This is a genomic window from Pseudomonas sp. WS 5021 (assembly GCF_012985535.1).
GTDB lineage: Bacteria > Pseudomonadota > Gammaproteobacteria > Pseudomonadales > Pseudomonadaceae > Aquipseudomonas.
Genome location: NZ_JAAQWP010000004.1, coordinates 113,059 through 228,401, shown reverse-complemented (window position 1 = coordinate 228,401; position 115,343 = coordinate 113,059). Strand labels below are relative to the sequence as shown.

The 115,343-nt window shown below is 60.2% G+C and carries 92 protein-coding genes, 1 tRNA gene and 1 other RNA gene (1 of these 94 running past the window's edge); 42 read left to right on the top strand and 52 right to left on the bottom strand.

Annotation, left to right across the window (positions count from 1 at the left end; genetic code table 11):
* Positions 1-170, bottom strand: partial view of a hypothetical protein gene (locus HBO19_RS14525; RefSeq protein ID WP_057960322.1) — the 5' portion only. The gene continues 301 nt to the left of window position 1, outside the view; the window shows 170 of its 471 coding nt (coding positions 1-170); it begins with the start codon at positions 168-170; its stop codon lies beyond the left edge, outside the window.
* 154 nt (positions 171-324) lie between these two features.
* On the opposite strand from HBO19_RS14525, the gene fnr reads away from it, so the two are divergent.
* Positions 325-1,059 (top strand): fumarate/nitrate reduction transcriptional regulator Fnr, encoded by a 735-nt coding sequence (gene fnr, locus HBO19_RS14520; protein ID WP_032863348.1) that lies wholly within the window; start codon positions 325-327, stop codon positions 1,057-1,059.
* Between the two features lie 90 nt (positions 1,060-1,149).
* The gene (locus tag HBO19_RS14515) at positions 1,150-1,698 is read left to right on the top strand and encodes an adenine phosphoribosyltransferase (RefSeq protein WP_169954212.1); all 549 of its coding nucleotides are present in this window, start codon (positions 1,150-1,152) and stop codon (positions 1,696-1,698) included.
* Between the two features lie 118 nt (positions 1,699-1,816).
* Here HBO19_RS14515 and HBO19_RS14510 read toward each other — a convergent pair whose 3' ends face one another.
* From HBO19_RS14510 to dnaX, 5 genes are all read right to left on the bottom strand, one after another.
* The gene (locus tag HBO19_RS14510; RefSeq protein WP_170057741.1) at positions 1,817-2,965 is read right to left on the bottom strand and encodes an acyl-CoA dehydrogenase family protein; all 1,149 of its coding nucleotides are present in this window, start codon (positions 2,963-2,965) and stop codon (positions 1,817-1,819) included.
* A gap of 200 nt (positions 2,966-3,165) precedes the next feature.
* The gene (gene recR / locus HBO19_RS14505; protein WP_070994718.1) at positions 3,166-3,768 is read right to left on the bottom strand and encodes a recombination mediator RecR; all 603 of its coding nucleotides are present in this window, start codon (positions 3,766-3,768) and stop codon (positions 3,166-3,168) included.
* 58 nt (positions 3,769-3,826) lie between these two features.
* Complete coding sequence (locus HBO19_RS14500) at positions 3,827-4,852, bottom strand: NADP-dependent oxidoreductase (protein WP_170057740.1); 1,026 nt, start codon at positions 4,850-4,852, stop codon at positions 3,827-3,829.
* A gap of 141 nt (positions 4,853-4,993) precedes the next feature.
* Positions 4,994-5,332 (bottom strand): YbaB/EbfC family nucleoid-associated protein, encoded by a 339-nt coding sequence (locus HBO19_RS14495; RefSeq protein WP_003193199.1) that lies wholly within the window; start codon positions 5,330-5,332, stop codon positions 4,994-4,996.
* A gap of 66 nt (positions 5,333-5,398) precedes the next feature.
* Positions 5,399-7,450 carry a DNA polymerase III subunit gamma/tau gene (gene dnaX / locus HBO19_RS14490; protein WP_169954298.1) on the bottom strand — a complete coding sequence of 684 codons (2,052 nt, stop codon included), beginning with the start codon at positions 7,448-7,450 and terminating at the stop codon, positions 5,399-5,401.
* A gap of 134 nt (positions 7,451-7,584) precedes the next feature.
* On the opposite strand from dnaX, the gene HBO19_RS14485 reads away from it, so the two are divergent.
* A complete protein-coding gene (locus tag HBO19_RS14485) occupies positions 7,585-8,352 on the top strand; it encodes a transporter substrate-binding domain-containing protein (RefSeq protein WP_170043324.1) in 768 nt (255 codons plus the stop codon).
* On the opposite strand, the gene HBO19_RS14480 is transcribed toward HBO19_RS14485, so the two are convergent.
* Entirely contained in the window at positions 8,331-10,022 is a 1,692-nt protein-coding gene (locus HBO19_RS14480) for an EAL domain-containing protein (RefSeq protein ID WP_170043323.1), read from the bottom strand. The genes HBO19_RS14485 and HBO19_RS14480 overlap by 22 nt on opposite strands.
* Before the next feature lie 18 nt (positions 10,023-10,040).
* Positions 10,041-11,606, bottom strand: a complete 1,566-nt coding sequence (locus HBO19_RS14475; RefSeq protein ID WP_170057739.1) for a PAS domain-containing methyl-accepting chemotaxis protein — start codon at positions 11,604-11,606, stop codon at positions 10,041-10,043.
* 458 nt (positions 11,607-12,064) lie between these two features.
* Here HBO19_RS14475 and HBO19_RS14470 point away from each other — a divergent pair, with 458 nt between their 5' ends.
* Entirely contained in the window at positions 12,065-12,379 is a 315-nt protein-coding gene (locus tag HBO19_RS14470; RefSeq protein WP_032863355.1) for a helix-turn-helix transcriptional regulator, read from the top strand.
* Between the two features lie 429 nt (positions 12,380-12,808).
* On the opposite strand, the gene ffs is transcribed toward HBO19_RS14470, so the two are convergent.
* The 6 genes from ffs to HBO19_RS14440 all read right to left on the bottom strand — a co-directional run bounded on the left by ffs (position 12,809) and on the right by HBO19_RS14440 (position 22,080).
* An RNA gene (gene ffs, locus HBO19_RS14465) (signal recognition particle sRNA small type) lies at positions 12,809-12,905 on the bottom strand.
* A 208-nt stretch (positions 12,906-13,113) separates the two neighbouring features.
* On the bottom strand, positions 13,114-14,280 hold the full coding sequence (locus tag HBO19_RS14460) for a putative zinc-binding metallopeptidase (protein WP_170057738.1): 1,167 nt from the start codon (positions 14,278-14,280) through the stop codon (positions 13,114-13,116).
* Positions 14,281-14,366: 86 nt separating this feature from the next.
* A complete protein-coding gene (gene ligA, locus HBO19_RS14455; protein WP_170057737.1) occupies positions 14,367-16,724 on the bottom strand; it encodes an NAD-dependent DNA ligase LigA in 2,358 nt (785 codons plus the stop codon).
* 88 nt (positions 16,725-16,812) lie between these two features.
* Positions 16,813-17,676, bottom strand: a complete 864-nt coding sequence (gene zipA, locus HBO19_RS14450) for a cell division protein ZipA (protein ID WP_170057736.1) — start codon at positions 17,674-17,676, stop codon at positions 16,813-16,815.
* 253 nt (positions 17,677-17,929) lie between these two features.
* Positions 17,930-21,418, bottom strand: coding sequence for a chromosome segregation protein SMC (smc, locus tag HBO19_RS14445; protein WP_170043319.1), 3,489 nt, complete (start codon positions 21,416-21,418; stop codon positions 17,930-17,932).
* 2 nt (positions 21,419-21,420) lie between these two features.
* Positions 21,421-22,080 carry a GntR family transcriptional regulator gene (locus HBO19_RS14440; RefSeq protein WP_169954223.1) on the bottom strand — a complete coding sequence of 220 codons (660 nt, stop codon included), beginning with the start codon at positions 22,078-22,080 and terminating at the stop codon, positions 21,421-21,423.
* Positions 22,081-22,347: 267 nt separating this feature from the next.
* Here HBO19_RS14440 and xdhA point away from each other — a divergent pair, with 267 nt between their 5' ends.
* The 4 genes from xdhA to guaD all read left to right on the top strand — a co-directional run bounded on the left by xdhA (position 22,348) and on the right by guaD (position 28,458).
* Complete coding sequence (gene xdhA, locus HBO19_RS14435) at positions 22,348-23,796, top strand: xanthine dehydrogenase small subunit (RefSeq protein WP_169954224.1); 1,449 nt, start codon at positions 22,348-22,350, stop codon at positions 23,794-23,796.
* Complete coding sequence (gene xdhB / locus HBO19_RS14430; RefSeq protein ID WP_169954225.1) at positions 23,789-26,188, top strand: xanthine dehydrogenase molybdopterin binding subunit; 2,400 nt, start codon at positions 23,789-23,791, stop codon at positions 26,186-26,188. The genes xdhA and xdhB overlap by 8 nt, the downstream gene beginning before the upstream one ends.
* 115 nt (positions 26,189-26,303) lie before the next feature.
* The gene (gene xdhC, locus HBO19_RS14425) at positions 26,304-27,146 is read left to right on the top strand and encodes a xanthine dehydrogenase accessory protein XdhC (RefSeq protein ID WP_170057735.1); all 843 of its coding nucleotides are present in this window, start codon (positions 26,304-26,306) and stop codon (positions 27,144-27,146) included.
* Positions 27,147-27,153: 7 nt separating this feature from the next.
* A complete protein-coding gene (gene guaD / locus HBO19_RS14420; protein ID WP_169954227.1) occupies positions 27,154-28,458 on the top strand; it encodes a guanine deaminase in 1,305 nt (434 codons plus the stop codon).
* Positions 28,459-28,580: 122 nt separating this feature from the next.
* Here guaD and HBO19_RS14415 read toward each other — a convergent pair whose 3' ends face one another.
* The gene (locus HBO19_RS14415; protein WP_057439513.1) at positions 28,581-29,345 is read right to left on the bottom strand and encodes a GntR family transcriptional regulator; all 765 of its coding nucleotides are present in this window, start codon (positions 29,343-29,345) and stop codon (positions 28,581-28,583) included.
* Between the two features lie 220 nt (positions 29,346-29,565).
* Here HBO19_RS14415 and HBO19_RS14410 point away from each other — a divergent pair, with 220 nt between their 5' ends.
* Entirely contained in the window at positions 29,566-30,756 is a 1,191-nt protein-coding gene (locus HBO19_RS14410; protein WP_169954228.1) for a benzoate/H(+) symporter BenE family transporter, read from the top strand.
* Positions 30,757-30,809: 53 nt separating this feature from the next.
* On the opposite strand, the gene HBO19_RS14405 is transcribed toward HBO19_RS14410, so the two are convergent.
* Positions 30,810-31,154: a YggL family protein gene (locus HBO19_RS14405; RefSeq protein WP_169954229.1), complete on the bottom strand. Its 345-nt coding sequence runs from the start codon at positions 31,152-31,154 to the stop codon at positions 30,810-30,812.
* A gap of 237 nt (positions 31,155-31,391) precedes the next feature.
* Between HBO19_RS14405 and dacB the strand changes: the two genes are divergently transcribed.
* The gene (dacB, locus tag HBO19_RS14400) at positions 31,392-32,852 is read left to right on the top strand and encodes a D-alanyl-D-alanine carboxypeptidase/D-alanyl-D-alanine-endopeptidase (RefSeq protein WP_029298225.1); all 1,461 of its coding nucleotides are present in this window, start codon (positions 31,392-31,394) and stop codon (positions 32,850-32,852) included.
* A gap of 149 nt (positions 32,853-33,001) precedes the next feature.
* Here the strand turns inward: dacB and HBO19_RS14395 are convergent, their stop codons facing one another.
* The gene (locus HBO19_RS14395) at positions 33,002-35,401 is read right to left on the bottom strand and encodes a GGDEF domain-containing protein (RefSeq protein WP_170057734.1); all 2,400 of its coding nucleotides are present in this window, start codon (positions 35,399-35,401) and stop codon (positions 33,002-33,004) included.
* 135 nt (positions 35,402-35,536) lie between these two features.
* Positions 35,537-37,807: a bifunctional 23S rRNA (guanine(2069)-N(7))-methyltransferase RlmK/23S rRNA (guanine(2445)-N(2))-methyltransferase RlmL gene (gene rlmKL / locus HBO19_RS14390; protein ID WP_057439518.1), complete on the bottom strand. Its 2,271-nt coding sequence runs from the start codon at positions 37,805-37,807 to the stop codon at positions 35,537-35,539.
* Positions 37,808-38,340: 533 nt separating this feature from the next.
* Here rlmKL and HBO19_RS14385 point away from each other — a divergent pair.
* Positions 38,341-38,556, top strand: a complete 216-nt coding sequence (locus tag HBO19_RS14385) for a ribosome modulation factor (RefSeq protein ID WP_002553055.1) — start codon at positions 38,341-38,343, stop codon at positions 38,554-38,556.
* Positions 38,557-38,689: 133 nt separating this feature from the next.
* On the opposite strand, the gene HBO19_RS14380 is transcribed toward HBO19_RS14385, so the two are convergent.
* From HBO19_RS14380 to HBO19_RS28700, 4 genes are all read right to left on the bottom strand, one after another.
* Positions 38,690-39,715 (bottom strand): quinone-dependent dihydroorotate dehydrogenase, encoded by a 1,026-nt coding sequence (locus HBO19_RS14380; RefSeq protein WP_170057733.1) that lies wholly within the window; start codon positions 39,713-39,715, stop codon positions 38,690-38,692.
* A 90-nt stretch (positions 39,716-39,805) separates the two neighbouring features.
* Positions 39,806-40,270, bottom strand: coding sequence for a transglycosylase SLT domain-containing protein (locus HBO19_RS14375; RefSeq protein ID WP_169954232.1), 465 nt, complete (start codon positions 40,268-40,270; stop codon positions 39,806-39,808).
* A complete protein-coding gene (locus tag HBO19_RS14370) occupies positions 40,267-40,674 on the bottom strand; it encodes a winged helix-turn-helix domain-containing protein (protein WP_169954233.1) in 408 nt (135 codons plus the stop codon). The genes HBO19_RS14375 and HBO19_RS14370 overlap by 4 nt, the downstream gene beginning before the upstream one ends.
* A 177-nt stretch (positions 40,675-40,851) precedes the next feature.
* Positions 40,852-41,712 (bottom strand): secretin N-terminal domain-containing protein, encoded by an 861-nt coding sequence (locus tag HBO19_RS28700; protein ID WP_346266493.1) that lies wholly within the window; start codon positions 41,710-41,712, stop codon positions 40,852-40,854.
* Positions 41,713-41,958: 246 nt separating this feature from the next.
* Here HBO19_RS28700 and HBO19_RS14360 point away from each other — a divergent pair, with 246 nt between their 5' ends.
* The 8 genes from HBO19_RS14360 (at position 41,959) to cobA (ending at position 53,493) form a co-directional block, all read left to right on the top strand.
* Positions 41,959-43,185 carry a CmpA/NrtA family ABC transporter substrate-binding protein gene (locus tag HBO19_RS14360; protein WP_169954235.1) on the top strand — a complete coding sequence of 409 codons (1,227 nt, stop codon included), beginning with the start codon at positions 41,959-41,961 and terminating at the stop codon, positions 43,183-43,185.
* Positions 43,186-43,198: 13 nt separating this feature from the next.
* Positions 43,199-43,774 carry an ANTAR domain-containing protein gene (locus tag HBO19_RS14355; RefSeq protein WP_038442299.1) on the top strand — a complete coding sequence of 192 codons (576 nt, stop codon included), beginning with the start codon at positions 43,199-43,201 and terminating at the stop codon, positions 43,772-43,774.
* A gap of 247 nt (positions 43,775-44,021) precedes the next feature.
* Positions 44,022-45,233, top strand: coding sequence for a nitrate/nitrite transporter (locus HBO19_RS14350; RefSeq protein ID WP_169954236.1), 1,212 nt, complete (start codon positions 44,022-44,024; stop codon positions 45,231-45,233).
* Complete coding sequence (locus HBO19_RS14345) at positions 45,233-46,900, top strand: bifunctional protein-serine/threonine kinase/phosphatase (RefSeq protein ID WP_170057870.1); 1,668 nt, start codon at positions 45,233-45,235, stop codon at positions 46,898-46,900. Before HBO19_RS14350 ends, HBO19_RS14345 begins: the two co-directional genes overlap by 1 nt.
* A gap of 368 nt (positions 46,901-47,268) precedes the next feature.
* Entirely contained in the window at positions 47,269-49,722 is a 2,454-nt protein-coding gene (gene nirB / locus HBO19_RS14340; protein ID WP_170057732.1) for a nitrite reductase large subunit NirB, read from the top strand.
* On the top strand, positions 49,719-50,036 hold the full coding sequence (gene nirD / locus HBO19_RS14335) for a nitrite reductase small subunit NirD (RefSeq protein WP_169954238.1): 318 nt from the start codon (positions 49,719-49,721) through the stop codon (positions 50,034-50,036). The genes nirB and nirD overlap by 4 nt, the downstream gene beginning before the upstream one ends.
* Positions 50,036-52,744, top strand: a complete 2,709-nt coding sequence (locus HBO19_RS14330) for a nitrate reductase (RefSeq protein ID WP_170057731.1) — start codon at positions 50,036-50,038, stop codon at positions 52,742-52,744. Before nirD ends, HBO19_RS14330 begins: the two co-directional genes overlap by 1 nt.
* Positions 52,745-52,755: 11 nt before the next feature.
* Complete coding sequence (cobA, locus tag HBO19_RS14325; protein WP_170057730.1) at positions 52,756-53,493, top strand: uroporphyrinogen-III C-methyltransferase; 738 nt, start codon at positions 52,756-52,758, stop codon at positions 53,491-53,493.
* Positions 53,494-53,553: 60 nt separating this feature from the next.
* Here cobA and HBO19_RS14320 read toward each other — a convergent pair whose 3' ends face one another.
* From HBO19_RS14320 to ppsA, 8 genes are all read right to left on the bottom strand, one after another.
* Complete coding sequence (locus HBO19_RS14320; RefSeq protein WP_169954241.1) at positions 53,554-54,534, bottom strand: OmpA family protein; 981 nt, start codon at positions 54,532-54,534, stop codon at positions 53,554-53,556.
* A 107-nt stretch (positions 54,535-54,641) separates the two neighbouring features.
* Entirely contained in the window at positions 54,642-55,232 is a 591-nt protein-coding gene (gene sigX, locus HBO19_RS14315; protein WP_038442311.1) for an RNA polymerase sigma factor SigX, read from the bottom strand.
* Between the two features lie 87 nt (positions 55,233-55,319).
* Positions 55,320-56,144, bottom strand: coding sequence for a mechanosensitive ion channel domain-containing protein (locus tag HBO19_RS14310; RefSeq protein WP_170057729.1), 825 nt, complete (start codon positions 56,142-56,144; stop codon positions 55,320-55,322).
* Between the two features lie 2 nt (positions 56,145-56,146).
* Positions 56,147-56,392: a hypothetical protein gene (locus HBO19_RS14305; protein WP_038442312.1), complete on the bottom strand. Its 246-nt coding sequence runs from the start codon at positions 56,390-56,392 to the stop codon at positions 56,147-56,149.
* Positions 56,393-56,477: 85 nt separating this feature from the next.
* The gene (locus tag HBO19_RS14300) at positions 56,478-57,473 is read right to left on the bottom strand and encodes a zinc transporter ZntB (protein ID WP_170057728.1); all 996 of its coding nucleotides are present in this window, start codon (positions 57,471-57,473) and stop codon (positions 56,478-56,480) included.
* A 24-nt stretch (positions 57,474-57,497) separates the two neighbouring features.
* Positions 57,498-57,989 (bottom strand): ribonuclease E activity regulator RraA, encoded by a 492-nt coding sequence (rraA, locus tag HBO19_RS14295; RefSeq protein ID WP_170057727.1) that lies wholly within the window; start codon positions 57,987-57,989, stop codon positions 57,498-57,500.
* A gap of 229 nt (positions 57,990-58,218) precedes the next feature.
* Entirely contained in the window at positions 58,219-59,208 is a 990-nt protein-coding gene (locus HBO19_RS14290; RefSeq protein WP_170057726.1) for an alpha/beta fold hydrolase, read from the bottom strand.
* 99 nt (positions 59,209-59,307) lie between these two features.
* The gene (gene ppsA / locus HBO19_RS14285) at positions 59,308-61,683 is read right to left on the bottom strand and encodes a phosphoenolpyruvate synthase (protein WP_029298284.1); all 2,376 of its coding nucleotides are present in this window, start codon (positions 61,681-61,683) and stop codon (positions 59,308-59,310) included.
* A gap of 178 nt (positions 61,684-61,861) precedes the next feature.
* On the opposite strand from ppsA, the gene HBO19_RS14280 reads away from it, so the two are divergent.
* Positions 61,862-62,680, top strand: a complete 819-nt coding sequence (locus HBO19_RS14280; protein WP_076961191.1) for a pyruvate, water dikinase regulatory protein — start codon at positions 61,862-61,864, stop codon at positions 62,678-62,680.
* 97 nt (positions 62,681-62,777) lie between these two features.
* Here the strand turns inward: HBO19_RS14280 and HBO19_RS14275 are convergent, their stop codons facing one another.
* The gene (locus tag HBO19_RS14275) at positions 62,778-64,166 is read right to left on the bottom strand and encodes a PLP-dependent aminotransferase family protein (RefSeq protein WP_275941745.1); all 1,389 of its coding nucleotides are present in this window, start codon (positions 64,164-64,166) and stop codon (positions 62,778-62,780) included.
* 196 nt (positions 64,167-64,362) lie between these two features.
* On the opposite strand from HBO19_RS14275, the gene HBO19_RS14270 reads away from it, so the two are divergent.
* Genes HBO19_RS14270 through HBO19_RS14250 form a run of 5 tightly spaced genes read left to right on the top strand, consistent with a single transcriptional unit; the run spans position 64,363 to position 69,829 of the window.
* Complete coding sequence (locus HBO19_RS14270; RefSeq protein ID WP_169954285.1) at positions 64,363-65,256, top strand: EamA family transporter; 894 nt, start codon at positions 64,363-64,365, stop codon at positions 65,254-65,256.
* 26 nt (positions 65,257-65,282) lie between these two features.
* Positions 65,283-67,142 (top strand): molybdopterin-synthase adenylyltransferase MoeB, encoded by a 1,860-nt coding sequence (moeB, locus tag HBO19_RS14265; RefSeq protein ID WP_170057725.1) that lies wholly within the window; start codon positions 65,283-65,285, stop codon positions 67,140-67,142.
* Between the two features lie 25 nt (positions 67,143-67,167).
* Positions 67,168-68,082, top strand: a complete 915-nt coding sequence (locus HBO19_RS14260) for a PLP-dependent cysteine synthase family protein (RefSeq protein ID WP_169954248.1) — start codon at positions 67,168-67,170, stop codon at positions 68,080-68,082.
* A 23-nt stretch (positions 68,083-68,105) separates the two neighbouring features.
* Positions 68,106-69,098 (top strand): serine O-acetyltransferase, encoded by a 993-nt coding sequence (locus HBO19_RS14255; RefSeq protein ID WP_170057724.1) that lies wholly within the window; start codon positions 68,106-68,108, stop codon positions 69,096-69,098.
* A gap of 2 nt (positions 69,099-69,100) precedes the next feature.
* A complete protein-coding gene (locus tag HBO19_RS14250; RefSeq protein ID WP_169954250.1) occupies positions 69,101-69,829 on the top strand; it encodes an alanyl-tRNA editing protein in 729 nt (242 codons plus the stop codon).
* Between the two features lie 54 nt (positions 69,830-69,883).
* On the opposite strand, the gene HBO19_RS14245 is transcribed toward HBO19_RS14250, so the two are convergent.
* The 7 genes from HBO19_RS14245 to HBO19_RS14215 all read right to left on the bottom strand — a co-directional run bounded on the left by HBO19_RS14245 (position 69,884) and on the right by HBO19_RS14215 (position 79,443).
* Positions 69,884-70,807 carry a hypothetical protein gene (locus HBO19_RS14245; protein WP_170057723.1) on the bottom strand — a complete coding sequence of 308 codons (924 nt, stop codon included), beginning with the start codon at positions 70,805-70,807 and terminating at the stop codon, positions 69,884-69,886.
* 166 nt (positions 70,808-70,973) lie between these two features.
* The gene (gene prpD, locus HBO19_RS14240; RefSeq protein ID WP_170057722.1) at positions 70,974-72,458 is read right to left on the bottom strand and encodes a 2-methylcitrate dehydratase; all 1,485 of its coding nucleotides are present in this window, start codon (positions 72,456-72,458) and stop codon (positions 70,974-70,976) included.
* Between the two features lie 231 nt (positions 72,459-72,689).
* Complete coding sequence (gene prpF, locus HBO19_RS14235) at positions 72,690-73,880, bottom strand: 2-methylaconitate cis-trans isomerase PrpF (protein ID WP_169954253.1); 1,191 nt, start codon at positions 73,878-73,880, stop codon at positions 72,690-72,692.
* Positions 73,881-73,891: 11 nt separating this feature from the next.
* Positions 73,892-76,486, bottom strand: a complete 2,595-nt coding sequence (gene acnD / locus HBO19_RS14230; RefSeq protein ID WP_169954300.1) for a Fe/S-dependent 2-methylisocitrate dehydratase AcnD — start codon at positions 76,484-76,486, stop codon at positions 73,892-73,894.
* Between the two features lie 187 nt (positions 76,487-76,673).
* Complete coding sequence (gene prpC / locus HBO19_RS14225) at positions 76,674-77,801, bottom strand: 2-methylcitrate synthase (RefSeq protein WP_170057721.1); 1,128 nt, start codon at positions 77,799-77,801, stop codon at positions 76,674-76,676.
* Positions 77,802-77,842: 41 nt separating this feature from the next.
* Positions 77,843-78,736, bottom strand: a complete 894-nt coding sequence (gene prpB, locus HBO19_RS14220) for a methylisocitrate lyase (RefSeq protein ID WP_169954256.1) — start codon at positions 78,734-78,736, stop codon at positions 77,843-77,845.
* Positions 78,733-79,443 (bottom strand): GntR family transcriptional regulator, encoded by a 711-nt coding sequence (locus HBO19_RS14215; RefSeq protein WP_169954257.1) that lies wholly within the window; start codon positions 79,441-79,443, stop codon positions 78,733-78,735. Before HBO19_RS14215 ends, prpB begins: the two co-directional genes overlap by 4 nt.
* A gap of 272 nt (positions 79,444-79,715) precedes the next feature.
* On the opposite strand from HBO19_RS14215, the gene HBO19_RS14210 reads away from it, so the two are divergent.
* The 4 genes from HBO19_RS14210 to pabB all read left to right on the top strand — a co-directional run bounded on the left by HBO19_RS14210 (position 79,716) and on the right by pabB (position 84,233).
* Positions 79,716-80,252 (top strand): ATP-dependent zinc protease, encoded by a 537-nt coding sequence (locus HBO19_RS14210; protein WP_170057720.1) that lies wholly within the window; start codon positions 79,716-79,718, stop codon positions 80,250-80,252.
* A 5-nt stretch (positions 80,253-80,257) separates the two neighbouring features.
* Positions 80,258-81,790, top strand: coding sequence for an inactive transglutaminase family protein (locus HBO19_RS14205; protein ID WP_169954258.1), 1,533 nt, complete (start codon positions 80,258-80,260; stop codon positions 81,788-81,790).
* Complete coding sequence (locus HBO19_RS14200) at positions 81,790-82,776, top strand: alpha-L-glutamate ligase-like protein (RefSeq protein ID WP_170057719.1); 987 nt, start codon at positions 81,790-81,792, stop codon at positions 82,774-82,776. Before HBO19_RS14205 ends, HBO19_RS14200 begins: the two co-directional genes overlap by 1 nt.
* 113 nt (positions 82,777-82,889) lie before the next feature.
* Complete coding sequence (gene pabB / locus HBO19_RS14195) at positions 82,890-84,233, top strand: aminodeoxychorismate synthase component I (RefSeq protein WP_169954260.1); 1,344 nt, start codon at positions 82,890-82,892, stop codon at positions 84,231-84,233.
* Between the two features lie 244 nt (positions 84,234-84,477).
* Here the strand turns inward: pabB and thrH are convergent, their stop codons facing one another.
* The gene (thrH, locus tag HBO19_RS14190) at positions 84,478-85,095 is read right to left on the bottom strand and encodes a bifunctional phosphoserine phosphatase/homoserine phosphotransferase ThrH (protein ID WP_029298307.1); all 618 of its coding nucleotides are present in this window, start codon (positions 85,093-85,095) and stop codon (positions 84,478-84,480) included.
* Between the two features lie 153 nt (positions 85,096-85,248).
* Between thrH and HBO19_RS14185 the strand changes: the two genes are divergently transcribed.
* From HBO19_RS14185 to HBO19_RS14175, 3 genes are all read left to right on the top strand, one after another.
* The gene (locus HBO19_RS14185) at positions 85,249-85,983 is read left to right on the top strand and encodes a phosphoadenylyl-sulfate reductase (RefSeq protein WP_057960355.1); all 735 of its coding nucleotides are present in this window, start codon (positions 85,249-85,251) and stop codon (positions 85,981-85,983) included.
* Positions 85,984-86,483: 500 nt separating this feature from the next.
* Positions 86,484-88,013, top strand: coding sequence for an NCS1 family nucleobase:cation symporter-1 (locus HBO19_RS14180; protein WP_170057718.1), 1,530 nt, complete (start codon positions 86,484-86,486; stop codon positions 88,011-88,013).
* 14 nt (positions 88,014-88,027) lie between these two features.
* Positions 88,028-88,756 (top strand): aspartate/glutamate racemase family protein, encoded by a 729-nt coding sequence (locus HBO19_RS14175; RefSeq protein WP_170043295.1) that lies wholly within the window; start codon positions 88,028-88,030, stop codon positions 88,754-88,756.
* A 14-nt stretch (positions 88,757-88,770) separates the two neighbouring features.
* On the opposite strand, the gene HBO19_RS14170 is transcribed toward HBO19_RS14175, so the two are convergent.
* Positions 88,771-89,241 (bottom strand): anti-virulence regulator CigR family protein, encoded by a 471-nt coding sequence (locus HBO19_RS14170; protein ID WP_128592848.1) that lies wholly within the window; start codon positions 89,239-89,241, stop codon positions 88,771-88,773.
* Between the two features lie 79 nt (positions 89,242-89,320).
* Positions 89,321-90,244 (bottom strand): LysR family transcriptional regulator, encoded by a 924-nt coding sequence (locus HBO19_RS14165; protein WP_169954265.1) that lies wholly within the window; start codon positions 90,242-90,244, stop codon positions 89,321-89,323.
* Between the two features lie 125 nt (positions 90,245-90,369).
* On the opposite strand from HBO19_RS14165, the gene HBO19_RS14160 reads away from it, so the two are divergent.
* Positions 90,370-91,116 carry a 3-oxoacyl-ACP reductase family protein gene (locus tag HBO19_RS14160; protein WP_170057717.1) on the top strand — a complete coding sequence of 249 codons (747 nt, stop codon included), beginning with the start codon at positions 90,370-90,372 and terminating at the stop codon, positions 91,114-91,116.
* A 61-nt stretch (positions 91,117-91,177) separates the two neighbouring features.
* On the opposite strand, the gene HBO19_RS14155 is transcribed toward HBO19_RS14160, so the two are convergent.
* On the bottom strand, positions 91,178-91,867 hold the full coding sequence (locus HBO19_RS14155; protein WP_170043292.1) for an HAD-IA family hydrolase: 690 nt from the start codon (positions 91,865-91,867) through the stop codon (positions 91,178-91,180).
* A gap of 115 nt (positions 91,868-91,982) precedes the next feature.
* Between HBO19_RS14155 and HBO19_RS14150 the strand changes: the two genes are divergently transcribed.
* Positions 91,983-92,339, top strand: a complete 357-nt coding sequence (locus HBO19_RS14150) for a DUF2784 domain-containing protein (protein WP_170057716.1) — start codon at positions 91,983-91,985, stop codon at positions 92,337-92,339.
* Between the two features lie 95 nt (positions 92,340-92,434).
* Positions 92,435-93,094: an aminopeptidase P family protein gene (locus HBO19_RS14145; protein WP_262386269.1), complete on the top strand. Its 660-nt coding sequence runs from the start codon at positions 92,435-92,437 to the stop codon at positions 93,092-93,094.
* A gap of 5 nt (positions 93,095-93,099) precedes the next feature.
* On the opposite strand, the gene HBO19_RS14140 is transcribed toward HBO19_RS14145, so the two are convergent.
* The 3 genes from HBO19_RS14140 to HBO19_RS14130 all read right to left on the bottom strand — a co-directional run bounded on the left by HBO19_RS14140 (position 93,100) and on the right by HBO19_RS14130 (position 96,168).
* Positions 93,100-94,110, bottom strand: a complete 1,011-nt coding sequence (locus HBO19_RS14140; protein ID WP_170057715.1) for an alpha/beta fold hydrolase — start codon at positions 94,108-94,110, stop codon at positions 93,100-93,102.
* Between the two features lie 322 nt (positions 94,111-94,432).
* Entirely contained in the window at positions 94,433-94,858 is a 426-nt protein-coding gene (locus HBO19_RS14135; protein ID WP_170057714.1) for a response regulator, read from the bottom strand.
* Between the two features lie 80 nt (positions 94,859-94,938).
* Positions 94,939-96,168, bottom strand: coding sequence for an EAL domain-containing response regulator (locus HBO19_RS14130; protein WP_170057713.1), 1,230 nt, complete (start codon positions 96,166-96,168; stop codon positions 94,939-94,941).
* A gap of 450 nt (positions 96,169-96,618) precedes the next feature.
* Between HBO19_RS14130 and HBO19_RS14125 the strand changes: the two genes are divergently transcribed.
* The 4 genes from HBO19_RS14125 to HBO19_RS14110 are packed head-to-tail and all read left to right on the top strand — an operon-like array spanning position 96,619 to position 101,534.
* Positions 96,619-97,197 (top strand): fimbrial protein, encoded by a 579-nt coding sequence (locus HBO19_RS14125; protein WP_169954272.1) that lies wholly within the window; start codon positions 96,619-96,621, stop codon positions 97,195-97,197.
* A 26-nt stretch (positions 97,198-97,223) separates the two neighbouring features.
* Complete coding sequence (locus HBO19_RS14120) at positions 97,224-97,943, top strand: molecular chaperone (protein WP_262380928.1); 720 nt, start codon at positions 97,224-97,226, stop codon at positions 97,941-97,943.
* A 14-nt stretch (positions 97,944-97,957) separates the two neighbouring features.
* Complete coding sequence (locus HBO19_RS14115) at positions 97,958-100,453, top strand: fimbria/pilus outer membrane usher protein (protein ID WP_170057712.1); 2,496 nt, start codon at positions 97,958-97,960, stop codon at positions 100,451-100,453.
* Positions 100,454-100,472: 19 nt separating this feature from the next.
* A complete protein-coding gene (locus HBO19_RS14110; RefSeq protein WP_169954274.1) occupies positions 100,473-101,534 on the top strand; it encodes a fimbrial protein in 1,062 nt (353 codons plus the stop codon).
* 127 nt (positions 101,535-101,661) lie between these two features.
* Here the strand turns inward: HBO19_RS14110 and HBO19_RS14105 are convergent, their stop codons facing one another.
* From HBO19_RS14105 to HBO19_RS14090, 4 genes are all read right to left on the bottom strand, one after another.
* Entirely contained in the window at positions 101,662-105,288 is a 3,627-nt protein-coding gene (locus tag HBO19_RS14105; protein WP_170057711.1) for a transporter substrate-binding domain-containing protein, read from the bottom strand.
* Positions 105,289-105,290: 2 nt separating this feature from the next.
* The gene (locus tag HBO19_RS14100; protein ID WP_169954276.1) at positions 105,291-105,917 is read right to left on the bottom strand and encodes a response regulator transcription factor; all 627 of its coding nucleotides are present in this window, start codon (positions 105,915-105,917) and stop codon (positions 105,291-105,293) included.
* 112 nt (positions 105,918-106,029) lie between these two features.
* Complete coding sequence (locus tag HBO19_RS14095; protein ID WP_170057710.1) at positions 106,030-107,262, bottom strand: EAL domain-containing response regulator; 1,233 nt, start codon at positions 107,260-107,262, stop codon at positions 106,030-106,032.
* A 312-nt stretch (positions 107,263-107,574) separates the two neighbouring features.
* A tRNA-Ser gene (locus tag HBO19_RS14090) sits at positions 107,575-107,664 on the bottom strand.
* Positions 107,665-107,997: 333 nt separating this feature from the next.
* On the opposite strand from HBO19_RS14090, the gene HBO19_RS14085 reads away from it, so the two are divergent.
* The 3 genes from HBO19_RS14085 to HBO19_RS14075 all read left to right on the top strand — a co-directional run bounded on the left by HBO19_RS14085 (position 107,998) and on the right by HBO19_RS14075 (position 110,677).
* Complete coding sequence (locus tag HBO19_RS14085; RefSeq protein WP_169956995.1) at positions 107,998-108,687, top strand: crotonase/enoyl-CoA hydratase family protein; 690 nt, start codon at positions 107,998-108,000, stop codon at positions 108,685-108,687.
* Between the two features lie 216 nt (positions 108,688-108,903).
* The gene (locus tag HBO19_RS14080) at positions 108,904-109,626 is read left to right on the top strand and encodes a 1-acylglycerol-3-phosphate O-acyltransferase (RefSeq protein ID WP_169956994.1); all 723 of its coding nucleotides are present in this window, start codon (positions 108,904-108,906) and stop codon (positions 109,624-109,626) included.
* Between the two features lie 79 nt (positions 109,627-109,705).
* Positions 109,706-110,677 carry a magnesium and cobalt transport protein CorA gene (locus HBO19_RS14075; protein WP_169956993.1) on the top strand — a complete coding sequence of 324 codons (972 nt, stop codon included), beginning with the start codon at positions 109,706-109,708 and terminating at the stop codon, positions 110,675-110,677.
* Between the two features lie 24 nt (positions 110,678-110,701).
* On the opposite strand, the gene HBO19_RS14070 is transcribed toward HBO19_RS14075, so the two are convergent.
* The 3 genes from HBO19_RS14070 to HBO19_RS14060 form a co-directional block, all read right to left on the bottom strand.
* On the bottom strand, positions 110,702-111,424 hold the full coding sequence (locus HBO19_RS14070) for an amidotransferase (RefSeq protein WP_170057709.1): 723 nt from the start codon (positions 111,422-111,424) through the stop codon (positions 110,702-110,704).
* A 98-nt stretch (positions 111,425-111,522) separates the two neighbouring features.
* Positions 111,523-113,667 carry a 3-hydroxyacyl-CoA dehydrogenase NAD-binding domain-containing protein gene (locus HBO19_RS14065; RefSeq protein ID WP_170057708.1) on the bottom strand — a complete coding sequence of 715 codons (2,145 nt, stop codon included), beginning with the start codon at positions 113,665-113,667 and terminating at the stop codon, positions 111,523-111,525.
* A gap of 16 nt (positions 113,668-113,683) precedes the next feature.
* Positions 113,684-114,889, bottom strand: coding sequence for an acetyl-CoA C-acetyltransferase (locus HBO19_RS14060; protein ID WP_169956990.1), 1,206 nt, complete (start codon positions 114,887-114,889; stop codon positions 113,684-113,686).
* Positions 114,890-115,343: the final 454 nt, after the last annotated feature.

Genomic DNA, 115,343 nt, shown 5'->3' with positions numbered 1-115,343 from the left:
CTGGCAGCCTTCAACGACGCACCGGAAAAGGTCACGCTCACGCCTTCGGCAGGCTGGGTTTCACCCAGCGCCGTTGATTCGGTACCGGCGCCCACGGTGCTGGTTTTTTTCGGTTCAAGCAGCGTCGGCACAGTGGTGCGGGACGGGAGATTGCCGTCGATGGAAAGCATATCGTGAGCCTCCAAGCTCTTGGTCGTTAGCAGTTCATCGGCCGCGGGGTAAAATTCTTTATACCCCTGCCGGTTTTTTGTACAGGCTGGCCTGATAGTCCCTCAGTGCGGTACCCTTACGTCTTATGTGTGTTTTCCCACAAGGATTTAAGAAATGTCCGAGCCAGTTAAACTGCGCGCTCATAGCCAGGCTCACTGCAAGGATTGCAGCCTGGCGCCCCTCTGCTTGCCACTTTCGCTGAATCTGGAAGACATGGATGCGCTGGACGAAATCGTTAAACGTGGTCGCCCCCTGAAGAAAGGCGAGTTTCTGTTTCGCCAGGGTGACAAGTTCGATTCCGTCTATGCAGTACGCTCGGGCGCCTTGAAGACGTTCAGCCTGAGCGACAGCGGCGAAGAACAGATCACCGGCTTCCACCTGCCCAGCGAACTGGTGGGCCTGTCGGGCATGGACACCGAGATTCACCCGGTGTCGGCCCAGGCCCTGGAGACCACGTCGGTGTGCGAGATCCCGTTCGAACGCCTGGACGAACTGGCCCTGCAATTGCCGCAGTTGCGCCGCCAGTTGATGCGCGTGATGAGCCGGGAAATCCGCGATGACCAGCAAATGATGCTGCTGTTGTCGAAAAAAACCGCCGACGAACGGATTGCCACCTTCCTGGTCAACCTGTCGGCGCGTTTCCGCGCCCGGGGTTTCTCGGCCAATCAGTTCCGCCTGAGCATGTCGCGCAACGAAATCGGCAATTACCTGGGCCTGGCGGTGGAAACCGTATCCCGGGTATTCACGCGCTTCCAGCAGAACGAACTGATTGCCGCCGAGGGCAAGGAAGTACACATCCTCGACCCGATCCAGCTCTGCGCACTGGCCGGCGGTTCCCTCGACGGCTGACCGCCGGACCAGGGGCGCGACACTTGCGGCCAAGCCAACCGGCGAGGCCGCAGGTATACTGCGAAGTCTTTGCGCCCAGGACTCCCGACGATGGCTTTCGACTCCTTCGACATCAAATCCCTGATTCGCCCCGTCATCGACTTCCCCAAGCCTGGGGTGATCTTTCGTGATATCACGCCGCTGTTCCAGTCGCCCAAGGCCATGCGCCTGGTGGCCGATACCTTTATCCATCGCTACGTCGAAGCCGAGTTCAGCCATATCGGCGCGATGGATGCCCGCGGCTTTCTGATCGGTTCGGTGATTGCCTATCAGTTGAACAAGCCGCTGATCCTGTTCCGCAAGCAGGGCAAGCTGCCGGCGGACGTACTGTCCGAGGGCTATCAGACCGAATATGGCGAAGCGTTCCTCGAAGTACACGCCGACAGCCTGTGCGAAGGGGATTCGGTATTGATGTTCGATGACCTGATCGCCACGGGTGGCACCTTGATTGCTGCGGCTAATCTGGCGCGGCGCATGGGAGCACGGATTTTCGAGGCCGCGGCGATTATTGATCTGCCGGAGCTGGGGGGCTCGCAGCGTTTGGAGGATATGGGGATTGCGACCTTCTGTTTGACGCAGTTTGGCTTGACTGAGCGGTAATTTGCGCTGGTCTTGCGGGCCTCATCGCGGGCAAGCCCGCTCCCACCTTTGAATGGGTTCACAAATCAAAATGTGGGAGCGGGCTTGCCCGCGATGAGGCCAGTGATAACACCCTCACTCACAACCCCATCTGCTTACTGATGATTTCATTCATCACCTCCCGCGTCCCGCCACCAATCGACAAAATCCGGTTATCCCGGTACAGCCGCTCCACCAGGCTGCCGCGCATATAACCCAGGCCTCCCAGGATCTGCACCGCGTCATACGTCACCCGGTCGGCGGTGTCGGTGGCCAGGTTCTTGGCCATGGAAATCTCCTTGATCACACTCTTGCCCGCCGCCATCTTCGCGGCCTGGCGGTAGGTGAACTCGCGGGAAACCTCGACCGCCGTGGCCATCTCCGCCAGGCGGTGCTTGAGCACCTGGAACTTGCCAATCGGCTTGCCAAAGGCCTCGCGCTGCGCAGCCCACTTCAGGCTCTCTTCCAGGGCCATCTGCGCCGTCATGTTGGCCATCAATGCCAGGGCCAGGCGTTCGCTCTGGAAATTGCCCATGATGCAGGCAAACCCCATGTTTTCGCTGCCGATCAGGTTGCCTGCGGGCACCTGGCAATTGTCGAAGAACAACTCGGCAGTGTCCGACGCCCACCAACCCATTTTCTTCAGCGGTTGGCCGACGGTGAAGCCAGGCGTGCCCTTCTCGATCAGCAACAGGCTGATGCCGGCAAAGCCCGGCCGGCCGGTACGTACGGCGACGGTGTAGTAGTCGGCGCGCACGCCACTGGTAATAAAGGTTTTGCTGCCACTGACCCGATAGCAATCGCCGTCGCGCACGGCACGGGTTTGCAGGCTGGCCACGTCGGAGCCACCACCGGGCTCGGTGACGGCCAGGGCCATGATCTTCTCGCCAGACAAGACCTGCGGGGCCACGCGCTCGCGGATTTCGGGGCGGGCCCATTTGACGATGGGCGGCAGGCCGATATCCAACGAGCCCAGCCCCGCCACCACGCCGCCGGAGCCACAGCGCATCAGCTCTTCGCTGGCGGCCACCTTGGCGAACAGATCGCCTTCATGACTGCCGCCGAGGGCTTCGGGGTAACCGATCCCGAGAATCCCCGCCGCACCGGCCTTGAGGTACAGCTCGCGAGGGAAGTGTTCGGCCTCCTCCCACTGCTCGATGCCCGGCACAATCTCGCGCTCGACAAAACGGCGCACGCTGTCGCGGACCAATTGGTGACTGGGGTCGAAATATTCCTGGTAGGCAGACATCGGCAAGCTCCATGCAGAGATGGAGCGAACTTACCAAGCGCTTGCTTGGTTATCAAGCCGAACGCAAATGCAATGTGCATGCTTGTGCAGGAGCTGGCTTGCCTGCGATGGTCTCGCCTCGGTCCCCCTGATACACCGCAGTGCCTGCATCGCAGGCAAGCCAGCTCCCACACAAGCCAGCGTGCCCCAGGGAGTTTGGCTTACAGCGCGATAGGTTTACGCCCGGCAAACGAGTGCGCCAGGGTGCCGCCGTCCACCAACTCCAGCTCACCACCCAACGGCACGCCGTGGGCGATGCGCGAGGTGATCAGGCCTTTGTTGGTCAGCAGTTGCGCGATGTAATGCGCCGTGGCTTCCCCTTCCACCGTAGGGTTGGTGGCCAGGATCACTTCGGTAAAGGTGCCCTGCTCTTCGATGCGCGCCACCAATTGCGGGATACCAATGGCTTCAGGTCCCAGGCCGTCAAGCGGCGACAGGTGGCCCTTGAGCACGAAGTAGCGCCCGCGGTAGCCGGTCTGCTCCACCGCATACACGTCCATCGGCCCTTCGACCACGCACAGCAGGGTGTCGTCGCGACGGGGGTCGGCGCATTGCGGGCAAAGTTCTTCTTCGGTAAGGGTGCGGCACTGACGGCAATGGCCCACGCCTTCCATGGCCTGGCTCAAGGCCTGGGCCAGCCGCGAGCCACCGCTGCGGTCACGCTCCAGCAGTTGCAGCGCCATACGCTGGGCGGTTTTCTGGCCCACGCCCGGCAAGGTGCGCAGGGCGTCGATCAGTTGACGAATCAGAGGGCTGAAGCTCATGGGGCAAAGGTCCGACAAAACAACGAGACGCGGTTTATACCCGCGCCTCGGATAAGCGTCAAATACGCACGACCAACTTGCCGAAATTGCGCCCTTCCAACAGGCCGATAAAGGCCTCGGGCGCCTGCTCAAGGCCCTCGACCACGTCTTCGCGAAACTTGACCTTGCCGTCCCGCACCCACGGCGCCATGGCGCTGATGAATTCCGGGTGGCGGTCGCCATAGTCGTCGAACACGATAAAGCCCTGGATGCGCACGCGCTTGGTCAGCAAGGTGCGTTGCAGCGCCGGCAGGCGATCGGGACCGGCGGGCGCTTCATGGGCGTTGTAGCCGGCAATCAGGCCACACAGGGGGATCCGCGCCTTGGGATTGAGCAGGGGCAGCACGGCGTCGAAGACCTTGCCGCCGACGTTTTCATAATAGATGTCCACCCCGTTAACACAGGCGTTGGCCAGTTCATCGGCAAAGTCCGCGCTCTTGTGGTCGATGCACGCGTCAAACCCCAGCTCCTCCACCACATAACGGCACTTGTCCGCACCGCCGGCCACGCCGACCACCCGCAGGCCCTTGAGCTTGGCCACCTGGCCAACCACCGAGCCCACTGCACCGGAGGCCGCCGCCACCACCAGGGTTTCCCCGGCCTGGGGTTGGCCGATATCCATCAGGCCCATGTAGGCCGTCATGCCGGGCATGCCCAGCACACCCAGGGCCATGGACGGGCTTGGCAAGCCGTTGGGCACCGGTATCAAATTGCGGCCGTCACTGATGCTATGGCTTTGCCAGCCGGTGGCGCCGACCACCAGGTCACCCACCTCGAACTTGGGGTTACGCGACTGTTCGATGCGGCTGACAGCGCCACCAGTCATCACCTCGCCGATTTCTACCGGGGCTGCGTAGGACGGCGCGTCACTCATGCGTCCACGCATGTAGGGGTCCAGGGACAGGAACAGGGTCTTGAGCAGGACCTGGCCGTCTGCCAGGTCGGGCAGCGCCACGCGCTCCAGGCGGAAGTTTTCCGGCACGGGCGCACCCTGCGGGCGGGATACCAGGACGATGCGCTGGTTAAGGGTCATGGCTTGGGTCATCAGCGAGGCTCCTTTATATCGGTGATTGAATTCAGCGGTATAGGGTGCAGACAGCTGTTGCAGGGCTGACGTTCGATTGTGCCCGACACAAACAAAAATGCCAGGCGCGATGCCTGGCATTTTCAGTCTTGCGCTGGCCGGTCAGAACGGCAGCTTCATGCCCGGCGGCAGTTGCATGCCCGCGGTCACGCCGGACATTTTGTCCTGGCTGTTGGCTTCGATCTTGCGCACGGCGTCGTTGACGGCCGCGGCGAACAGGGCTTCGAGCATTTCCAGGTCGTCTTCGCCAACGCCCGGCAATACGCTTGGGTCAATGCTCACGCGCTTGATGTCGTGACGACCGGTCATCACCACGCTGACCATATCGCCACCGGCTTTACCGGTGACTTCGGCGTTGGCCAGTTCTTCCTGCATCTTGGCCATCTTTTCCTGCATCTGCTGCGCCTGCTTCATCAGGCCGGCCATGCCACCTTTCATCATGGGAATCACCTCAAAAGTACGTGGATCAATACGGCGCCGAGCCTCGGGGCACGGCGCCTGCAATTATCAGCCCGCTGCAGCCTGGGCTTCGACAGGTTCAATAGTATCGTGTCGCACCACCGCGCCAAACTGCTCCATCATCTGCTGGATCAGCGGGTCGGCCTGGATCGACTCCTCGGCCTCGCGCTGGCGGTTGAGCCGGCGACGGGTGGCGGCCTGGGCCGGGGTTTCCTGCTCGGGCTTGATCAGCTCGATGGTCACCGTCAGGGTGCGTTCGTGGAACTGGTTCAGGGCATCGTTGAGCCGGCGCTGCTGGGTCGCGTTGAACAGGGCGCTGTGGGCCGGGTCCAGGTGCAACAGCCAGTGATCGCCATCGACAGCGATCAGCGTGCAGTTGGCGGCGATGCTGCCGGTCATGCCGGAAATCGGCAATTTCGGGAACAGCTCCAGCCATTGCAGGGCCAGGCCGGTGGCCGGCATGGCGGCAGGTTCCGCCTCGGGCTCGGGCGCAGGCTCGGCGGTGTGCTCGCTGGCCAGGTCGTCCAGGTAGCTGTAGGCCGAATCCATGTCCGGCTCGATGTAATCTTCGTCCAGCGGCGGTTCGTCATCCAGGTCGATGCCTGGGGTAGCGGCGTCCACTTCGGCAATAGTCGGCTCGGGCACGGGTGCCGAGACCCATTCCGGCGCGTCGGGTACCACGCTGTCGGGGGTTGGCGTCGGCATCGGCGTCAGTTCAGGCTGCTCGCCGGTGGTTTCGAGGACAGGCTCGACGGCAGGAGCCAGCTCGACCACGGCCTCTGCCGGCTCATTCCAGGGCAGATCGACTACCGGCGCGGGCTCGGGCTCGACCATCGGCTGCGGCGCCACTACAGGCGCCACAGGCTCCACCGCGACCATGGCTGGAGCAGCGGCCACAGGTTGCGGCGCGCTTACTGGCGCAACGACCGCCGCGCCAGCCACTGGTTTGGCGGAATCAACTGTGGCCTGGCTGATCCCCACTGGCTTTAGTGGCTGTCTCGGCGCGTCGGCGGTATCCGCGGGGCGAAACGCCAGCATGCGCAGCATGACCATTTCGAAACCGCCGCGCGGGTCTGGTGCCAACGGCAGGTCGCGGCGCCCGATCAGGCCCATCTGGTAGTAGAACTGCACATCTTCGGCCGGCAGCGCCTGGGCCAGTGCCAATACGCGGTCGCGGTCGCCGTGGCCGTTGTCGACCCCCTCAGGCAGGGCCTGGGCGATAGCGACGCGGTGCAGCACATTGAGAATTTCCGAGAGCACGCCATTCCAGTCCGGCCCCTGCTCCGACAGATGGCGCACGGCTTCGAGCAGCGCCTTGGCGTCGCCTTCGATCAGCGCATGCAGCACGTCGAACACTTGGCCGTGATCGAGGGTGCCGAGCATGGCGCGCACGTCGGCGGCCATTACCTTGCCTTCACCGAAGGCAATCGCCTGGTCGGTCAGGCTCATGGCATCGCGCATCGAGCCATCGGCGGCGCGGCCCAGCAGCCACAGCGCATCGTCTTCGAACGGCACGTTCTCCACACCCAATACGTGGGTCAAATGCTCGACCACCCGCTCAGGGGTCATGTTCTTCAGGGAGAACTGCAGGCACCGCGACAAAATCGTTGCAGGAAGTTTCTGCGGATCGGTGGTGGCCAGGATGAACTTAACGTAGGGCGGCGGCTCCTCCAGGGTCTTCAACAGCGCGTTGAAGGAATGGCTGGAGAGCATGTGCACTTCGTCGATCAGGTAGACCTTGAAGCGCCCGCGGCTGGGGGCGTACTGCACGTTGTCCAGCAGTTCGCGGGTGTCCTCGACCTTGGTGCGGCTCGCGGCGTCGATTTCGATCAGGTCGACAAAGCGCCCTTCGTCGATCTCCCGGCACACCGAGCAGGTGCCGCAGGGCGTCGAGGTGATGCCGGTCTCACAGTTCAGGCACTTGGCAATGATCCGCGCAATGGTGGTCTTGCCCACCCCGCGCGTGCCGGTGAACAGGTAGGCGTGGTGCAGCCGTTGGCTGTCCAAGGCATTGATCAGAGCCTTGAGCACATGGGTCTGGCCGACCATTTCGCGGAACGAGCGCGGACGCCATTTACGTGCAAGAACCTGATAACTCATCGAAAACCGTCGCAACTGGGAAGCGGAAGCCGGTAATGCTAGCGGAGCAGGGGGGAAATTGCATCCGGCACGCTCGCCTAATCTGACTAAGCTGGTAGTGGCACGCCCTGCAAAGGGCTGATCCCGGAGAGTTTATGCGCGTAGTCCTGGGCGCTTTATGGATGATCACCACACTGAGCCTGGCGGCGCCCGCCCCGTTGCGCTTCGCCATTTCCGACAGCTGGGCCATGCCCATGGTGCAGATCGAGGGGGCCCAGCCGACCCAGGGCATTTTGTATGACTTGATGCTCAGCCTGGCAACCCAGGTCGGCCACCCGGCGCAGTTCCAGGTACTGGCCCGGGCCCGTATCGCTCCAGCCATGGAGCACGGCGAGATTGATGTGCGCTGCTACGTCGCACAAGCGTGGCTGAATAATCTGTCCGGGGACTACATATGGAGCATTCCGTTATGGGTGCAGCGCAATGTCCTGGCCAGCGCCCATGTGCCGCCGCTGTCGGTGAATGTGGCGCAGCTGGCGGCACAGAATATCGGCACGGTGCTCAACTACAGCTACCCGACCCTCGAACCGCTGTTTGCCAAGGGCCAGCTCAAGCGCGACGACGCCCGCAGCGAAGAGCAAGTGCTGCAAAAGCTGGTGGCGGGACGCTTCAAGTACGCGGTCACCAACGAATGGACCCTGGAACGCTTCAATCAGCAGTTACCGGCAGGTCGCAAGCTGCACGTGGTGGCCGTGATTGAAGAGCAGAGCCTGGGCTGCTACGTGCGCAACGACCCAGCCCTACCCGTGCAGCGGATTTTGCGCACACTGCTGCGTATGAAAATGTCCGGGGAGATTGACGCAATCATCCTGCTCTATACCGGCGACGCTGGGCGCCTGCCTCAATCCCCGCCAGCGCCATAGTTGAGCAGATCAAACCCCGCCGCCCAGGCCGGCACCTCGGCTGCCGGCATCGGTTGGGCGAAGTAATAGCCCTGCGCCACTTCACAGCCCATGCGCAGCAGCAACTGGCCATGCTCGAGGGTTTCCAGGCCCTCGGCGATCACTTCGCGACCAAATGCCCGGGCCAGGCCGATCACCGCCTGGGTCAGCGCGAGGTCATCCTTGTCGTGCAGGATGTCGCGCACAAACGACTTGTCGATCTTGATGGTCTGGGTGGGCAGGCGCTTGAGGTAGCTGAGGGACGAATAGCCCGTGCCGAAATCGTCCAGGGAAAACCGCACTCCCAGCGCCTGGCATGCCGCCAGGTGCTCGGTGACGCGCTGGATATGATCGATGGCTACCGATTCGGCGATCTCCAGGTCGAGCATGTGCGGCGCAACGTCAGGATGCTGGGCCAGCAGCTGTTGCAAGCGCTCGACAAAGTCCGCGCGCTGGAAGTGTCGCGCCGCGATATTCACGCTGACCGGCCAGCAATGCCCGGCGTCTTGCCACTGGCGTATCTGCGCCAGCACCTGGTCCATCACCCACTCGCCGACATCGACGATCAGGTCGGTCTGCTCGATCAACGACAGGAAATCCTTGGGCGACACCAGCCCGCGAATCGGGTGCTGCCAGCGCAGCAATGCCTCAAAACCCACGACCTGGCCGTGGCGCAGGTTGATCTTGGGATGGAAGTGCAGGCACAACTCCCCCGCTGCCAGGGCCTGGCGAATCTGCTGCACGGTCTGGTGGGTGGCCTTGACCTCCTGCTCCAGGGACACATCAAACAGCTGGTAGCGGTTACGGCCACTTTGCTTGGCCACGTACATCGCCTGGTCGGCATGGCGCAGCAGGGTGTCGGCATCCTCGTCATCCAACGGGAACAGCGTGACGCCAATGCTGGCAAACACGTTGATCTGCGCGCCGAGGATCGAGTACGGCTCGGAAATGGCCGTGAGGATGCGCCGCAAAGCGCGGTTCAACTCCTCGGCATCGCGCACGTAGCGCAGGATCAGCACAAACTCGTCACCGGCAAGCCTTGCGACCACGTCTTCGCCACGGATGATGTCGCGCAGGCGGCTGGCGACCTCCACCAGCAACAGGTCGCCAGAGGCATGGCCGTAGCCGTCGTTGACCGCCTTGAAGCCGTCCAGGTCGAGCATGCACACCGCCAGGGGGATGTGCTCGCTGCGGGAAAACTCCAAGGATTGCACGAGCAGTTCAGACAGATAGGCACGGTTGGGCAGCCCGGTCAGCACATCATGGCCGACCCGCCATTGCAGGGTCTGCAACAACTGGCGCTTTTCGCTGACATCAAAACGAATCGACACGTACTTCTGCACCTTGCCGGTCCGCTCATCGACCAGCGGCACCATGGTGCTGTCGACCCAGTACAGCGAGCCGTCCTTGGCACGGTTACAGATTTCCCCGCGCCAGACCTTACCCTCGGTGATGGTGCGCCACATCCCCTGGAAAAACCCGGCAGGATGCAACCCGGAACTGAGGATCCGGTGGTTGCGCCCCAGCAACTCGTCGCGGCTGTAGCCGGACATGCCGCAGAATTGGTCGTTTACATAGGTGATGCGGCCGGTGAGGTCTGTCTCGGAGAAAATGGCGGCGGCATCCACGGCCCTGCGGTATTTCTCATCCATGAATGAGGCTCTAGGTGGCTAGCGGTTGAACCGCTCGACCAGGGCACGCAACCCGGAAGAGATGCTTTCAAGTTCCCGGCCCCGGGTGACTGCAGCGTTGGCATTGCCCGCTGTCTTTTGTACCGTGGCCGCGACGTTATTGATCTGTTGTGAAACATCCTCTGCGACGTGGGATTGTTCCTGCGAGGCAGCAGCCATTTGCTGACTCATGCCGGTAATGCGCTCCACTGCCTGGCGAATGCCCAGCAGTGCCTGTTGCGCCTGCAATACCTGCTGCACGCCCTGCTCGGCTTCATGGATACCGGTGCTGGCAATTTCCACTGCTTCATCGGCGCCCGCGCGTAGATTCTGGATGATGCCCTGGATCTGCTCGGTCGACTCCCGGGTCTTGCCCGCCAGCGCCCGCACTTCATCGGCCACCACCGCAAAACCACGGCCCTGTTCACCAGCCCGCGCCGCCTCGATGGCAGCATTCAGGGCCAACAGGTTGGTCTGGTCGGCAATCGCCTGGATCATGCTCGCCGCCACGCGGATTTCCTGGGTCTGGCCGGCCAGGTGGCCCACCGCCTGGTTGATCTGGGTAACGGTGGCCGCTAGCAGTTGGATCGCGTCGCGTGTGGTTCCGACCACCTGGCTGCCATGCCCGGCCAGGTCGTTGGCGGTGCGGGCTTCGCTGGCAGTCTGCTGTACATGTGTCGCCACTTCGGCGATGGAGGCGGCCATTTCGGTCATGGCTGCGGCGGTCATATCGGTTTCGGCGCGCTGTTCCAGCAGTGCCGACTCGGTATTGCCCGACAACACGCTGGAATCGGTAGCCGCCTCGGCCATCTGTGTGGCCAGGTCGCTGAGCCGCGTGAGGGCGGTTTTCAAGCGCGCCTCTTCGCTGATCAGGATCATCTCCAATTGCGCGGCCGGACCTAGCGCATCGCTGTAGGTCATGGCGCTGATCGGGTCGGAAAAGGTGTTGGGAGTGTGCTCGACAATCTGCTTGAGCTGCTGCCCCAGACGCAGGTGCGCCCAGGCGCCCAGACCGAGAAACAGCAGCGCAGTCGTTGCCTGAGCCCAGCCGCTGGGCAGCCATTGCACCGCGCCGCCAGCCGCCACCGCCGCCAGGGCGGGCACGGCCAGGGCATTGCCGAACTGGCCCAGGCGTTGCAGCGGCGAAACCGCCGAACGCCCGGCACGCAAGCGCGCGTAGAGCGCTTCGGCACGCCGCACCTGTTCGCGCGTCGGCTTGACCCGCACCGACTCATAGCCCACCAACCGGCCGTCTTCGAGGATGGGGGTCACATAGGCGCTGACCCAATAAAAGCTGCCATTCTTGCAGCGATTCTTGACCACGCCCATCCAGCTCTGGCCGGCCTTGAGGTAGCGCCACATCAGTTCGAAGACCGCCGGCGGCATATCCGGGTGGCGTACCAGGTTGTGGGTACTGCCGATCAGCTCGGCTTGGGTGAAGCCGCTCATGGCAGCAAACTCGGCGTTGCAGTAGGTAATGTGGCTATTGATGTCCGTCGCGGAAATGAGCCGTTGCTGCTCCCCGAAAGTCTGTTCAACTGTGGTGACCGGCAAATTGACGCGCACTTTAAAGCTCCATGGACAGCATTCGATCTACCGGCCCGGGATCGGGTAGATCCGGCAGGTAGAGGGGTATTTCCAGACGGGTAAACCGTCAATCGGCTGGCTGGCCCCATTCGGCGGCCAAACCACGTTTTGCCCAGCACCTGAGCTTCGGTTTGACGAAGATCAACTAGGCTTTAATTCGAGCGTCTGGTGTGAAAGGCGGGGGCTGCGGGGGCGCGCAAGAGCGAGCCTGGCGCTGCGGCCAAGCAACTGTTTTGCAACTACCTTTATGAAAGAGAGGAGAAAGCAATGATTTCCCGTTTCATAAAGGTGCCCTGTGAAACGACACCGCCAAATACTTGTCCTAAACGCCGATTCTACGAATTACATCACATTTTGCAAGAAAAGGTGATGGTGCGTGCCGTTGTCTAATGCCAATATTTATCGTTAAGTTCTTGATTCTAAATGGGAATTGAGCGATGCAAATTTCAAGTTTGGGTCCAGCCATCAGACGTTATCGAAAGGTAGCGGGGCTTACTCAGGCTGAACTAGGTGAGAAAACCGGTTTTGACCCTAAAACCATCAGCCGCTTCGAAACCGGCACCTATACACCCAGCGTTGACGCTCTCTTCTTGTTTGCAGAGGCTCTGGGAGTGAAGCTGAAAGTCTTTTTTGCCGATCTGGGCGATGAGGACGAACAGCGCGCTTATCTGTTCGGTGTCATTCATAAAGCCACCCCGAAGGATCTGGGAAAGCTGATAGCGGCGGTAGACCAGGCCTTGTCCAAGCCTTAGAGCTCGTACGACATAAAAAAGAGCAGGTCGCTGATGCTGCCTGCTCTTTGCTCTTTGCCTACTGACATGATCCGACCGGACAGCGCCTCTCCTGGCAGGCGCTGGGCCACGCCTTTTGCCAATATGCTCGCGCAGCCCAAGCGGACTCGGCATCCTTTCGCGCAATTACTTCAAAATGCAAGGGACTACCATGAGCTACCTCCGCCTGCTGGCGGTGGCTGGCACATAGAACCTGCCTGCAAGATCGGCATCTTCCTGCTGGCGGCGAAGAAGCTTCTTCAACCGCAATAAAGGCCGATAGCCAGACACGAAAACGCCGCGAAAAAACGCGGTGTACAGACGGCTTCGACCGCTGCGCAATAACGCACGGCAAAGTGATAATTTTTGATCAGAGGGAGAGTTGTTACGAAGGGAGCGTTATGGAGGCAACCCCACCAGCCACACCCCGGCACACAATGTTCCCGCTGTGGCTGCTGCCTTCCGGCTCTGACCAGGTTCACGGGTAATCGTTGCGGGGGGACCGATGGGGTCACCATAACGACGCTGGCCTCTCGGCAAGCCGCGCCATTGTACCGATCTCATCGGAAGTTACAACCGTTGGTGCAGGATTAAAAAGCCAAGGGGCTCAAGTACTTGCCATAGCCCTGAAGAACACCCTCTATGTGGTGTGGGAGCGGGCTTGCCCGCGATGGCGGTGGTCACGTCATCGCGGGCAAGCCCGCGTCCACATTGGATCATTGGGCTTTCAACACCTCATCCGCCCGGCCGCCCTCCCCCTGGATCACCAGGTGGATGAAATGCAGCTTGGCAATCACCGCCGGTGGCAGCACGAAGGGATAGAAATCCGGTTGCCCCATGCTGCGGGACAGTTCGTTGAGCATGCCGGCCAGTTCGATCCAGGCGTTGACGAACGACAGGAACGCCGCCCCGCCAGGGTGTTGCGGATCGTAGAGCGTGGCGAGGGGAAACGGCTGGTAGTCCAGGTCCATCTCCCGCGCGCTCATACCAAAGCCCAGGGCGGTATCGACCGCGTCCATCATGTGCAGGTAGTGGGCCCAGGTTTCCGCCCAGTCTTCCCAAGGGTGCATGGTGGCGTAGGCGCTGACGCAGGTTTGCTGCCAGTCCGGGCGCGGGCCATTCTGGTAGTGCTGCTCGAGAGCATCGGCATAGCTGGCGCGCTCATCACCAAACACCTGGCGGAACGGCTCCAGCCAGTGGCTGCCGGCAACCAGGCGATCCCAATAGTAGTGACCGACTTCATGCCGGAAATGACCGAGCAAGGTGCGGTACGGCTCACGCATCTGCACGCGAATTTTCTCACGGTGTTCGTCGTCGGCTTCCTTGATATCCAAGGTGATCAAGCCGTTGGCATGCCCGGTAGTGGGGGCCTTGCCTTGCAGGTCGATACCGACGAAGTCAAAGGCCAGGCCATTGGCTTCATCGACGGACTTGGGGACCACCTGCAACCCCAGGCTGATCAGTTGCGCCACCAGACGGCGCTTGGCGGTTTCGACTTTGCGCCAGCGCTCGGGGTTTTCTGCAATCGACAGGTCGGGGATGGTGCGATTAAGGCTACACGCCACGCACAGCGGTGCGGTGCTGTAGGCCGGGATCAGCCAGTTGCAGGCAGCAGGCGTGTCGAGATTGGCGCAGCGGCGCCAGGCGCCCGCGTCAAGATTATCGTCCTGCAGCCAGGTATTGACGACCGGCCCAGGTTGCAGGGACGACAGCCGGCTTTGCTCGGGCAGATAGCCCAGCAGCGCCGAACAGGACAGGCATTGGCTGTTGCGAAAGAACAGGGATTGCCCGCAACGGCACTGCCACACCTTGCTATTGCGCGAAGTCCCGGCCATGAACGGTGCGGCGATGCGCGAACTGAGCTGTTCGAAGAAGCGGTACATGGCGATCTCTCCAGGGGCGTGCCCAAGACTAGATCATTTACCACGCAAGATCGTTCCCACACTCTGCGTGGGAACGATCGTCATCATCAGATGGAGATGTTGTGGCGGGTCAGAAAGGCAACAAAAGCCTCTTCATCCATGACTTTCAACCCCAGCTCACTGGCCTTGGCCAACTTCGACCCGGCGCCTGGCCCCGCGACCACGCAATAGGTTTTCGCCGACACCGAACCGGCGACCTTGGCGCCCAGGCTTTCGAGTTTTTCCTTGGCCACGTCGCGGCTCATCAACTCCAGCGAGCCGGTCAGTACCCAGGTATGGCCCGCCTCGGGCAAGCCCTCGAGGACTTTCTTCTCGCTCTGCCAGTGCATGCCAAAGTCCTTGAGCTGCTGCTCGATGGCTTGCGCACGCTGGGCATTGTCCGGATTATCAAAAAACTCGCGCACGGCCTTGGCCTGTTTCTCTGGGAGTGCCTGGCGCATATCCAGCCAATCGGCCTGGATAACGCCCTCCAGGGAGCCGAACTTGTCCGCCAGCTTCTGCGCAGCCCCCGGCCCCACGGAAGGCACGTGCAGCTTGTCGAGAAAGCCGCCCAGGGTGGTGCTGGCCGCGAACTCGGCGCTCAGTTCGCCCTGGTCCTGCAATTGCAGGCCGCACTCATCCGGCGACAGTAACGCGCCAATCACCTGCTGGTTATGGCTGTCTTCAAAGAAGCTGTGGATCTCGTGCGCCACCTCCAGGCCAACATCCGGCAAGTACGTCAACACTTCCGGCAAGGCTTGCTGCACGCGCTCCAGGGACGCCAGGGAGCGCGCCAGCACCTTGGCGGTTTCCTCGCCGACATCGGGAATGCCCAGGGCGTAGATAAACCGTGCCAGGGTTGGGGTCTTGCTGTTTTCGATGGCAGCGATCAGTTTCTTGCTGGAAACATCAGCGAAGCCTTCCAGGTCGATGATCTGTTCGTACTTGAGCTTGTACAGGTCAGCCGGCGAACCGATGAGCTTTTCATCGACCAGTTGCTCGATGGTCTTGTCGCCCAGGCCGTCGATATCCATGGCCCGTCGCGAGACAAAATGGATAATCGCCTGCTTGAGCTGCGCACCACAGGCCAGCCGCCCGACACAGCGATACACCGCGCCTTCGCTGACGGTTTCCTTGCCCTTGCTGCGCTTGACCAACTGCGTGCGTTCCACATGGGAGCCACACACCGGGCAGGTTTGCGGGATCTGTACGGCGCGGGCATTTTCCGGGCGGCGCTCGGCAACCACCGACACGACCTGTGGGATTACGTCACCGGCACGGCGGATAATCACGGTGTCACCGATCATCAAGCCCAGGCGCGCCACTTCGTCCATATTGTGCAACGTCGCATTGGACACAGTGACGCCCGCCACCTTGACTGGCTTCAAGCGTGCTACCGGGGTCACGGCGCCGGTGCGGCCGACTTGGAACTCAACGTCCAGCAATTCGGTGAGTTCTTCCAGCGCCGGAAACTTATGAGCGATGGCCCAGCGCGGCTCGCGGGCGCGAAAGCCCAGTTCACGCTGGTAGGCAATGCTGTTGACCTTGAACACCACCCCGTCGATTTCATAGGGCAGGCTGCTACGCCGCTCACCGATGTCGCGGTAGTACGCCAGGCAATCCTCAATACCCTTGGCCAGCTTCAACTCATGGCTGATGGGCATGCCCCATTTCTGCAACTGCTGCAGGTTGCCGATATGAGTGTCGCTGATATCCGTGGTCACGCCGTAGCAGCAAAACTCCAGGGGGCGACTGGCGGTGATCTTCGAATCGAGTTGGCGCAGGCTGCCGGCGGCGGCGTTGCGCGGGTTGGCGAAGGTCTTGCCGCCGACTTCCAGTTGCGAGGCGTTCAAACGCTCGAAACCGGCCTTGGACATGAACACTTCGCCACGCACTTCCAGGGTCGCCGGCCAGCCTGTGCCGTGCAGTTTCAACGGGATATTGCGCACGGTGCGCACATTGACGCTGATGTCTTCGCCCGTGGTGCCGTCGCCACGGGTCGCGCCGCGTACCAACTCGCCATCCTGGTACAGCAGGCTGACCGCCAGGCCATCGAGCTTGGGTTCGCAGCTGTATTCCACCGCCGCGCCACCGCCAAACAGATCGCCCACCGGCAGGTCGAGGCCCTCGGTGACCCGACGATCAAATTCCAGCATGGTGGTTTCATCAAACGCGTTGCCCAGGCTGAGCATGGGGATCTCATGGCGCACCTGGGTAAACGCCGACAACGCCGCACTACCCACCCGTTGCGTTGGTGAATCACGGGTCACCAGGTCGGGGTGCTCGGACTCCAGGGCCTTGAGCTCATGGAACAACCGGTCGTACTCGGCGTCCGGGATGCTCGGCTCGTCGAGTACGTGATAACGGTAGTTGTGCTGATCCAGTTCAGCGCGCAGTTCGAGGATGCGGGTGTGGGCGGCGGTCATGGGTGTTCTCTCATAAAGCAAAAGAGCAGCCGAAGCTGCTCAATATGTTAGTGCGCTTAATTCTACTGACAACGCTGAAGACCAATCCTCAGCGTTTCTGTGTCAGGGCGCGACGCTCGAACTCGACGATGCGCTGACGGTAGTGTTCGATGGTCTGGGCGGTCAGTACGCTGCGCTGGTCGTCCTTGAGCTCACCGTTAAGTTCCTGGGACAGCTTGCGGGCGGCGGCCACCATGACGTCGAACGCCTGTTTCGGGTGGCGCGGGCCTGGCAGGCCGAGGAAGAAGCTCACCGCCGGGGTGCTGAACAGGTCGATATCGTCCAAATCGAAGGTGCCCGGCTTGACCGCGTTGGCCATGGAGAACAGCACTTCACCATTGCCCGCCATGCTTTCGTGACGGTGGAAAATATCCATCTCGCCAAAACGCAGGCCGCTTTCCAGGATGTTCTGCAACAGCGCCGGGCCCTTGAAGCCGGCCGCGTCGCGGCAGATCACGCTGATCACCAGCACTTCTTCAGCCGCCGGCTGATCCTTGGAGGACTCACGCGGTGCGCTCTTGGCCGGGGTTTCATCCGGAAAATCACCGTCACGGCTGCTGAAGCTCGGGCCTTCGTCGACGTCGAGGTTCAGGTCGCCCTGATGCGGCTCGGCCACGACAGCACTGCCACGCTTGCCGCGCTTGGACGACGGCTCGCGGGACTCGCGCACCGGCGCGCTCATCGACGGCAGGTCGTGTTCGTCCAGTTGCGGCTCTTTATGGGTATCCAGGACACGGGGAGGCCCCAGCAGCTCGGCGGCGCCATCGTCGTCGGGCAGATTGGACAGGTTTCGGTCCAGGCGGAATTTCAGCTTGCCCTTGCCGCCGCGCATACGGCGCCAGCCATCAAAAAGAATACCGGCTATTACAATAATGCCGATGACGATCAGCCACTCGCGCAGACCGATTTCCATGTAATCCCTTGCCTCTATAAAAAATGCTGAAAAATAAGGGGTTTAGCACCGTGCAAACCGCTTTAAAACGTGGCGCCAACTCTATGTTCTGACTGACGTTTTGCCCACGCATACGAAAAATTGACATTAAACTAGCACGACCAAAGATAACTTTACACAGTTGGCGCAAAATGTGTCGGCTAACGCAGGAATCAGGCTACAAATCATAAGCTTCAAGCCGACACTCTTGCCCCTTGAAGCTAGCAACTTGCCGCTAACTTTCCACCATCGCCATCGCCTCTTCCACATCCACCGCCACCAGTCGCGAACAGCCCGGTTCATGCATGGTCACCCCCATCAATTGATCAGCCATTTCCATGGCGATCTTGTTGTGGGTGATATAGATGAACTGCACCGTCTGGGACATCTCTTTAACCAGGCGGGCATACCGTCCAACGTTAGCGTCATCCAGCGGCGCGTCAACTTCGTCGAGCATGCAGAACGGCGCCGGGTTCAACTTGAAGATGGCAAACACCAGGGCCAATGCGGTCAGGGCCTTCTCGCCGCCGGACAACAAATGGATGGTGCTGTTCTTCTTGCCCGGAGGCCGCGCCATGATCGTTACCCCTGTATCGAGTAGATCTTCGCCCGTCAGTTCCAAGTAAGCGCTGCCACCACCGAAAACTTTTGGGAATAAGGCCTGTAAACCGCTATTAATCTGATCAAAGGTATCTTTGAAGCGGTTTCGGGTCTCTTTGTCGATCTTGCGAATGACGTTTTCCAAAGTGTCCAGGGCTTCCACCAGATCGGCGTCCTGGGCATCCAGGTAACGTTTGCGCTCGGACTGCTGCTGGTATTCGTCGATGGCCGCGAGGTTGATCGCCCCGAGTCGTTGAATACGTGCGCCAATGCGCTCAAGTTCTTCCTCGGCGTCCTTCTCGTTGGCCTGGGCGGTCAGGGTATTGAGTACGCCGTGTAGGTCGTAGCCATCTTCCAGCAACTGGTCTTGCAGGGTTTTGCGGCGCACCGTGAGGGCTTGCCACTCCATGCGCTGCTGTTCGAGCTGGCCGCGGATCAATTGCGACTGCTGCTCGGCCTGGGTCCGGCGCTTTTCTGCGTCGCGCAGTTCGCGGTCGGCGTCTTCCAGGGCGATTTGTGCGGTCTTGAGTTCTTCGTCGACGCTCATGCGTTTATCGAGCAACTCTTCGAGCTTCAAGCGCAGCTCTTCCAGCGGCGCCTCGCCCTCCTCCAGGTTGAGGCTCAGTTGCTCGCGCTTTTCCGTCAGGCGTTCGGACTGCATCTCCAGGCGCTCAAGGGCCTGGCGCGTGGAATCGTGCTGGGCGCGCAAGGAGCCCAGGCGCACGGCCAACTGGTGGGCATGATCCTTGTGCTGGCGCGCTTCCTGGCGTACCCGGTCGAGGCGCTCGCGCAGGCTGTCACGCTGGGCCAGCAACAGTTCGCGCTGCTCGGTATCGAGGGCCATGCTGTCGAGGGCCTCCTGCAATTGCAGGCGTGCCTCACCGACTTGTTCGTGTTCGAGGGCGCGCTGTTCGCCCATTTCGGCCACTTCTTCGTCGAGCCGGGTGCGGCGCAGGGTCAGCTGTTCGGCCTTGGCCTTGCTGGCCGAGAGCTGGGCTTTCAATTCGCCCTGCTGGCGCGCTTCGTCCTGCAACAGGCGGCGCAAGTGTTCGCGGCCGGTCTCTTGCTGGCGCTGAGTGGCGCGCAGGGTTTGCAGTTGGGTTTCCAGGGACTCAAGGGTGGCTTCGCGCTCTTCACGCTCGGCACTCAAGTTGACGATTTCCTGGCCACGGGCCAATACGCCACTTTCGGCTTCACTGGCGCGGCGCACCCGCAAAAAGTGCCGGCCTACCCAGTAGCCGTCGCGGCTGATCAGGCTTTCGCCAGAGATCAATTGGCCACGCAGCGCCAGGGCCTGTTCCAGCGAGTCCACCGGTTTGACCTGGCCCAGCCACGGCGCCAGATCAATCTGCGCCTCGACTTTATCCAACAGGCTGCCGGGCACGCGGGTGCCATCGGCTGCCGGGCTGAGCAGGCGCAAGTCGCCTTGTGTGAAGCCCGCCAGGTCAAAGCCGCCAAAATCGTCCACCAGCACCGCTTGCAGGTCCGCACCGAGCACGGTTTCCACAGCCAATTCCCAACCAGCTTCAACCTTCAAGCCTTCGGCCAGGCGCGGGCGCTCGGCCAGGTGCTGGTCGCGCAGCCATTCGGCGGTGCCGGTGCCTGGGTCCAATGCGGCCTGCTGCAAGGCTTCAAGGGAGGCCAGGCGCCCGTTAAGGCGCTGTAAATCGCCCTGGGCCTGCTGTTGCGCCTGGGTCGCCTGCTGCAGCTCCTGACGCAATTGCTCCAGGCGTTCCACTTGTTGTTCTTCGCTGGCCTCCAGCTCTTCCAGGGTCATTTCGCTTTCGGCCAACTGCTCGCTCAGCGCCATGATCGCCGCGTCTTCCGGAGCGGAGGCGAGCAACGCGCGCTCCTCCAGGACCCGGCGCTGACGCTCGGCCAGGCGTTCCATACTGGTTTCCAGTTGCTGGATGCGCGACTGCTGCACCTCAGCCTGGCGCCGTGGCTCGGCGGAGCGCAGGTTGAACGCGTCCCACTGCTCCTGCCAGCCGTGCATGGTGGTTTCCGATTCTTCCAGGGCGGCGGCGGCTTCTTCGGCGGCGGCGCTGGTGATTTCCTGCTCGGGGGTGAGCATGTCCAGCTCTTCGCCGAGGGTCAGCAGCAAGGTGCGGTCGTGGCCCAGGTGGGACTCGGTTTCCAGCCGCGCCCGCTCCGCTTCCTTGAGGTCATCCTGCAACTGGCGCAGGCGCTGCTGGCCGTGCTGGATGCTCTGCTCGACCCGCGCAATGTCGCCGCCCACCGAATAGAAGCGGCCCTGCACCAGATTGAAGCGCTCGGACAGATCATGGTGACCGTCACGCAGGCGCTCGATGCTGGCGTCGGCATTGCGCTGCTCGGCCACCAGGGCTTCGAAGCTGATTTCCTGGGTGCCGATGATCGCTTCGCGCTGGCCCACCTGGTCATTCAAGGCCTGCCAGCGTAGGGCCGAGAGTTGTGCCTTGAGCTGGCGCTCTTCGCCTTTGTATTCCTGGTATTTCTCGGCGGCCTGGGCCTGGCGATGCAGGCGCTCCAACTGGCGCTCCAGCTCTTCACGCAGGTCGGTCAGGCGCGCCAGGTTTTCGTGGGTGCGGCGGATGCGGTTCTCGGTCTCGCGCCGGCGCTCCTTGTACTTGGAGATGCCGGCCGCTTCCTCGATAAAGTTGCGCAAGTCCTCGGGCTTGGCTTCGATCAGCTTGGAGATCATGCCCTGCTCGATGATCGAGTAGCTGCGCGGGCCCAGGCCGGTGCCGAGGAAGATGTCGGTGATGTCGCGGCGCCGGCACTTGGTGCCATTGAGGAAGTAACTGTTCTGGCTGTCGCGCGTCACTTTGCGGCGGATGGAAATTTCTGCGTAGGCCGCGTATTCGCCCACCAGGGTGCCGTCGGAGTTGTCGAACACCAGTTCGATGCTGGCCTGGCTCACCGGCTTGCGGCTGGTGGAGCCATTGAAGATGACGTCGGTCATCGACTCGCCACGCAGGTTTTTTGCCGAGCTCTCGCCCATCACCCAGCGCACGGCGTCGATAATGTTCGACTTGCCGCAACCATTGGGCCCGACCACTGCCGCCATGTTACTGGGGAAGTTCACCGTAGTCGGGTCGACGAAGGATTTGAACCCCGCCAGTTTGATGCACTTGAGCCGCACGCTTAGGCGTCCGCCAGGGCTGCGATAACCAGGGTGCAACTGCGCTGGCCATAGGCCGACAACACTTGGCGAATCTGCGGCAAGTCACGGGCCAGTACGGCAGCGAGCAGTTGCTCGAACAGCACCAGGTACTCGCTCATGGACGCCTTGCGTTGATCCAGGGCCAGGTAATAGGCGCGATTCATCGCCGGCTGCAGGTTCTCGACGGTTTCCTGCAGGTACGGGTTGTTGGCAAAGGGGTATGCGGCGCGCATGACATTGAAGCATTCCTCGACAAAGGCGCGGATGTCCTGGCGTTCGAAATTGCTCACCAGTCGTTGCTGGATCTGCACGAACGGCGCCATGTCGACCTGGGTCTGCCAGCCTTCGGCAACCGCGTTGCCCAGCAGGATGTACAGCTCGCTCATCAGCGTGCACAGGCTCTGCACCTTGTGTGCGGTGAGCTCGGTGACGTGGGCGCCACGGCGCGGCAGGATGGCGATCAGGTGCCGCCGCTCGAGGATCAGCAAGGCTTCGCGCACGGAGCCACGGCTGACATTGAGTGCCAGCGTGACTTTCTGTTCCTGGATCCGCTCCCCAGGCTTGAGATCGCCGCGAATGATGCGTTCGGCGAGGTGGTGAGCGATTTGCTCGGCGAGACTATCCGGCGCCTTGAACGTCATGTTTTCCCTTCAAAATCGTCTATCGGTACAAGGGCGGCAGTGTAGCGCAATCACTGGGCCAGCAACGCCGAATTTGGCATGAAATAAGCAGACGATAAAGCCCAGGCGCCCCTGAAAACGGCGGTTACAGGGATCTGAACCATAATCAAAGGTGTTGCAATCGCATTTTCTTGACCTTCTGGTCAGAAAATCGTTGACCGAAAAGTCAGACATGACTAGATTCGGCGCAAAGCGGTTAACAACAATAATGAGTCTGCGAGGCCTTCCGTGATCCAGTTTTTACTAAACCAGGAGCTCCGTAGCGAGCACGCCCTGGACCCGAACCTGACTGTGCTCAACTACCTGCGTGAGCACCTGGGCAAATCCGGAACCAAGGAAGGCTGCGCCAGCGGCGACTGTGGTGCCTGCACCGTGGTGGTCGGCGAGCTGCATACCGATGAGCAAGGTGCCGAGCAAATTCGCTATCGCAGCCTCAATTCGTGCCTGACGTTTGTCTCGTCCCTGCACGGCAAGCAACTGATCAGCGTCGAAGACCTCAAGCACCAGGGCCAGCTGCACAGCGTGCAACAGGCGATGGTCGAGTGCCATGGCTCGCAGTGCGGTTTCTGCACGCCGGGCTTTGTGATGTCACTGTTCGCCCTGCAAAAAAACAGCGACGCCCCGGACAGCGCCAAGGCCCACGAAGCCCTGGCCGGCAACCTGTGCCGCTGCACCGGCTACCGGCCGATCCTGGCCGCCGCCGAACAGGCCTGTTGCAACAAGCCCCAGGACCAGTTCGATAGTCGCCAGGCGCAGACCATCGCCCGCCTCAAGGCCATCGCCCCGACGCAAACTGGCGAACTGAACAGCGGCGACAAACGCTGCCTGGTGCCCCTGACCGTCGCCGACCTGGCCGACCTCTACGACGCCTACCCACAGGCCCGGCTGCTGGCCGGCGGCACCGACCTGGCGCTGGAAGTGACCCAGTTCCACCGCACGCTGCCAGTGATGATCTATGTGGGCAACATCGAGTCCATGAAGCGCATCGAGACCTTTGACGACCGCCTGGAAATCGGCGCCGCCACCGCCCTCTCCGACTGCTACAGCGCGCTGCACCATGAATACCCGGACTTCGGCGACCTGCTGCACCGCTTCGCCTCCCTGCAAATCCGCAACCAGGGCACCCTCGGCGGCAATATCGGCAACGCCTCGCCCATCGGTGATTCGCCGCCGCTGCTGATCGCCCTCGGCGCGCAGATCGTGCTGTGCAAGGGCAGCGTGCGCCGCACCCTGGCCCTGGAAGACTACTTTATCGATTACCGCGTCACTGCCCGCCAGGACAGCGAGTTCATCGAAAAAATCATCGTACCCAAGGGCCACGCGCTGTTTCGTGCCTACAAGGTTTCCAAGCGCCTGGACGATGACATCTCGGCGGTGTGCGCGGCGTTCAACCTGAAAATCGACAACGGGGTGATCAGCGATGCCCGCGTCGCCTTCGGCGGCATGGCCGCCACGCCCAAACGCGCGCAACACTGCGAGACGGTGCTGATCGGCGCCACCTGGAACAGTGCCACCGTGGAGAAAGCCTGCGCGGCCCTGGCCGAGGATTTCACCCCGCTGTCGGACTTTCGCGCGAGCAAGGAATACCGCCTGCTCAGCGCACAGAACCTGCTGCGCAAATACTTCATCGAACTGCAAACGCCGCACATCGAGACTCGGGTGACCGCTTATGTCTAACCATCACGCCGTGGTAAAAACCCAAGCCGAAATGGCCGCGCTGTTTGCCCAGGACCTGACGTCCGGGGTCGGGCGCAGCGTCAAGCATGACAGCGCCGCCAAGCACGTGTCGGGCGAAGCGCAGTACATCGATGACCGCCTGGAATTCCCCAACCAGTTGCACCTGTATGCGCGCATGTCCGACCGCGCCCATGCCCGGATCCTCAGTATCGACACCGCGCCCTGCTACGCCTTCGAGGGGGTGCGCATCGTCATCACCCACGAAGACGTACCGGGCCTCAAAGACATCGGCCCGCTGATGCCCGGCGACCCGTTGCTGGCCATCGACACCGTGCAGTTCGTCGGCCAGGTGGTGCTGGCCGTCGCCGCCCGCGACCTGGAGACCGCACGCAAGGCCGCCATGGCGGCGGTGATCGAATACGAAGACCTGGAGCCGGTGCTGGATGTGGTCGAGGCCTTTCGCAACAAACATTTCGTGCTGGACAGCCACACCCACCAGCGCGGGGATTCGGCGGGCGCCCTGGCGAGCGCGAAACACCGTATCCAGGGGACCCTGCATATCGGCGGCCAGGAACACTTCTACCTGGAGACCCAGATTTCCTCGGTGATGCCCACCGAAGACGGCGGCATGATCGTCTACTGCTCCACCCAGAACCCCACCGAAGTGCAGAAACTGGTGGCCGAAGTGCTGGACGTGTCGATGAACAAAATCGTCGTGGATATGCGCCGCATGGGCGGTGGTTTTGGTGGCAAGGAAACCCAGGCGGCCAGCCCGGCATGCCTGTGTGCAGTGGTCGCGCGCCTGACCGGCCAGCCGACCAAAATGCGCCTGCCACGGGTCGAAGACATGCTGATGACCGGCAAGCGCCACCCGTTCTACATCGAATACGACGTGGGCTTTGACGACAACGGCCGCCTGCACGGGATCAATCTGGACCTGGCGGGTAACTGCGGCTGTTCGCCAGACCTGTCTAACTCGATTGTCGACCGCGCGATGTTCCACTCCGACAACTCGTATTACCTGGGCGACGCCACCGTCAACGGCCATCGCTGCAAGACCAACACCGCCTCCAACACCGCCTACCGTGGCTTCGGCGGCCCGCAAGGCATGGTCGCCATCGAGGAAGTGATGGACGCCATCGCCCGCCACCTGGCGCTGGACCCGCTGGCGGTGCGCAAGGCCAATTACTATGGCAAGACCGAGCGCAACGTCACCCACTACTACCAGACTGTCGAGCACAACATGCTCGAAGAGATGACCGCCGAGCTTGAGGCCAGCAGCCAATACGCCGAGCGCCGCGAAGCGATCCGCCTGTACAACGCCCACAGCCCGATCCTGAAAAAAGGCCTGGCGCTGACCCCGGTCAAGTTCGGTATTTCGTTTACCGCCAGCTTCCTCAACCAGGCCGGCGCCTTGATCCATATCTACACCGACGGCAGCATCCACTTGAACCACGGCGGCACCGAGATGGGCCAGGGCTTGAACATCAAAGTCGCACAAGTGGTGGCCGAGATTTTCCAGGTGGAAATCGACCGGGTGCAGATCACCGCGACCAACACCGACAAAGTGCCCAACACCTCGCCGACCGCCGCCTCCAGCGGTGCCGACCTCAACGGCAAGGCCGCGCAGAATGCCGCCGAGACCATCAAGCAGCGCCTGGTGGAATTTGCCGCGCGCAAATACGACGTCAGCGAGGCCGATGTTGAGTTCCACAACGGCCATGTGCGGGTGCGCGAGCTGATCCTGACGTTCGAGGAGCTGATCCAGCAGGCGTATTTCGCCCAGGTGTCGCTGTCGAGTACCGGCTTCTACAAGACCCCGAAAATCTTCTACGACCGCAGCCAGGCGCGGGGTCGGCCGTTCTACTACTTCGCCTTCGGTGCGGCCTGCTGCGAAGTGATCGTCGACACCCTGACCGGCGAGTACAAGATGCTGCGCACCGACATCCTCCACGACGTGGGCGCCTCGCTGAACCCGGCCATCGATATCGGCCAGGTGGAAGGCGGTTTTATCCAGGGCATGGGCTGGCTGACCATGGAAGAGCTGGTGTGGAACAACAAGGGCAAATTGATGACCAATGGCCCGGCCAGCTACAAGATCCCGGCGGTAGCGGACATGCCCCTGGATTTGCGGGTCAAGCTGGTAGAAAACCGCAAGAACCCGGAAGACACGGTGTTCCACTCCAAGGCCGTGGGTGAGCCGCCATTCATGCTCGGAATTGCCTCGTGGTGCGCGATCAAGGATGCGGTGGCGAGCCTGGGTGACTATCGCCATCAACCCAAGATCGATGCACCGGCGACCCCGGAGCGGGTGTTGTGGGGGTGTGAGCAGATGCGCCAGTTGCAGGTGGCGACGGTGGGTGAGGCAGAGACCGAGATGGCTTCGCTCTAGACCCAGGTGCTGCCATCGCGGGCGAGCCCGCTCCCACATCTGGATTGCATTCCCCTGTGGGAGTGGGCTTGCCCGCGAAGACGGCCGAACTGACAACAGCAATGTTGAGGTAGACATGAACAACTGGATCAGCGCCCTCGCCGACCTGCAACACCAGGGTGAACCCTGCGTGCTGGTGACCATCATCGAAGAACTCGGCTCCACGCCGCGCAACGCCGGTTCCAAGATGGTGATCAGTGCCGCCCGGACCTTCGACACCATCGGCGGCGGCCACCTGGAATACAAAGCGATGCAGATCGCCCGCGAGATGCTCGCCAGCGGTCAGCACAACACCCATCTGGAGCGCTTCAGCCTGGGGGCCAGCCTCGGCCAGTGCTGCGGCGGCGTGACCGTGCTGCTGTTTGAGCCCATGGGCCAGGTGCAGGCGCAGATTGCCGTATTCGGCGCCGGCCATGTCGGCCGCGCGCTGGTGCCACTGCTGGCCAGCCTGCCATGCCGGGTGCGCTGGATCGACTCGCGGGAACAGGAATTCCCGGAGCATATCCCCCAGGGCGTGCGTAAAATCGTCAGCGAAGAGCCGGTCGATGAAATTGCCGACCTGCCGGCGGGCAGTTACTGCATCGTCATGACCCACAATCACGGGCTGGACCTGGAACTCACCGCCGCCCTGCTCAAGCGCAATGACTTTGCCTACTTCGGCCTGATCGGCTCGCAGACCAAACGCGTCAAGTTTGAACACCGCCTGCGTGAGCGCGGCTTCGAGGCCGCGCAGTTACAACGCATGCGCTGCCCCATGGGCCTCACCGAGGTGAAGGGCAAATTGCCGGTGGAAATCGCCATTTCCATCGCCGGCGAGATCATCGCCACCTATAACGCCAATTTCGGCCAGCACACCGCGAGTGCCGAACCCATTGCCAAACTGCTGCCGGCCTCGCGCCGCAGCCAAGCTATCAATTGAGACGACCATGCCTTTGACTCGCAAAGCCTACCGCGCCGCCATCCTGCACAGCCTCGCCGACCCTGCCGTGGTTGGGATCGACGCCTCCTACGAGTATTTCGAAGACGGCCTGCTGGTGATCGACAACGGCCAGATCAGCGCCCTGGGGCATGCCAGCGACTTGCTGCCGACGCTGGCGGCCGATATCGAAATCACCCATTACCAGGACGCGCTGATCACCCCCGGCCTGATCGACACCCATATCCACCTGCCGCAAACCGGCATGGTCGGGGCCTACGGCGAACAACTGCTGGATTGGCTCAACACCTATACCTTCCCTTGCGAAAGCCAGTTCGCCGACAAGGCCCACGCCGAAGAAGTGGCGGATATCTTTATCAAGGAACTGCTGCGCAACGGCACCACCACCGCCCTGGTGTTCGGCAGCGTGCACCCGCAATCGGTCAACTCATTCTTTGAAGCCGCCGAGAAACTCGACCTGCGCATGATCGCCGGCAAGGTGATGATGGACCGCAATGCGCCGGACTACCTGACCGACACCGCCGAGTCCGGCTACCAGGAGAGCAAGGCGCTGATCGAGCGCTGGCACGGCAAGGGCCGTTTGCACTACGCCGTGACCCCGCGCTTCGCGCCTACCAGCACACCGGAACAGTTGACCCTCGCCGGGCAATTGCTGGGGGAATACCCGGACCTGTACATGCAGACGCACATCAGTGAAAACCTGCAGGAAGTGCAATGGGTCAAGGAGCTGTTCCCGGAGCGCAGCGGCTACCTGGACGTGTACGACCACTACAAGCTGCTGGGGGAACGTTCGGTATTCGCCCATGGCGTGCACCTGTGCGACGACGAATGCGCGCGACTGGCGCAAGCGGGTTCAGCAGTGGCGTTCTGCCCGACGTCGAACTTTTTCCTCGGCAGCGGCCTGTTCAACCTGCCGATGGCCGAGAAGCATCAGCTCAATGTGGGCCTGGGCACGGACGTGGGGGGTGGCACCAGTTTCTCGCTGCTGCAGACCCTGAACGAGGCCTACAAGGTCATGCAATTGCAGGGCGCGCGGTTGAGTCCGTTCAAATCGCTGTACCTGGCGACCCTGGGCGGTGCCAAAGCGCTGCGCCTGGAAGACAAGATCGGCACCTTGCAGCCGGGCACCGATGCCGACTTCCTGGTCCTGGACTACAACGCCACGCCACTGCTCAGCTATCGCCTGAAGCAGGCCAAGAACATTGCCGAGACGTTGTTTGTATTGATGACACTGGGGGATGATCGGGCGGTGATGCAGACGTATGCGGCGGGCAATCTGGTACACCAACGCTGACCCAAAGAACACCACAAAACCCTGTAGGAGCTGGCTTGCCAGCGATAGCATCACCGCGGTGAACAGATACACCGCGGTGCCTGCATCGCTGGCAAGCCAGCTCCTACACAGTTTGATCGGGTTTACAACTTGATCGAGGAGCGGCCCGGCTTCTTGGTCTGCAGCAAATGCGAGAACACCGCATGCAAATCATCCGACGCGCTTTCCTCATCGAGGTTGAGCTTGCTGTCGATGTGATCCATGTGGTGCATCATCAGGTTCACCGCCAGCCCCACGTCCCGGGCTTCGATGGCATCGATCAACTGGGTGTGCTCGTCGTAGGAACAGTGCGAGCGGTTGCCGCTTTCATACTGGGCGATGATCAGCGAAGTCTGGGACACCAGGCTGCGTTGGAAGCTGATCAGCGGGGCATTCTTCGCCGCCTCGGCCAGCTTGAGGTGGAACTCGCCGGACAACCGGATACCCGCGCCACGGTCGCCACGGGAGAAGCTGTCGCGCTCATCGTTGACCATCTGCCGCAACTCGGCCAACTCTTCGGTGGAGGCATGCTGCACCGCCAGTTCGGTGATAGCCCGCTCGACCAGGCGCCGGGCGAGGAATACCTGGCGGGCTTCCTCGACACTTGGGCTGGCCACGACCGCACCCCGATTGGGGCGCAACAACACCACGCCTTCATGGGCCAGGCGCGACAAGGCGCGGCGGATGATGGTGCGGCTGACGCCAAAGATCTCGCCCAGTGCTTCTTCACTCAATTTGGTACCGGGCGCCAGGCGTTGTTCGAGGATGGCCTCGAAGATATGCGCGTAGACGATATCGTCCTGGGTTCCACTGCGACCGGCCTTACCGGCTCGCGGCTGTTTCTTGAGGGGCTGCAACTGTTCGTTCATGGGCACTCGGGTCGGGAGAACGGCGGCGAATTGACGTTGACTGTAATAAGGGTATAGCGGGTCGCTGGCAAGTATCGCGTAAAAACAGCGCACATTGTACACAACCCGTTGCGCCAACACACTGTACGGCTGTTTGCGCGGCCGGCTGTATTGCAACAGTCAGTTACGTTTGAGTTTAGGCTTGATTCCACGATTTCCCAGGTACAAGGAACACCGCCCCATGACCGACGCGACCCAGGCGCCCCTGCGCCCACTGGCCGACACTTCACCCTCGGCCATTGTCGCCGGCTTCATCGCCATGATGACCGGCTACACCAGTTCGCTGGTGCTGATGTTCCAGGCCGGCCAGGCTGCCGGCCTGACCACCGGGCAAATCTCCTCGTGGATCTGGGCGATCTCCATCGGCATGGCGGTGTGCAGCATCGGCCTGTCCCTGCGCTACCGCACGCCCATCACCATTGCCTGGTCGACCCCCGGTGCGGCGCTGCTGATTACCAGCCTGGGCGGGGTCAGCTATGGCGAGGCCATTGGCGCCTACATCACCTGCGCGGTGCTGGTGACGATCTGCGGCCTCACCGGCAGCTTTGAGAAACTGGTGAGGAAGATCCCCGCCTCGCTGGCCGCCGCGCTGCTGGCCGGGATTCTGTTCAAGATCGGCAGCGAGATTTTCGTCGCCGCGCAGCACCGCACCGCCCTGGTACTGGGCATGTTCTTTACCTACCTGATCATCAAGCGCCTGTCGCCCCGGTATGCGGTGCTGGCGGCGCTGCTGATCGGCACCGCCTTGTCCGGGCTGATGGGGCTCCTGGATTTCAGCGGGTTCAGCCTGGAAGTGGCGACGCCGGTGTGGACCACGCCGCACTTCTCCCTGGCGGCGACCATCAGCATCGGTATTCCGCTGTTCGTGGTGGCGATGACTTCGCAGAACATGCCGGGGGTCGCGGTGTTGCGCGCCGATGGCTACGATGTACCGGCCTCGCCACTGATCACCGCCACCGGCCTGGCCTCGCTGGTGCTGGCACCGTTCGGCTCCCACGGCATCAACCTGGCAGCCATCAGTGCGGCCATCTGCACCGGGCCTCACGCCCATGAAGATCGCAACAAGCGCTACACCGCCGCGGTGTGGTGCGGGATTTTCTACGGTATCGCCGGGGTATTTGGCGCAACCTTGGCGGCCTTGTTCGCCGCATTGCCCAAGGAGCTGGTGCTGTCGATCGCGGCATTGGCGTTGTTTGGCTCGATCATCAATGGCCTGAGCATCGCCATGAATGAGCCCAAGGAGCGGGAAGCCGCGCTGATTACCTTTATGGTCACGGCATCGGGGCTGACGCTGTTTTCCATCGGTTCGGCATTCTGGGGGATTGTGGCGGGGGTGTTGACGCTGGTGATTCTGAACTGGCGCAAAGCCTGACTTTAATACCCTGAAACGAAAAAGCGACCCGGGAGGGTCGCTTTTTCATGACATCAGACAGCCGGGTTGATCGGCTTTTCTGGGTGCCAGGCGTCCAGCAGTTCGCTGACTTCAACGCGGGTCAGCTCTGGGCGAGCCTTGAGCCACGCTTCGACAACTGCACGCTGCTCAGGGGTAACCGAACCACGGGTGGCTTTGCAGACCAGACCGAAGTCGTCGCCGCCCACGTAGTCCAGGCCATTGCCATCCATCGCTTCGGTCAGGAAGGCGTCGATGAAAGCGTCAACCGCTTTGTCGTCCAAACCTTCTTTGAAATCCAGGTTCAGTTCGAAACCCAGCTCTTGAAATTCATCAACGCACAGTTTTTTGCGCAGACGCCGGGAACGGTTAGTCGCCATTGGAACAATCCTCTTAAGTATTAACGGCCGGCACTCTACCAGTTTAAGGCGCTGATTGCCCGGCAATCCAAGACGGGTGGCACGATAGCGCGAAAAAAAACCGTGATTTGCAGCTATCGTTGAGGCACAAGTAGCTCCACCTTGGGGCATAATGCCGACACTTTCATGACCACTGGGGGATTTTCTTACATAGCCCCCGCTATATTCACCCTCCTATGCAGTAGGGTCTTACTTCTTATGATCAAATCCTTGCGTCCATTGTTACTCGCCAGTTTCCTTTTGCCCCTGGCCCTCTCTGTCACCGCCGCCCCGATCAATACCACCTTGCCACCTAAAGTCCAGGAAGCCCTGCAGAAAGCCAAGCTGCAGAACAATGCACTGTCCCTGGTGATGATTCCGCTCAATGGCCCCGGCACTGCCACGGTGTTCAACGCTGACGTCTCGGTCAACCCGGCGTCGACCATGAAGCTGGTCACCACCTACGCTGCCCTGGAAATGCTCGGCCCCAATCATCAATGGAAAACCGAGTTCTACACCGACGGCACCCTCAGTGGCGGCGTCCTGCGGGGCAACCTGTACCTCAAGGGCGGCGGCGACCCCAAGCTGAACATGGAAAAACTCTGGCTGCTGATGCGCGACCTGCGTGCCAATGGCGTACAGCAAGTCACCGGTGACCTGGTGCTGGACCGTGGCTTCTTTATCCAGCCGCAATTGCCGGAATTCAACGACGACGGCAACGACGCCAACAAACCGTTCCTGGTCAAGCCGGACGCCCTGCTGGTCAACCTCAAGGCCCTGCGTTTCGTGACCCGCAACGATTCAGGACGGGTGTTGGTGTCGGTGGAACCGCCGATTGCCAGCATCCAGATCGACAATCAGGTCAAGGCCACCAACGCCAAGCAGTGCACCGGTGACGTGCGCTACAACCCGGTCACCGCCGCCGATGGCAGTGTCACCGTGACCGTCAGCGGCCAGTTGGGCGATGGCTGTAGCTCGCAGACATATCTGTCGCTGCTCGACCATGCCACCTACACCGCTGGTGCCGTGCGCGCGATCTGGAAAGAACTCGGCGGCACGATCCAGGGCCGCGACGTGCTGGCCCCAGTGCCGAAAACCGCCAAGGTCCTGGCCCGGGCGTTCTCCCCGGACCTGGCCGAGATCATCCGCGACATCAATAAATACAGTAACAACACCATGGCCCAGCAACTGTTCCTCAGCCTCGGCGCGCAATACCGCAACGATGCCGATGGCGACGATGCCAAGGCTGCGCAGCGTGTGGTGCGCCAGTGGCTGGCGAAAAAAGGCATCACCGCGCCGCACCTGGTGATGGAAAACGGCTCCGGCCTGTCCCGTGCCGAACGGGTCAGTGCCCGGGAAATGGCGACCATGTTGCAGGCTGCCTGGAGAAGCCCGTACGCGGCAGAGTTCATCAGCTCGATGCCGATTGCCGGCAGTGACGGCACCATGCGCAAGCGCCTGAAGACCACGGCCCTGCGTGGCGAAGCCCACGTCAAGACCGGCACCCTGAACACCGTGCGCGCCATTGCCGGCTTCAGCCGTGATAACAATGGCAATACTTGGGCGGTGGTGGCGATTCTCAACGATCCGAAGCCTTGGGGTGCTTCATCGGTGCTCGACCAAGTGCTGCTGGACCTGTATCGCCAGCCGAAGCTGGCAGCAGCGGCACCAGGTCTATAGATGCGGACTCAATGTGGGAGCGGGCTTGTGTGGGAGCGGGCTTGCCCGCGATAGCTGTGGGTCAGTCAGCACATTTGGCACCTGATACACCGCCATCGCGGGCAAGCCCGCTCCCACACAAGCCTGCTCCCACATTCGGTATACGGTACTCAGGCAGGCATGCGCTGCGCCTCGACCCGATCCCGGCCCGCCTGCTTGGCCGCATACACCGCCGAATCCGCACGCAGCAACAAGCTATCCACCCCCTCATCGACCCGCCAACTGGCCACGCCGAAACTGGCCGTTACCGTGCCGACGCCGTCCATTGGTGTACTGCGCAGCACTTCCCACAACTCAACGGCCAGGCTGTAGGCCTGAACGCCATCGGTGTTCGGACACAACACCATGAACTCCTCACCGCCCAGGCGACAGAACACATCGCTGCGGCGCACACGCAGGCGGATACGCCGGCACAGCTCCTGCAGCACGCCATCCCCCGCCGCGTGCCCATGCTGGTCATTGATACGTTTGAAGTGATCGATATCCAGCATGATCACTGCCAGTGCTCCCGACGTGCGCCGCACCCGGCTCATCTCGGCCTTCAGCCGGTCCTGGAAATAGCGACGATTATGGATACCCGTCAACGAATCGGTGATGGACAACGCCCGCAACTCTTCCTCTACCCGCTTGAGATCGGAGATATCCGACACATAGCCATGCCATAGCGTACCGCCGCCAGGTAACTCTTCCGGCGTCGCCTCGCCGCGAATCCAACGCAGGCCCCGACCTGGCAGTTGCACCCGGTACTCTTCACGCCAGTGGCTCAATTGCAGCGCTGACAGGCGGATGGAGGCGCGGATGCGCTCGGCGTCCTGGGGATGAATTCGCTCGAAGACTTGCTTGGCATCCTGTTGCAGCAACCCCGGATCGATTTCGTAGATATCGCGAATACCGTCGCTGGCGTAGATAAACCGCCAATTGTCGTTGGGCTCCAGGGTGAACTGGAAGATCCCGCCCGGCACATGGGCGCTGAGTTTTTTCAGCAACCGATCCCTGGCCGCCAGGGCCTCATAGGCGCGTTTCTGTTCGGTGACATCCAGGCAGATCGCCAGGTGCCCGACCCACAAACCATGCTCATCAAGCAAGGCTGTGGCCAGCATATTCACGGTCAACTGGCTGCCGTCCTGGCGCACCAGCGTCCACTCCCGGGCCTCATGCAGGCTGTCGGCGCCCTCCACCAGCATCGCCTGGCCGGGCATGATCCGCTTGCCGAGGGCATGGCTCAGTTGCATGGCACGGGTTTCCAGCTCCACCGCCAGGTGCAGGCTTTCGAGGGTCATGTGGCCCAGCACCTGGTCAGCCGGATAACCCAGCATTTGCTCGGCGCCGGCATTGAAGGTGCTGATCACGCCCCGCAAATCGGTGGCAATGATCGCCACCTGGGTCGCGGCGTTGAGCACACTGCGCAACTGGCCGTGGGCACCGCGCAACTCGTACTCGCGCTGGTGCAATTGCCCGGTGCGTTGCTGCACCAGCCGCACCGCCCGTTGACGCTGGCTGACCAGCACATAGAGCAAGGCACTGAGTAACAGGCTGAGCAAACAGCCCATGGTCAGGATACTGGCGACGGAGGAATGATTGGCCTGGGCGAATACCTGGCTGGGGCGCAGGCTCAGGGCGTAGACATGATCCCCAAGGGTCAGCCGGCGGATCGCTTCCAGGCCACTATCGCCCAGGGCATTGTCCGACGCATACAACACCCGCTGCTGGGTATCGGAAGTATCCACAATCTGCATCACCAGGTTGTCCCGCGCAGGTTTGGGCAGACCGTCGGCGACCAATTGGCGCATGCTGATCACCGCCATGACGAAACCGTAGGGTTCGTTGTAGGGCATTTGCGCGGTGGGCGCTCGAGTGACGGGCGCCACCAGCAACACCCCCATGGCATACGCCGGCTCGACGCCCACCAGCGACATCGGTTGGGACACGGCGATGGTGCCGGAACGGTACGCCCGCTCGACCGTCGATCGGCGCAGTGGCTGCGCCAGCAAGTCAAACCCCAAGGGTGAGCCGAGCAGGCTTTGGGTCTGGCTGTACAACACCGGCACATATTCGTCGCGCTCGCCCGCCGTCACCAAAGTCCCGGCTTCGTTCAGCTCGCGAATGGAGAACGACATGCCACGCTGGAGTGACACTTGCTGTTCAAAAGCCTGGCGCTGATCGCGAAATATCCGTGGCGCCCAGGCGTAGGCACGCGCGCGCAACAGTAGCGGCTGGGCGAACCCATCGAACTCTTCGCGGGAAACATCATGGGAGTTGACGAAAAAACGCCGCAGGCTGCCCAGGCGCTGTTCCTGGTCTTCAAAACGCTCTTCCAGGCGGCTATAGCGTTCGTTGACCAACAACTGAAAACGCTGGCGGACCTCCTGGTGATGCAGGTCGGCCGTGGCCAGCGCCAGTACGCCGGTAAGCGCCACACCCACCAGCAAGACCACCAAAGCCACCAGCCAAGCCGACGCCTGTTCGCTGATAAATCCCAGTATTTTCGGGCGGACGGCTTGCAACGGCATAGGCAAAACTCGCAACACCAGCGTGCAGGGGCGCCACTTTGGCTAAGAGAATAGTTATAGCCATCGAGCCCACTTTTGACCAGCGCAAAAAAGCCGCGAGCCCGGAAAAATCCAGGCTCGCGGCTTCAAGGTCGATCAGCGTGCGGTGATTTTCCAGGCGCGGTGGATTTTCGGGTTACGGGCGAAATCCGGATCGATGGTTTTGTCGCTGATTTCCTCGACGGCATAGCGCTCGCCCAGGTTGTCTTCCAACTGGAACTTGCGGAAGTTGTTGGAGAAATACAGCACCCCGCCCGGTGCTAGGCGGGCCATGGCCAGGTCCAGCAACTGCACGTGGTCACGCTGGACGTCAAACACGCCCTCCATGCGCTTGGAGTTGGAGAAGGTTGGCGGATCGATGAAGATCAGGTCGAACTCATCACGACTGGCTTCCAGCCACGCCATCACATCACCCTGCTCCAGGCGGTTCTTGTCGGAGAAGCCATTGAGGGACAGGTTGCGACGTGCCCAGTCCAGGTAGGTTTTCGACAAATCGACGCTGGTGGTGCTGCGCGCACCGCCTTTGGCCGCGTGCACACTGGCAGTGGCGGTGTAGCAATACAGATTGAGGAAGCGCTTGCCGGCGGCTTCTTTCTGGATGCGCATGCGCATCGGGCGGTGGTCGAGGAACAGACCGGTGTCCAGGTAGTCGGTCAGGTTGACCAGCAACTTTACCCCGCCTTCGCTGACTTCCGTGAACTTGCCCTGGGCACTCTGGCGCTCGTACTGCTTGGTGCCGCTCTGGCGCTCGCGGCGCTTGACCACCACACGGCTCTTGTCGATGTTCAGCGCCTGGGGAATTGCGGCCAGGGCATCGAACATGCGCGCCGAGGCTTTTTCCGGGTCGATGGATTTGGGTGCCACGTATTCCTGGACGTGCACCCAGTCGTGGTACAGATCGATAGCCATGGAGTATTCCGGCATATCGGCGTCGTACACACGGTAGCAATCCACACCCTCGCGCTTGGCCCACTTGCCTAGCAACTTGAGGTTCTTTTGTAGGCGGTTGGCAAACATCTGCCCGCCTTCGCTCAAGCGCGCCTGCTCGACCACCGGAGCCGGTGCCGGCGCGGGTTTGATCGGGTTACCGTTCTTGTTGTACTGGCGCTCTTGCGGCTCGGTCGGGGCCTGGTCGTAAGCGGCTTGCTCACGTTCGGCCTGGCGCTGTTCCGGGGTGCGGCGCTCGCCGGTGACGAACTGGTCCGGGTTGACCTTGATCAGCAGCAGCTTGCACGGCAAGGCGCCGTTCCAGAACGAGTACTGCTTGTGGCTGCGGATACCCATGCGCTTGCCCAGGTCTGGCGCGCCGGTGAACACCGCCGCTTCCCAGCCCATGCACGCCTGGCGCAGACGCTCGCCAAGGTTCTGGTAGAGGTACAACAGGCTGGCTTCATCACCCAGGCGCTCGCCGTACGGCGGGTTGCAGATGACCAGGCCTTTCTGGTTCTGGTCCGGGCGCGGTTCGAAGGTGCCGACTTCACCCTGGTAGATCTTGATCCAGTGGCTCAGGCCGGCGCGCTCGATGTTGTTGCGCGCGGGCTGGATCAGACGCGGATCGGCTTCGTAGCCACGGATCCACAGTGGTGGCTTGTTCATGCCGATAGCCGCACGCTCGCTGGCCTCGGTGTGCAGTTTTTTCCACAAGGCCGGCACGTGGCCGAGCCAGGCGGTGAAGCCCCACTGCTCGCGATTGAGGTTGGGGGCCATGTCGGCGGCGATCATCGCGCCTTCGACCAGGAAAGTGCCGACGCCGCACATCGGGTCAGTCAACGCGCCGTTTTCAGCGGCAATGCGCGGCCAGCCGGCACGAATCAGAATTGCCGCCGCGAGGTTTTCCTTCAACGGTGCCGCACCCTGCTGCAAGCGGTAACCGCGCTGGTGCAGGCTATGGCCGGACAGGTCAAGGGAGAGGATCGCTTCGCCACGGTCCAGGCGCAGGTGAATGCGCAGGTCGGGGTTGATCTTGTCGATGGACGGACGTTCGCCGGTCGGGGTACGCAGCTTGTCGACAATCGCATCCTTGACCTTCAGCGCGCCGAAGTGAGTGTTGTCGATACCCGAGCCATGGCCGCTGAATTCCACCGCGAGGGTGCCATCAGGGACCATATGGTCTTGCCATTCGATATCCAGCACGCCGTGGTACAGGTCTTCGGCATCCTTCATCGGGAAGCGCTTGAGTACCAGCAACACGCGGTTGGCCAGGCGCGACCAGAGGCACAGGCGGTAGGCGGTTTCCATGTCGGCCATGCCGCGCACGGCCGAGGTGTGCTCGCGCGCGTCTTCAAGGCCAAGCCCGACGGCTTCCTCGATCAGCAGGCCTTCGAGGCCCTTGGGGCAAGTGAGGAAGAGTTCGTAACGGTCCGACATGGGCATTCCAGGCTTTTCAGCAATAAGTGAACGGGCGACGCATCGCGCGTTCGGTTTTCAATCAAGCGCTTTTCTTGAAGAGCGCTCGCGTGGCACGAATGTGTGCCGTTCCACCCCGGTCTCCTGGCCTATTGGCCTTGATTGCCGGGGCAGAGAGATAATTTGTGCAACAAAATGAAATATTCTGACCCTTCGTCGAATAATAACCGACTGCAAGCGGCGGGTATTCTCACTAAAGGATTAAACCCATCCTCTATACAGGGCACATCATAGCTGGCTTTGCCCTGTAAATGGGGCGAAAAGCCATCCCAGCTTATGGCTATAGCATCGTTATCGTTACGTGCTTATGACAAAACGATCATTGAATCCATGTGACCTATTGGTTAGAACTCAACACAGGTTAGCGCCGCAACGACGCTGACACAGAGGCTCGCCACGCCGGCAGCGAGCCACACCAACGGCAGAAAAACTCTGCCCGGCCTCGGATGAGGTCGAAGGATATCAAGACAGTCAACAAGTGAGGGAAACACCCTATGAGAAGACTTAAGCGTGATCCGTTGGAAAGAGCATTTTTACGCGGATATCAGTATGGCGTTCATGGCAAATCCCGTGAGCTTTGCCCCTTTACTCTACCGTCGGTACGCCAAGCCTGGATTAACGGCTGGCGCGAAGGACGCGGCGACAATTGGGACGGTATGACCGGCACTGCGGGGATCCACAGACTCAACGAACTTCACGCCGTCGGCTAATCAGGGCACTTAATTCCGACAACCACCTTGAAGAATGTAACGACTTAACCACGCACGCCCCATCCGGGCGGCGGGCTTCGGCCCAGGGGCTCCTTCGAGGAGCCCTTTTTTATGGGCCGGCTCCTACAGGGGCTCAGGATTTGGAGAGCGCCGCGATAGCGTCGACCGATTGGCGAATCAGCGCTGGCCCCTTGTAGATAAACCCGGAATACAACTGCACCAGGCTGGCCCCTGCGGCGATTTTCTCGGCAGCGTGCTTGCCTTCTGTGATCCCGCCCACGGCGATGATCGGCAAACGGCCGGCCAGTTCGGCCGCCAGCACCTTGACGATATGGGTGCTCTGGTCACGCACTGGCGCACCGGAAAGGCCACCGGCTTCGTCACCGTAGGCCAGACCTTCAACGCCGACACGGCTGAGGGTGGTGTTGGTCGCAATCACCGCGTCCATCCCCGAATCCACCAGAGCCTGGGCCACCAGCACGGTTTCTTCGTCGCTCATGTCCGGGGCGATCTTGATTGCCAACGGCACGCGCTTGCCGTGGCGTACCGCCAGGTCTTCCTGGCGCTGGCGCAGGGCTTCGAGCAGTTGCTTGAGGGAATCGCCAAACTGCAGGCTGCGCAGGCCCGGGGTGTTGGGCGAACTGACGTTGACTGTCACATAGCAGGCGTGGGCGTAGACCTTGTCCAGGCAAGTCAGGTAGTCATCCACCGCACGCTCCACCGGGGTATCGAAGTTCTTGCCGATATTGATCCCGAGGATGCCCTTGTACTTGGCGGCCTGTACCCGGGACAACAGGTGGTCAACCCCCAGGTTGTTGAAGCCCATGCGGTTGATGATCGCCTCGGCTTCCGGCAGGCGGAAAATGCGCGGCTTGGGATTGCCCGGCTGCGGGCGCGGTGTGACGGTGCCGATCTCGACAAAACCGAACCCCAACTGCGCGAAGCCATCGATGGCCGCGCCATTCTTGTCCAGGCCAGCCGCCAGGCCCACCGGGTTGGGAAAATCGAGCCCCATCACCGACACCGGCATCTTCGCCGGCGCCTTGCACACCAGGCCATTGAGCCCCAGGCGGCCACCCGCGCCGATCAGGTCCAGGGACAGATCGTGGGAAGTTTCCGGGGAGAGTTTGAACAACAGCTGGCGGGCCAGGGTATACATGGGCGGGCTTGACTCGGATGGCGGCAAAAGGTGGCGGCGATTATAGCCGGGGTGGCGGGTCCGTGCGAGGCATGGCACACCGCCGGTCGATCATCCATTGCGATGGGCCATCAACTCTTCATAGCGGCTCCAGATCTTCTGCGCGTAGCGCAAGCGCAACGCGTCACGCTCGGCCCCCGCCCCAGGCCCGACGTTATAGGCGCCCACGGCAGTCCAGTTGTAGCCAAACTGCTTGATGAAGCCGGCCAGGATCGAGGCCCCCACCTCGACCGACAGACAGGGCTCATCCAACAGGCGCTGCTCGGTAATGCCCTGCTTGAGCAGGCGAGGCAGATGGATGCTGTTGATTTGCATCAGGCCAATATCATAGGTGCCGTTGTTATTGCTGTAGTTCATGGCCTCGGCGCGGTAGCCGGACTCCACAGCGGCAATCGCCTGCAACAGTTCCGGCTCGATATCGTATTGACGAGCGGCCTCGGCCCAGCAGTAAGCCCGGGCTTCGCCTGCCCCGCCCAGGCAAAGCAACAACAGTCCCAGCCGGCAGGCGCGTTTCATGCCCGCTCGCCATACCATCCACAGGCAGGGCACGCACGGGGCGCTTTGCCCGCCGCCTGCGCCGGGCCAGGTGGCTCGATCACCCGCACCCGGCCATTGAAGCGATAACCGCGGCCATACACGGTCGCGATCAACGCCCGATCGCCCTCCAACTGCTTGCGCAGCGCGTAGATGCACCGGGTCAGGGATTCTTCGGCGATATCGGTATGGGGCCAGACCTGCTCCAGCAGGTGGTCCTTGCTGACCAGCACGCCGGGCGTGGCCAGCAACAGGCGCAACACGTGACATTCCTTGGGTGGTAACTGAATGTCGCGACCTTCAGTGGTCAACCTGCCATCCGCCTGCAACCTCCAATGACCAAAGGCGAGGGACGCCGCCATCAAGCCCTCAACTGCAACAACCATTCAAACCTCTGTACCTGTCTGCGGACATTCACGGCGCCCTGATTTTCCATAGCGCACCGTCTGGGAGATAGGGCGACTATAGAAACCCGCAGCCAGTTTCACGTTAGGAAAAAGCCCGCTGCTTCGAAGTTTTCCGGGAGTGTTGCGTAGGAACTTTCGAAGTCTGTACAAACCCCGCTACGGCTCAGCGATCCGCGCAAATGCACGCCGCACACGCTCGTATTGCTCGGCACTCAAGGGCGTCGAAGTGACGGAATGCGCGGGTGTGTCCAGCTCAGCCACCAGTTTTTTGATCAGCCTCAACTGCTGCTCACTGCCTTTGACCAGCAGGCTGTTGGTCTCTGGGTAGGCGATTACCACCGCGCCGGTGCCGGCCTTGCGCCCCAGCGTGGCGAGCTGTTTCTCGAGCAGCGTGGCGACACCCGGCACGGTGATGGTCTGCGAGCCCATGTCATACCGACGGTCCGAGACGTCGGCATTCTGCACCTGGACTACGCCCACTTCAGGCGGGGCCTCGCGTCGCGCCGGGCGCGGGCGATCCATCAACTGGGCCAGGCGCAGGACGTGGTCGACGTAATTGGCGGGCCCCGACACATAAAACAATCGGGCGCCGGCCTTGCGCAGGGGGTAACGCGCCTCTTCGAGCCCCGCGCGGCGCATGACCTGGCGCAATCGGTCGACGGTCATGTAGCGCAGGGTCACCCCGGAACTCTTGGCCTCGCTGGCGTCGTAGAGATGCAGCACCTGGCCGTCGCTGTACCAGATCAGATCGTGCTGCAACGCCACGCTCTCCAGGACCGCTTGTGCATGGGCAAAATCAAAATGCCCGGTAATGCGCTTGCCCGCCGCCAGTTTGCTGACCACGATGGGCTGGCCCAGGGGCACCGCAAGCCGTCTGAAGAAGCCTTGTAGGCTTTCGTCCCACATCAGATAGGACTCGCCCATGGCCGGCAAGGCATTGAGCATCAACAGCCCGCCCAGCAGCCAGCGCCGTAAAAAGCCACGACAGGTCGTTGCAGTAGATCGATCAAGGAGCACGCCGGGTTTCCTGGACGGTGTTGCGTGAAAGAGCGCCATAGTGAAAGCCCACCCGGGTGCAATCTTGATGAAAACCTGATCAACCACCACTCGCCCGGGCGCCGTGGCATGTGCCTTGCTTTGCCCTACCCAGCGCAGCCCGCGCCAACGCCGGAACGGGCTCACAGACAAAGGCGTCGTTGCCTGCCGCGGCTTGCATGCCGCCTGGCATGACGACGCCTTTTTTCATACAGAAGGTAGGTGTAGATGAGTGATCAGCTCGGCAACAGCCAGGCCAACAACCCTCTGGCCTGGGTCAACGGCAGCGATGCCCCGGAAAAGAGCAGCCTCGACCTGGGCTTCATGGCCTTGAGCGATTGTGCCTCGCTGGTGGTCGCGGCGACCCAGGGGTTTGCCCAGCCCTACGGCCTGACGCTAAACCTCAGGCGCCAGTCATCCTGGGCCGGCCTGCGGGACAAGCTGGTCAGCGGCGAACTCGACGCCGCCCACAGCCTGTACGGCCTGATCTATGCGGTGCACCTGGGCATCGGCGGCGTTGCGCCGACCGACATGGCGGTGCTTATGGGCCTGAACCAGAACGGCCAGGGCATCAACCTGTCCCAGGGCCTGCAGCACCAGGGCGTGACCAGTCCTGAGGCACTGGCGCGCAAGGTGCACCAAAGCCGGACAAAACTGACCTTCGCCCAGACGTTTCCTACCGGCACCCACGCCATGTGGTTGTATTACTGGCTGGCTAGCCAGGGCATTCATCCATTGCGGGATGTGGACAGTGTGGTAGTGCCGCCGCCGCAGATGGTCGCGCACCTGCAAGCCGGGCGGATCGACGGCCTGTGTGTCGGCGAACCCTGGTGCGCCAGCGCGGCGCAACAGCACCAGGGTTTTACCCTCGCCACCAGCCAGGCGATCTGGCCGGACCACCCGGAGAAAGTCCTGGGCTGCACCCAGGCGTTTGTCGAGCAGTACCCCAACACCGCCCGGGTGCTGGTGATGGCGGTCCTGGAAGCCAGCCGCTTTATCGACGACAGCATCGAAAACCGACGTTCCACCGCGCAACTGCTGAGCGCCCGGGAGTACCTGGACGCCCCGCTCGACTGCATCGAGCCACGGCTGCTGGGCGCCTATGCCGACGGCCTGGGCAACCACTGGCAGGACGCGCACGCGCTGCGCTTCCATGGCGAGGGCGAGGTCAACCTGCCGTACCTGTCCGATGGCATGTGGTTCATGACCCAGTTCCGCCGCTGGGGCCTTTTGCGGGAAGACCCCGATTACCTCGCCGTGGCCCGCCAGGTGCAACAACTGGATCTCTATCGCCAGGCCGCAAGCGCCGTGGGCGTGGCGGCCATGGACACGCAGATGCGCAGCAGCCAATTGATCGACGGCAAGGTCTGGGACGGCTCGGACCCGGCCGGTTATGCCCGCAGTTTCCGCCTGCATGCCCTGGCCGACGATGTCGTCCGCCAGGCATTGCGCTGATGGGAGGCCACCCATGTTGCGAATCCTGCTGATCAATGACACCCCACGCAAAGTCGGGCGCCTCAAGAGCGCGCTGACCGAAGCCGGTTTTGAGGTAATCGACGAGTCCGGCCTGACCATCGACCTGCCGGCGCGCGTCGAAACGGTGCGCCCGGACGTAATTCTGATCGATACCGAATCACCCGGGCGCGATGTGATGGAGCAAGTGGTGCTGGTCAGCCGCGACCAGCCGCGGCCCATCGTGATGTTTACCGACGAACATGATCCCGGGGTAATGCGCCAGGCGATCAAGTCCGGGGTCAGCGCCTACATCGTCGAAGGCATCCAGGCCCAGCGCCTGCAACCGATCCTCGATGTCGCCATGGCGCGCTTCGAGAGCGACCAGGCCTTGCGCGCACAACTACTGGCCCGCGACCAGCAACTGGCGGAACGCAAGCGCATCGAGCTGGCCAAGGGCTTGCTGATGAAAATGAAGGACTGCAATGAGGAACAGGCCTACACCCTGATGCGCCGCCAGGCCATGAGCCGCCAGCAGAAGTTGATCCAGGTGGCGGAGCAGATTATTGCCATGAGTGAATTGCTAGGCTGAGCCACACAACCGCAATCGCCCAAGGTGGGAACGGGCCTGCCCGCGAGGGCAATGTCACGGTTGGCGCAAGACTTGCTAACTAAACACCACAGGTAGCCAACGGCGGTTGCCCCTCCACGACAAAGACGTCGCACATCCGGTTTGCCCAGGCGAACCCGGTGGCGGCGTTTTTTCGTTTGGATGGGGCGGCCTTCGCTGGCCGTTCCATCACCAGGCCTTCTACAAGATCCCCAATCTGAGGTGCGTGATGAAATCAAGCTTCTGGAAATCCGGGCACACCCCGACCTTGTTTGCCGCGTTCCTGTATTTCGACCTGAGTTTCATGGTCTGGTACCTATTGGGCCCGCTGGCGGTGCAGATCGCCGCCGACCTGCAACTGACCACCCAGCAACGCGGGCTGATGGTCGCCACGCCGATCCTGGCAGGGGCGATCCTGCGCTTCTTGATGGGTATGCTCGCGGACAAGCTGTCGCCCAAGACTGCCGGCCTGATCGGCCAGGTGATCGTGATTGTGGCGCTGTTCTGTGCCTGGAAACTGGGGATCCACAGTTATGAACAGGCGTTGCTGCTAGGGCTGTTCCTCGGCATGGCCGGGGCCTCGTTTGCCGTCGCCCTGCCGCTGGCCTCCCAGTGGTACCCCGCCGAACACCAGGGCAAGGCCATGGGCATCGCCGGTGCCGGCAACTCCGGCACGGTTTTCGCCGCGCTACTGGCACCGCTGATCGCCGCCGCATTTGGCTGGACCAACGTGTTCGGCTTTGCCCTGATCCCGCTGATCCTGACTTTGATCGTGTTCGCCTGGCTGGCACGCAATGCGCCTGAGCGACCCAAAGCCAAATCCATGGCCGACTATTTCAAGGCCCTGGGCGACCGCGACAGTTGGTGGTTCATGTTCTTCTACAGCGTGACCTTCGGTGGTTTCATCGGCCTGGCCAGCGCCCTGCCCGGCTACTTCAACGACCAATACGGCCTGAGCCCGGTCACCGCTGGTTACTACACCGCCGCCTGCGTGTTCGGCGGCAGCCTGATGCGGCCCCTGGGCGGCGCCCTGGCTGACCGTTTCGGCGGGATCCGCACCCTGCTGGGCATGTACGGCGTGGCGGCCGTGTGCATCGCCGCAGTGGGCTTCAACCTACCGAGTTCCTACGCGGCACTGGCACTTTTCGTGTGCACCATGCTCGGCCTGGGCGCCGGTAACGGTGCGGTATTCCAACTGGTGCCCCAGCGCTTTCGCCGCGAGATTGGCGTGATGACCGGGCTGATCGGCATGGCCGGCGGTATCGGCGGTTTCGCCCTGGCAGCGGGCATGGGCGCGATCAAGCAAAGCACCGGCAGCTACCAGTTGGCACTGTGGCTATTCGCCAGCCTGGGCGTGCTGGCGTGGTTCGGCCTGTATGGCGTGAAGCGCCGCTGGAGGACCACCTGGGGTTCGGCTGCCGTCACCGCCGCGCGGGTCTGATGAGCCTGCAACTGAGCGTGGCCCAGGCCAGCGCCATCGGGCCGCGCGCGGAAAACCAGGACGCCCTGCGCCTGGTCACGCCGGCTCCGGAACTGGCCGCCAGCAAAGGCTATCTGTGTGCTATCGCCGATGGCGTCAGCCAATGCGCCGACGGCGGCCTGGCCGCGCGCTCGACCGTGCAGGCCCTGGCCCTGGATTACTACGCCACGCCACAGACCTGGGGCGTGGCCCAGGCCCTGGAGCGGCTGTTGCTGGCACAGAATCGCTGGCTGCAGGCCAATGGCGGCGGCCAACCGTTGCTGACCACCCTTAGCGCCCTGGTGTTTCGCGGCCAGCGCTTTACCCTGGCCCATGTTGGTGATTGCCGGGTGTATCGCTGGTTTGACGGTGAGTTGCAGCGCATCACTCAAGAGCATGTCTGGGAGCAACCCGGCATGCAGCATGTGCTCAAGCGCGCCCTGGGCCTGGACCAGCATCTGGTGGTGGATTTTCTCGACGGTGAACTGCGCCAGGGCGAATGTTTCCTGCTGCTCAGCGATGGTGTGTGGGCGACCCTCGCCGACCACAGCATCCGCGCGATCCTGCGCGAACAGGCCGACCTGGACGTGGCGGTCAATACGCTGGTCAACGCCGCGCACCTGGCAGGTAGCCAGGACAACGCCAGTGCCCTGCTGGTGCGCATCGACCGGCTCGGCGCCGCGACCCTGGGTGATGCGCTGGTGCAGTTGCAACAGTGGCCATTGCCGCCACTGTTGAAGGCCGGGCAATCCTTCGAAGGCTGGCAGGTGGAATGCCTGCGGGCACACAGTCGCCAGTCGTTGCTGTACCGGGTGCGCGATGCCCAGCAGCAACCCTGGCTGCTCAAGACCCTGCCCCCTGACCACGATGATGACCACGATGCCGCCCAGGCCCTGCTCGCGGAGGAATGGTTTCTGCGCAGGGTGGCCGGGCGGGCATTTCCTGAAGTCCATCCGGGCGGCGGGCGTCAGCATTTGTACTACGTGATGCGTGAATACAGCGGGCAAACCCTGGCGCAGCTGTTCCAGCGGCAAGGCCCGTTGCCACTGGCGCAGTGGCAATCCATTGCCGAACGCTTGCTGCGGGCAGTGGGCATGCTGCATCGCCGGCAAATCCTGCACCGCGACATCAAGCCGGAAAACCTGCTGCTGGGCGACGACGGCGAACTGCGGGTGCTGGATTTTGGCCTGGCCTATTGCCCTGGGTTGTCCGAAGACCGCGCTCACCTGTTGCCGGGCACGCCCAGCTTTATCGCGCCCGAAGCCTTCAGCGGCGAACGTCCGACCCCGCAGCAGGATTTGTACAGCGCCGGTGTGAGCCTGTATTACCTGCTCACCGGGCATTATCCCTACGGTGAGATCGAAGCTTTCCAGCGGCCCCGGTTCAACACGCCGGTCAACGCCAGCCGCTACCGGCCGGACCTGCCCGATTGGTTGCAGCAAAGCCTGGAACGCTCGGTTGCCGCGCAAGCAGATCAGCGTTACGAAACCGCCGAGCAATGGCTGCTGGTACTGGAACAGGCCGACCGCCGCGAACTGAGCCTGCGCCCGCGGCCGCTGCTGGAACGCGAACCGCTGAAGGTCTGGCAAACCCTGGCGTTGGTGTCGCTGCTGATCAATCTGCTGTTGCTGTATCTGTTATCCCTGTAGGAGCCAGCTTGCCGGCGCAAAACCCACAATCACCGTATTCATCCAGGTACCTCGCGTTATCGTTAACGTCCTTCGCCGGCAAGCCGGCTCCTACAGGAGGTCGACGCGCCAGTTGTGGGCATCGCGCCTTTAAATGGTGCGAAACAGCCTTGTGGCAGCCGCCAGAACCTCAGTAAATCCGGCTTTTCACGACTTGGCACAACCGCTGCATTAGCTCCTGCAACACCCCCACATACAGCCCACCCTTCAACGACGAAGGTGGGGCTCTCCCGAGAGAACGGGACCAGGACAAAGGCGTCCTCGCTAGGCAACTAGCGGGACGCCTTTTTTGTTTGCGCGTGATTTGTCGAGCCACTGCGGAGAACGACATGAAGAAACTCAAACTGGTGATGATCGGCAACGGCATGGCCGGGGTTCGCACCCTTGAAGAACTGCTGAAACTGAGCACCGAGCTGTACGACATCACGGTGTTTGGTGCCGAGCCCCACACCAACTACAACCGCATCCTGCTCTCGCCGGTGCTGGCCGGCGAGCAGACGTTCGAAGAGATCGTGCTCAACGACCTGGACTGGTACCTGCAAAACAACATCAAGCTGCTGCTCAACCGCAAGGTGGTGCAGATTGACCGGGTCAAGCGCAAAGTCATCGCCGAAGACGGCACCGAGGCCGAGTACGATCGCCTGCTGATCGCCACCGGTTCGACCCCGTTTATCCTGCCGATCCCCGGCAACACCTTGCAGGGCGTGATTGGCTACCGCGACATCGCCGATACCCAGGCCATGATCGACACCGCCAAAACCCACAAGCACGCGGTGGTCATCGGTGGTGGCCTGCTGGGCCTGGAAGCGGCCAATGGCCTGATGCTGCGCGGCATGCACGTGACCGTGGTGCATATCGGCGAATGGCTGCTGGAACGCCAGCTGGACAAGACCAGCGGCCAGTTGCTGCAAACCGAACTGGAAAGCCGGGGCCTGGTGTTTCGCCTGTGCGAACAGACCCAGGCCCTGCATGACGCCGGCAATGGCCGCGTGGGCTCGGTGCAGTTCAAAAATGGCGAAGTGATTCCGGCCGACCTGGTGGTGATGGCCGCCGGTATCCGCCCCAACACCGAACTGGCGGAACGGTCTGGCATCCCGTGCAACCGTGGGATCCTGGTCAACGACACGCTGCAAACCTACGACCCGCGCATCTATGCCATCGGCGAGTGCGCCAGCCATCGTGGGATTGCCTACGGCCTGGTGGCACCGCTGTTCGAACAGGCCAAGGTGTGTGCCAACCATCTGGCGCAGTTGGGCTTCGCCACCTACAAAGGCTCGGTGACCTCGACCAAGCTCAAAGTCACCGGCATCGACCTGTTTTCTGCTGGCGACTTCATGGGCGGCGAAGGCACCGAGACCATCACCCTTTCCGACCCCATTGGCGGCGTCTATAAGAAGCTGGTGATCAAGGACGACATACTGGTCGGCGCCTGCCTGTACGGCGATACCGCCGACGGCGGTTGGTATTTCCGGCAGATCCGTGAGAACCATGGCATTGGCGAGATCCGCGACCACCTGATGTTCGGCGAAAACGCCTTGGGCGATGTAGGCCACCAAGGCCAGGACAAAGCCATGAGCATGGCCGACAGCGCCGAAGTCTGCGGCTGTAACGGGGTGTGCAAGGGCACCATCGTCAAGGCGATCCAGGAACAGGGCCTGTTCAGCGTCGATGAGGTAAAAAAACACACCAAGGCCGCCAGCTCCTGCGGCTCCTGCGCCGGGCTGGTGGAGCAGATCCTGATCAATACCGTGGGCGGCGCCGCCGACGTCAAGCCCAAAAGCGAAAAAGCCATCTGCGGTTGCAGCGACCTCAACCACGGGCAAATCCGCCAGGCCATCCGCGACCAGCACCTGCTGACCATCGCCGACACCATGGGCTACCTCAACTGGCGCACGCCCAACGGCTGCGCCACCTGCCGCCCGGCCTTGAACTACTACCTGATCTCCACCTGGCCAGGCGAAGCCAGGGACGACCCGCAATCGCGCCTGATCAACGAACGGGCCCACGCCAATATTCAGAAAGACGGCACCTACTCGGTAGTCCCACGGATGTGGGGCGGTGTGACCAATCCTGCCGAGCTGCGGCGGATTGCCGATGTGGCCGACAAGTACAACGTGCCAATGGTCAAGGTCACTGGCGGCCAGCGCATCGACTTGCTGGGCATCAAGAAACAGGACCTGCCCGGGGTCTGGAAAGACCTCGATATGCCGTCCGGGCATGCCTACGGCAAATCCATCCGCACCGTGAAGACCTGTGTCGGCAGCGAGTTCTGCCGTTTCGGCACGCAGAACTCCACGCAACTGGGCATTGAGCTTGAGCATGACCTGTTCAATATGTGGTCGCCCCACAAGGTCAAGCTGGCGGTCTCCGGGTGCCCGCGCAACTGCTCGGAAGCCGGGATCAAGGACGTGGGAATAATCGGCGTCGACTCGGGGTGGGAGATGTATATCGGTGGCAATGGCGGGATCAAGACCGAGGTCGCGGAATTTTTCGTCAAGCTCAAGACCGCCGAGGAAGTGCGTGAGTACAACGGCGCTTTCCTACAGCTGTACCGCGAAGAAGCCTTCTACCTGGAGCGCACCGTGCATTACCTGCAACGGGTCGGCATGGACCACATCAAGAAGGCCGTGCTGGAAGACCCGGCGCGGCGCCAGGCCCTCAATGAGCGCCTGCAATTTTCCCTGTCGTTTGAACAGGACCCGTGGAAAGAGCGCCTGGAGCAGCCATTGCTGAAAAAGGAATTCGACACCATCGCCGTCAAACAGCTGGAGGTAGTGCTATGAACTGGCTGGATATCTGCGCCCTCGAAGAAATCAACGCCCTGGGCTCGCGCATCATCAGCGGCCCGAAAGGGGAAATCGCGATTTTTCGTACCAGTGACGACGAGGTTTTCGCCCTCGACGACCGCTGCCCGCACAAGGGCGGCCCACTGTCCCAGGGGCTGATCTATGGCAAACGCGTGGCCTGCCCGCTGCACAACTGGCAGATCGACCTGGCATCCGGCGAAGCCCAGGCCCCGGATATCGGCTGCGCCCACCATCACCACGCCCGGGTGGAAAACGGCCGGGTGATGCTGGCCCTGCGGGACGCCGGTTGATGAACCGCCAGGTCACCGCATCGACCTGCTGCTACTGCGGGGTCGGCTGCGGCGTGCTGATCGAACATGATGGCACGCAGATCCTCGGGGTCAGCGGCGATCCGGCGCACCCGGCCAACTTCGGCAAACTGTGCAGCAAGGGGTCCACCCTGCACCTGACCGGCGACCGGTCGGCGCGGGCGCTGTACCCGGAACTGCGCCTGGGCAAGGGCCTGGCCCGCAGCCGCACCGACTGGGACACGGCCCTGGAACACGCGGCCAATGTGTTCGCCGATACCATCACCGAGCATGGCCCCGACAGCGTGGCGTTCTATATCTCCGGGCAACTGTTGACCGAGGACTACTACAGTTTCAACAAACTCGCACGGGCCCTGGTGGGCACCAACAATATCGACAGCAATTCCAGGCTGTGCATGTCCTCGGCGGTGGTCGGCTACAAGCGCAGCCTGGGTGCCGATGCGCCACCGTGCAGCTATGAGGATCTGGAGGCCAGCGATTGCGTGATGATCGTCGGCAGTAACATGGCCTACGCCCACCCGGTACTGTTTCGCCGGCTGGAAGAAGCCAAGGCGCGCCGACCGGACATGAAGGTGCTGGTCATCGATCCCCGACGCACCGACACCTGCGACCTGGCGGATATGCACCTGGCGATCCTGCCGGGGACTGATGTGGCGTTGTTCCATGGGATTTTGCATCTGTTGCTGTGGGAAGACTGGATCGACCGCGACTTTATCCAGGCCCATACCGAGGGTTTGGTCGAGCTGAAACGGCTGGTGCATGACTACACGCCGCAGATGGTCACGCAATTGTGCGGGATCAGCGTCGAACAACTGCGCCAGTGTGCTGAGTGGGTCGGCACCTCGCCGAGTTTCCTGTCTTTGTGGTGCATGGGGTTGAACCAGTCCACTGCCGGCAGCGCGAAAAACAGTGCACTGATCAACCTGCACCTGGCCACCGGCACCCTTGGCCGCCCAGGTTGCGGGCCCTTTTCCCTGACCGGCCAACCGAATGCCATGGGTGGCCGGGAAACCGGCAGCCTGTCGAACCTGCTACCGGGCCATCGCGACGCCGGCAACGCCGAGCACCGCGCCCAAGTCGCCGCTTATTGGGGGGTTGAGCAACTGCCATCCAGCACCGGCTTGACCGCCATCGAACTGTTCGAGCAGGTGCAGGCCGGCAAGATCAAGGCATTGTGGATCGCCTGTACCAACCCGGCGCAATCAATGCCGGACCAGAACAGCGTGCGCCTGGCCTTGGCCGCGTGCCCGTTCGTGGTATTGCAAGAGGCCTTTCGCACTACCGAAACCGCGACCTTTGCCGACCTGTTGCTGCCGGCTGCCAGTTGGGGCGAGAAGGACGGCACGGTGACCAATTCCGAGCGGCGCATTTCCCACGTCCGCCAGGCCATCACCCCACCGGGCGAAGCGCGACCGGACTGGGCAATCACCGTGGATTTCGCCCAGCGCCTGGAACGCCGCTTGCGCCCGCAGAAAACCGGCCTGTTCACCTTCGAAAACCCGGCGCAGGTGTTTGATGAATACAAACAGCTGACTCGTGGCCAAGACCTGGACCTGTCAGGCCTCAGCCACGCGCTGCTCGACCGGATCGGCCCGCAGCAATGGCCGTTTCCCGCAGAGGCCCAGGCCGGCACGGCACGCTTGTACACCGACGGTATCTTCCCAACCGCCAATGGGCGGGCGCGGTTTGTCGCCGACCCTTATCGCGCCGCCAAGGAGCAGCGTGATGCGCGCTTTCCCCTGACCCTGATCACCGGCCGCCTGCGTGACCAATGGCACGGCATGAGCCGTACCGGCACGGCGGCGCAACTCTTCGGGCACGTCAGCGAAGCGTTGCTCAGCCTGCATCCGGACGAATTGCGTCGGCATCGTTTCAAGGAAGGCGACCTGGTCAACCTCAAGAGCCGTCGTGGCAATGTGATCGTGGCGGTGAGCAGTGATGACAGCGTGCGCCCCGGCCAGGCGTTCCTGCCGATGCATTGGGGCGATCGCTTCCTCAAGGGCGGCGTCAACGCCCTGACCCAGCCGGCGTTCGATCCACTGTCGAAACAACCGGAACTCAAGCACAGCGGCGTGCGCCTGGAAGCCGTGCAATTGCCCTGGCACTTGTTCGCGCTGATCGAGGGCGATGTGCAGCAACACTTCGAAGCCTTGCGCCCCCTGTGCGAGGGTTTTGCCTATGTCAGCCTGAGCCTGGCCGGGCGCGAACGGCCTGCCCTGCTGGTACGCGCGGCACATAGCGAGGCGCCGGACCTGCAACTGCTCAAGGCCATCGACCAACTGCTGGGCCTTAATGACGGCCCGGTCATGGCCTATGACGACCCGCGGCGCTCTATCGGCAAACGGGTAAAAATCGAGAAAGGCCGGATTACCGCGATCCGTCTGGCCGGCGAAACCCTCGCCCGTCACTGGCTGCAAAGCCTGTGGCTGGAAGGTCGGGCCGACGAGCAATTGCGCCGTTGGCTGCTGGCACCGCTGAGTGCGCCACCTGGTGGTGAAATGACCAGCAACAGAACCCTCTGCAACTGCAAGAACGTCAGTGAAAGCGCGATATGCGCCGGCATCGGCCGTGGTTTGGATCTGGATGGGCTGAAACAAGCGTTGGGCTGCGGTACGCAATGTGGCTCCTGCGTGCCCGAAATCAAACGGCTATTGGCGAGCACCTCGCAGCCAATCGCTATCAGTGTGTGAGGGCAATACCTATGAACGCAAAAGTCTGGCTGGTGGGCGCAGGCCCAGGTGATCCGGAGTTGTTGACCCTCAAGGCGGTACGGGCCCTGCACGAGGCCGATGTGGTACTGATTGATGACTTGGTCAACCCTGCAGTACTTGAGCATTGCCCCGGTACGCGGGTGATAACCGTCGGCAAGCGCGGGGGATGTCGTTCTACGCCCCAGGATTTCATTCACCGCTTGATGCTGCGTTATGCACGCCAGGGCAAATGTGTGGTGCGCCTGAAAGGCGGCGATCCGTGCATTTTTGGGCGCGGCGGCGAAGAGGCGAGTTGGCTGAGGGATCGAGGGGTGAGCGTGGAGTTGGTCAATGGCATCACGGCGGGGCTGGCGGGTGCCACAAACTGCGATATACCGCTGACGTTGCGGGGAATCAGTCGCGGCGTAACGCTTGTCACCGCCCATACCCAGGACGACAGCCGCCTCAATTGGCGGGCATTGGCCGAGGGTGGCACGACACTGGTGGTGTACATGGGTGTGGCGAAGCTTTCAGAGATTGCCCGGCACTTGCTCGAAGGGGGCATGGCCCCTGATATGCCGGTGGCGATGATCGAGAACGCCTCGCTGCCCCAGCAGCGTGAGTGCCGCAGCGCCCTGGCGCACATGCAGGAGGATGCCAAGGCGTTTGCCTTGAAGAGCCCGGCGATCCTGGTGATCGGAGCGGTAGCTGGCAACGTGGTAGAGGTCGCCTTGCAGGCCAGCGCCTGAGGCAAATGGCAGGCGAAAAAAAGCCCGGCCTAAGCCGGGCTTTTTTCTACCACTCAGTAATTACTGAGCTTGAGCTTCAACCGACGCTTCTACACGACGGTTAACAGCACGACCAGCTTCAGTTGCGTTGTCAGCAACTGGGCGGGATTCGCCGTAACCTACCGCGGTGATGCGGTTGGCTTCAACGCCATCATTGGCCAGGACTTTCTTAACAGCGTCAGCACGACGCTGGGACAGCTTCTGGTTGTAGGCGTCTGGACCGACGGAGTCAGTGTGACCAGCAACTTCTACGTTGGTAGCTGGGTACTGCTTCATGAAGTCGGCCAGGTTTTTCACGTCGCCGTAGCTGTTAGGCTTAACAACGGCCTTGTCGAAGTCGAACTTCACGTCCAGCTCAACACGAACAACCTGAGCAACCGGAGCTTCTGGCTCTGGAACTGGCTCTGGAGCTGGTGCTGGGGTAGGAGCTGGAGCAACTGCGCCAGCGTTACCGCCGAAGTTTACGCCCAGGCCGACCAGTGCGGAGTAGTCCCACTTGCCGTTGTCCAGACCGTAGTCAGCTTCAACACCGGCACGAGCGTACAGGTTGTTGGTGAAGTAGTACTTAACGCCGGTACCAACGGTAGCGAAAGTAGTCTGATCGCGACCAGTGTGGCCATCAGCACGTACGTTGCCACGGCTCTGGTGACCGAAACCACCTTCTACGTATGGACGCAGGGAGTCGACGCCAGCTTGACCGAAGTGGTACTGAGCAACGAGGCTGCCGGTATCACCTTTGATCTTCTGGTTGCCAGTACCGTCAGTCGAACGGGTGTGGTTGGTCTTGTCGTAGGACAGGTTCAAGGACAGGTCGTCGGTCAGGAAGTAACCGATGCGAGCGCCAGGATTGAAGCCGTCTTCGATGTGCTTGACGCTATCGTTGTACTGCTTCTTGTAGAACAGCTCGCCTTCAACTGCGCCTTGGCCTTGTGCCAGAACGCCGAAAGAAGTAGCGGCAATAAGAGAACCAATGGCCAAGCCCAAGGTGTTTTTCAGTTTCATCCGTTAAATCCCCATCTGGTGATTGTAAAGCAGTCCCACATACCGGGGGACAACTCGGCGACAAGTCTAACAGAACTTGCCTACACGTAAGAGATATTTGCACCGAACTAAGTTTCAGTACTGTCCGCAAATTTCTCACGCAATTTATCAAGAGCACGTTTGTAACGCATTTTTGTAGCACTCAAACCCATATGCATAATGTCAGCAATTTCCTGAAATTCCAGTTCTGCGACAAATCGTAGCACCAGAATTTCCCGGTCAATTGGATTCACATGCACCAACCAGCGATCAAGCCCGCCCTTCTCCTCGGGTGCCGGCGTCTTTTCTTCAGACGCCTCCTCAAGGGGGTCCAGGCTCAATGCGTCCATCAAGCGACGCTTTCGCCGTTCCTTACGATACTGCGTGATGCACTCGTTGTACGTGATGCTGTAGAGCCAGGTTTTGAACTTCGATTTACCCTCGAAGTTCTTCAGGCCATACAACACCTTGAGCATCACTTCCTGACAGACATCATCCGCATCACGATCGTTCCCTAAATATCTTGAACAAACGTTGAACAGAGTGCGTTGATACCTGCGCATCAATTCTTCGTACGCGCGTGTTACGTGAAACAGCTCCGTGTGCGAGCGCGCGACCAACTCCTCATCAGAGAGCTCACGGGGGTCATAGCGCGTGGACAGCGTTTGGGCTTTATTCAAAACAAGTCGTGCCGACAGTCAGGTCAATGTCCGCCACAGCCTGGATACCCAGGTTTGCGGCGGCGTACATTAGCAGGGTTTACCGGGTTAGCGGCTATTGACCTGCTGTTCCAGCAGAACCCGATTGGACAGCGACACTAGTTCGCCATCATCGGTCAGCACCGTGGTTTTCACCGTACCGATCTCTTCAATCTGCCCTTCGACCTCGCCAACACGCACGTGTTGCCCAACCTGATACAACTCACGCACATAGATTCCCGCAAGAATCTGACCGGCAATTCCCCGGCTTCCCAACCCCATGGCCAGTGCAACGGCCAGACCAACGGTAATCAAAGCGATCACGATCACATGGTTGAGCAGGTCAGTCTTGACCTCCAACTGGCTGATCGCCACCGAAATACTGATGATGATTACCAGCCCCTGGGCGATTCGCCCCAGGCCGCTGGCATAGTCCAGGCCCACTCCTTCGGCAGCGCCGCGTACCAGCCCATTGGCCAGTTGCGCCAGCAAAACCCCCACCAGCAACACCAACGCGCCGCCGAATACCTTCGGCAAATACAGCGCCAGCATGTCGAGCGTAGCTGAAACTCGCTCAAGTCCAAGTGATTGCGCCGCAGAAACCAGAAAAATCAGCAAAACAAACCAATAGACGATCTTGCCGATCAGTGTCGAGATCGGCACTTGCAGCCCGGCACGCCCCAGCAGCTTGGTCAATCCGGTGCCGGCCATCAGGCGATCGAGGCCCAGCTTGGCGAGCAATTTTGAGAGCAGGGTGTCGAGCAACTTGGCCACGACAAAACCCAGCAGCACCAACACCAGCGCACCAAACAGGTTGGGAATGAAATTCGCCACCTTGGTCCACAACGCAGTCATTGCAGTGACCAGACTCTGCGTCCAGAGATCAAGTTCCATATTCAATCAGCCTTATCAGCAGTGCGAGCAATAGGTTTACGACGAGAAACAGGTGATACGTGGGCCGAACCATTGTTCAGGGCCATCATCAATGCCGGCACCCAGCGGCCGAGCAGACCAAACAGATCGCCCGCACCTACCTGGCGGTTGGCAGTTTTCAGTACGCGGCCCAGGCAAGCGTCGTCGTCACGGTTGGACGGCGAAGCATTAAGCATGTCACGCAGAGACTGTTCAAACGGATCGTGCATAGGGACCTCTCGCAAGTGAGTTAAAAGACGAGGGCAAAATTCGTCGGGTCACATGACCTCTCCCGCCGTTCAGGTCACGTTCAGGTCAAACCCAGCGTAAACGTCGAAACAACCACCACTGCCCAAGGGCCACCGAGACCATCAACAGGCACGCTAGCGCGAAACCATATGGGCTCTCGGAGAACGGAATTCCGCCCACGTTGATCCCCAGCAACCCTGTCAGAAAACTCATCGGCAAAAAGATCCCGGTGATGATCCCGAAGCGGTACATGGTGCGGTTCATGCGCACGCTCAAACGCCGATCCTCGGCCTCCAGCACCAGCCCCACGCGCTCCCGGCTCAGTTCCAGCTCTTCCAGGTAACGGGTCAGGCTGTTATTCAATTCATTCCAATAGTCAGCATCGTCATCGGCAAACCATGGCAGTTTTATGCGTGTCAGTTGCGCGAAAATATCGCGCTGCGGCGCCAAAAAACGCTTGAGCGCGGCGGCACGCCGACGGATCTGCAGGACACTGCCATGCTCCGGGGTATACCGTTCGTCGGTATCGAGTTTTTCTTCTTCGATATCGACGATTTCAGACAGGTCACTGACCAGATCCTGCACTTTATGGGTCAGGTACTGCGCCATGTAGAGGATCAGCTCGGAAGCAGTCCCGGGGCCTTTACCATCCGCCAACTGCACCAGCAACTCGTCGGTGGCGCGCAATGGCCGCAGACGCAGGGAGATGACCCGGTCAGCCGAAGCAAAGATACGCACCGACACCATATCTTCCGGCTCGGCTCCTGGGTTGAGGTTGATCCCGCGCAGAAACAGCAGCAATTCGTCGTCCGGCAACGGCAGCAGACGCGGGCGGGTGTTCTCCTCCAGCAGCAGGTCACAGGCAAACTCGCTCAGGCCACTGGATTTGCGCAACCAGGTCTGGGTCTGGGGATGACTGCGATCCCAATGCAGCCACAGGCTTTCCTGAGGCTGCAGTTGCAGCTCGTCAAGCTCAGTCCGGGCAATTGAACGCGCACCGCCTTTACCGTCCAGCACCAGGGCATGCACCAGCCCCCACTGCGCGTTTTCTTCCTCGAACATCCTCACCCCTGTCGGCTGCTGCGGTTATTCAGGCATTTTCAAAGGGCTTGGCGAAACAATCACGCCATTATTATCGGCATAGACATATTCGCCTGGACGCAATGTCACGCCGGCAAAGGTCACGGCCCCGCCCACGTCACCCACACCCTGACGATGACTCTTTTTAGGGTGGCTGGCCAGGGCCTGCACGCCCAGGTCGGTCTGCGCCAGTACGTCAACGTCACGCACACAACCGTAGATCACCAAGCCCTCCCAACCATTCTTTGCGGCTCGATCAGCGATCATGTCGCCCAGCAAGGCGCAACGCAGCGAACCACCACCGTCGACCACCAGCACTTTGCCAGTGCCGTCCAGCTCGGCCTGTTCCTTGACCCGGGAGTTGTCCTCAAAACACTTGACGGTCACGATCTGCCCACCGAAGGAGTCCCGGCCCCCAAAGTTGGCGAACATCGGCTCCAGCACCTGCACCAGGTCCGGGTAGGCGTCACACAGGTCGGGGGTAACGTAATGGTTCATCGAGAAACTCCTGTCGGTGAAAGAAGGTGTCGAACATCCACAGCCACATCAAGAAAACGCATCGCAACGGGCATTCTTTAAGACCTGCCGCTGCAAGGGCGACAATGATCAGACCCACCAGACTGTAACGCAATAGCCACTGCGCGACTGAATATGACCAAAATAGCTCGGTGCGTCATATCTTAGCCGTAAGCCACTTCAAGCGAAACGCCCTCTTTAGAGCCTTTTCTCAGACAGTCGCAGGCACCTGCACCTGTGCACCCACCGGAGGTGTCAGGGGATCTTTCAGCCAGCGCTGCACCAGTGGCCATACTTCGGCCTGCGCCGCTTTGCTGACCAGCATCTCGACATGCCCGAAATCACCGCTGAACCCATGCTTGCGTCCCAGGCACAGATAGTGGCGATGCTCGCTGCCCACCTGCTCAAACAGCTTGCGGCAGGCCCAGTCCGGATCCTGATGATCGCCAGCGGCGCTCACGGCCAGTAGCGGCACATCGACCTCGGCCAGGCCTTTCCACCAGTCGCGCTCGGCATCGCCGAAACGCCCGAACAAGCCGTGCCAGCGCATGCTTTCCAGGGCCAGACCGATAGGCTCGTCTTCCGGACCACGCTTGAGGCGCGAGCCGGAGAGCTGGGCAAAGCGCTTGAGGATCAAGCGTCCACCCCACTCCACCGGCGGAATCTTCAACGGCCAGTAAGTGCGGCTGACCTGGCAGCCAAACAACGCCACCGACGCCACCGCCGGCGCGCCCAGATAGTGGCCGCCCAAGGCTGCCGCCAGAGTCGTGCCACCCAATGAATGGCCGATCCAGTGCGGGATCTGCGCACTTTGCTCACGCACAAAGGCGGCAATGGCTGGCAAATCGTAACGAGCATAGTCGGCGACACGATTCTTGGCGTAGTCCTGGTTGCGCCGGGAAAGCCCGTGGCCGCGCATTTCCGGGATCCATACATCAAAGCCCTGGCGCGCCAGGTACGCCCCCAGGCCGATACCTTTGGGCGAATACCAGAAGCGCCGGTTGGAAAAGCTGCCATGCACCAGCACCACCGGTATGCCACGGCTTTGCGCGACATCGGCCAGGCCCAGGCGTGTCACCGCCAGCTCTACGGTGCTGTCGGGGCTGTTGCCAGGCTTGAGGCGATAGACATCTTCACTCAGGTCGCCACGACGCTCAGCGCTGATCAAGGCGACGGGAAACAGGTTGCTGCTGCTTTGCATAATGTTCTTGCACAAAAAAGGGCGGCGTCCGGTAGGAGTTCCGCCCTGTACAGAATGAGAAATGCCGGCCAGCCGCACTGGCTGGCCGGCAAATGGCAATTACGCCGAGGCTTGACCTTCAGCCAGGAAGAACCAGGTTTCCAGCACGGAATCGGGGTTCAGCGAGACGCTTTCGATGCCCTGTTCCATCAGCCATTTGGCCAGGTCCGGGTGATCGGAAGGGCCTTGGCCGCAGATGCCGATGTACTTGCCGGCCTTGTTACAGGCCTGGATGGCGTTGGCCAGCAGCTTCTTGACCGCAGGGTTACGCTCGTCAAACAGGTGCGCGATGATCCCGGAGTCACGGTCCAGGCCCAGGGTCAACTGGGTCAGGTCGTTGGAACCGATGGAGAATCCATCGAAGAACTCCAGGAACTCTTCGGCGAGGATGGCGTTGGACGGCAGCTCGCACATCATGATCACGCGCAGGCCGTTTTCGCCGCGGGTCAGACCGTTCTCGGCCAGCAGGTCAACGACCTGGCTCGCTTCGCCCAGGGTACGCACGAAGGGCACCATGATCTCGACGTTGGTCAGGCCCATCTCGTTGCGCACACGCTTGAGGGCGCGGCACTCAAGCTCAAAGCAGTCACGGAATGCTTCGCTGATGTAACGCGAGGCGCCACGGAAGCCCAGCATCGGGTTTTCTTCTTCCGGCTCGTAGAGCTTGCCGCCGATCAGGTTCGCGTATTCGTTGGACTTGAAGTCGGACAGGCGCACGATGACTTTCTTCGGCCAGAAGGCCGCCGCCAGGGTGCTGATGCCTTCCACCAGCTTCTCGACGTAGAAGCCCACCGGGTCGTTGTAGCCGGCGATGCGCTTGTCGACGCTGTCCTTGATTTCCACCGGCAGGCCGTCGTAGTTCAACAGGGCCTTGGGGTGCACGCCGATCATGCGGTTGATGATGAACTCCAGGCGGGCCAGGCCCACACCGGCGTTCGGCAACTGCGCAAAGTCGAAGGCGCGGTCGGGGTTGCCGACGTTCATCATGATCTTGAACGGCAGGTCCGGCATGGCGTCGATGGAATTTTGCTTGATATCGAAGCCCAGCTCACCTTCAAAGATGAAGCCGGTATCGCCTTCGGCGCAGGACACGGTGACGCCCTGGCCATCCTTGAGCAGTTGGGTGGCGTTGCCACAACCCACCACTGCCGGGATCCCCAGCTCACGGGCGATGATCGCCGCGTGGCAGGTACGCCCGCCACGGTTGGTGACGATGGCGCTGGCGCGCTTCATCACGGGTTCCCAGTCCGGGTCGGTCATGTCGGAGACCAGCACGTCACCTGGCTGGACCTTGTCCATCTCGGACACGTCCTTGATGATCCGCACCTTGCCCGCGCCGATGCGCTGGCCGATGGCACGGCCCTCTACCAGCACGGTGCCGGTTTCTTTCAACAGGTAGCGTTCCATGACATTGGCCGAGGTGCGGCTCTTCACGGTTTCCGGACGGGCCTGGACGATGTACAGCTTGCCGTCGTCGCCGTCCTTGGCCCATTCGATGTCCATCGGGCACTTGTAGTGCTTCTCGATGATCATCGCCTGCTTGGCCAATTCGCTGACTTCGGCATCGCTGAGGCAAAAGCGCGCACGCTCGGCCTTGTCGACATCAACGGTTTTCACCGAGCGACCGGCCTTGGCCTCGTCGCCGTAGATCATCTTGATGGCCTTGCTGCCCAGGTTGCGGCGCAGGATCGCCGGGCGACCGGCCTCAAGGGTGTGCTTGTGCACGTAGAACTCGTCCGGGTTGACCGCGCCTTGTACGACGGTTTCGCCCAGGCCGTAGGCGCCGGTGATGAACACCACGTCACGGAAGCCCGATTCGGTATCCAGGGTGAACATCACGCCGGCAGTACCGGTTTCCGAACGCACCATGCGCTGTACGCCGGCAGACAACGCTACCAACTTGTGGTCGAAACCCTGGTGTACACGGTAGGAAATGGCGCGGTCGTTGAACAGCGAGGCAAATACTTCCTTGGCTGCCCGGATAACGTTTTCCACGCCACGGATATTCAGGAAGGTTTCCTGTTGGCCGGCGAACGAGGCGTCGGGCAAGTCTTCGGCGGTGGCCGAGGAGCGCACGGCGACGGCCATGTCCGGGTTGCCGGCCGACAAGGTGGCGAAGGCTGTGCGGATTTCGGCGTTGAGCTTCTCGGGGAACTCGGCTTCCATGATCCACTGGCGGATCTGTGCGCCGGTCTTGGCCAGGGCATTGACGTCATCGACGTCCAGCGCGTCCAGGGCAGCGTGGATCTGGTCGTTGAGGCCGCTCAGTTCGAGGAAATCGCGGTATGCCTGGGCCGTGGTGGCGAAACCACCGGGCACCGAGACACCAGCGCCCGCAAGATTACTGATCATCTCGCCGAGGGATGCGTTCTTGCCCCCCACATGCTCTACATCATGGACGCCGAGCTTATCGAGGGAAACTACGTACTCTACCAAGGTGATCTCTCCACTAACTGTGTTGGAAAAGCTCAGGGCGCCGGCGGCTCAGTAGGAGCATTTACCGGCGTTTGTGGCCTGGACCTGGAAAATAAGTGAGAATGCGGCCCACTGTGGGACGGCAAAATCGCGCCTATCATATCCAAGATTCGTCATCAGCTTAAGGCCCAAGGCTCAAATGAAACGATCTGCTTTCTTTATCTCCGATGGCACCGGCATTACCGCCGAAACCCTGGGTCAGAGCCTGCTGGCGCAGTTCGAAAGCATTACCTTTGCCAAATTTACCCGGCCTTATATCGATAACGTGGATAAAGCGCGGGCCATGGTACAACAAATCAATCTGGCCGCCGAAAAAGACGGTGTGCGCCCGATCATTTTCGACACCATCGTCAATCAGGACATCCGTGAGATCCTCGCGACCTCCAATGGTTTCATGATCGACATCTTCTCGACCTTCCTCGCGCCCCTGGAACAGGAGTTGAGCGAACACTCCTCGTACTCCGTGGGCAAGTCCCATTCCATTGGCCACAACTCCAACTATATGGAGCGGATCGAGGCGGTGAACTTCGCCCTGGACAACGACGATGGCGCCCGCACCCATTACTACGACAAGGCCGACCTGATCCTGGTCGGCGTATCGCGCTGCGGCAAGACCCCGACCTGCCTGTATATGGCCATGCAATTCGGTATCCGCGCGGCCAACTACCCGCTGACCGAGGACGACATGGAGCGCCTGCAACTGCCGGCGGTGCTGCGCACCCATCAGCACAAGCTGTTCGGCCTGACCATCGACCCGGACCGCCTGACAGCGATCCGTAATGAACGCAAGCCCAACAGCCGCTATTCGAGCTATGCCCAGTGCGAGTTCGAGGTGCGGGAAGTGGAAAATCTATTCCGTCGGGAGAACATTGCGCACATCAATTCCACGCATTTTTCGGTGGAAGAGATTTCGGCGAAGATCCTTGTGGAAAAGGGCGTCGAGCGGCGCTTCAAGTAATTTGCATTGCTTGAGCCAGCTCCCACATTTGATCGGGTTCACACGTCAAATGCGGGAGCTGCGGTGCGACTTGCCTGCGATCAACGATAACCCAGCCTCACAGATGAAACCGGTCCCCACCCTGCCCCAGCGCCGTGGCCAGCGCATCAAACCCTGCCCTTAGCAGCTGATCATCCCCAGACGTATTGCAGATACTCGCCCGAATAAACTGCGGCACGGCCGTCTGCCCCACGGCGAAGGCCTCGGCCGTCGCGATCAGGTAATTGTTCTGCTTGAGCTCAGCCTCGATTTCCGACGCACGCCATGGCTCCGGGACTTCAATCCAGAAGTGCGGGCTATTGGGGTGCGTCCGGTATTCCAGGCCGCTCAGCAGGTCCTCGACCAACGCCTTGCGCCGGCTGATTTCGTGGATCTGCTGACGCAACAGATGCGCTGCCGTGCCGTTTTCAATCCACTGCGTGGCCAGTTCCAGGGTCACAGGGGTGGCCATCCAACAGGTTGAGCGCAGCGCTGCGGAAATACGGCTGACCAACGCCGGCGGCGCATGCACATACCCCACGCGCAAGCCCGCCGATACCGCCTTGCTCAGGCTGCTGATCAGAATCGTGCGCTCCGGGGCAAAATGACTCAGGGGCGGCGGGCGATCCTCCACCAACACACCATGGGCCTCGTCCTCCAGGATCAGCAGGTTGTGCTCACGGCAGACCCTGACCAGCGCCTCGCGACGGGCAACCGACAAGACCGCCGTCGTCGGATTCTGGATAGTCGGCGTGCAGTACAGGGCAGAAACCCGGTGATTACGACACACCTCCTCCAGGGCCGTCGGCAGCACACCCTCCTCGTCCATTTCCAGGCCGATCAGGCGGATGCCAAGCATCCGTGCGGCAGTGATCAGACCGGGATAGGTCAACTGCTCGGTGACGACCGTATCGCCCGCGCGCACCAACGCCATCAACGCGCACAACAAACCATGCTGGCCGCCGTTGACACAGATGACCTGCTCGGGAATCGGATGAAAATCACGCTGCACCAACCATTGCGCGCCCGCCGCGCGGTAGCGGGGCAAGCCGGCGTCCGGGGTGTAGGCACTGATGTCCTGCAGGAACTTGGCATTGGTGGCCAGGGTTTCAAAGCTCTGGGCCAGGAACGTGGTCTCCTGCCCCGGGATGTGCATATTGCGGCTCATATCGAAGTACTGGCGCGGTTCCTCGCTGACGTTGCGAAAGCCTTCGTCGCGCTGGCGCTCCATCCCACGCTTGCGCACGAATGTGCCGTCGCCCACCCGCGCCACCACCAGGCCCAGGCGTTCCAGTTCGCCGTAGGCGCGGCTGATCGTGCCGATGGTCACCCCCAGGTTGTCGGAAAGCACCCGATGAGGCGGCAGTTTGCGCCCTGGTTCGATCAAGCCCTCGAGGATGCCCCGCTCCATCACATCAGACAGGCGTTTGTACTTCACGCCCTGCCCACTGGACAGTCCCTCCCGCATAATTGACACCATGTCAATATTTGTTTTGACAGCCATCATTCGCCCTAATAGTGTGCTTTTACGGGTTCAATCACCGGGTGAAACCTCTAATTACAAGTCCAATATAGAGTTCAATTCCGGCTCAGGGAAGCAATAAACGATGCCAATGTCCGCCGTTCTCGAAAATTCCGAAAAAACCAAATCCCCCAAACAATGGCTGGCTGGCCTGATCACCAGTGTGATGTTCCTGATTGTCTGCCTGAGCTGGGGCACCACCTGGCTGGGGATCAAGATCGCCGTGGAAAGCGTGCCGCCCCTGACGTCGGCGGGCCTGCGCTTTTTGATCGCCTTCCCGCTGTTCCTGTGTTTTGCCTTCCTGCGTCGCGAGCCGATCCTGTTTCCACGGGAAAGCCGCTGGTTCTTTGTGTTCGTGACCCTTTGCTATTTCAGCGTGCCCTACTACCTGCTCAACTATGGCGAGATGCACGTCTCGTCCGGCCTCACCGCCCTGCTGTTCAGTTGCATGCCGGTGTTCATCCTGATCTTCTCCGCGCTGTTCCTGCGCGAGCGCATCTACTTTTCCCAGGTCGTGGGGATCGGCATCGGTTTCGCCAGCCTGTACATGATCATCAAGAGCCAGGGGCTGCACCTTGACCATGCCGAGTTCTTCGGCGTCCTGGCCATTCTGAGCGCCGCGATCATGCATGCCTTGTGCTATGTCATTACCAAGCAAAAAGGCAGCGCCATCAGCGTGATCACCTACAACACGCTGCCCATCGGGATTGCCGGGCTGATGCTGTTCGTCGCCGGGCTGTGGTTTGAATCCCCGACCTTCGAGGCCATTACCCTGCGTTCCTGGAGCGCCCTGTTCTACCTGGGCCTGGTGGCCTCGGTCGGTGGGTTTATCGTGTACTTCATGCTGCTCAAGCGCCTGAGCCCGATCATCCTGTCATTCGTCTTCATTATTTTCCCGGTGTTCGCCGTGATCATCGGCGCCTGGTACGAAGGCCTGGAACTGTCCCGGGACCTGATGCTGTATTCGGCGATCCTGCTGGTCGGCTTTGCCATCACCAAGTTGCCGATCGAAAAGCTGCTGGCAAAACCCAATTGACCCTTTCCCCACCACGCGAGAGAAACATGGACGTCCTCCGCCAAACCGCCCTGGCACAGATCTACGCCCACGCCAGCAGCACCTACCCCGAAGAGTGCTGCGGCTTTGTCTTCGCCGACGGCAGTGTGTACCTGGGCAGCAATATCCAGAACGAGTTACACCGCAAGAACCCCGAGGCCTACCCCCGCAGCGCGGCCAACGGCTACACCTTCTCGGTGACCGACACGCTGCTGATGAACAAGGCCTTTCGCACGGATAACCCGGTGGTGGTGATCTACCACTCCCACCCGGATGTCGGTGCCTATTTCAGCGACGAGGATCAGGGCAAGGCCCTCTACATGGGGGAACCGATCTACCCCGTCAGCTACCTGGTGGTGGATGTTCGCCAGGGCAAGGCCCTTGGGTCGAAGCTGTTTGCCTGGGATGGCACGCACTTCGCCCTCAACCCCTTCAACGACCTGCAAACGGAGTTGTACATGAACGCTGTCTCTTTCCCCGACATCCTGGCCCGTGTGGCCAAGTTGCCAGAATCGACCCTCGAGGGTGCCGGATCGACATTGCGCGAAGTCATTGAAGGCCTCTGTGCCCGCTACCCGCATCTGCGGGCGCACCTGTTCCACGAGAACAACGGCCGGCTAAAGGAACACTTCCTGTTCACGACCGGGAAAGAACTGATCGATCCCGACGAGCCGCTGCCCGAAAAAGCAAAAATCGAAGTGCTGCTCGCCACCTCCGGCGGCATGGACATCGAGTCCCTGAGCAACGAGGAAGTGCAGCGCTATGTGCGCCATATCACCCTGCCCGGCGTCGGCCGCGAAGGGCAACTGAACCTGAAGAAAGCCAAGGTGCTGATCATCGGTACCGGTGGCCTGGGCTCGCCCATCAGCCTGTACCTGGCCGCAGCCGGCATCGGCACCCTGGGGCTGGTGGACTTCGATGTGGTGGAAAGCAGCAACCTGCAACGCCAGGTCGTGCACGGCAACAGCACCCTGGGCCTGCCCAAGGTCGAATCCGCCAAGCGCCGGCTGCAGGACCTCAACGCCCATATCCGAATCAACACCTACGACACCGCGCTGAATGCCGACAACGCCCTGGAACTGGTCGGCGCCTACGACCTGGTGATCGATGGTACTGACAACTTCGAGACCCGCTACCAGGTCAATGATGCCTGCGTACAGTTGGGCAAGCCGTTGGTGTACGGCGCGATCTACCGCTTCGACGGCCAGATCAGCGTGTTCAACTATCAAGGCGGGCCCTGCTACCGCTGCCTGTACCCCCACGCGCCACCCGCGGAACTGGCGCCCAATTGCAGCGCCGGTGGGGTGATCGGTGTATTGCCCGGTGTGGTCGGGATGATCCAGGCCACCGAGGCGATCAAGCTGTTGATCGGCCTCGGCGAATCCTTGTCCGGCCGGTTGATGCGCTTTGATGCCCTGGCCATGAAATTCAGTGAACTGCGTTTCAAGCGCCGCGCCGACTGCCCGTGCTGTTCCGACTTGCGTGAAGAACACCAACCCGCCGCCGTGTGTGCCGATACCCTCCGCGGCCCCCAGGGCCTGGCAGAAGAGCACTACATCAAGCCCCAGGTGCTCAAGCAACTGCTGGAGCAGCGCCGCAGCGCCGATATCCTGCTGGATGTACGCGACGCCAGCGAGCTGGAGGTCTGCCAACTGCCCGGCGTGGTGCACATCCCCCTGGCCCAGCTCGACGAGCAACTCGATACCCTCAGCCGTGACAACACCCATTACCTGATCTGCTATGCCGGCAGCCGCGCCGAGCAAGCCGCCAGTACGTTGCTGGCCGCAGGCTTTGCCAACACCCGGGTGCTGCAAGGCGGCATGAAACACTGGGTACGCGACGTCGAACCCGACATGCCGTTGTACTGACCACAGGCCTTGGGGTACTTATCCGATGCTGCATAACTCCATACTCGACGCCATTGGCCAAACGCCTATCGTGCGCCTGGAACAATTCTCCGAAGACCTCGGCATCGAGGTCTTCGCCAAGCTTGAATCCCTGAACCCGGGCGGTAGCCACAAGGCACGGATTGCCCTGGGAATGATCCTCGACGCCGAGCGCCGGGGCATCCTGATTCGCGATTCGGGGCAAACCATCATCGAACCCAGCGGCGGCAACACGGGCATCGGCCTGGTGATGGCCGGCAACGTGCTGGGCTACAAAGTGGTGCTGGTGATTCCCGACAACTACAGCCCCGAAAAGCAAAAGCTGCTGCGCCTGTATGGCGCCAAGGTGGTGCTGTCCGATAGCCGCCTGGGCAATAACTCCCATGGCGAAAAGTGCATGGAGTTGCAGCTGGAAAACCCCAGCTTCGTCATGCTCAACCAACAGCGCAACGGCGCCAACCCCCAGACCCACCGCGACACCACCGCCCCGGAAATCATCCGTGCCTTTGGCGAGCGCCAGGTCGACTATTTCGTCAGCGGGATAGGCACCGGGGGCCACATCACCGGGATCGGTGAAATCCTCAAGGCCACCTGGCCGCAGATCCGCGTGATGGGCGTGGAGCCCGAGGAGTGCGACCTGCTAAGTGATAGCCATGCGCCGCATCATATCCAGGGCCTGTCCATCGGCCTGATCCCGAGCATTCTCAACCTGAACGTGCTGGACGGCATGCTCAAGGTCTCGCGCCTCGATTGCCTGGAAATGATGAAACGCATCATGCGTACCGATGCCATCAGCCTGGGGCTGTCGTCGGCCGCCAATATGGTGGCCATCGCCAAGCTCGCACCGGAACTGCCCACCGACACCGTCGTCCTGACCATGGTGTACGACAGCGCCGACAGTTATCTGCCCTGCTTCGAATAACGACAATTACGGGGGTGCCTTCCATGGGAGGCTTTATCGACATGCAACAGCTGCACGATGAGCTGCTGACCCACCTCATCAAGACCCTGTCGCCGGCGCAGATGGCACAGTTGCAGCCACACCTGGCGGCGTTGATCCAGCCCGCCGCGCAGGAGGTGGCCGAGGACTTGATCGCCTATGCCTGGCGCGATCCGGCGTCCAGGGGCCGCGGCGAACTGATCCTGGAGTCCTACGCCTCATTCAAGGCCGTGCTGTATTACCGGCTGGCGCATCGGGTATGGAATCTACCCGACCAGGCCCACGGCCAGTTCTGTGCGATCGCGCTGACGTTGAGCAACCAGGGCAAGATCCTGTCCGGCGCCGAAATCCACCCCGCCGCCCGCATTGGCCGGCGCTTCGTCCTGGATCATGGCTTTGGCACGGTGGTCGGCGAGACCTGCGAGATCGGCAATGACTGCTACATCCTGTGTGGCGTGACCCTGGGCGCCCGGGGCATCGCCAACAACCCGGACGGCAAGCGTCACCCACGCCTGGGCAACAACGTGGAAGTCGGCGCGGGCGCGAGGGTGCTCGGGTATGTGCTGATTGGCGACAACGTGTTTATCAGCCCCTCCTGTGTCATCACCCAGGACGTGCCCGCGGGCACCAAGGTCAAGGTGGTCAACCAGATCCAGTTGCAGAAAAACGACGAAGCTGACGCCAGCAATTACCTCGGGGCATTTGCCCTCGACGAGCGCCTGCACGTGGTCGGCGAAGTCAACATCAGCTACCGGGTCACGGTGCTGGATGCCGACTTCCACCCACTGTCAGGCCTGGTGCTGGAACCCACGGTCAAGGAGCGTCATCACCTGCAGTTTCGCCTGCGCACGCTGCAGGCCCCCACCTACCCCCCGCGCCTGCCGCTGAACCTGAAGGTGTGCGGACCGAGGTTCGAGGTCACCCTGCTCTCCCCACCCGGGCTGAGCGCAATGGTGCGGCGCCTGCTGCAAACCAGCCCACTGATCGTTGGAGGATGAACATGTCCGTACACACCATGGAAACCTTGGCGCTGTTCGACAGCGCGCCTTACCAGAACGCCTTCAGCGCCCGGGTAATCGCCGTCAGCGAACAGGGCGTGGCCCTCGAACACACGCTGTTCTACCCCACCGGCGGTGGGCAACCCGGCGATACCGGTTACTTCACCCTGCCGGACGGCAGCCGGGTCAATGTGACCGGCACCGTACGCGACCCGGTCCTGCGCTCGATCATCTGGCACCAAGTGGAACACTGCCCCGAGTCATTGCGTGCGGGGGTACAGGTAGATGCCGGCCTGAACTGGGAGCGTCGCTACCAACACATGAAAATGCACACCTGCCTGCATCTGTTGTGCTCGATCATCGACGCACCGGTAACCGGTTGCAGCATCAGCGCCGACAAGGGCCGCCTGGACTTCGACCTGCCGGAAATGACCCTCGACAAGGAAAGCATCACCCGCGACCTCAATGCCTTGATCGAGCAGGCCCATGGGGTCAAGTCGCTGTCGATGCCGGCCTCCGAATATTCCACCCTGCTGCAAATCACCCGCACCCAGGCCGTCGCGCCTCCGGTGATCCAGGGCGCGGTACGGGTGATAGAAATTGCCGACATCGATATCCAGCCGTGTGGCGGCACCCATGTGGTCAACACCGAGGAAATCGGTCGGGTGTTCTGCGAAAAAATCGAGAAGAAGAGCAAGCACAACCGACGGGTGATCCTGCGGTTCGAGTGAATCGGCAAGCAGCCAACAGGGAGGCCCAGCCTCCCCTTATCGACGCGTTTGCCCTTACTTCGACTGGGCTTTGACCTGGGCACTCAATTGCGCTATTTGCTGTTGCAGTTGGGAAATCACCTGGGTGAACTCAGTCATCATTTGATCGATGCGAGCGCGCAATTGCTCGTTCTCGCGCATAAGATCATCAACACTGCGGGCCGACGGCGCCGTGGCTTCATCGGCCTGGGCCGATGGGGTGGCGTCCTTGGCACGGGGCGCTTGCTCAGCCGGCGCAGAGTCCGACGCGGCATTGCTGTCAGCCTTCGGGCCTGCGCTAGGAGCCTGATTTGCGGAAGTACCGGCCCCCGTTATTTTCTGGCTCAACGCCTGGATCTGCTCTTGCAGCCTGGTAACCACCGTCGTGAACTGGGTTTGCAACCGCTCGACCGTTTCACGCAGTTGGTCGTTTTCAGCAGTCAACTGCTCAAGATTACCCGGCGCTTCGGGGCCTGAAGCCGGCGTACTTTCTGCGCGGGCCGATGCTGCAGGCGCTGTTCCGTCCTGCTGCACCGCTGTGTTGTCCTGCCGAGCCGCTGGTTTTTCACCCGCGCCCTGATTGGATGGAGCGTCCTCTTTCTGCGGTTTTTGCATCGTGTTGACTTGCTGAGCCAGCTCAGCCACTTGCTGCTGCAGCGCGGTGATTATCGGCGAGAACTTGGCCACCAACTGGTTAAGCTGGTCGCGCAGCTGATTGTTTTGCTGGGAAAGCTGTGCGAGCTGGGCCGGGGCGGTATTGGTCGCAGATGACGGTGAGTTGACCAAGCCCTTGTGGGCCGCAAACTGCCCGCGCTGCTGTGCAGTCATAGGCTTTCGAGGGGATGCTGAATCTGCTGGAGTCTGGGTTTTGGCGCTGTTTTCGGACTGCGCGGATGCAGGCTTGGAGGGCATTTCATAGCCGTGGTAGGGCGCGTACTGCTGCTGGTTTACGCTAGTCATGGCGAACCTCTCATTTAATTCACAGGTCTTGCTTGCCAGACGACCCGGTACAAAAGGTCATCTGGCTACCTGATTGGCAATTATCTGAAGACGGTTCCGAAGATGTAGGACATACGATTGGCAAAGTGTGTCGACTGCAAATCCTGCCACCTTGCAGCGGCTTTTATTACATCACCCACAGATCCACAAACCGATTCACCGGCGTCCCTTCCAGCCGTGCCTGGTCCTTGCACAGTGCAAAAATCTCAGCGCTGCGCTGCGCAGTGAAGCGTGTCGCCAGGTTGGCCTTGAACTTGTCTTCCAGCAACGGAATGCCATCCGCCCGGCGCCGACGATGGCCAATCGGGTATTCCACCGCGACCTGTTCGGTGCTCGAACCATCGGTGAAAAACACCTGCACGGCGTTGGCAATGGAACGCTTGTCAGCTTCCAGGTATTCGCGGCTGTAACGCGGGTCTTCGACGATGACCATTTTTTTGCGTAACTCATCGATGATCGGGTGTGCGGCATGGAATTCATCTTCGTACTGCTCGGCCACCAGGTTGCCAAACGCCAGGGGCACAGCGGTCATGTATTGCAGGCAGTGGTCGCGGTCGGCCGCATTAGCCAGTTGGCCGACCTTGGAAATGATGCGAATGGCCGACTCGTGGGTGGTGATCACGATGCGCTCGATTTCATGCAAGCGCTGCTTGACCTGCGGGTACAAGGTGACGGCGGCTTCACAGGCGGTCTGGGCGTGGAATTCGGCGGGAAAGCTGATCTTGAACAGCACGTTTTCCATCACATAAGTGCCATAGGGCTGGGGCAGGCTGAACGCGCGCTTGCCCTCAGGTTTGAGGGCCAGGTCCTTGTTGGTGTGGCTGAACAGCACGTCATAAAAACCCCATTGCGGCGCGCTCAACACACCCGGGATGCCCATTTCGCCGCGCAGGGCGATATCCGCCAGGCGCACGCCACGGCTCGACGCATCCCCCGCCGCCCACGACTTGCGCGACCCGGCATTCGGCGCGTGACGGTAAGTGCGCAGCGCCTGCCCATCGACAAACGCCTGGGACAACGCCGCCAGCAGTTGCTCACGATTGGCACCCATCAACTTGGCGCAAACCGCCGTAGAGGCGACTTTGACCAGCAGCACATGGTCGAGGCCGACGCGGTTGAAGGAGTTTTCCAGGGCAATCACGCCCTGGATTTCGTGGGCCATGATCATCGCTTCCAGCACCGCGCGCACGGTCAGCGGCGCCTCGCCATGGGCCACGCGTTTTTGTGACAGGTGATCGGCAACGGCCAGGATGCCGCCGAGGTTATCCGAAGGATGGCCCCATTCGGCGGCGAGCCAGGTGTCGTTGTAATCGAGCCAACGCACGATGCAGCCGATGTCCCACGCGGCCTTGACCGGGTCCAGGCGATGGGACGTACCCGGCACCCGGGCACCGAACGGCACCACTGTGCCTTCGACAATCGGTCCCAAATGCTTGGTGCACTCAGGAAAGCGCAGGGCCAGCAGGCCGCAGCCGAGGGTGTCCATCAGGCAGTTGCGGGCGGTGTCCAGGGCGTCCCGTGAGTCGATGCGGTAGTTGAGGACGTAATCGGCGATGTCCTGCAAAACCTGATCATAGTCGGGGCGGTTGTTCTGGTCGACGTTGGCGCTCATGGCAGTACTCCAAAATAGGTGGGTGTGTTCCTTCCTCAGGCTCAGGGTTGGTCGTTTGTGGCAGGTCTGAATGCCTGCTCTCGTACATAAATCCAGAGGCCGCTGACGCTCCCTTGTGGGAGCGGGCTTGCCCGCGATAGCGCTGGATCAGTTGGTATCTGCGTGACTGACACGCCGCAATCGCGGGCAAGCCCGCTCCCACACAAGCCCACTCACACATGGGGGCCGGCTTTAGAATGCGTCGCCGGGCACGCGCACGTAGCCTTCCATCAAGACCCGTGCACTGCGGCTCATGATGGCCTTCTTCACCACCCATTCGCCGTTGACCTGGCTGGCCTCTGCGCCCACGCGCAAGGTGCCGGACGGATGCCCGAAGCGCACCGCATTGCGTTCCACACCGCCCGCCGCGAGGTTGACCAGCGTCCCGGAAATCGCCGCCGCCGTGCCAATCGCCACCGCGGCCGTGCCCATCATCGCGTGGTGCAGCTTGCCCATGGACAGCGCCCGCACCAGCAGGTCCACATCGCCGGCCTTGATCGCCTTGCCACTGGAGGCCAGGTAATCCGCAGGCTTGGCCACGAACGCCAGCTTCGGTGTGTGCTGGCGCTGGGCCGCTTCGTCCAGGTGCTTGATCAGGCCCATGCGCAACGCCCCATGGGCCCGCACTGTCTCGAACATGGCCAGGGCTTTCGGATCGCTATTGATCGCGCCTTGCAGCTCGGTGCCGGTGTAGCCGAGGTCTTGCGCGTTGATAAAAATCGTCGGGATCCCCGCGTTGATCAGCGTCGCCTTGAAGGTGCCGACACCCGGCACTTGCAGGTCGTCGATCAGGTTGCCGGTGGGGAACATCGAACCGCCGCCGCCCTCTTCTTCGGCTGCCGGGTCGAGGAATTCCAGTTGCACTTCGGCCGCCGGGAAAGTCACGCCATCCAGCTCGAAGTCGCCGGTTTCCTGCACCGCGCCGTCGGTGATCGGCACATGGGCGATGATGGTCTTGCCGATATTCGCCTGCCAAACCCGCACCACGGCCACGCCGTTAGAGGGGATACGCGCTGCGTCCACCAGGCCAGCACTGATGGCGAATGCACCCACCGCTGCCGACAGGTTGCCGCAGTTGCCGCTCCAGTCGACAAAAGGCTTGTCGATGGACACCTGGCCAAACAGGTAGTCCACGTCATGCTCGGCGCGGGTGCTCTTGGCGAGGATCACGGTTTTGCTGGTGCTCGACGTGGCACCGCCCATGCCGTCGATCTGCTTGTCATAGGGGTCGGGGCTGCCGATCACCCGCAGCAGCAGGGCATCGCGCGCCGCCCCCGGGACCTGGGCCGATTCGGGCAAGTCCTTGAGGTTGAAAAACACGCCCTTGCTGGTGCCGCCACGCATGTAGGTGGCGGCGATCTTGATTTGCGCTACGTGTGTCATGGTTATCCTCTTCAGGCGGTCGCCGCCGATTCCAGGAAGTCCTGGGCAAAACGCTGCAACACGCCGCCCGCCTCGTAGATCGACACTTCTTCGGCGGTGTCCAGGCGGCAGGTCACTGGCACTTCGACACGTTCGCCATTCTTGCGGTTGATCACCAGGGTCAACTGCGCACGCGGGGTGCGCTCGCCGATTACGTCATAGGTTTCGCTGCCATCGATCTGCAGGGTCTTGCGGTCGGTGCCCGGCAAAAATTCCAGGGGCAGCACGCCCATGCCCACCAGGTTGGTGCGGTGGATGCGTTCGAAGCCTTCGGCGGCAATCGCTTCCACACCCGCCAGGCGCACGCCCTTGGCCGCCCAGTCGCGGGACGAACCCTGGCCGTAGTCGGCGCCGGCAATGATGATCAGCGGCTGCTTGCGCTCCATGTAGGTTTCGATGGCTTCCCACATCCGCGTGACCCGGCCTTCCGGTTCGATGCGCGCCAGGGAACCCTGCTTGACCTTGCCGTTTTCCTGGACCATTTCATTGAACAGCTTGGGGTTGGCAAAGGTCGCGCGCTGGGCGGTCAGGTGGTCGCCACGGTGCGTTGCATAGGAGTTGAAGTCGACTTCCGGCAAGCCCATTTTCGCCAGGTATTCGCCGGCGGCGCTGTCGAGCATGATCGCGTTGGACGGCGACAAGTGGTCAGTGGTGATGTTGTCCGGCAGCACCGCCAGCGGGCGCATGCCCTTGAGCGGACGCGCACCGGCCAGGGCGCCCTCCCAGTACGGCGGGCGACGGATGTAGGTGCTTTGCGGGCGCCAGTCGTACAGCGGGGTGACTTTCGGGCCGGTGTCTTCATGGATCGCGAACATCGGGATGTAGACCTGGCGGAACTGCTCAGGCTTGACCGATGCCTTGACCACCGCGTCGATTTCTTCGTCGCTCGGCCAGATGTCCTGCAGGCGGATTTCCTTGCCGCTCGCGTCCAGGCCCAGTACGTCTTTTTCGATATCGAAACGGATGGTGCCGGCAATCGCGTAGGCCACCACCAGCGGTGGCGACGCCAGGAACGCTTGCTTGGCGTACGGGTGGATGCGCCCGTCGAAGTTGCGGTTACCCGAGAGCACGGCGGTGGCGTACAGGTCGCGGTCGATGATTTCTTGCTGGATCACCGGGTCGAGTGCACCGGACATGCCGTTGCAGGTGGTGCAGGCGAAGGCAACGACGCCAAAACCCAACTGCTCCAACTCGCTGGTCAGCCCGGCTTCGTCGAGGTACATGGCCACGGTTTTCGAACCCGGGGCCAGGGATGACTTGACCCACGGCTTGCGGGCCAGCCCCAGCTTGTTGGCATTGCGCGCCAGCAGGCCGGCGGCGATCACGTTGCGCGGGTTGCTGGTGTTGGTGCAACTGGTAATGGCAGCGATGATCACCGCGCCGTCGGGCATTTGCCCCGGCACGTCATCCCATTGCCCGGAAATGCCCTTGGCCGCCAGGTCGCTGGTAGCCACACGTGCATGCGGGTTGCTCGGGCCGGCCATATTGCGCACGACGCTGGACAGGTCGAAGCTCAGGCCACGCTCGTATTGCGCGCCCTTGAGGTCATCGGCCCACAGGCCGGTGTGCCGTGCGTACTGCTCGACCAGGGCGACTTGTTCGTCTTCGCGACCGGTGAGCTTGAGGTAGGCGATGGTCTGCGCGTCGATGTAGAACATCGCCGCCGTGGCGCCGTATTCCGGGGCCATGTTGGAGATGGTGGCGCGGTCGCCCAGGGTCAGGGCCGAAGCGCCTTCACCGAAGAACTCCAGCCAGGCACCGACGACTTTCTGCTGGCGCAGGAACTCGGTCAGGGCCAGCACCATGTCGGTGGCGGTGATGCCCGGTTGCAGCTTGCCCGTCAGTTCGACGCCAACGCTTTCCGGCAGGCGCATCCACGACGCGCGGCCAAGCATCACACTCTCGGCTTCCAGGCCGCCGACGCCAATGGCGATCACGCCCAGGGCGTCGACGTGGGGGGTGTGGCTGTCGGTGCCGACGCAAGTATCCGGGAAGGCCACGCCGTCACGCACCTGGATCACCGGGGACATTTTCTCCAGGTTGATCTGGTGCATGATGCCGTTGCCCGGCGGGATCACATCGACGTTCTTGAAGGCCTTTTTGGTCCACTCGATAAAGTGGAAACGGTCTTCGTTGCGGCGGTCTTCGATGGCGCGATTTTTCTCGAAGGCCTGTGGGTCAGAACCACCGGCCTCGACCGCCAGGGAGTGGTCGACGATCAGTTGGGTCGGCACCACCGGGTTGACCTGGGCCGGGTCCCCCCCTTGCAGGGCGATGGCATCACGCAGGCCGGCGAGGTCCACCAGGGCGGTCTGGCCGAGGATGTCATGGCATACCACACGGGCCGGGAACCAGGGAAAGTCGAGGTCGCGCTTGCGTTCGATCAACTGGCTCAGGGACGCGTTGAGCGTCGCCGGGTCGCAGCGGCGCACCAGGTTTTCGGCGAGCACGCGGGAGGTGTAGGGCAGCGTGGCGTAGGCACCGGGGGTGATGGCCTCGACAGCCGCACGGGCGTCGAAGTAATCCAGGCGGCTGCCGGGGAGCGGTTTGCGAAATTCAGTGTTCATCGTCAGGACTCGGTCACGGTAGATTCACAGGGCGAACTGTCGACACTGGCCTGGCTATTTTGTGGGAGCGGGCTTGCCCGCGATAGCGGTGTGTCAGCCGACAATGATGTTGGCTGACAGTCAGTCATCGCGGGCAAGCCCGCTCCCACAGAGAAGCACAATCGCCAGTGTGCTCGGCTCATCCCACTCAGCGACGTTCGATTGGCACGAACTTGCGCTGCTCGACGCCGATGTACTCGGCGCTTGGACGGATGATGCGGTTGTTGGCACGCTGCTCGAACACATGCGCCGCCCAGCCGGTGAGGCGCGAGCAGACGAAGATAGGCGTGAACAGCTTGGTCGGGATGCCCATGAAGTGGTACGCCGAGGCATGGTAGAAGTCGGCGTTGGGGAACAGTTTTTTCTGTTCCCACATGGTTTTGTCGATGGCTTCGGAGACCGGGAACAGCACCTTGTCGCCCACTTCATCGGCGAGTTTTTTCGACCAGCCCTTGATCACTTCATTACGCGGGTCGTTGTCTTTATAGATCGCGTGGCCAAAGCCCATGATCTTGTCCTTGCGCTCCAACATGCCAAGGGTGCCTTTCACGGCTTCTTCGGCCGAGGAGAAACGCTCGATCATTTCCATCGCCGCTTCGTTGGCGCCGCCATGCAGCGGGCCGCGCAGCGAGCCGATGGCGGCGGTGACGCAGGAATACAAGTCGGACAGGGTCGAGGCACACACACGAGCGGTGAAAGTCGAGGCGTTGAACTCGTGCTCGGCGTACAGGATCAGCGACACGTTCATGACTTTTTCGTGCAGCGGGCTCGGCTTCTCGCCGTGCAGCAGGTGCAGGAAATGCCCACCGATGCTCGGCTCGTCGGTCACGCAGTCGATGCGCTTGCCGTCATGGCTGAAGCGGTACCAGTAGCACATGATCGCCGGGAACGCGGCCAGCAGGCGGTCGGTGACATCGCGCTGCACGCTGAAGTCTTGTTCCGGCTCGATGTTGCCGAGGAACGAGCAACCGGTGCGCATCACGTCCATCGGGTGGGCGTCGGCGGGGATGCGCTCCAGTACTTCCTTGAGCGCCTGGGGCAGGTCACGCAGCTTGCTCAGCTTGGCGCTGTAGGCCGCCAGCTCGGCCTTGCTCGGCAATTCGCCGTACAACAGCAGGTAGGCGACTTCTTCAAACTGCGCGTCGGCGGCCAGTTCACGCACGTCGTAGCCGCGATAGGTCAGGCCGGCACCGGCCTGGCCCACGGTGGACAGTGCCGTCTGCCCGGCCACCTGGCCACGCAGGCCGGCGCCACTGAGTACTTTTGCTTCAGCCATGGTTCTTCTCCAATTTTGTAGTTATCTGGGAGGCGCTGCGCTTATTTCTTGGCGGCGAACAGCGCGTCGAGCTTCTGCTCGAAGGTGTGGTAGTCAATGCGATCGTAAAGCTCCATGCGGGTTTGCATGGTGTCGATCACGTTCTGTTGGGTGCCGTCGCGACGGATCGCGGTGTAGACGTTCTCGGCGGCCTTGTTCATGGCGCGGAATGCCGACAACGGGTACAGCACGATGGAAACATCGGCAGATTTCAACTGTTCGGTGGTGTACAGCGGCGTCGCGCCGAATTCCGTGATGTTGGCCAGGATCGGCGCCTTCACACGGGAGGCGAACAGCTTGTACATCTCCAGCTCGGTGATGGCCTCGGGGAAGACCATGTCGGCGCCGGCCTCGATGCACGCGGCAGCGCGTTCCAGGGCAGACTCCAGGCCTTCCACGGCCAGGGCGTCGGTGCGCGCCATGATCACGAAGCTGTCATCGGTGCGGGCATCCACGGCAGCCTTGATGCGGTCGACCATTTCCTGCTGCGAGACGATTTCCTTATTCGGGCGATGGCCGCAGCGCTTGGCGCCCACCTGGTCTTCGATATGGATCGCGGCGGCGCCGAACTTGATCATCGACTTGACGGTACGCGCCACGTTGAACGCCGAGGAACCGAAACCGGTGTCTACGTCCACCAGCAGCGGCAGGTCGCATACGTCGGTGATCCGGCGCACGTCGGTCAGCACGTCATCCAGGCCGGTGATGCCCAGGTCCGGCACACCCAGGGAGCCCGCGGCGACACCGCCACCGGACAGGTAAATGGCCTTGAAACCGGCGCGCTTGGCCAGCAAGGCATGGTTGGCGTTGATCGCGCCAACCACTTGCAGCGGGTGTTCGCTGGCTACCGCATCACGGAAACGCTGGCCTGGGGTGCTGTTTTTATCGGAACTCATGACTCACCTCTCGAGGGGGCGCCGTCGGGGAAGTGACGGGCGATATTGCGTTTGGAAGCGCCGATATGACGGCGCATCAACAACTCGGCCAGTTCACCGTCGCGATCGGCAATCGCGTCAAGAATGCGGTGATGCTCGGCAAATGCCTGGCGTGGACGATTGGGGGTGGCGGAGAACTGGATGCGGTACATGCGCACCAGTTGATACAGCTCGCCGCACAGCATCTGGGTCAAGGTGCGGTTACGCGCGCCCTGGATGATCCGGTAGTGAAAGTCGAAGTCGCCTTCCTGCTGGTAATAGCCAACACCGGCCTGGAACGCAGCATCGCGCTCGTGGGTGTGCAGGACCTGGCGCAGCTCCTCGATTTCTGCGTCGGTCATGCGCTCGGCGGCCAGGCGGCAGGCCATGCCTTCGAGGGATTCGCGGATTTCGTAGAGTTCCACCAGTTCCGCCTGGCTCAGGGACACCACCCGCGCGCCGACATGGGGCACGCGCACCAGCAGGCGCTGGCCTTCCAGGCGGTGGATCGCCTCGCGCAACGGGCCACGGCTGATGCCGTAGGTGCGCGCCAGCTCAGGCTCAGAGATCTTGCTGCCGGGGGCTATCTCGCCCTTGACGATGGCGGCCTGGATACGACGGAAGACGTTCTCGGACATCGTCTGGGAATCGTCCTGCCCTGCCACCGGAATTTCCAGCTGATCCAGCATGATTGTCGACACCTTTAAAAGCAATGCCGCAAAAACTAGCCAATCAGCCCCTGATAGTCAAAGAATAAATGCACATTGTCGACAATCGTCTAATAACCCGCTCTGCACGCGACAAGGCATGGCCGGCTGCCAGCGCTGGCGCCAGAAAACCTTCATGTTAGAATGCCCGCCGCATTTGCCTGACATCTCCGGATGAAAAGGCGCACGAGGGAGCTTGCGCAGCAATGCCAGTCGCCTTGAATCAAACATCGCACTGCACCGCCTCAGGATCTATGAGACTCAAGCCCTTCCCCCTATTGTTCTGCCTACTGATGTTTCCGGGCCTTGGCATCGCTGCCGAGAAGACGGTTTACGGCCTCAATGAATACGCCAAGCTGGCGGGCATTGACCTGGAAGTCGCCGCCAAGCTCGACACCGGCGCCAAGACTGCGTCCTTGAGTGCCCGGGATATTCAGCGCTTCAAGCGCAATGGTGAGTCCTGGGTCCGCTTCTACCTGGCCATCGACACCGCCCATTCGCACCCCATCGAGCGCCCCCTGGCCCGCGTCAGCAAGATCAAGCGCCGCGCCGGCGACTACGACCCCGATGAGGACAAGAACTACACCGCCCGTCCGGTGATTGCCCTGGACATCTGCATGGGCACCGCTTTACGCAGCATCGAAGTGAACTTGACTGACCGCAGCGCCTTCCAATATCCGCTGCTGATCGGCTCCGAAGCCTTGAAACGCTTTGATGCGCTGGTCGACCCCAGTCTTAAATACGCAGCGGGCAAACCTGCCTGCGCCACCGACGCTCATACCGCCGAGTAATTCCAATGCGCTCTCTTACTATGCACCTGAAGATTCTGATCGCCGTCCTGGTGGTACTGGGCATTTCGGTCACGGCCTATCAGATCTTCGTCCTCGGCATCCCGGTGACCGAAGACGCCACTGACGACCTGTGGAACATCGACGCCAAGGTCGAGTTCGTCGCCAATGCCAAGGACCCGGTCAAGGTCCAGATGTTCGTGCCGCCCCTGAGCCGCGACTTCGTCAGCCTCAATGAGAGCTTCATCTCCAATAACTATGGGGTGAGCGTCAACCGCATCGACGGCAACCGCAAGGTCACCTGGTCGGCCCGGCGCGCCAAGGGCAACCAGACCCTCTACTACCGCCTGGTGCTGACCAAGCGCTACAGCGGCGAGAAGGTCAAGGTCAAGGGCCCGACCTTCCGCGACAGCATTGCCGTGGAAGGCCCGGAAAAAATCGCCGCCGAGGCCCTGCTGGCACCGATCCGCCAGCACTCGGCCGATGTCGAGACGTTTATCAGCGAAGCCATCAAGCGCACCAACAACCTTAACGACGATAACGTCAAGCTGCTGCTGGCGGGCGATCCGTCGACGCCCCACAAGGCCAAGATCGTCGAGTTACTGCTGTCCATCGCCCACGTGCCGGTAGAAAAAGTCCACACCATCCGCCTGGTGGCCGACCAACCGCAAACCCCGGAGCTGTGGCTGCGCAGCTTCAATGGCAACGACTGGCTGTACTTCAACCCGGAAACCGGCGAACAGGGCCTGCCCTCGGACCGCCTGCTGTGGTGGACCGGCGATGAAAACCTGATCACCGTCGATGGCGGCAAGAAAGCCGCCGTGACCTTCAGCCTGAACAACAGCGAGATGAACGCGATCCGCCTGGCCAAGCTGACGGACGAGAACACCGACGCCAACTTCCTCGAATACTCGCTCTACGGCCTGCCGCTGCAAACCCAGCAGACCTTCATGATCATGGTGATGATCCCCATTGGCGTGCTGGTGATCCTGATTCTGCGCAACCTGATCGGCCTGCAAACCCTGGGTACATTCACCCCGGTACTGATCGCCCTGGCATTTCGCGAGACGCAGCTGGGCTTTGGCATCGTGCTGTTTACCGTGATTACGGCGCTCGGGCTGTCGCTGCGCTCGTACCTGGAGCACTTGAAGTTGCAGATGCTGCCGAGGCTGTCGGTGGTGCTGACCTTCGTCGTGGTGCTGATTGCGGCCATCAGCCTGTTCAGCCACAAGCTGGGCCTGGAACGCGGCCTGTCGGTGGCGCTGTTCCCGATGGTGATCCTGACCATGACCATCGAACGCCTGTCCATCACCTGGGAAGAGCGCGGTGGCGGCCATGCGATGAAAGTCGCGATTGGCACCCTGTTCGCCGCGTCCCTGGCCCACATCATCATGAGCGTGCCGGAGCTGATCTACTTCGTGTTCACCTTCCCGGCGATCCTGTTGATCCTGGTGGGCTTCATGCTGGCCATGGGTCGCTACCGTGGCTACCGCCTGACCGAGCTGGTGCGTTTCAAGGCCTTCCTCAAGGCTGATTCGTAATGTTCGGGTTCTGGAAGACCTGGAAGGCCCTGGAGGCGCGGGGCATCATGGGCATCAACCGGCGTAATGCCGACTACGTGCTCAAGTACAACAAGCGCAGCCTGTATCCGATTGTCGATGACAAGATCATCACCAAGGAGCGGGCGATTGCGGCCGGGATCCATGTGCCAGAGATGTACGGGATCATTTCCACCGAAAAAGAAATCGACAAGCTCGACGAAATCATTGGTGGCCGTAGCGATTTCGTGATCAAGCCGGCCCAGGGCGCCGGCGGCGACGGCATCCTGGTGATCGCCGACCGCTTTGAAGGGCGCTATCGCACTGTGTCCGGCAAGATCATCAGCCATGAGGAAATCGAGCACCAGATCTCCAGCATCCTCACCGGCCTGTATTCCCTGGGCGGCCACCGTGACCGCGCACTCATCGAGTACCGCGTGGTGCCCGACCAGATCTTCAAGAGCATCAGCTACGAAGGCGTGCCGGATATCCGCATCATCGTGTTGATGGGCTACCCGGTGATGGCCATGCTGCGCTTGCCGACCCGCCAGTCCGGCGGCAAGGCCAACCTGCACCAGGGCGCGATTGGTGTCGGTGTGGACCTGGCCACCGGCCTGACCCTGCGCGGCACCTGGCTGAACAACATCATCACCAAGCACCCCGACACCACCAACGCGGTGGACGGTGTGCAACTGCCCAACTGGGACGGTTTCATGAAACTCGCCGCCGGCTGCTACGAGTTGTGCGGGCTGGGTTACATCGGCGTGGACATGGTGCTGGACCAGGAAAAAGGCCCGCTGATCCTGGAACTCAATGCCCGGCCGGGGCTGAATATCCAGATCGCCAACGATTGCGGCCTGACCTTGCGCACCCATGCGGTAGAAGCTCGCCTTGAAGAGCTGAAGGCGGCGGGCGTGACGGAAACGGCTGAAGAACGCGTGCGGTTTGCCCAGGAAATGTTTGGGCATATTCCACCGGTAGAAGGCTGAGTAACCCACCCGGCCGCGCCCCTCAACCAACAATCCCCGACATCCCCTCTAGGAGCAAATCCTACAGGGGACTACAATCCCCTCCCCCGCGCCCATGGCTGATACACCCCCGCATGTCGACCTGCTCCGTACACCCGCTGCCCTACCACGCCAACCCCGCCGAGTATTTTGCGGCGATCCGCCATGCGCCTGGCGCCGTGCTGCTGGACAGTGGCCGGCCGGCAGCCGAGCGTGGTCGTTATGACCTGCTCAGCGCCTGGCCGGAAGCAACGTTGGCGGTGTGGCCGGATGAAAGCGGTAGCGATTTCCTGGAGCGTCTGAGGGAAAACCTGACGCTGCTGGGTGACGCCAGCCTGCCCGCGCCTTATGAACTACCGTTTGCCGGCGGCTTGATCGGCTACCTGAGCTACGACTTTGGCCGCCACCTGGAACAACTCCCGCAGCAGGCAATCGATGACATCGGCCTGCCCGACGCACGTTTTGGCCTCTACTCCTGGGCGTTGATCAGCGACCACCAGGCACGCACCAGCCAATTGGTGTTCCACCCGAAACTGCCGCAAAGCGAACGGCAAAGGCTGCTGGACCTGTTCCGCCACCCTGCCGCCCACACCCCGGCCAGCTTCAAGCTGCACAGCCGAATGACCCCAGACCTGAGCGCCGCCGCCTATGAACAGGCCCTGGCGCGGATCCAGGACTATATCCAGGCGGGTGACTGTTACCAGGTCAACTTTGCCCAACGCTTTCGCGCGGCGTGCAACGGCGATCCCTGGGTCGCCTATTGCGCCTTGCGGGCCGCCTGCCCGACGCCGTTCTCGGGCTTCCAGAGCCTGCCGGATGACGGCGCGGTCGTAAGCCTGTCACCGGAACGCTTCGTGCGGATCAGCCAGCGCCAGGTGGAAACCCGCCCGATCAAGGGCACCCGCCCCCGAGGGCGAACACCCAACGAGGATGCAGCCAACGCCGCCGAACTCCTGGCCAGCCCCAAGGATCGGGCAGAGAACCTGATGATCGTCGATCTGTTGCGCAATGACCTGGGGCGCACCTGCCGCACCGGCTCGGTCAAGGTGCCGGAGCTGTTCAGCCTGGAAAGCTACCCGAATGTGCATCACCTGGTAAGCAGCGTCACGGGCGAGTTGGCTGACGACAAAGACGCCCTGGACCTGATCGCCGGCAGCTTCCCCGGCGGCTCGATTACCGGCGCACCGAAGATCCGTGCAATGCAGATCATCGACGAACTGGAACCGACCCGGCGCGGGCTGTACTGCGGCTCGCTGCTATACCTTGACGTACGCGGCGAGATGGACAGTTCCATCGCCATCCGCAGCCTGCTGGTCAAGGACGGCCAGGTCTGTTGCTGGGGTGGCGGCGGGATCGTCGCCGATTCCCAGTGGCAAGAGGAGTACCAGGAATCGATGACCAAGGTGCGGGTGTTGCTGGAGACGCTGGAAGGGCTGTAAACGCATATCCCAGGGAAAGCACCTGAATCGACCGCCGTGGACCGTGCTGGAGCGCAACGATAGCGTCTGATCACATGGCGCGACGGCTTGTTGCCCTTATCGTTTTATCGCTTGCGCCGTTGAAGCACAGCCCTTTTTCGAGGACCTCATGGTAAGCAAGCCCACCTTCGACTGCGTTCCCAAAGGATAAACGCGGTCGAAGGTGGGCTTGCTGGCGATGAGGCATCCAGCCTCGCTAAATCACTTACAGGCTCAACGAACGATTCGAAGCCTTGATGAACTCCCGCTTCAAGTCCTCAAAGGTATGCACCGCCGGAAATTGCGGGAACTCGCGGATCACGTTTTCCGGTGCATGGAACAGAATCCCACGGTCCGCTTCACCGAGCATGGTGGTGTCGTTGTAGGAATCGCCCGCAGCGATGACCCGGTAGTACAGGGTCTTGAAGGCCAGCACCGACTGGCGCTTGGGGTCTTTCTGGCGCAATTGATAGCTCACCACCCGGTCATTTTCATCGGTAATCAGGCGGTGGCAAAGCAGGGTCGGAAAGCCCAGTTGACGCATCAACGGCTGGGAAAACTCATAGAAGGTGTCCGACAGGATCACCACCTGGAAGCGCTCGCGCAGCCAATCGACGAACTCGATCGCACCTTCCAGCGGCTTGAGGGTGGCGATCACTTCCTGGATATCCGACAGCTTCAAGCCGTGCTCGTCGAGAATCCGCAGGCGCTGCTTCATCAGCACGTCGTAGTCGGGAATGTCCCGGGTGGTGGCCCGCAAGGATTCAATACCGGTTTTTTCAGCGAAGGCGATCCAGATTTCCGGAACCAGCACCCCTTCCAGGTCGAGACAGGCAATTTCCACAAGACACTCCCATTTGGATTTTTTTCAGTTGAGCGAGCAAAAGGACTGCCGAACTCTAGCGATTCGCGCTGGCCGCCGCAACGCAGGGCGGATTTTGTTAACATCCCACTCCTATAGAGCGCTCAGCGCCACTGACCTGTAGGAACCGTCCTGATGAACCAAGCCTTCGACGTCGCTGAACTCGCCGCGACCTATGCCAACAAGTCCGCCCAGGACATCCTCAAGCTGGCGTTCAGCCAGTTCGGCGATGACCTGTGGATTTCCTTCAGCGGTGCCGAGGACGTGGTGCTGGTGGATATGGCCTGGAAACTCAACAAGAACGTCAAGGTCTTCAGCCTCGACACGGGCCGCCTGCACCCGGAGACCTACCGGTTTATCGAGCAGGTGCGTGATTTCTACAAGATCGATATCGAATTGATCTCGCCAGACCAGAGCAAGCTGGAACCCTTCGTCAAGGAAAAGGGCCTGTTCAGCTTCTACAAAGACGGCCATGGCGAATGCTGCGGCGTACGCAAGATCGAACCGCTGCGCCGCAAGCTCAGCGGCGTACGCGCCTGGGCCACCGGCCAGCGCCGCGACCAGAGCCCCGGCACTCGCAGCCAGGTGGCGGCCCTGGAAGTCGATAGCGCGTTCTCCACGCCCGAGCGCACCCTCTACAAGTTCAACCCCCTGGCACAAATGACCAGCGAAGAAATCTGGGGTTATATCCGCATGCTCGAACTGCCTTACAACAGCCTGCACGAACGCGGGTTTATCAGCATCGGCTGCGAGCCCTGCACCCGCCCGGTGCTACCGAACCAGCACGAGCGCGAAGGCCGCTGGTGGTGGGAAGAGGCAACCCAGAAGGAATGTGGGCTGCACGCGGGAAATATCATCAGCAAGGCCTGAAGCCTGGCCTGCCAAGCATGTCGCAACAAGCTCGTGTGGGAGCTGGCTTGCCCGTGATCGCATCACCTCGGTGTAATTGAATACCGGGATGATGCGATCACAGGCAAGCCAGCTCCCACATTTGTTTCCATCGACCATGAAACCTGTACACACAAACGTTACAACCAGTGCCATTTTTGTGTGCACTTTAATAATTACGCACCGAAAAGTTACACCCTGTTTTTGCCTACTTCCTACATCCTCCATTCCCACAATCCCGCAAAAAAATAAATACCTGTTCGAACGGTCAATTTATAACTGTTTAAATTCAGCTAATTATTAATAAACCCTGCAAAAACGAAATTAGCCTAACTTTTTATAGATGAAAACCTGGCACACAAGTGGCTAAGGGAGTTGAAGTCTTTGTATACAACTTCAACAACAACCTTCATACACTTTGTGTCTGCACGCTAGCCGCGCCTTACCCACGCGCTCGCTGCAGATGCCAGGAGCCTGCCGGAATGCGTACAACTCTGCCCAACACTCTCGCACTGGATCTGCCCTCCTCCACAGCAATACCCACGGCCCCCAACCTCGGGCCACTGGTACTCAGCCCGCGCCTGCACAACAAGGACCTGGCACCCACCAAGGCCGAAGGCCGGCGCTGGGGTGGCTATAGCATTTTTGCCCTGTGGACCAACGATGTGCACAACATCGCCAACTATTCATTCGCCATTGGCTTGTACGCTCTGGGCCTGGGTGGCTGGCAGATTCTGCTGTCCCTGGGGATCGGCGCGGCGCTGGTGTATTTCTTTATGAACTTGTCGGGTTACATGGGCCAGAAAACCGGCGTGCCATTCCCGGTGATCAGCCGGATCAGTTTTGGCATCTATGGCGCGCAAATACCTGCGCTGATCCGGGCCGTGATCGCGATCGCCTGGTTCGGGATTCAAACCTACCTCGCATCAGTGGTGTTCCGCGTGCTGTTGGTGGCGATTCATCCAGGGTTCGCCGACTACGACCACAACTCGATCCTCGGCCTCTCCACCCTGGGCTGGGCCTGTTTTGTGATGATCTGGTTCGTGCAACTGGTGATCCTGGCCTACGGCATGGAAATGGTCCGGCGCTACGAGGGCTTTGCCGGCCCGGTGATCCTGCTGACCGTTGCGGCGCTGGCCGGCTGGATGTATTTCCAGGCAAACGGCACTATCGCCTGGTCAATCCGCGAGCCCCTGAGCGGTGGCGAGATGTGGCGCAATATCTTCGCCGGCGGCGCCTTGTGGCTGGCGATCTACGGCACCCTGATCCTCAACTTCTGCGACTTCGCCCGCTCATCGCCCTGCCGCAAGACCATCAAGGTCGGCAACTTCTGGGGCCTGCCGGTGAACATCCTGGTGTTCGCGATCATCACCATCCTGTTGTGCGGCGGGCAGTTCCAACTCAATAGCCAGGTGATCGAAAGCCCCACCCAGATCATCGCGGCCATTCCCAACACCTTCTTCCTGGTGCTGGGCTGCCTGGCATTCCTGATCGTCACCGTGGCGGTGAACATCATGGCCAACTTCGTTGCCCCAGCCTTTGTATTGAGCAACCTGGCGCCCAAGTATCTGAATTTCCGGCGTGCGGGGCTGATCAGCGCGTTCCTCGCGGTGCTGATCCTGCCGTGGAATCTCTACAACAGCCCGCTGGTGATTGTGTACTTCCTCTCCGGCCTGGGTGCGCTGCTGGGCCCGCTGTATGGCGTGATCATGGTGGATTACTGGCTGATCCGTAAGGGCCGGATCGACGTGCCGCAGCTGTACAGCGAGGACCCCAACGGGACGTATTACTACAGCCGCGGGGTGAACATGCGGGCGGTCGCCGCGTTTGTCCCGGCTGCGGTGATTGCCATTGTGCTGGCGCTGTTGCCGGGTTTTGCCAGTGTCTCGCCGTTCTCCTGGCTGTTTGGCGCGGGGATTGCCGGGGTGCTGTATCGCCTGATCGCCAAGCGCCAGCCGTTCTATGCCGATATCAGCGGCGAGAGCATCGCTGTCGACAACGTCAGTCATTGATCAGGGAGCATTCCATGCGCATTCTCGTCGTCAACGTCAACACCACCGAATCCATCACCCAAGCCATCGCCCAACAGGCGCGCAGCGTTGCGGCAGCGGGCACCGAAATTGTCGGCCTGACCCCGTTTTTCGGCGCCGAGTCGGTGGAAGGCAATTTTGAAAGCTACCTGGCAGCCATCGCGGTGATGGACCGGGTGATGGCCTACGACCAGCCATTCGATGCGGTCATCCAGGCCGGCTATGGCGAACATGGCCGCGAAGGCCTGCAGGAACTGTTGAACGTGCCGGTGGTGGATATCACCGATGCCGCCGCCAGCACCGCGATGTTCCTTGGCCATGCTTACTCGGTGGTCACCACGCTGGACCGCACAGTGCCGCTGATCGAAGACCGGCTCAAGCTTTCCGGGCTGTTTGAGCGCTGTGCCTCGGTGCGCGCCAGCGGTATGGCGGTGCTGGAACTGGAGGAACACCCACTGCGGGCCATGGAGGCCATCGTGCGCCAGGCCGAGCTGGCCATCAGCGAAGACAAGGCCGAGGTGATCTGCCTGGGTTGCGGCGGCATGGCCGGGCTCGATGAGCAGATCCGCCAGCGCACCGGCGTGCCGGTGGTCGATGGCGTGACTGCAGCGGTAACCCTGGCCGAATCCTTGGTGAGGCTGGGGTTGTCGACGTCGAAGGTGCGCACCTATGGAACACCCCGGCCAAAGACCATCATCGGCTGGCCTGGCAGGTTCGCACGCTGAATCGCCGATCTCGATCAGTTCAAGACGTCATTGAGCACTTCATAAATGATCCCGGTGGCAATCGTCACCAGGATCAGGTCGGTGCCAGCCTGTTGCCATTCGTAGCCGTCGTAATGGGGCAGGCGCCCCAACAGGCGTCCATCGAGTTTCTTGGCGATTCCCGGTGGCAGGGGTTTGCCACGGGCCAGGTTTTTCTGGATGCCTGGCGGCAGGGACGAACCACCGCGCCAGTAGTCGCGGTTGTCACCAAGGATTACCCGCACACCCCCGATATCAATTTGCGGGCCGCTGTAATGGGCGCCTGCACCCTTCTTGCCACCACCCTGGCCCTGATTACCCTGGCCGCCACCCTTATTGCCATGGGCACTGCCTTTGTCCTTGCCGTTGCCATTGCCATTGCCATTGCCGGGATCGGCCAGCAGCGCCGGGGAGCCTGCAATCAACGCCAGGCTGGTAAATACGAGTAAAGCGCGTGATATGGACATGATCGGTCTCGACAGTCGCAAGCCCCATTGGCCCGTATCAGCTTAGAACACTAGCGGGCAGCGAGTTCAGCAGTGAGTGCTATACCGCGCTGAACCGCTGCGCCAACTGCTGCTGGGCAAACTGCTCGAGGATGAAGTCGACGAACACTCGGGTCTTGCCCGGCAGCAGTTTGTGCTCGGCGTAGTACAGGGAGATGTTGCCGTCATCGACGTACCAGTCGGGCAGCACCCGCACCACGGCACCACTGTCGAGGAACGGCACGGCCATCGGCATGCTGACCAGGGCAATCCCCAGGCCTTGGGTGCAGGCGCAGCACGCGGCTTCGGAGTCGCCCATGGTCATGCGTGGCTTGAGCATCAGGGGCCGCTGTTCGCGGGCGCGGTTGGTCAGTTGCCAAGTGCGCACGCGGCCGGTTTGCGGCGAGCGAATCAGGATGCCATTGCACAAGCCCAGGTCTTCGGGAACACGCACGGGCAGGCGCTTGGCCAGGTAATCGGGCGAGGCCACCAGAATCCGGTGGGCCGGGGTCAACTTGCGTGCGACCACGCCCTGGGGTAGCTCGAACCCGCCGCCGATGGCGGCGTCGAAGCCCTGGCCGATCAGGTCGACCTGGCGATTATCAAAATGCCAATCAGGGCTGATATCGGGAAAGCGCCGCAAAAACTCCGCCAGCAACGGCACCACATAACGGTTGCCAAATACCGTGCCCATACTCACCTTGAGCGTGCCCACCGGCCGGCCTTCGGCGCTGGCCAGGTTGGCCACGGCATTCTGGATGGTGGTGAGGCTGGCGCTGACCTCTTGCAGGAACAACTTGCCGGCTTCGGTCAATGTGAGCCGCCGGGTGCTGCGCTGGAACAGCCGCACGCCTAAACGCGCCTCAAGCTTGGCCACGCTTTTGCCGACGGCCGCCGGCGTCAGGCTCAGGTGCCGCGCCGCTTCGGCAAAGCTGCCGCCTTCGGCGCTGCGCACGAAGCATTCGATACTGCCGAAGCTCTCCATACCACCTCACTCTAAACTTTTGGTTTACACAGACTATAGCAATCACGGTCTACCGAGGGATGCCCGCGAGGTCGATACTCGGCAACAACACAAGGCATTCGCGCCTTGCCTAATTGGAGATCGACATGACCACGCAAAACCTCAGCGGCAAAGTTGCCTTGATCCAGGGCGGTTCCCGCGGTATCGGCGCCGCCATCGTCAAGCGCCTGGCCGCGCAAGGTGCAGCCGTTGCCTTTACTTACGTCAGCTCTGCCGACAAGGCCCAGGCCCTGCAGGACAGTGTGATCAACGATGGCGGCAAGGCCCTGGCGATTCACGCCGACAGCGCCGATGCCGTGGCCATTCGCAATGCGGTCAACGCCACGGTCGAAGCGTTCGGGCGCCTGGACATCCTGGTGAACAACGCCGGGGTGCTGGCGGTCGGCCCGCTGGAAGAGTTCAAACTGGAAGACTTTGACCAGACCCTGGCCATCAACGTGCGCAGCGTGTTTATCGCCACCCAGGAAGCGGCGCGGCACATGGGCGAAGGGGGTCGCATCATTAATATCGGCAGTACCAACGCCGAGCGCATGCCCTTCGCCGGCGGCGGCCCGTATGCCATGAGCAAGGCCGCGCTGGTGGGCTTGACCAAAGGCCTGGCGCGCGACCTGGGGCCACGGGGAATTACCATCAACAACGTGCAGCCGGGCCCGGTGGACACCGATATGAACCCGGCCAACAGTGAGTTTGCCGAGAGCCTGATTGGCTTTATGGCGGTGGGCCGTTATGGGCAGGTGGCAGAGATCGCCAGCTTTGTTGCCTACCTGGCAGGGCCGGAGGCGGGCTATATCACCGGGGCCAGCTTGACTATTGATGGTGGCTTTAGCGCCTGATTGCAGTGTGCTATCGGGCGCCATCGCCGGCCGCCGGCGCCTACGCAGGCGCCGATAGCTTTCAGCGCATCGGTGGCAGGCCGTAGGCCGCCAGGTCGAAGTCCGCGAGTTTGCGGATGATCTGGTCGGCATGAGCGTACTTGCTGTCGGCCATGGCCTCATCAGGCACGGCGATGGCCGTCATGTTCGCAGCCTTGGCTGCGGTCACGCCAAACGGTGAGTCTTCAAACACCAGGCAATCCTCGGGCGCAACGCCCAGGCGGCGGGCAGCGGTGAGGAAGATGTCTGGCGCAGGCTTGGCTGCGCCGACTTCCGGGTCGTCGGCGGTGACGATGGTGCCGAACAGGCCAAACCACTCCCGGTGCAGCGTGGTCTTGTGGCCAAACGAATTGCGCGACGAACTGGTGCCCACGGCTATGGGGATATTGTGCGCACTTAAATGCCGCACCAACGCCTCGGCGCCCGGCATGCCCAGCGCCTTGGGAAAACGCTCGCTCATCAACGGCTCACGGATGCGCAGGAACTCCTCGGGAGTGATCGGCAAGTCCAGCGCCTTGACCACATACTCGGCCAGGTCCTGGGCGCCACGGCCGATGATGTGCTGCTTGATGCCCCAGTCGTAGGTACGACCATAGCGTTCGGCAATGATCTGCGTGACTTGGGTATAGATGCCTTCAGTGTCCAGCAACAACCCGTCCATATCGAAAATCACGGCCTTGATCGGGCCGACAGCAGTACGCGATGCGCTCATCACAAAAGATCCGTGGCAAAGGACTAAAAGGATTCAGCACAATAACGGCCCTGCCAGCCTGCAAGCAACCCATTATCCCTTAGACTGGCGCCCTATCCGTTCAAGCGAACCCGATATGTTTTTGCGCATTGCCGCCGACAGCCTGGTGCTGTTTCACCTGTGTTTTATCCTGTTTGTGCTGTTCGGTGGCCTGCTCGCCCTGCGCTGGCGCCGAGTCATCTGGCTGCACCTGCCCGCCGCCGCCTGGGGCATGGCCGTCGAGTTCTTCCACCTGCCCTGCCCCCTGACCCGCTGGGAAAACCTGCTGCGCCACCTCGCCGGGCAAGAAGGTTATGGCGCGGGTTTTATCGAGCACTACATCATTGCCCTGATCTATCCGGCGGGCCTGACACCCCAGATCCAACTGGGCCTGGGCGCCCTGGTCCTGCTGATCAATATTGCGGTGTATACGCGCCTGGCCAGGCGCTCGTAGCCTGACTTCGTTGCATGCATGGGTATCCCGATCACTACTGCTCGCTATATAGTAAAAGATATAGCGATTAGCCAATAAAAATCGAGGATACCCCGTTGAACGCACCTTCGAAGGAAGCCGTGGGCGCCGCCTACAGCATCGACTCCATGCGCCACGCCCAAGCCATGACCTGGCGCGCCATCGAACAATTGTCCCAGCAGATCCGCCCCGGCATGCTCGAATCCCAAGCCCGGGAACTGGGCAAGCAGGTGCTTGCCGATCTGGACATGCAACGCATCTGGCACCCGCTGCTGGTGCGATTTGGCGCCAACACCCTCAAGACCTTCAAGCAACGCTCCGACGGCGACCCGGTACTGGCCGAGGACGACATCTTCTTTATCGACATGGGCGCAGTGTGGCAGGGCCATGAAGGCGACGCCGGCGCCACCTTCACCACCGGCAGCGACCCACAAATGGCCGCCTGTGCCAGCGCAGCCAAAGCGCTGTTCGAGCGGGTGCAGTTGCGTTGGAAAACCGAAAAAGTCGTCGGCCTTGAGCTCTATCGCTATGCCCAAGAACAGGCCCGGGACATGGGCTGGGAACTGAACCTAAGCATCAAGGGGCACCGCGTCAGCGACTTCCCCCATGCCATCCACCGTGGCGGCGACCTGGGGGATTTCGAACATTACCCCAATGAAGGGCTGTGGATCCTGGAGATTCAGATTGCCCACCCGAGCAAGGCTTATGGGGCGTTTTATGAGGATTTGCTGGCCTAGCCTGTTTAACGAGCCAGAAATTCAACAAGCAGGGAAGTGACCTGCTGCTGGATCACCTCACGCGGGCGGGCACCTTCGCCATCGCGGCAGGTCATGCCGTCGCCTGGCGAGCTTTTTTCAATCAACGCCTCCCCGCCCGGCTTGCACACGGCCATAAAACTGAAATGAGTGGCGTCGCTGATTTCGACATAGCGCGTCGATGCCGGGGGCAGGCGCTTGGCCAAGTCAGCAGACTCCAACTCAGCGGGAAGCTCTGTTGAGGGCACGCCCGCAGCAATCACCAACGTCGGCACCGGCAACGCCGCCAGGCTTTGATCGGTAAACCCACGCGACAGGCCCAGGTCCAGCGAAACAATGGCAGTGACCCGCTTGTCACTCAAATCCTCTGCCAACGGCGCCTGCGCGGGGTTCAACTGCTGGTAGACCGCGCAAGGGGCCAACTGCCGGTGAACCTTGCAGTCCTGGGCAAAACGCTCAGGGTCGAAACGGGCACCGGCGACTTCCAGCGCCGTCCAACCACCCAGCGAATGACCCACCACTGCAATTCGACCGGGCAGCACCTCGCCAAACTGGTTTGGCTGCGCCAGCACCGCGTCGATAGCGCGGCGAATATCCACCGGCCGCTGCCATAACTGCGCGGCGGCACGAGCGCTGCGGTCCTTACTGGTAGTGCCAGGATGATTGACCGCCGCCACGATAAAACCCCGCTGGGCCAACGCACTGGCCAACCACTCCTGATTGCCCCAACTGCCGCCGAAACCGTGGGAAAGCACCACCAACGGATGCTCACCCACCGCCGCAGGCGCATCACGCACGGCCAGGGCACTGAAAAACACCGGGTTGTCGTCGATCACCTTTGGCGTGGCGGTAGTGGAGCCGGGATACCAGACCACCATCTCCAGCGGGCGTTCTTTGTTTGGGTCTGCCAGGGTCGAGGTTTGGAAGCCGACAGGGTTACTGGCAAAAACGGTGGAAGTAACACAGGTAAGGAGCAGAGCGATTAGGGCTGCTTTCAATGGGAATCTTCCTTGATGGGATGCAATGCACGGCAGACACTGCGCGTGTGGCCACATTATTCCCATATCACTGATTTTCATGCAGCAAAAACCACAAACCCCCGGCTTTCTCTAGGAAAACCGGGGCGATTCAAACGGCTTCGTCCGTACATTCACAGCATTCGCGGGCGATGGCGAGAGCAAAGTGCAACAGTCAATAGTTCCCTTAAAACTGGAAATCGACTGCGAGTCTGATGTTTTGTCCAGCGATGCATGGACGGCTTGATGCCGGAAATGGAAATGTCTACGAGCCCTGTTCGGTAATCGCTATAACGGTCTGAGTTCAAAGCACCCTGCGCAAACGAATACTACGTGTGGGTTGAACTTTTGGTGGGTCGATCGTGCGCATAAGGCTTCTTATCGCCCGCTCATCAGGTGTTCGCGTGAGTTTACTAATTACTTTTGATCCCGGCGCCGGGACTGTCACCAGGTCGTCAACTGGGAGGCCGTCATAAACTAACGTATGACGAATAGCCGGACAGTTCATAAAAAAATCATCCAGGCTAAACGTTACATCTACTCCCAAAGCACTGTTTATCACCAAAAGGTCAAAGGGCTCGACGGCGTTTTCAACCATTGCCAACAATTCCGCAAATGTTTCCACGGGTGCGATTCGGTGATACCCCTGCTGATTCAGCATTTTCTCAATACTCAACCGTTGTGCAGGTTGATCGTCAACAACCAAAATTCGTAAATAGGGGGTCGGCATTCTTGATCCTTGTAAATTGCGCAAGCACGCAGTAACTGCATGCAGACAGCGATGCAGGCCTACAAACTGATGCCAACGTGTTATCGGGGTGTGAGCGAGCGCAACCTTCGCTCCTCGGGATTTGGATAACGCGATTGAAGCCAACTTTCCAGGCCGTGCTTCGTCATCGGTTTGGCAAAAAAGTAGCCCTGACCATGCACGCAGCCAAGATCCACTAATTGGTGGTGTTGTTCCTGGGTTTCGATACCCTCAGCCACCACCGTCATACCTAAGGACTCTCCTAACGCGATGGTGCTGCTGATGACAGCCCGGGAACGAGGCCCATCACCCAGTGACTGAACAAACTCACCGTCCAGCTTGATCTCGTTGAAAGGCCACTGACACAAACGTTGCAATGACGAAAAACCACTGCCGAAATCATCAATGGATAGCCGGCATCCCATCATGCGCAGCCGCACGAGATTTTCCATGCAGGTAGCTGAAGCTTCCACAAGGCCTGTTTCGGTCAGTTCGAAAGTGACGCCGGCTCCAGGCAACCTGAAACTCGCCAGGGTTGCTTTAATCCTTGTGACCAAAGCCGCATTGGAAAGCTGTGAAGGTTGCAGATTGAATGCAATGTTCAAAGGGGTTCCGTGCATCAAAAAATGCCGCTGCAACTGCAACCCCTGATCAAACTGGGCGAAAAACAACTCATCCATCAAGTTGCAACGCTCAAGAGTCGGCATAAAAACGACCGGTGAAACAACGCCACCGGTTGGGTGGTTCCAGCGCGTCAGAGCCTCGACACCTGATACCTCACTGCTCAACAGATTGATTTTGGGCTGAAAGTAAGTCTCCATCTGCGCGCATTCCATTGCACGGCGGACCTGCGCTTCATCAGCTACCAAATCGATGTTAGGGGAATCCGATGGGGTAGCCGGCTGATTCAAGTAGTTTTTCAGCAACCTGCTCAACGTATCAAACTGCAGAGGCTGCCCCAGCTCCCCCAACATTCTCAATCCTAATAAAGGGATCAGTTTTGTGGCGGCTCTGCGCACGTCCTCCGCAAGCGAACTGTTGACAATGACCGACTTGACTAATCCGTTTTGTGCCGAGCACCGTAAAAAATCGAGGCTATCGAGGCCGTGCATACGTAGATCGCATAACACAACATCTACGGGCCCGACGCTTTGCAGGGTGTGTAGCGCATCCAGCGCCGAGAGAGCACTGAACACCGACTCACAGCCCAATTGCCGCAACATATTGACGGAGATTGCTCGTTGAAAAAAATTGTCGTTCAAGACCAGAACACGTAATGGTAGTACTTGCATGAATAGCTCTCCGGAATACGGTAAAACTTTAATTTTCTATACTCCTTAACTTTCGAGTGCTTTTCCCTTCCTCTAAACATGACGTACTACACGCGGGTCAAACACGTATCTTGATGCTTTAGTACGATCTAGTTGGATTCCTTATTATCGCTATCCTTCACCGTGCAAACGCCTAGAAATCTCCCGCCACAACGTAGGAAATTTCTCACAGAAAGAAATACGGAATGACCGCTCGCGTCCGAACGTCACGAGGAAATTTCCTACAATTCAGAAGGAACGAGACTACACACACCTTCATTCCCCCCAGACAAACTATTGCCAATTCGATCTGCACCATACAACCACTACGCAACGTTAGTGCTCGTCGAAGTTGGTTTCTACTCTGCAGAGATTCACTGGTCTTGCAAGGTAAAAACCTAATACGTACCTTAACCAAGCAATGGAATTTTTATGATCAAGCACGCTTTCTCCCTGGTAGCACTGACCGCCGCACTGACCTCTGCAAATGTAATGGCTGCCGACAACGCCGCCGGTGGTGTTATTTCCTTCAGTGGCGCAATTACCGACACTACTTGCACTATTAACGGCGGTAAAAGTGCAGACTTCACCGTTGCCCTGTCGCCTATCTCTGTTAACGACGCCGGCACCACTGTTGGCCCGCTGACCAAAAACAAAAAATCGTTCTCGCTGACCTTCTCGGGTTGCACCCCAGCAGCAGGAACTGCTGGCACTCCATTGAAAATGTATTTCTCGTCCGCAGATAACATTTCCACAGACGGTAAGTTCTTGCTGAACAACACAGTCAACGAAAGTGATGCTGCTGTTGCCAAAAACGTCGGCTTCTCGTTGGCGAAACCAGGTTCCACCACACCGATCCAATTGAACGTGCCGTTCAACACGCTCATCAGCGGAGCCGGTACAACACCTGAAACACTAGTACTTGATGCGTACTACTACAAAACCAACACCGCCGCCGCCAAAGTTGGTGCCCTTAGCTCCAACCTGACCTACACCATTTCCTACTTGTAATACAACCCGTGTGCCAGGCCCATCCCATGGGCCTGGTTCAGGAAAACATCATGATAAAGCAACTAGTTTTAGCAGGGTTACTACTTGGCTCGGTGTCTGCGCAGGCCAACATTATCATCAATGGCACTCGGGTGGTTTATCCAGAAGCAAACAAAGATGTGATAGTTCAACTCATCAATAATGGGAGTGACTCATCCTTGGTACAAGCCTGGATAGATGATGGCGACATCAACTCCACGCCGGAAACAGCGAATGTTCCGTTTCTGCTATCTCCGCCGGTTGTCAAAGTATCCGGCGATAGCGGTCAACAGCTCCGAATTACAAAAATCGGCGCCCCACTGGTTGCGGATCGGGAGTCTGTTTTCTTTTTAAACGTGCTGGACATCCCGCCAACTCCAGAAAATTTGCAGGGTGCAAACACACTGCAACTGGCGATCAAGTCTCGCATAAAAATGTTCTATCGCCCGAGCGGACTAAAAGAGAAAGCCAGCAGCAGCGTCGAAAAAATCGAACTGCAAGCGGTCGCGAAAGGTTTTAACGTGATCAATAAAAGCGCGTACTTTTTCACACTCGCCAACATTGACCAGCACGATAAAAAACACCTGCTCGTTGACTCAGTCATGGTCGCTCCTTTTTCCTCCGCATTCGTCGAGAGCAAAGAGTCCGTCAGTAAAAATACACCCTACACCATGATGTATATTGATGATTTGGGTGCCTACAAAACTAAAGCTGTAGTATCGCACTAAGGTGAAGCCCCAGAATGAAACAGCATAAACCCCTTATTAAAGCTCTCACGATGTCCTCGCTGTTTCTACTGGACAAAGCCTATGCAGAAACCTTTGATACTTCGCTTATGGCCGGTAAATCTCGCGAATCCGATCTTTCACGCTTCTATGCAAACTCCGAGATACCTGCGGGCAAACAAGATGTTGATATTTATGTCAATAACACTTGGAAAGGTCGCTATTCATTAGTGTTTGGCGGCGTAAAAGACGACATCAAGATCAGCTACGAAGATAGCGCACTTCTTGGGATCAACATGGGTGGCTTGCCCGCTGCGCAGCCAGGCGCGGACAGTCTACAAGTCAGCCAATTGGTTCAAGGCGGTTCTTTTATTTTAGATATTAGCACCCTGAGCCTGAAGCTGACTGTGCCCCAGTCTTATGTGAATCGTTCGGAAGCTGGTTATGTCGACCCGAAATTCTGGGATCATGGCGTGCCTGCATTTTTATTTGGCTACAATGCAATGCATTACAGCATACAATCGAAAAAAGGCGGCTCATCCAGCGACGAACTGTACTCTGGTCTGGATTTCGGTATCAACTTTGCTGGTTGGCAGTTCCGGGAAAATAGCTCGTTAAGAAAAAGCTCCTCGGAAAATTTAAAGTACCAAAAAAATACACGCTATCTTCAGAAGAACATTGCCTCCATCACCTCCAACTTCAAGCTCGGTGATTTTTACTCGGAAGGTGATCTCTTTGACTCGATTAGAGTTCGAGGTGTGGCGTTGACGTCCGACATCAATATGCTGCCTAACTCCAAACAGGGTTTTTCACCCATTGTGCGTGGCGTCGCACAAACCAATGCCCTGGTAAAAGTCATCCAGAACGGCAGCGTGGTTTATCAGGAGAGCGTACCGCCAGGCGCCTTTACCTTCGACAATATCCAGCCCACCGGCTCTGCTGGCGACCTGACGGTGGTGGTCCACGAGGCCGACGGTCGCGAGCAGTCGTTCAGCGTACCGTTTTCCGCCGTGCCTAATATGCTCAAGGAAGGGATCAGTAAGTACAGCCTGGTGGCCGGTAACGTAAACCAGACCAATACCGACTATAACCCTGGTTTTGTGCAGGGTACGTTCCAGTATGGGCTTAACAATCTGTTAACCGGATATACCGGCACAACCCTCAGCAATGATTACCGCGCCTACCTTGTCGGCAGCGGCTTGAACCTGCCGATCGGTGCAGTCTCTGTTGACGTGACCCAATCCAATACTCAGTTAAAAAACCAAAGCAAAAGCGGGCAAAGTGTACGGGTGTCCTACAGTAAGTTCCTGGATGTAACGGATACCAACTTTACCCTGGCGGCGTATCGATATTCTACCGAAGGCTACTACAGCTTCAGCGATGCCATTTATTCCCAAGAGGGATACCGTGAACTCGAAAGACAAATCAACGACTATCGAAACAGACTTGACGAAGATGATGCTCCGATCCTCGACTTGAATACTTGGGATGCTCTGCGAAGCGCACGCCCACGCAACACCTTCAATTTAAGTCTGAACCAGCGTTTGAAAGATAACTGGGGCACCGTGTTTTTTTCCGGAACACAACGCGACTACTGGACAAACAACACTAAGAGCCGTGAGTACCAATTTGGCTACACAAACGCTGTGGGGCAGGTTAATTACAGTATCTCTGCCAACCGCGTCAGAAACTCCAACCGTGACGAAGAGACGCGATTCTATCTCTCAATGACCATGCCCTTTGATATCGCCGGCAACAGGGTGTATCTCAACAGTGGTGCATCACTGGTGGACTCGCGCTACCAGCAAAGTAACGTTAGCGTGAGTGGCAATGCACTGGAATCAAACCGCCTGAGTTACACCGTAGCTGCCAGCAATCAAAACGGAGGGGATAACACCGCCAGCGTCAATACCTCCTACCGTAGCAATGTCACAACAGTAGGTGCCTCTTACGGTGAGTCGTCCGATTATCGGCAAACCGGCCTAGGTGCGCGAGGCAGTGTCGTGATGATTCCTGGGCATATATTGGCCTCCAATGAAATCGGCAGCACCATGATGGTAGTCGAGGCCCCCAAGGCCGAGGGCCTGATCGTCAATGGAGACCAAAGTATTGTGACCAATAAAGATGGCTTGGCGCTGGTTCCGTACGCAACACCTTATCGGTTGAACTCAGTTACGTTGTCCGACAGCGGTAACAGTTCCGGCGCAGAGATCGTCGGAAACATTGCCAATGCAGTGCCCTTCGCCGGCACAGTCAACCATGTAAAATTTGAGACTGACCAACGCCAGTCTTACATCGTGCAGACACGCAAGGCAGATGGTGGCCCTCTACCGTTTGGCGCGGAGGTATTAGATAAATCAGGCGAGTCTATCGGTTTCATCGGCCAGGCCAGCGTTCTGTATGTAAAGTCCAATGAAAAGCCAGAGTACCTTGAGGTTCGACTTAACAACGGCAGTTGCATTATTCACCGGCCTGACTTGGCCGAAACCACATCAAAAAATATCTGCCATTAATTCGAGACAATAAATTATCATGAACAGATTTTTTCTTATTTTTTTAGTAGCTGGACTATTCAGTAGCAATGGCTATGCACGTTGCTACGGTGAAACACCCACCCAATACGGAAACCCAATACTGATCGACATTTCAAATGAGTTGAGCGCAAAAAACCCTGTATTTGAGAAGACGTTTTATACCCAGTTTCCGGCAGCGTCTGTCAATTGCAATGGAAACTCAAAAATCGAAGCTTATTCCCCAATTGGCAATAAAAAATTACGCTTGGGATTTGATAAAGGGGCACGCTGGGTAGAAATGAGCATCGTTGGATCGTTCCCAGAGCAATCCATTCCGGCAGGTACTCACTCATCTGGAGAATTTAACACGCCTGTGACTCTGCGTTTTACTTTGGTGCCCCGGGGTGGTGGCGATCAGGTTGTAGCCGAAGAAGGCCAAGATACATTAAATATTAATGACGTAGCTATTGCGAGAGATACAACTAGCGGCGGTATGGGGTTTTTTGAATGGCTCGGGAAATTCCTCCGTTATGTAGGGAGTTTTTTCACCTATTGGCCAAAAGACTTCCAGGATATGTTTGCCCAGAACATAATAGTAAAATACACCCCAAGGATGACAACTTGCACCTTCAACAATGCAGGATTGATGGTAAATCTTCCTAAAATAGGCGTTGCGCAGCTGACAAAAATCCCTCAACCGGGTTATACGCCATTTACATTGAATTTCAGCTGTAACAACCTGCTGGCTAACGGCAGCACCGACCGCGCAATCGACATGTTTTTATCCAGCAATAACCTGCTTCCATCCGACAATAGCGTATTGATGGACAGCACGCCTGGCTCGGCGAAAGGCGTCGGTATAAAGGTAGCCAAACGCGACACTCCCAACGCACCGGTTGTCTTTTCCACCTCCACCTTAAACCGGGGAAGTGCCACCTCCATTTTCAGTGCCGCAGCAGGTGCTGTGGTTAATAGCAATTTCTCGGTTGGCATGGGCGCCTACTACTTCCCTTACAACCCCGCTCAACTTACCAGCGGTGAAGTCAGGGCAACTGCTACGCTGAACATCGTTTATCAGTGATCATCACCCCAGATCGATAAACGATTGACGATCAACAATGCCAACGACCCATTGATACAGCGGGGTCGTTGGCCATTCCCCAAGCTTCCGCTCCTGCGTAAACGCATCTGGTTCCCCTGACGCCTGGCTAGCCAGTACACTCCTCCAGACGCTGCGCCAATGCCTCCATTGCCTCGTGCAGAGCATCCACCGATTGGGTCAAACGCACGGCATCATGCCCGTTGCAGTCAGCTTGCAGTTGCTCGCAGCACTGGATCAGTCGATGCGCCTTGATGATACGTGCTCCCCCCTTGACTCGATGGCTCAGGTCAGACAGCCCGGTCAAGTCGTGATCACTGTAGAGCTTGAGCAGCCGTAACAAATCCTCTTCATTGCTACTGGCCAGATCCTTCAACAAGCTGTTAACCAGCGTGCGGTCACCATGAGCCAGTTGTTCGAGGCTGCTGAGGTCAATGTCGTCGGAGAGTGGTACTGACGCATCAGTGTCCCCTGCTTCCTCGAACACCGACTCCACGCCGGACAAGCGCGCAGTCAGGTCCTTCATACTGATGGGTTTGAATAGACAATCATCCATGCCCGCCTCCAGGCAACGATCCTTTTCCTCCGGTTGCGCGTTGGCGGTGAAACCCAGGATCAAGCAAGGCGCCGCGCCCGAATCAGCCTCCTCGGCGCGGATCGCCCTGGCCAGTTCGTAGCCTGTCATCACCGGCATGTTGCAGTCGGTAATCACCACATCGAAATGACCATTGCGCCAGGCACGCAAGCCGTGGGCTCCGTCGGATTCATCGGCAACCGTATGCCCCAGGTAACTCAACTGCTGCGACAACAGCAGGCGGTTGGCCGGATAATCATCAACCACCAGCACTTTTAACGGCTGGCTGAATTCGGGTAATACGGGTTCCGGCCGGATGAGCGGCAATGGCGCAAGAACCGCCAGCTCCAGTAACACCTCGGCCTCCGTGCCTTGCCCCATCACGCTACTCAAGTTCAACTCACCCTGCATCATCGAACACAGTTTACGGCTGATCGCCAGCCCCAAGCCTGAGCCTCCAGCCCCCGCATGACTGGCCTGGCTGAACGGTACAAACAGCCGCTGCTGATCGTCCTGGGAAATCCCAATGCCGGTATCGCGCACCAGCACACGAACACCCATGCTTTCGTCTGCGGCCGCACGCGTGACCTCTACACAGACCTGCACTTGCCCGACGTCCGTGAACTTGATGGCGTTACCCAGCAGGTTGGAAAGCACCTGTTTGAACCGTAGCGGGTCGATCAAGACCTCCTGGTTGGCGTCTTCATCGAATGACAGCGCAAGATTCAGTTGCTTCTGCCGGGCCAATCCCTCGAACATCCGTACCACCGACACCACCAGGTCTTTGAGTGCCGCCCGTTGCGGTGACAGCGTCAAGCGCTCGGACTCGATGCGCACCACGTCCAGAATGTCGCCGATCAGTTCCAAAAGCCCACGCGCGGCGCCCGACGCCACTTCGATGGCAAAACGGTCAAGAATGCCTTGGTCTGCCTTTTTCATGGCCAATTCCAGCATCCCCACCACTGCGTTCATCGGTGTGCGGATCTCATGACTCATGGTGGCCAGAAAGGTGGTTTTCGCCCGATTGGCCTTCTCAGCATCCTGCTTAGCGTCTTTGAGCTCCACCAGCAAACGCTCACGCTCACTGATATCGATCCAACCCGCAATGATGCCTTTGACCTCACCCGCGTTATTGCGAAACGGGAGAATCCAGTGATAAGCGGTAATCGTCTGCCCATTAAAAAACACAATCTCACGGTCGGTCAGCAGCTCCTGGCCGCCGTCCATCACCTCCAGATAGAGCTGCTCATAGGCCGCAACCTGGGCAGAATCGTCGTCCAGCGTTTGCGTTTCAGATAGGCGTTTACCAATAACTGTTTCAAGGGTGCTGCCAATCTCCTCCAGATAACGGCGATTGCACAATAACAAGCGTGTCTGGCGATCGCGTACGTAGATGGGATGAGGTAACCCATCAATAAGTACGCGCATGAACTCCATTTGTTCTTTCAATGCCTGTTCGGCCACGTCGCGCTTCTGGATCAGGCGTCGCAAATAGAGAATCCAGGCGAATGCCACCAGCAACAAGATCACAGCAATAGCAGAACCGCGGATGATTTCCGATTGATTGGCGTGCGTGCGCTTGTTATCCACCGCCACTTCACCGCGCCAGCGATTGGTCAGTTCGTCCAACTCCTTCGGGGAGATGCTGAGCATCACCTTGTCCAGGACCGAGTACAGTTCTAGCGATCCTCGATCGGTGGCAAGTGCCATCTGCGCGGGTGGAGCCCCCACGGCACCACTTACACGCAAACTGGATGGATACTGGGTAGCAATCAGATAGCGGGCATTGACCAGGGTCGTGACAGCGCCATCTGCTTTACCCTGTGCGACCATCGACAACGCTTCACCCGCCTCTCGCGCTTCAACCAAAACAATGCCCGGGTACTGCAGTTCAATGTAATTCCGGACGCCGCTGTCGTGCCTGATTGCCAAGCGTTTACCGGCCAGATCTTCCAAACGGCCAAATGCCCCATCGCCCTTACGAATACTCAATACATAAGGGTTGGTCAAATAGGACCGGGTAAAACGCAGGTCGCTGTTATCCGTATTCTGGTGAAACGCGGCAATGAAATCCACTTTGCCCTTCTTGACCAACGCCACCAGGCCATCCATCGAATCTGCACGTACCACCTCGAAGGTAAGGCCGGTACGCCGACGAATCATCGCCAACAAATCAGCGCTGATACCGCGAAAACTCCCCTGCTGATCGAAAAACGCCAGTGGAGGACTGCTCTCCAATACCCCTACCCTCAACTGCGGATGGTCTGCGAGCCAGCGCCTCTCCTTGGCGCTCAGGTCAACCGGGCCTTGGTCGCGTACGGTGATCGTATCTGCCCCCCAGCGTCGCAAGATGGTCATGCTTTCTTCGGCAGGAATCGCCGCCAACGCCCGATTGATGATTTCAAGAAGCTGACGGTCTTCAACCCGTAATGCAAAACCAATGCTGCTCACCTCCAGGCTCGCGAAGTCTGACAGGTGAACGTCGTGCAGGAAATTTCGGTTGATCAGATAATTGGAAGTAACCGCCCCTCCCAAGTACACATCAGCCTGGTCGAAAACCACAGCACTGATGGCGTCCAGATCGGTCGGGTAGATCTGCAGTTTAGCCAACGGGTAGTACGCCATGACCTCGGAAGGGGGTAAGCCATTCGCAGACATAGCCAAACGCTGCCCGCCAAGATCCTTAGGCAACTCCACGCCGGCATCACGCCGGCTAACCAACACCGGCTGATCATCGAAGTAAGACCTTGAAACTACAAGCTCGGGATCGGCCTCGTCGACATGCGTGGCGATCCCGAGCAGGTCAAACTCACCTCTTTTAAGTGCCTCTATCGCGTGTGCACGGTCGGGATAGCGTTGAACCTGGATGTCGATGTTCAACAGATCCGAAATCAGCTCCACATAGTCAGCCGTCACCCCTTCGTAATCGTAGGTACTTGCACTCAAGCCCAAAGGCGCCGAGTCGGTGATGGCAACCCCGACTCGCACGTTTTTTTTATCGCGCAACAAACGGTTGTCGGCGTCCGACAACTTCAGGTTCAACCCGGTGAGATGGGAGCGTCCCAATAACCTCAACGGCTCGATATCGTCGTGAAAATGCACCGCCTGAACAAGAGGGCTGATACAGAGTAAAAAAAACAGAAACCCGATTGGCCGCTTCATGCTTAAAGAAGGTTGTTGCGTTTGGCAAACTCGGCAAGATAGACCACTGACTTGACGTTGAGCTTTTCAATCAGTCGGGTTTTATAGGTGCTGATGGTTTTGTTACTCAGAAGCATCGAGTCGCCAATTTCCTTGTTGCTAAAACCCCGAGCCAGTTGCTGCAAAATGGTCAGCTCACGGTCGGACAGTTGACCAATCAAGTCAGACTCACTGACCTGATTGTCACCAGCGCGCACCGAGCTGTTGGAGAGCAATGGAAAATAGCTGTAACCATCCTTTATCGCCTTGATCGCGCGAGTCAACTCCTCAAGGCTCCCCGTCTTGGAAACATAGCCCGAGGCTCCGGCTTTCATGCAGCGCATGGCATAAAAAGAAGCCTCCATGGATGTCAGCACCAGAATTTTACAGGGCAATCCAAGCGCCGAGATGCGACCGATCACCTCCAGACCATCAAGTAATGGCATGGCGATATCGAGCAGGATCAGATCGGGGACATGCTCTCGCGCTAGGCGTACAGCCTCCACACCGTTAGCCGCCTCCGCCACAATTTCAAACTGTTCGGCACCAACCAGTAACTTTACAGAGGCACGAACAAACGAATGATCATCAACGACTAACGCTTTTAACATATGAACCTCTTCGGGAGACAACAACACACCATCACCAGAACAAGACATCCCGACCTTAAGCTCTATACAAAGTAGCTTAAAACGCGCCTGGCAAAATTATGGCATCTATTTTTTATGCAACCGAGGCGCGGCATTGCAACCACACTGCAAAGTCGTCAGCACTCATGGGGACCGCCAGATGAAAACCCTGGCCAAATGAACAGCCCAGATCGACGAGGGCGTTGAGCGTATAGGCATTTTCAATGTTCTCGACAACCAGATCCATCTTCAGCGCCCTGGCCAGCGCCACGCTACTTGAAATGACCGCCCTGTTCCCCAAATCGTCAACATCCCGGACAAAGACACCGTCTAGCTTGAGTTGGTTGAAGGGCAAATGCGCCAGTTGCGTCAAAGAGGAAAAGCCAATGCCGAAGTCATCGACCGACAAACCACAGCCGGCTTGATGCAGATGCAACAAATTTTCCACAGCAGAGGCTGGCAAATCCAGCAGACCGTTTTCGGTGATCTCGAACATCAGTGCAGCACCCGGCAATTCATATTGATGCAAGCGCTCGATAACGTGTTCGACCAGGTCGCTGCTCACCAATTGAGAGGCTGTCAGGTTGAACGCTAGCCCCGTATCAAACCCTTGCTCGCGTAGCCGGCTCATGAGTTCGAGCCCTTGGTCTAGAAGCCGCTTGAACATCTCATCGAGCAGGTCATAAGCCACCACTGCCGCCAACAGATCCCGAGGCAGTAAAAGCCCGCGCTGGGGGTGATTCCAGCGCACTAGAACCTCGGCACCAAACAATCGGCCATCGTGCAGGTTGAACTTGGGTTGGTACCAGGCCTGAAACTCTCCAGCCATCAAACCCAGCAGAACCTGCTGGCGAGGGATCAACTCAATCGCTGTCAGAGTCCCCCTCAGTGCAGAGCAGTACAACGGGGTGAAATCAGACAGGATCTTTTGCAAAGCCCGCAGTTGCAGGGGCTTTTCCAACACACCGAGTAAACGGATAGAAGATAAAGTGGTCAACTTCTCGACCGAACGCCGCAATGCCAGCGGCAACTCTCCATGTATAACCAGCGCACGTACGTTACCCAGTTCGCTGGCCACGCGCAGAAACTCAAGGTTGTTAATCGAACCGTCAGCCAGGTCAAAAAAAATGATGTCGATCACTGCTTGACTGCGAATTTGATCCACTGCTTGCATTGCATTTCCGGCCGACACAACGCTCGCCACCTGCAGATTCAGCAACCCGTTGACCAACACACTGCGTTGCAACGCATGGCTTTCTATGACGAGAACACACCCCTCAACCATCTGTTTCAACCTACCCATTATTAATGGGTAGGACTTTGCCAACTAACTATCCTGCGCCCTTAGAGAAACATCCTCCCGACATGTAGGAAATTTCCCAGGGATAGCCTTAATTACCGTGCCAGAAATTAAATAATCCGTAAGGCGACCTGCGGTTGGATCACCTCACTCGCACGAGCGCCGTCGACATGTCCAGTAGAACTCACGCAAGGCCTCAGGAGGCCAGCCAGCAAATGACCAAGCGACATTCATTGCCAGCTTAACCGACACGCAAAAAAACGTAGGGGGGGCGGATGGGGGAACAAAAAACATCAGACATGAAAAAGCCCCGTAAAACGGGGCTTTTTCATAACAATATGGCGGTGAAGGAGAGATTCGAACTCTCGATACAGTTTCCTGTATACACACTTTCCAGGCGTGCTCCTTAAGCCACTCGGACACTTCACCGTATCTCGTCAAACTGATTCAGTCTGTCGAGGCGCGCTAATGTAGTCGAAAGCTTTTCCGATGGCAAAGGTTTTTTTCAGAATTTTCATGCGCTTAGACGGTTATCCCATGCCGCCTCCCTCTGGCACGGTGTGGAGGGCGGCGATTGTGCCATTCTCAAGGCGTGTCGGTATGGGGCCAAGGTGGCTGGCGAGCCCTGACGTAGCCTACTCTGGGCCGGGAGGTTGGGAAAAGTCTGACTGGCCAGTCAGTCATGGCGCTTTACCGGGGCGGCCATGCTGGGTAACGTCTGCGGCCTGCCCTTCTATTAAACGTATTACAAGGAATCGCGTCATGAGTGAGTTGATTGCCTACCACCTCGAAGACGGTATCGCGACCCTGACCTTGAGCAACGGTAAGGTCAATGCCATTTCCCCTGCCGTGGTCAGTGCGTTTAATGAAGCGCTGGACCAGGCCGAGAAGGATCGCGCGGTGGTGATTATCACCGGTACGCCGGGGATTCTGTCGGGTGGTTATGATTTGAAGGTGATGACGGCCGGCCCTAAAGAGGCGGTCAGCCTGGTGACGTCGGGCTCGACCCTGGCGCGTCGCCTGTTGTCGCACCCGTTTCCGGTGATTGTCGCGTGCCCTGGGCATGCGGTGGCAAAGGGGGCGTTCCTGTTGCTGTCGGTCGATTACCGGATTGGTGTCGAGGGGCCTTTTAGCATTGGCCTGAATGAAGTGATGATCGGCATGACCATGCACCATGCCGGGATTGAACTGGCCCGCGATCGCCTGCGTAAGTCGGCGTTTCATCGTTCGGTGATCAATGCCGAGATGTTCACCCCGCAGGACGCCTTGAGCGCCGGTTTCCTCGATAAGGTGGTGGCACCCGAAGAGCTGCAAGCCGCGGCCCTGGAAGCGGCGCGGCAGTTGAAGAAGATCAATATGAACGCCCACAAGCAAACCAAGCTGAAGGTGCGTAAAGCCCTGCTGGATCTGCTGGATAACGCGATCATTCAGGACCAGGAACATCTGGGCTGAGTCTCCCGAGACCGCATCAAACAAAGCCCGACCCTGCGTCGGGCTTTTTCTTACAGCCCGTTCTGAATCACCTTGCAACCGCTCTAGATGGCATCTGTCTCCATCTGCTGAAACATGTACTTAAACATCGCCCATCTCCTACCTCTACAGGGGTAATTGCCGAATACAGTGCACGTCCGTACACTGCGCCACCTTTTGTCCCGATGGTCCGTGTCGATGCTCTATTGTTTACGCATGTTATTGATGGGCCTGCATTTTCTGATTGCCGGTGTGCTGGGCGTGCTGCTGGGGATCTGCCGGCCGTTCAACCCGGATAACAGCCGCCTGTGCGCCCGCCTGTATGCTCTGCCGGCCATGTGGATCCTGCGGCTGCGGGTCAAGCCGCAAGTGGACTCGCTGCGCAACAAGCCGAGCAGTTGCGTGATTATTGCCAACCACCAGTCCAACTATGATTTGTTCGTGTTCGGCAATGTGGTGCCCTATCGCACCGTGTGCATCGGCAAAAAAAGCCTGAAGTGGGTGCCACTGTTCGGGCAACTGTTCTGGCTGGCGGGCAATGTGTTGATTGACCGGGGCAATGCGCAGAAGGCGCGGCGGTCGATGTTGACCACCACCCATACCCTGCAACACGAAGAAACCTCGATCTGGGTGTTTCCGGAAGGCACACGCAACCTGGGTGAATCGTTGCTGCCGTTCAAGAAGGGCGCGTTCCAAATGGCGATTGCCGCCGGAGTGCCGATTGTGCCGGTGTGCGTCAGTACCTATGTGACGCAGATGAAGCTCAATCGCTGGAACAGTGGCGATATCTTGATCCGGTCATTGGCGCCGATTCCTACAGCAGGATTGACGATGGATGACATGCCCGGGCTGATGGAGAAGTGCCGGACGCAAATGGTCGAGTGCATTGAAGCCATGGATCAAGCACTGCAAAAAACCTGACGGCAAGCCGGCTCCTACAATGTGGCGTTTCAGGCTAAGCTGGCCGGTTACTGCCACTTGTGAAGAAGCGATCAGCATTATGGGTAGAGTTGTTGCGGCGGCCGTCTATAGCGCCGGTAAAAAAGTCCGGGATATCACCCTCGATGAAGGCGCCGCCTGGGCGGCCAAGCCTGATCACTTTGTATGGATCGGCCTGGAAGAGCCCGACGCCCAGGAACTGGCCAACCTGCAACGCCAGTTCAACCTGCATGAACTGGCCATCGAAGACGCCCTCGAAAAACACAGCCGGCCGAAGCTGGAAACCTTTGGCGACGCACTGTTTATCGTGACTTATTCGCCGGTGCGCCATGAAGGCAAGCTGGAGTTTATCGAGACCCATATTTTTGCCGGCAACGGCTATATCATCACCGCGCGCAACGGCCACTCGGCGTCCTACGGCTATGTACGCCAGCGCTGTGAGGCGCGGCCGCTATTGCTGGAGCACGGGGAAGATTTCGTACTCTATGCCCTGCTGGATTTTGTCACCGAAAACTACCAGCCCGTGAGTGAGGCGATTCATGCCGAGATCGATGCGCTGGAGCACAACGTGTTGTGCAACTCCCTGAACGAGCGCGATATCCAGAACCTGCACGGCCTGCGCCGCGACGTACTGCGGCTGCGCCGGCATGTGGCGCCAATGGTGGAAATCAGCGAGGAATTGCAAAAGCTGAGCTTCCCGTTTATCGACAAGAACATGCGCCCATACTTTCGCGATGTGGAGATCCACGTCACGCGGCAGATGGAAGATCTTTCGACCCTGCGCGACATCGCCAGCCAGACCATCGAGATCGGCGTGCTGCTCGAAGCCTCGCGCCAGAGCGTGGTGCAGCGCAAGTTTGCAGCCTGGGCGGCGATCCTCGCATTCCCCACGGCGGTGGCCGGTATCTATGGGATGAACTTCCAGAACATGCCGGAACTGCAATGGCACTACGGCTATTTTGCGGTGCTGGGATTTATCGCGGTGGGGTGTACGGGCCTGTGGGCCAGCTTCAAGCGCTCGGGGTGGTTGTAACCTGCCCACCCCGGCCGGCCGGGGTCAGGCGACCTGCGGCTTGTGGGCTACAAAACGCATCATCCATTCCGCCACGGTTACCCCGTGGTGTTCATGGGCAAGGCTGGCGACGCCCTGCTGGTAGATCTGTTCGCCAAGGTTGAGCTGGCGAATGTCGAGCAAGGCCCGGGAGTAATCGTGGATAAACTCCGGATGCCCCTGGAAACACAGCACCTGATCATTGATGTGATAAGCGGCAAACGGGCAGAAATCGCTGGAGGCGATCACCGTGGCGTTTTCCGGCAAGGCGGTGACCTGGTCCTGATGGCTGATCAATAGGGTCAGTTCTTCTACCACCGGGCTCATCCACGGCGCCTTGGCGGCCAATTGATAGTTGTGCGTGCCCACGCCCCAGCCCTGGCTCGCCCGCTCGCTCTTGCCGCCCAGCAACAGCGCCAGCAGTTGATGGCCGAAACAGATGCCGAGCAGCTTGTCGCCCCGCTCGTAACGGTTCAGCAGGTAGGCCTTGAGGGTTTCGATCCACGGGTCGGTAGCGAAGGAATCCGCCTTGCTGCCCGTGACCAGGTACGCGTCGAACACTTCGCTGTCCGCCGGGTAGTGGCCTTGCATCACGTTGTAGACGACGAATTCGGCGGCAATCGGCTGCTGCGAAAACAGGCGCTGGAACATCTGCCCATAACCTTGATATTGATCGACCAGTTCCGGACGCAGGATATCGGTTTCCAGAATGCAGACGCGTAGCGACATAAAAAATACCTGACACGGTGATGGGAATAACGCACACCCGCCAGCCTGCCCTGAAATACCCTTTCAAGGCAAGCCCCCACCCATGACCTGTCGGGAGGTTAGAACGTCGTGCCCTGGGCGGCCTTTTCCAGCAACAAGGCTGGCGGGGTGAACCGTTCGCCGTATTGCTCGGCCAGGTAACGCGCCCGCGCCACGAAGTCGTTCAAACCGTACTGGTTGATAAACTGCAGCGCCCCGCCGGTCCACGCCGCAAAGCCGATGCCGAAGATCGAACCGATATTGGCATCGGCGGTGGACATCAACACGCCCTCCTCCACACACCGCACTGTTTCGATGGCCTGGATAAACAGCAGGCGGTCGCGCACATCCTGTGCCGAAATCTGCTGGCCGGGCTTCTCGAAGCGCACCTTGAGTTCTGGCCACAGGTATTTCTGGCCACCGCTGGGGTATTCGTAGAAACCACCGCCCGCCGCCTTGCCCGGGCGCTTGTACTCATTGAGCAACAGGTCGATCACCGCAAACGCCGGATGCTCGGGCAGCGTCTTGCCTTCGGCGTGCAGATCCTTGGCTGTCTGCTGACGGATATGGCTCATCAGACTGAGGGAAACTTCGTCAGAAATCGCCAGCGGACCAATCGGCATCCCGGCCTTGCGCGCTTCGGTCTCGATCATCGGCGCAGCCACGCCTTCGCCGAGCAGGGTGATGCCTTCGTTGGTGAAGGTGCCAAATACCCGCGAGGTGAAAAAGCCGCGACTGTCGTTCACCACAATCGGGGTTTTCTTGATTTGCAGTACGAAATCAAAACCACGAGCCAGGGTTTCGTCGCTGGTATTGGCGCCTTTGATGATTTCCACCAGTGGCATTTTTTCCACCGGGCTGAAGAAATGCAGGCCGATAAACTTGCCTTGGTCTGGCACCGCATTCGCCAGGCCGCTGATGGGCAAGGTGGACGTATTGGAAGCAATCACCGCGTCAGCGCCTACCACGCGCTGGGCCGCCGCCGAGACCTTGGCCTTGAGGTCACGGTCTTCGAATACGGCCTCAATGATCAGGTCGCAACCGGCCAGGTCGGCATCGCTGTCTGTAGGATGGATCCGCGCCAGGGTGCTTTCCCGCTGCTCAGGCGTCAGTTGCCCACGGCTGACTTTCTTGTCCAGCAGCGCCGCCGAGTGGGCCTTGCCCTTCTCTGCCGCCGCCAGCGTCACGTCCTTGAGCACCACTTCCACTCCCGCCGATGCACTGGTGTAGGCAATCCCCGCGCCCATCATGCCGGCGCCGAGGATGCCGACCTTGCGCGTGACATACGGCGCAAACCCCGCAGGCCGTGAGCCCCCGGCGTTGATTTCGTTGAGCTGGAACCAGAAGGTGCCGATCATATTCTTCGCCACCTGGCCGGTGGTGAGCTCGGTGAAGTAGCGGGTCTCGATCAGGTGCGCGGTGTCGAAGTCCACCTGGGCGCCCTCCACGGCCGCACAGAGGATTTTCTCCGGCGCCGGGAAGCAGCCATTGGTTTTACTGCGCAGGATCGACGGCGCAATGGCGAGCATTTGCGCGACTTTTGGATTGGACGGTGTGCCACCTGGAATCTGGTGACCCTTGATATCCCAAGGCTGTTTGGCCGTCGGGTTGGCCAGGATCCAGGCCCGGGACTTGGCCAGCAGTTCATCGCGATCCGCCGCCAACTCGTCGATCAACCCGGCTTGCAGGGCCTTCTGCGCGCTGATCTTCTTGCCTTCCAGCAGGTACGGCAAGGCCTTCTCCAGACCCAGCATGCGCACCATGCGCACCACCCCGCCGCCGCCCGGCAACAGGCCGAGGGTGACTTCCGGCAAGCCGATCTGCACGGCTGGATGATCCAGCGCCACGCGGTGCTGGCACGCCAGGCATAGCTCCCAGCCACCGCCGAGGGCGGCGCCGTTGATCGCGGCCACCACCGGCTTGCCGAGGGTTTCCAGGCTGCGCAACTGCGCCTTCAGGCCCAGGACCATGTCGTAGAACGCCTTGGCATGGGGCTTGTCGACTTTGATCAGCTCATTGAGGTCACCGCCGGCAAAGAAGGTTTTTTTCGCCGAGGTGATTATGACCCCGGCAATCCCATCCTTTTCCGCATCCAGGCGTGCGACGGTGGCGGCCATGGCCTCGCGGTAGGCGGCGTTCATGGTGTTGGCACTCTGGCCGGGCATGTCGAGGGTCAGCACCACGATCTGGTCCTGGCCTTTTTCGTAACGAATGGCGTCGGTCATGACAGATTCCTTAGGCTCAGAGGCGTTCGATAATGGTGGCGATACCCATGCCGCCGCCCACACAGAGCGTGGCCAGGCCGTAGCGCTGCTGGCGCACCTCCAACTCGTCGAGCAAGGTGCCGAGGATCGCGCACCCCGTGGCCCCCAGTGGGTGGCCCATGGCAATTGAGCCACCATTGACATTGACCCGGGCGGCGTCGATGCCCATGTCCTTGATGAACTTGAGCACCACCGAGGCGAAGGCTTCGTTGACCTCGAACAGGTCGATGTCCTCGACCCGCAGGCCGGCCTTGGCCAGGGCCTTGCGGGTGGCCGGCGCGGGGCCAGTCAACATGATGGTCGGATCGGTACTGGTGACGGCGGTGGCGACGATACGCGCACGCGCTTGCAGGCCCAATTCACGGCCCCGGGCCTCGGAGCCGATCAGCATCAAGGCCGCGCCATCGACAATCCCGGAACTGTTACCCGGTGTGTGCACATGCTGGATGCGCTCGACATGGCTGTAGACCCGCAAGGCCGTGGCATCGAAGCCCATCTGCCCCATCATTTCGAAGCTCGGCTTGAGTTTGCCCAACCCTTCGAGCGTCGAGTCGCCACGGATAAATTCGTCGTGATCGAGCAGTACGATGCCGTTCTGGTCCTGCACCGGGATCAGGGATTTGTTGAAGGAACCATCTGATCTGGCCCGCGCCGCTTTCTGCTGGGAGTGTAAGGCGAAGGTGTCGACATCTTCGCGGCTGAAGCCTTCCAGGGTGGCGATCAAGTCGGCGCCAATCCCCTGGGGCGTGAAGTGGCTGTGCATATTGGTCTGCGGGTCCAGCACCCAGGCACCGCCATCGCTGCCCATGGGCACGCGGGACATGGACTCGACACCGCCGACCACCACCAGGTCCTCGAAGCCGGAACGCACCTTCATCGCCCCAAGGTTGACCGCCTCCAGGCCCGACGCACAGAAGCGGTTGACCTGCACACCGGCGACGCTGACGTCCCAGTCGGCTACCAACGCGGCCGTCTTGGCGATATCCGCGCCCTGGTCCCCGACTGGCGTGACGCAACCGAGCACGATGTCATCCACCTGGCGCGTGTCCAGGTCACTGCGCTGTTGCAGGGCGCTGAGCAAGCCGGCCAGCAGGTTCACCGGCTTGACGCTGTGCAAGGCGCCATCGGCCTTGCCTTTGCCCCGGGGCGTACGTATCGCATCAAAGATCAAAGCTTGAGTCATGACGTCCTCGAACCACTGTGCAATGGAGCTCTCAAGGGGAGAGCCGACCGTGCCCTTACCTTAAGCGCCGCCAGGGCAGATTCAATGACCGATGCGCTCATTGGCCTTGACGAGCACGCTCAGACGAACGGTAGGAGGCTGGCGAAAACCCCAGGTTAATCGTTTTAGCTGTCTAGCCAAGGGGCTGGCGCGAAGATGGCCATATGCCTCATGCGTTTTTAAAAGGATTTCAATCTAAGTTGATATGAAAGCGATCTAAGCCACGCCCGACATGGGCTCTAAGGTTGAATCAGTAAGAAGTGTATGACGCTGCTGCCGGGTCTTGCTGGAGCAGCTGTAAGAAAAATGCCATCTCGCAGGCCTAACGTAGTCAATGATGGTGCTTGCATCGGCGCATTTGACGCTCAGGAATAACAACAAAAGGCAGTCAGCCATGTTCAAACAATCGAAAGTC

What these genes read in the sequence shown, in the direction of transcription:
- HBO19_RS14320 (WP_169954241.1), bottom strand. Translation starts at nt 54,534, where the DNA reads ATGAAACTGAAAAACACCTTGGGCTTGGCCATTGGTTCTCTTATTGCC.
- HBO19_RS14160 (WP_170057717.1), top strand. Translation starts at nt 90,370, where the DNA reads ATGACCACGCAAAACCTCAGCGGCAAAGTTGCCTTGATCCAGGGCGGT.
- HBO19_RS14180 (WP_170057718.1), top strand. Translation starts at nt 86,484, where the DNA reads ATGCGTACAACTCTGCCCAACACTCTCGCACTGGATCTGCCCTCCTCC.
- prpD (WP_170057722.1), bottom strand. Translation starts at nt 72,458, where the DNA reads ATGAGCGCCAACGTCGACCAGAACAACCGCCCCGACTATGATCAGGTT.
- HBO19_RS14405 (WP_169954229.1), bottom strand. Translation starts at nt 31,154, where the DNA reads ATGGCGACTAACCGTTCCCGGCGTCTGCGCAAAAAACTGTGCGTTGAT.
- HBO19_RS14125 (WP_169954272.1), top strand. Translation starts at nt 96,619, where the DNA reads ATGATCAAGCACGCTTTCTCCCTGGTAGCACTGACCGCCGCACTGACC.
- HBO19_RS14280 (WP_076961191.1), top strand. Translation starts at nt 61,862, where the DNA reads ATGAAACGATCTGCTTTCTTTATCTCCGATGGCACCGGCATTACCGCC.
- HBO19_RS14330 (WP_170057731.1), top strand. Translation starts at nt 50,036, where the DNA reads ATGAACCGCCAGGTCACCGCATCGACCTGCTGCTACTGCGGGGTCGGC.
- HBO19_RS14080 (WP_169956994.1), top strand. Translation starts at nt 108,904, where the DNA reads ATGCTCTATTGTTTACGCATGTTATTGATGGGCCTGCATTTTCTGATT.
- HBO19_RS14245 (WP_170057723.1), bottom strand. Translation starts at nt 70,807, where the DNA reads ATGACTAGCGTAAACCAGCAGCAGTACGCGCCCTACCACGGCTATGAA.
- HBO19_RS14070 (WP_170057709.1), bottom strand. Translation starts at nt 111,424, where the DNA reads ATGTCGCTACGCGTCTGCATTCTGGAAACCGATATCCTGCGTCCGGAA.
- HBO19_RS14345 (WP_170057870.1), top strand. Translation starts at nt 45,233, where the DNA reads ATGAGCCTGCAACTGAGCGTGGCCCAGGCCAGCGCCATCGGGCCGCGC.
- HBO19_RS14360 (WP_169954235.1), top strand. Translation starts at nt 41,959, where the DNA reads ATGAGTGATCAGCTCGGCAACAGCCAGGCCAACAACCCTCTGGCCTGG.
- HBO19_RS14500 (WP_170057740.1), bottom strand. Translation starts at nt 4,852, where the DNA reads ATGACCCAAGCCATGACCCTTAACCAGCGCATCGTCCTGGTATCCCGC.
- cobA (WP_170057730.1), top strand. Translation starts at nt 52,756, where the DNA reads ATGAACGCAAAAGTCTGGCTGGTGGGCGCAGGCCCAGGTGATCCGGAG.
- HBO19_RS14075 (WP_169956993.1), top strand. Translation starts at nt 109,706, where the DNA reads ATGGGTAGAGTTGTTGCGGCGGCCGTCTATAGCGCCGGTAAAAAAGTC.
- HBO19_RS14485 (WP_170043324.1), top strand. Translation starts at nt 7,585, where the DNA reads ATGCGCGTAGTCCTGGGCGCTTTATGGATGATCACCACACTGAGCCTG.
- HBO19_RS14115 (WP_170057712.1), top strand. Translation starts at nt 97,958, where the DNA reads ATGAAACAGCATAAACCCCTTATTAAAGCTCTCACGATGTCCTCGCTG.
- moeB (WP_170057725.1), top strand. Translation starts at nt 65,283, where the DNA reads ATGGACGTCCTCCGCCAAACCGCCCTGGCACAGATCTACGCCCACGCC.
- HBO19_RS14250 (WP_169954250.1), top strand. Translation starts at nt 69,101, where the DNA reads ATGTCCGTACACACCATGGAAACCTTGGCGCTGTTCGACAGCGCGCCT.
- HBO19_RS14065 (WP_170057708.1), bottom strand. Translation starts at nt 113,667, where the DNA reads ATGACCGACGCCATTCGTTACGAAAAAGGCCAGGACCAGATCGTGGTG.
- prpF (WP_169954253.1), bottom strand. Translation starts at nt 73,880, where the DNA reads ATGACACACGTAGCGCAAATCAAGATCGCCGCCACCTACATGCGTGGC.
- pabB (WP_169954260.1), top strand. Translation starts at nt 82,890, where the DNA reads ATGTCGACCTGCTCCGTACACCCGCTGCCCTACCACGCCAACCCCGCC.
- HBO19_RS14135 (WP_170057714.1), bottom strand. Translation starts at nt 94,858, where the DNA reads ATGCCGACCCCCTATTTACGAATTTTGGTTGTTGACGATCAACCTGCA.
- HBO19_RS14100 (WP_169954276.1), bottom strand. Translation starts at nt 105,917, where the DNA reads ATGTTAAAAGCGTTAGTCGTTGATGATCATTCGTTTGTTCGTGCCTCT.
- HBO19_RS14155 (WP_170043292.1), bottom strand. Translation starts at nt 91,867, where the DNA reads ATGAGCGCATCGCGTACTGCTGTCGGCCCGATCAAGGCCGTGATTTTC.
- HBO19_RS14375 (WP_169954232.1), bottom strand. Translation starts at nt 40,270, where the DNA reads ATGAAACGCGCCTGCCGGCTGGGACTGTTGTTGCTTTGCCTGGGCGGG.
- HBO19_RS14395 (WP_170057734.1), bottom strand. Translation starts at nt 35,401, where the DNA reads ATGCCGTTGCAAGCCGTCCGCCCGAAAATACTGGGATTTATCAGCGAA.
- dacB (WP_029298225.1), top strand. Translation starts at nt 31,392, where the DNA reads ATGATCAAATCCTTGCGTCCATTGTTACTCGCCAGTTTCCTTTTGCCC.
- HBO19_RS14185 (WP_057960355.1), top strand. Translation starts at nt 85,249, where the DNA reads ATGAACCAAGCCTTCGACGTCGCTGAACTCGCCGCGACCTATGCCAAC.
- HBO19_RS14415 (WP_057439513.1), bottom strand. Translation starts at nt 29,345, where the DNA reads ATGAACGAACAGTTGCAGCCCCTCAAGAAACAGCCGCGAGCCGGTAAG.
- recR (WP_070994718.1), bottom strand. Translation starts at nt 3,768, where the DNA reads ATGAGCTTCAGCCCTCTGATTCGTCAACTGATCGACGCCCTGCGCACC.
- guaD (WP_169954227.1), top strand. Translation starts at nt 27,154, where the DNA reads ATGCCTTTGACTCGCAAAGCCTACCGCGCCGCCATCCTGCACAGCCTC.
- HBO19_RS14275 (WP_275941745.1), bottom strand. Translation starts at nt 64,166, where the DNA reads ATGCGGGAGGGACTGTCCAGTGGGCAGGGCGTGAAGTACAAACGCCTG.
- HBO19_RS14470 (WP_032863355.1), top strand. Translation starts at nt 12,065, where the DNA reads ATGCAAATTTCAAGTTTGGGTCCAGCCATCAGACGTTATCGAAAGGTA.
- prpB (WP_169954256.1), bottom strand. Translation starts at nt 78,736, where the DNA reads ATGAGTTCCGATAAAAACAGCACCCCAGGCCAGCGTTTCCGTGATGCG.
- HBO19_RS14380 (WP_170057733.1), bottom strand. Translation starts at nt 39,715, where the DNA reads ATGTATACCCTGGCCCGCCAGCTGTTGTTCAAACTCTCCCCGGAAACT.
- HBO19_RS14355 (WP_038442299.1), top strand. Translation starts at nt 43,199, where the DNA reads ATGTTGCGAATCCTGCTGATCAATGACACCCCACGCAAAGTCGGGCGC.
- ligA (WP_170057737.1), bottom strand. Translation starts at nt 16,724, where the DNA reads ATGACCGCCGCCCACACCCGCATCCTCGAACTGCGCGCTGAACTGGAT.
- HBO19_RS14175 (WP_170043295.1), top strand. Translation starts at nt 88,028, where the DNA reads ATGCGCATTCTCGTCGTCAACGTCAACACCACCGAATCCATCACCCAA.
- xdhC (WP_170057735.1), top strand. Translation starts at nt 26,304, where the DNA reads ATGAACAACTGGATCAGCGCCCTCGCCGACCTGCAACACCAGGGTGAA.
- HBO19_RS14300 (WP_170057728.1), bottom strand. Translation starts at nt 57,473, where the DNA reads ATGTTCGAGGAAGAAAACGCGCAGTGGGGGCTGGTGCATGCCCTGGTG.
- HBO19_RS14130 (WP_170057713.1), bottom strand. Translation starts at nt 96,168, where the DNA reads ATGCAAGTACTACCATTACGTGTTCTGGTCTTGAACGACAATTTTTTT.
- xdhB (WP_169954225.1), top strand. Translation starts at nt 23,789, where the DNA reads ATGTCTAACCATCACGCCGTGGTAAAAACCCAAGCCGAAATGGCCGCG.
- HBO19_RS14215 (WP_169954257.1), bottom strand. Translation starts at nt 79,443, where the DNA reads ATGCTGGATCAGCTGGAAATTCCGGTGGCAGGGCAGGACGATTCCCAG.
- prpC (WP_170057721.1), bottom strand. Translation starts at nt 77,801, where the DNA reads ATGGCTGAAGCAAAAGTACTCAGTGGCGCCGGCCTGCGTGGCCAGGTG.
- HBO19_RS14350 (WP_169954236.1), top strand. Translation starts at nt 44,022, where the DNA reads ATGAAATCAAGCTTCTGGAAATCCGGGCACACCCCGACCTTGTTTGCC.
- HBO19_RS14120 (WP_262380928.1), top strand. Translation starts at nt 97,224, where the DNA reads ATGGGCCTGGTTCAGGAAAACATCATGATAAAGCAACTAGTTTTAGCA.
- HBO19_RS14440 (WP_169954223.1), bottom strand. Translation starts at nt 22,080, where the DNA reads ATGACGTTCAAGGCGCCGGATAGTCTCGCCGAGCAAATCGCTCACCAC.
- fnr (WP_032863348.1), top strand. Translation starts at nt 325, where the DNA reads ATGTCCGAGCCAGTTAAACTGCGCGCTCATAGCCAGGCTCACTGCAAG.
- HBO19_RS14085 (WP_169956995.1), top strand. Translation starts at nt 107,998, where the DNA reads ATGAGTGAGTTGATTGCCTACCACCTCGAAGACGGTATCGCGACCCTG.
- HBO19_RS14210 (WP_170057720.1), top strand. Translation starts at nt 79,716, where the DNA reads ATGAGACTCAAGCCCTTCCCCCTATTGTTCTGCCTACTGATGTTTCCG.
- nirD (WP_169954238.1), top strand. Translation starts at nt 49,719, where the DNA reads ATGAACTGGCTGGATATCTGCGCCCTCGAAGAAATCAACGCCCTGGGC.
- HBO19_RS14385 (WP_002553055.1), top strand. Translation starts at nt 38,341, where the DNA reads ATGAGAAGACTTAAGCGTGATCCGTTGGAAAGAGCATTTTTACGCGGA.
- HBO19_RS14260 (WP_169954248.1), top strand. Translation starts at nt 67,168, where the DNA reads ATGCTGCATAACTCCATACTCGACGCCATTGGCCAAACGCCTATCGTG.
- HBO19_RS14165 (WP_169954265.1), bottom strand. Translation starts at nt 90,244, where the DNA reads ATGGAGAGCTTCGGCAGTATCGAATGCTTCGTGCGCAGCGCCGAAGGC.
- HBO19_RS14105 (WP_170057711.1), bottom strand. Translation starts at nt 105,288, where the DNA reads ATGAAGCGGCCAATCGGGTTTCTGTTTTTTTTACTCTGTATCAGCCCT.
- HBO19_RS14510 (WP_170057741.1), bottom strand. Translation starts at nt 2,965, where the DNA reads ATGTCTGCCTACCAGGAATATTTCGACCCCAGTCACCAATTGGTCCGC.
- dnaX (WP_169954298.1), bottom strand. Translation starts at nt 7,450, where the DNA reads ATGAGTTATCAGGTTCTTGCACGTAAATGGCGTCCGCGCTCGTTCCGC.
- HBO19_RS14495 (WP_003193199.1), bottom strand. Translation starts at nt 5,332, where the DNA reads ATGATGAAAGGTGGCATGGCCGGCCTGATGAAGCAGGCGCAGCAGATG.
- nirB (WP_170057732.1), top strand. Translation starts at nt 47,269, where the DNA reads ATGAAGAAACTCAAACTGGTGATGATCGGCAACGGCATGGCCGGGGTT.
- HBO19_RS14200 (WP_170057719.1), top strand. Translation starts at nt 81,790, where the DNA reads ATGTTCGGGTTCTGGAAGACCTGGAAGGCCCTGGAGGCGCGGGGCATC.
- HBO19_RS14515 (WP_169954212.1), top strand. Translation starts at nt 1,150, where the DNA reads ATGGCTTTCGACTCCTTCGACATCAAATCCCTGATTCGCCCCGTCATC.
- HBO19_RS14290 (WP_170057726.1), bottom strand. Translation starts at nt 59,208, where the DNA reads ATGCAAAGCAGCAGCAACCTGTTTCCCGTCGCCTTGATCAGCGCTGAG.
- HBO19_RS14480 (WP_170043323.1), bottom strand. Translation starts at nt 10,022, where the DNA reads ATGGATGAGAAATACCGCAGGGCCGTGGATGCCGCCGCCATTTTCTCC.
- HBO19_RS14255 (WP_170057724.1), top strand. Translation starts at nt 68,106, where the DNA reads ATGGGAGGCTTTATCGACATGCAACAGCTGCACGATGAGCTGCTGACC.
- HBO19_RS14370 (WP_169954233.1), bottom strand. Translation starts at nt 40,674, where the DNA reads ATGGTTGTTGCAGTTGAGGGCTTGATGGCGGCGTCCCTCGCCTTTGGT.
- HBO19_RS14305 (WP_038442312.1), bottom strand. Translation starts at nt 56,392, where the DNA reads ATGCACGATCCGTTTGAACAGTCTCTGCGTGACATGCTTAATGCTTCG.
- HBO19_RS14410 (WP_169954228.1), top strand. Translation starts at nt 29,566, where the DNA reads ATGACCGACGCGACCCAGGCGCCCCTGCGCCCACTGGCCGACACTTCA.
- rlmKL (WP_057439518.1), bottom strand. Translation starts at nt 37,807, where the DNA reads ATGTCGGACCGTTACGAACTCTTCCTCACTTGCCCCAAGGGCCTCGAA.
- HBO19_RS14205 (WP_169954258.1), top strand. Translation starts at nt 80,258, where the DNA reads ATGCGCTCTCTTACTATGCACCTGAAGATTCTGATCGCCGTCCTGGTG.
- rraA (WP_170057727.1), bottom strand. Translation starts at nt 57,989, where the DNA reads ATGAACCATTACGTTACCCCCGACCTGTGTGACGCCTACCCGGACCTG.
- HBO19_RS14060 (WP_169956990.1), bottom strand. Translation starts at nt 114,889, where the DNA reads ATGACTCAAGCTTTGATCTTTGATGCGATACGTACGCCCCGGGGCAAA.
- HBO19_RS14460 (WP_170057738.1), bottom strand. Translation starts at nt 14,280, where the DNA reads ATGTACCGCTTCTTCGAACAGCTCAGTTCGCGCATCGCCGCACCGTTC.
- HBO19_RS14110 (WP_169954274.1), top strand. Translation starts at nt 100,473, where the DNA reads ATGAACAGATTTTTTCTTATTTTTTTAGTAGCTGGACTATTCAGTAGC.
- acnD (WP_169954300.1), bottom strand. Translation starts at nt 76,486, where the DNA reads ATGAACACTGAATTTCGCAAACCGCTCCCCGGCAGCCGCCTGGATTAC.
- zipA (WP_170057736.1), bottom strand. Translation starts at nt 17,676, where the DNA reads ATGGAAATCGGTCTGCGCGAGTGGCTGATCGTCATCGGCATTATTGTA.
- HBO19_RS14150 (WP_170057716.1), top strand. Translation starts at nt 91,983, where the DNA reads ATGTTTTTGCGCATTGCCGCCGACAGCCTGGTGCTGTTTCACCTGTGT.
- HBO19_RS14310 (WP_170057729.1), bottom strand. Translation starts at nt 56,144, where the DNA reads ATGGAACTTGATCTCTGGACGCAGAGTCTGGTCACTGCAATGACTGCG.
- HBO19_RS14170 (WP_128592848.1), bottom strand. Translation starts at nt 89,241, where the DNA reads ATGTCCATATCACGCGCTTTACTCGTATTTACCAGCCTGGCGTTGATT.